Raw genomic sequence first — 95,482 nt, forward strand, 5'->3', positions numbered from 1 at the left:
TGTCTGGCCGCTCCAGATGAACAGCCGCACAGGGCTGGCCGATGGCGAGGGAGATGGCGATATCCGCGTCCCCGGCGAAATGTTCCGGCTGATGAACGAAACCCTGCCCGGCACCCGCTCGCTTACCCTTGCCGATAACGATGGCCGCGAAACCGAAGCTTCGGGCGAAACCGCCGACGTGCATTTATTTTATGCGCCTGACCGTCTGGTGACCTTTATTGCGTCCACCAGCGACGAATCCAGCGAGCAAGTCGTGGATTTCCTGCATATCCTGCGGGATATGGGCGATGTTTCCATCACGCGCCTCGGCGTGGCAGACGGCGACAACCCAAGCCTCTCGACGGCAGAGCCCGTCGTGACCGAAGAAAACCCGGATGACTTGATTGAAGATGGCATTCTGGTTGCTGATCTCGCGCCATACGAAATCCTTGTGATTGAGATGTTCAACCCGACCTTTAGTGCCGAGGTCGCCACCCTGAGCCAAAGTGCAACGGAAATCCCCGATTTGATCGATCCGGAACTGCCCGACAATGTGCTGAACTTTTCGGACTTCGTACACTCCGATGCAAGTGCACCGGATGCAGGTGAAAATCTGATCGAAACCCTTTCCACGACCGAAGAACCACGCGAAGATCCTCAAGACGCAGCCCTTCCCGCCGAAGCAGACGAAGGCGGCGGCGGTGACTTTGGCTTTGGTGCTCTGGCCCTCGCCTTCTTGCCCATCCTGCTTTTGGCTGCCTGATCCCTCCAGCCATAGCAGAGCGGGTTGCCGCGCTGCACCGCAGGCACTACAAGCGCGGCGAACCCTCCTTTTCGACAGATCAAGGATCGCCGCATGATTCCCCGCTATTCCCGCCCTGCCATGGTCTCCATCTGGGAACCCGCCACCAAATTCCGCATCTGGTTCGAGATCGAGGCCCATGCCTGCGATGCCATGGCCGATCTGGGCGTGATCCCGCGCGAAAATGCCAGCGCCGTGTGGAAAGCCAAGGACGTGGAGTTCGATGTCGCGCGCATCGACGAGATTGAGGCCGAAACCAAGCATGACGTCATCGCTTTTCTCACCCATCTCGCCGAGCATGTAGGCTCGGACGAAGCACGGTTCGTGCATCAAGGCATGACGTCTTCGGATGTGCTCGACACCTGTTTCAATATTCAGCTGACCCGGGCGGCAGACATCCTGATTGCCGATATGGAGGGGCTTTTGGCCGCGCTCAAGCGTCGCGCCTATGAGCATAAAGACACGCTGCGCATCGGCCGCAGCCACGGCATTCATGCCGAGCCGACCACGATGGGCCTGACCTTTGCCCGGTTCTACGCCGAGATGCAGCGCAACCTGCGCCGTCTGCACACCGCACGCGAAGAGATTGCGACCGGCGCCATTTCCGGCGCAGTCGGCACCTTCGCCAATGTCGATCCCCGCGTCGAGGAACATGTCTGCGCCCAGCTTGGCCTGACACCAGAGCCGATCAGCACACAAGTGATCCCGCGCGACCGCCACGCTGCCTTCTTTGCCACGCTCGGCGTTGTCGCCTCTTCAATCGAGAATGTGGCCATCGAAATCCGCCACATGCAACGGACCGAAGTGCTAGAAGCTGCCGAATTCTTCTCGATGGGGCAAAAGGGCTCGTCGGCCATGCCGCACAAGAAAAACCCGGTCCTGACCGAGAACCTCACGGGCCTTGCCCGCCTTGTGCGCATGGCCGTGGCGCCCGCCATGGAAAACGTGGCCCTCTGGCACGAACGCGACATTTCGCACAGTTCGGTCGAGCGCATGATTGGCCCGGATGCTACGATCACCCTCGATTTTGCACTCGCGCGCCTGACCAATGTGATCGACAAACTGTTGGTCTATCCCGACAACATGATGGCCAACATGAACAAGTTTCCCGGCCTTGTCATGTCGCAGCGCGTCCTTTTGGCCCTCACTCAGGCCGGTGTCAGCCGCGAGGACGCCTATCGCCTCGTACAGCGCAACGCGCTCAAGGTCTGGGAGACAGGCTGTGACTTCAAGACCGAGTTGCTGAATGACGCCGAGGTCACAGCCGCCCTCTCCCCCGCAGAAATTGATGAAAAATTCGACTTGGGCTATCACACCAAGCATGTGGACACCATTTTCCGCCGGGTTTTCGGGGAGTCGTGATAGGCTGTCCCCCTGTCCAACAGGGGGACATATGATGAAGTTGAAATTCGGATTGGCCGCCCTTGCGCTTGTCGTCACGCCCAGCTTGGCGCTGGCGACGGGCGGCTGTGCCTACAGCAAGCAGAAACAGGCGATTTCCTGCGTTGCGGGCACGGCATGGGATGCCACAACGAACAGCTGCATGCCACAAACCTCGAGCTGATGTGGAATCGGGACGGGAGAATTCCCCGCCCCTGCTTCACCGTTCTGTAAATACTCAAATATAGCGCGCGCGCCTCACAGATCACGCGTGGCAAATGTACCGGGTCCGAAACTGGCCGAGACCTGCGCCACCGCAATCCGCTTGCCCGCATCTGGCCCGTCGGCCATGCGCGCCGCCGCCGGATAAACCCATTCTGCGCGCTCCTGAATGACCTCGCGCAGGATCTGCGTCCCCCGCATCACCCGCAAGAGATAACGCTCGGTTTCTTCGCCAAGCGGCACCTCAGGCGTGTCCCAGCGATCCCCACCGATCCGCGTCCGCCGGACCCATGCCACGCTCAGATCACCACCCACCTCATCAACCCGCAAATGCACCGGCGCATAAGGCCGCAGCCCGATCCCGTCAAAAGCGATGACCGCGTGCGCGAAACTCGGATCTTCCACCGACCGTCCCCCCGGCCCGATCCGGTAATGCAACGCCTGCCCTCGCTGAGCTTCGGTCAGGTCGATCTGCTGCGGTACGCCGTTGAGCCGCACAAAAAGTGACCCCTCGGGCCAAACGCCCCCGCCTGCCCGCTCCGTGCCCAATTGCCCGCGCAGCCGGTGCCGCAAGACATAGGTTTCTGGCGCCACCAGATCCGCATCTCGGAACTGAAACAACTCCCATGCTCCCGGTGTGCCATCGCCAATTGCGCAGAGATTGGCCCCATTAAGCAGCGCCGCATCGCTCACACTCTCCAATGTGCCAAAACGCATCTGCACAAAGAGACCATCGCCCCGATCAATCCGGCCCATAGCGGCGGGCAAGAGCGGCGTTTGCGTCACCCCCACACTGGCCCGCGCCGCGACCAGCGTATTGAGCCGATAGTTCGCATCCTCGGCCGAGGAATAAACCGCGGCCGTGCCGGGCCAAGGATTGGCCAAGACCGCAATATGCGGGGCATGCGGGACTTCCTCGCCGGTCATCAACGGCAAATCCAGAAACACCGGCGTCACCGGTCCCGGCGCCACAAAGGGGCGCAGCCGTTCCGGGCGGTCCTCGATCAGAATGGGGCGGTAACTCTCGGGGTCGATCCGCACTGCATCAACGCGCTGCGCATTGCCCATCTGCTCGACCCGGTCGATCCGAAACCGCGCGCCCCCCTGACCCTTGGGCAAGCCGATCACATCCCCGGCCCCTGCCCGCAATTGCGACGGCGGCAAGGTCAGGCGCAGCGTGTCGATGGACACTCGGGCCTCTGACAGCCACCGCTCCACCAATTGCCGCCCCTCAGCCCGTGTCAACGCCAGCGGCATTTCCGAGGTCGCCACCGCATGGGTCACCTCATCGGGCAGAATGGCCTCTTCAGCGATTGCCTCGTAATCCGCATCCGCATCCAGAAACCGCAACCGGACCCTCCCTGCCAGTTCCAGATCGCTGCCGCGCAAATCCTCGATCACGCCCCCCAGTTCCGGATCACGTACCACCAGATCGAGAGCGACCGCATGATCCACCTTCCCATCACGCAGGCGAAACTGCAGCAGGCCATCCCGCTCGATCGCATCCACCCCATACGCCAGCATCAGGGGCTGCAGGGTGGATCGGGCTTCGCTGACCTGATCCGCCAGATAGCCGCGCACAAACCCCTCTGCGCGGCGGGCCTCGTACGCACTCACTCCGGCGCGCGTTGCCACTTCGGCAATCACCTCCTCAAGCCGCCGCCCGCTGACCCGCCCGCTGATCCAATGTCCGCGCGCATAATTCGCGCCATCCGACCACAGGTCCAGATTGCCCGGAAAATTCGGATAAGGCCGCGCATCCCAAGCCCAGACATAGGCGTGATCCATATCCAGCATCCGCCCCTCGAACTCCTCCGAGAGTGGGTTGTGGACAGGATCATTCCAATACCCGACCATGGCCCGCAAATATTGCAATTGAATCAGCTCATCCCGCTGTCCCGTGGAATGGCGCGGCAGGCTCGACTCAGAGGATTTGGGATCCAGGAATTTGTTGGGCTCATTGGTCCCCTTATCCACTGCCGCACAGCCATATTCGGTAAAGCGGATCGGTTTGGATTGCGGCACCCATGCGGTAGGCGTGGCGCTCCGCTCTCCCCCCACACGTTCGAAATGCCGGTTTTTCCACCAGCCTTGCAGATCTTTGAACCGCCAGACCCACGGCTCTCCGTAATCCTCGTCGGTGATAGGCACCCGCCGTTGCGCCGCGCGCGCTTCTTCCGATGGGTAAAACCAGTCATAGCCCTCTGCACCCTCGATGTTGGCTTGCAGATAATCAAGGTCATAGAGCGACGGCCAAACCTCGGCATCCAGATGCGCATCCCCCTCACGCCAATCCGACAGAGGCATGTAATTGTCGATGCCGATGAAATCGATATTCTGGTCCGCCCACAGCGGATCGAGGTGAAAGAACCGATCCCCGTTTCCCGGCTGATAGCCGAAATATTCCGACCAATCCGCAGCATAGCTGATCTTGACCTCTGGTCCGAGCAGGTCGCGAACCTCCGCCGCCAGATCCCGCAACTGCGCCACCGCCGGAAAGCTGTTATCAGCCCCTCTGATCTGCGTGAGGCCGCGCATCTCCGATCCAATACAGAAACTCTCGACGCCGCCGACAGCGGCACAAAGCGCCGCCTGATGCAGAATGAACCGCCGATAGGACCATTCATCGGGGCCATGATAGGCCACAGGGCTAACCTTGACCGCACCACCAAAGCTCAACAGATCAAGAACCCCGGTGCCGCTCGCCTGCACCACCTGCGCCGCAACCGGCGTAACCGTGAAATCCGACGCCCGCACCGTGCCAAAGAACGCTGCCACCTCTGCCTCGGCCAGCCCCGTGCCATCAGGGCTGCCCACCTGCCCCGGCACCTTTGAGGTGGTGATGCGCCCGCGCCACGGCAACACTGCCTGATCCTGCGCCGTGCTCCACGGATCGGGCAACCCGTTACCCGGCATCTGCTCCATCAGGATGAACGGGTAATAGAGCACCTCTTGCCCCGCCTGCTGGAGAGCCAGAATGGCCTCTATCACGGCCTGATCCGTGGGCGTGCCACCATAAACCTCGCGCCCATTGGCATCCTTCGGCACTTCTCCGGCCTGCGCGCGCAACAGGTTTGAAACCTGCCATGGCATATTGGACGCCTCGAACTGCTTTTGCTCCACCCGTGGCCTGATCCGGCACGAACCACACCGCAGATCGTCACCGAACCAGCTCACAATCAGCGATACCGCTCCGCAGCCGGGCAATTCCTCGACCAGCGCCTCCAGTGCCGTGGCCATATCCGAACGCTCGGACGGGCTGTTGATGTTGGCAATCCCCCCAGAGCCAAAGCCGAAATTCATCGTGACGGGCGAGGTCGCCAACGCATATTCCCCGGTACCAGGCAAGAGCGCCACGCCCCGCACCGCGCGCACCGGGTCCAAATCCGCCCCCGGCAGCCCCGCCTGCGACGCGCGACACACCTCAAAACTGAACTGCGGCACCCGGTTGCCGAACTGGCTTATATCCAGATCCTCGATCACCACATATGCGGTGCCGCGATAGGCAGGTACATTGCCTGCCCCCTCCACCGCCTCGATCTTTGGATCAGGCACCTGATCGCGCGTGCCCTTGTAGACCTGCATATTGAGACTGATTGGCGAAATCTCTGTGCCATCCGCCCAAACCCGCGCGACGCGGGTGATCTCTCCTTCACAGAGCGCGAGGGCCAGACTGACCGAATAGCTGATCGCCCGCGTCGTTGGGGTTGCAGGGCGGGGCGTGCCCTTGCCTCCGCCCCGGTTTCCGGGCGTCACAGTGACATTTTCCCGAAATTCCGTTGCCCAGATCACCTGCCCGCCCACGCGCATGCGCCCGTAAACCTGCGGGATCGCATCCCCCTCGCCTGCACCAGTCAGCCGGAGCCTGCTCACGCGCCCGGTCTCGACCACCTCGGACCCCTGACCAAGCAACCGCTGATCAATCGAACGACCGATGACCGCACCGGCAAACCGCCCGATCGCCACCGACGACAGACCAAGCGCGGTGCCACCAACAGCCCCGCCAATTGCCGCCCCTGCAGCAGATAACAAAATGGTTGCCATGGCTTACCCCTCCTTGGGAAATTCGAACCGCGCTACAATACGCCGCCGCCAAGGAGCGCTCAGCGCGGTTTCGACCACGCCATGCCCCGAATAGGCGTGAACGAATGAGCCCCGCGCACCGATCTCTGCGACCACCCCCAGATGCTTGGCCACTGCCCCTGCGCGCATCCGAAACAGGATCACATCGCCGGCCGCCTCATCGCTCAGTGGTTTCGTCATCAGATGCCGCGCTGCCGCCTGCCACAACGCTTCGTGGCGCGCGGCCTCGGACCAATCCATAGAATAGGCGGGCGGGCGCTCTGGCTCGGCCCCTTTGATCTCTCGCCAGAGCCCGCGAATGAGCCCCAGACAATCGCACCCGGTCCCCCGGCACGCCGCCTGATGCCGGTAAGGCGTGCCAATCCAGCCACGCGCCGCGCCAACGATCCGCTCTCCTTGCCCGCTCATCTGCGACGGCTCTCGCCATCCAGACGCTGGGCTTTGGTGGGGTCTGTAATCGTCCAATCATCACCGGGAATATCCGGAAACCCTTGAAAATTCAAAATGTTATCGAACTTTAACTGACAGGTCACCATCCGTTTGTCACAGCCAGCCTCGATCCGCAGCGCATCCCCAGACGCCACCTGCGCGCCGATAGGATGCCACAGCTCAATGACCCGCCCGGCTCCCTCCACTCGGTCCCGCTTGATCAGCCCGATCAGCCCTGTCGCCGTACCGCTCTGCACCCGGATCACGCCATGGCGAAACCAATCTTCAGCAAACCCACTCATCTCGGCAAAGCGAAACACCCGGTTTTCTTCGATCCCCTCAGCTACACGTTCGGCCACATACCCCGGCGTTTCCAGATCAAAGGTGCAATCACGATCCCCCAGAATGGCACTGCAACTCTTCTGATACACCCGTCCAAGCGGCACGTTGAGCGCGTCCGTTAACCCTCGCAACTCCGCCTCAAACGCACCACCGGCCCGTCGCAACTCGCCAATCGTGCCGCGAAAAATCAGGCTGCGCGCATCTACATCCTGCCAATTCACCAGCCAGGCGCGCAATTCCGCCCCGTCATAGCGCCCGGCCTCAATATCCGCCTCGCGGATTGCAGCATCACTAAGCGCCCCCAATGCCTCGGTATTGTCCACCGACAATCCCGTGGTTTGCTGCAACGCCAACGCGCTCAGCCCGGTATCGGGGCGAAATTCCACGCCCTCGAACACCAACGCCCGGTCGTGATCGGTAAATCCCATCACCTCCCCGTCGCGCCGCGTCAACGCCCAAGCCCGACAGGTGGTCGTAACCCCTGTCTTCAAATGCGCCTCCAGCGCCGCATTCAAACCGGTCATACCCGGATCTCCACCACCGGCACATTGGGCACCTCTCCGGCCTGAAAACTGGCCAGGCTGGTTTGAATGCGGTCGGTATCGAACCGCACCGGCACGTCAAACTCATAGCCCGCCGTGACCGGCACACCCCGATTGGGTGGTTCGGAAAAGGTGACGATCCCGGTGGCGCTGTCGACCTCGTAATGTAAACCTTCCTGCATCTCATCATTCGACAGGCCAATGCGCACCGTTCCCTTGACCGGCTTCACAATAGGCCGGAGCGCCACCTGCTCGCCCGAGCGATAGGTTTTGAACAACTGAAACGACACCGTGGCATCATCCCCCACCCCGATCTCCTGATCGCGGTAATCCGGTGCGGCCTTGGCCCGGCCCGATTTGAAATCGGTCCAATCCTTCCAGCGAAACCCGAAAAGCTGCCCCCGCCGCGCCTCAAAGAACGCAATCAACGCCTCGATATCGTCCAGGGACCGCAGCGCCACGCCAGCATCATAGCGCCTGCGCGACTGCGCCCACGGCGTGTTGCGCTCCTCGAACCCGTTGGCGAGGGTGACGATATCCGTCAACCGTTCCGGACCGCCAAGCGAGCCGAAACTCAGACTCGACGGAAATCTGATCTCGTGAAATCCCATGTCCCTCTCCCTTTCAGCGATTGCGCCCACCGCGCCCGATCACGCGACCCAATTGCGCCGCGATCTGCCCCTGAGAACGGCGAAACCCTTCGGCATCAGGCGTCTGGATGTTCATCACCACGCTCACCGTCCCACCGCCCTGCGCGCGCACACCCAAGCGCCCGTCCGGCCCTCGGCTGAGCGGCATGATTGCCTCTGGCCCGGCCTCGCCCATCAGTCCCGTGCCGCCCCGCATCGGAAAGGTGACCGGGCCACTCACCACCCCACCATTGGCAAAGGGCTGCACCCGGCCCTGAGCAAAACTCGCCCCCTTGGCAAAGGGGAAAAGCCCACCCACGAGGCTACCAATCCCCTGTGAAATCAGCCCCCCCAATTGATCCGTCACCGGGCGCGTCGCGTCGTTGAATGCGGTATTGACCATGCTCAAAGCCAGCCGGCGCAGACTGTCCGACAGGCTGTCGCCATCCAGCACGGCCCCTCGAATTGCGCCACGCAGGCCACGGCTCAGCCCCCGCTCCAACGTCTGCACATCCTGCCCGGCGCTCGCGAACCCGCCCCGCACCCGCGCCAGTTCCGCGCCAAAGGCTGCGGCCATGCTCGTCGTCTGCCCCATGGCATCATCAAGCGCCGCAATCTGCGCCTCCAACTCATCCACGCGGTCCAGCTCATCCATCGCTCATCTCTCCTTGTCTGTCTGGAAAGGCGCGCAAGAGCGCCTCCAACCCGTCTCGCGCCATCGGTGGAACGCCTTGCCGCTCGCCCAGCATCAACCGAAATTCAACCGGCGTCAGCGCCCAGAATTCCGCAGGGCGCAGGCCCAGCCGCTGCATCCCGGCACGCATCAAAGCAGGCCAATCAAACCGCCCGCTCATGCGCTGGCTTCCGGCAAGGCAAAGGCCCGCGCCAGCAATTCTGCCGCCGCCCGCGCCGCCGCCATGGGCCCGCCTTCAATGTCGGCGCTCAGCAAATCCGCCGTCGACCCGCGCCATCCGCCCCCGCGCAACCCGGCCACGATCAGCGCCAGCACATCGCGGGTAGAGAACGCACCGCCCTCGAACCGCGCCACCAGATCAACCAGCGACCCGCGCTCCAACCCCGCCTCCAACTCGGCCAATGCACCAAGCGTGAGCCGCATCACCTGCCGCTCACCGGCGATCACCAGCGCCACCTCGCCCGCCCAAGGGTTGGCCATCGGATCACAGCACCGTAAAGGTCAGCTGCCCCGCAGAAGCGAGCGCCAGCTCATAGGTGGCCTCGCCATCATGCGTGCCGCCATATTCAATGGCCGTCACCTGAAACGGTCCCTCTATGGTTCCAAAGTCGGGGATAACCACCTGAAAATCCGGCATTTCCCCATCAAAGAAAATCTGCCGCGCCCGTGCATCGCTTGTCGCGTCGCGAAAAATGCCAGAGCCACTGATGCTCGCGGATTTCACACCCGCACCAGCCAGCAACTCGCGCCAGCCCCCTGCTGACTCGAGGCTTGTGACATCCACACTCTCGGCATTGAAACTGACGCGCGTGGCACGCAACCCCGCCACCGTCTGAAAATTGCCACTGCCGTTTAGGTCGATCTTGACCAGCAAATCCTTGCCATTCTGTACCGCCATAGTCTTCACTCCAGAGATTAAAGGTTAGATGCCATCGTCCACGCGCGCCTGAAAAGTCAGGTCGATCCGCCGCGCCTGCCCGGCTGTTTCCCGTCGGGCGCGGGCACGCAGAAAACTCAGGCGCGTCACTTGCCCGCGCACCAGCATAAGTTCGGCCCCCACCAGCGCATCGCTGACAGCACCTGCCACCGCCTTGGCCTGCTGAAAGCCGGCGCTCTCGCTCACCACCGTCACGGCGAACCGATGCAGCGCGCCACCTGCGCTGCCATCGCCACGCTCGCGCACCTCCTCAGGGCCCAGCGTGACGTAAAGCGGTGGCACCCGACCGGGCGGCACCGCATCATGGATTGCGCCACCCACCAGCGCGCTCAGCGCCGCATCCTGCACCAGCCGCTGATAGATCGCCGCCTGCAATCCCGCCGCCATACCATAGCTCATTGCACCACCTCCTCTTGCGACCAGAGGCTCAGGTATCGCCCATCCGCATCCGCCTCTGTCACCGACAGGATCGCGAAAATCCGGGCACCATCCCGCAACCGCTGCCCGGCCTCTGGCCGCGAGGCAGCCCCTTGCGGCGCGGAGCGGACCGTGATTCGATACCCGGCCCGCGCCACGCTCACACCCACGGCCTCTGCCTCGCGCCCCGTGCGCGCGCTGACATGTCCCCAAATCGTGCCGCGCACGTCCCAGCGTTGCGTGACCCCGCCCGCGCCATCGGGCAAACGCACCGCCGCCTCCAGCACCAGCTTGCGATTGAGCCTTGGGCGCGCCATCACCGCGCGCCCCCGCCCAACAGCCGCACCGTGCGATAGCGCTCAATCAGGCTGGCCACGCCAAAAGGCATACAGCCGCTGCTCAGCCCGGTTTCATGCCGGTATTCGTAGTAATGCGCCGCCAGCATCAGCACCGCCTGCGCCAGATCGGCCGGCAGATTTCCCCAAGCCGCGCCATAGCCTGCGCGAAACCGGATTTCAGCCACACCGCCTCGTTCTATCGTCGGTAAAACTCTCCCCATGGGCCGCAACACGGGACGGTGCGCATCCTGTTCCAGCCGGTAGAGCGCGGGATCAATCACCTCGACCTCATCGTCCCGGTTGCGCAGGCTCAGGCTCAGGACGGCACTGACCGGCGCCACCGGAAGTGCCTGCCCCGTTGTATCCCGCCACTCGCGCAACGCCCATGAAAACGCTCGCTCCATCAGCACCTTGCCGGTGCGCCCCTCGATCCCAGCCAAGGCCGCACGCAGAAAGCTTTCCAGAACCGGGTCCTGGATATCGTCATCCGCAAACCCCGTGCCCAGCCGCAGATGCGCCTTGAATTCCGCCAGCGGCAGCGCGGTCGGGGGCACCGCGGTTTCTTCGATTAACATCATGGACCTACTCCATTTATCCCGGCCCCCCCGATGGTTCAGGCGCGCGCCATCCGGCGTTGCCCGGACGGAGGGGACAGCTAAGCAACGCCTCGCCCGAACAGCACGCGCCTCAGGACGAGGGCCACCACACCCCCGCCCTCTCGCCGCGCCTTTACGAGACGGCGAATTTCAAGAGTTTGATCGCCTTGAAGTCAGACACATCGCCACCCACGCGCTTGGTCGCGTAAAAGAGCACATGCGGCTTGGCGCTGTAGGGATCGCGCAACACCCGCAGATCGGGGCGCTCGGCCACCGTATAGCCTGCATGGAAATCGCCAAAGGCGATGGCATTGGCCCCGATTGCGATGTCGGGCATATCCTCGGCGATCAGCACCGGGTATCCCATCAGCCGCGCAGGTTCTCCGGCAGCCAGACCATCCGACCACAAAAACCGCCCATCGGCATCCTTCATCTTGCGAATGGTGCCTGCGGTCTTGGAATTCATCACAAAGGTGCCATTGGCGCGGTATTGCGCCCCCAAGGCATAGACCAGGTCAACAATCGGATCAGGCCCGGAAATCGCGCCCGCAACCCCTGTGGGCACATACCCCAGATTGCCCCAGACCCAGACATCATCATCCACGCTGGGATGCGTCAGAAACCCGCGCGGCTTGTCCAGCCCGTCACCTGACACAAAGGCCGCCGCCTCAGCGCGCGCGAACTTGTCGGCGATCCGCCCCGCCAGCCACCCCTCAACGTCGAACGCACTGTCATCCAGCAACCGCTGGCTGGCCTTGGGCAGCGCGCTCAACTCATGCAGCGGGATGCTGATGCGGTCGATCACCGGCGTGTCGGTCTCCGAGACCGATCCACTTTCCGTTGCCCAGCCATGGCCGACATCGGTGTGATCCACCAACACATCAAAGCTGGTGGCCTCAACCGCCACCACATTGGCGACAGCCCGGATCGACGCCGTCGTGCTCAGCACTGAGCGGATCGTCTCGGCGGTCTGCGGATCGACAAGATAGCCACCCTCGCCCGCAATCGCGGTATTGAGCGCCTTGCCCTCCAGTTCCAGCCCCCGCAGCCCGTCATCATCGCCACCCCGCAGATAGGCGTCAAACGCCTTGCGGTGCGGCGCGCCCCCGTCAGAGGCCGCCGCCAGATGCGGACGCACGAGAGCAATGGATTTGCGTTCAAACATGGTCATCTTCTCTTCTTGCTGTTGCAGTCGATCATGAAGTTCGGCCCGAAAGCCGCTGAATTCGCTCAAGAAACCCGCCACAGCGGATTTCACCTCGGCCACCGGAGACAGATCATCCCCGGCCCGAGCCTTTGCTTGGGTTGTCATCATTCCATCCTTCAGGTTTGGGTCGTCGCTCGGGCGCTACACCTGCGCCATCTCCCGGCGGGCCGCGTCAAACGCCGCCGCCATCTCGCGCAAGGTTCCGGCGTCCAAAGCATCACCCTTGGCCGCCACCCGCGCACTGGGCAGCATCGGGAATGTCACCAGCGACACCTCCCACAGCTCCAGTTCCGTCAAGAGCCGCTGGCCCCTGTCATTCTTGACCGCACGCAACGTGCGATACCCGATGCTGAGCCCGTCAATCGCTCCCGCCGCGATCAGCGCGGCCGCTTCGCGTGCCCGCCCCACGCTCTCCAAGAGCCGCCCCTTGACCCAGAGACCGCGCGCGTCCTCACGCACCTCGTCCCAGATGCCAATCGGCTGCGCCGGATCATGCTGCCACAGCATCTTGACCCGCCGCCCCTCCTTGGCCAGACGCCCGAGCGAGGCCGCATAGGCCCCGCGCTCAACAATATCGCCACCCTGATCGGGGGTCCCGAACAGGCTCGCATAGCCCTCGATCTGGCCCGCCTCGCTCACACAGAGCGTCTCGCCATTGAGCTGCGCAAACTTGCGTTCCAGTCCCGTATCCATCTCCATCCGCCTCATCCTTTCCTGACACTCCGCGCGTTGGCACCATAGGGTGGGTGCCAACCCACCACTGGCAATCACCCCGGCAATACCGCCAAAAGCGGCTGAAACGCCTGCGCGAGGATCGCCGCCACCACGCCGTAAACCGCCAGCCACAGCCGCCGCTCCAGCCGCTCCAGCGCCGCGTCCATCCGCTCCAACCGCTCGGTCATCGCGCGCGTCTGTAGCTCCGCCACCCGCTCATGCGCTTCCAGCCGCAGCCCCGGCGCGCAATCAAACGCCTCGAACCCATAGCGCGGCGGCGGTGCGCCCCGCTCAGCCATTACTCTCTTCCGCCGCAACGGTCGGAAGCCCCAAAAGACTGCGCTTTTCCGCATCGCTCAGGAAATCGGCCTGTGTCACCCGCGCCCATTGCGCATCGCGCTCAGCGGCCAGCGCTGACACCTGATCCAGATCGGGCACCAGATCCAGCATATCGCCGCTCATCCGCGCCAGCCACGCTGACACTGTTGCCGCCACCCGTGCCACCAACGGCAGCACAGTCAGACGGTAGAACGCGCGGTTCGCCTCCTGATAATTGGCAAATGTCGCATCACCGGGGATGCCCAGCAGCATCGGCGGCACCCCAAAGGCCAACGCAATCTCGCGCGCGGCACTTTCCTTGGTCTTCTGAAACTCCATGTCCGACGGGCTAAAGCCCATCGGCTTCCAATCAAGGCCCCCTTCCAGCAACATCGGCCGCCCGGCATTGCGCGCGCCCTGATGATGCGCCTCCATCTCACTGACCAGCCGGTCATATTGATCGCCCGGCATCGCCCCCTGACCATCGGCCCCTTTATAAACAATCGCGCCAGAGGGCCGCGCAGCATTATCCAAGAGCGCCTTCGACCAGCGCGACGCCGAATTATGCACATCCACCGCCTGCGCTGCCGCCTGCAGCGGGCTCAGCCCGTAATGATCATCCTGCGGATGGAAACTTTTGATGTGGCAGACACAGGGCACCCCCTCGCGCACGTCAAACCGATGGGTGCGCCCTGCCACCGCATAGTCATAGGCAATAGGCCAGCCATCCGCGCCCGGCACCACGTTCATCCGGTCCGACCGCAACACATGCAATTCCACCGGCACGCCCGCGCCCACCCCCACCGCCTCGATATAGGCATTGCCCGTCAGCAAAAGCTGGCCATAGAGGGCTTCAAACAGCTCCGCCCGCCCCTGTGCGGGATTGGGGCATTTGATCAGACTCAGCACCGGATGCACGGCAAAACGCTGCTCACAATCCTGTAACACCAGCGGCAGCGCAGCAGCGGCCTCAGAGATCATCTTGACACAGCGATACCCTACCGGATTACCGGCAAACCCAGTACGCGTCAGGCTCACGGTGTCGCGCGGGCTCCATGCCACCCGCCCCGCACCATGCCACGCCATCACCCGCCCTGCGGCACTCGCCTTTTGCTCAGGACCCGAATGCCGCTCCGTGCCACCCTGCCGGAAGAAATCCAGTATCATCGCGCTGCTCTCCTTGATCCCGCTCATGCCGGGCCTCTTGCCCGCTTGAGAGGCATCAGACCCTCAAAGGTTTAAGGAAAGTAAATCAGACCGCGCGGGCGGGCACTCAGACCCCCAACGCCTCACGCAACTCGGCCAGACGTGAGCGGCTGACAGGCGTTGTCACATCCTGCCCACCAAGGCGGAAATGACACAGCCCATTATCCTTGCGCCGTTCAAAATGCGCCACATGCGAAGGGTTCACCAAATAGCTGCGATGCACTTTCAGAAACGGGCCGGGGTTCAAACGCCGCTCGGCCTCTGTAATCGACCAAGTGCAGAAATGCTTGTTGGCCCCGGTATAGAGCAACGTGTAATGCCCCTCGGCCCGCAGAAACGCCACGTCGTGCGCATCAATGAAATGCGTCCGCCCGTTCTGCTCATAAGGAATGCGCTGCAGCACCGGTACCGGCTCAGACGGCTTGGCCGCCACAGCCTCCGCCTTGGCCCCCTGCGCCAGAAACGTGACCCCCGTCAACAGAAACGCCCCACAGAGCACGAAGGAACTGATCAGCACCCCCAACGCCAGCACCTCATTGCCCATCAGCGGCCCGATTTCCTGCACGGTCGGCACCGCCACGAACCGCGTGCCAAAAATGGCGGCGAAATGCACCAGAAACACGGCCAAGCCAAACGCCAGCGTGCCCAGAAGGATATTGCGCGGTCGCCGCTGACCATACGCCACCCAGATCGCCGCCACACTCAGCCCGCAGGCCGCCAGCACCGCAAACACCACCCCCGGCAGCGTATAAATCGCCCGGCAAAGCTGGAGTCCTGACATGCCCAGATAATGCATCGCCACGATGCCCAGCCCGATAATTCCCCCCGCCACCGTCAGACTCGCGTGGGTACGCGGGTAGAAATGCAGCAAAAGCAGCGCCGCCCCCACCATCAGAATCGCAATCAACGCCGATCCCAGCGTGATCATCGCATCGTAATAGATCGGAATCGGCAGTTGCAGCCCCAGCATCGCCACAAAATGCATCGACCAGATGCCGCCGCCCAACGCAATCGCCGCCAAGGTCACAGAGAGTTTACGCAAGGCGACGGGTTGCGCGGCAATGCCACGGGTCAGCGAAAATCCGGTAAAGGCCGCAACGAGCGAGACACTCAGCGACGCCGCCACCAGCCAGAGATTATGCGTATACTCCAGAAATTCCATGCCGATCCAATGGCTTGTCCAAGCCGCAAGGGCTATGGCCTCCCCGGCCACGCCCTCTCTCCTCCACGCGTGGATCGTATGTTGCCAATGTCCGCCTTACAAGACACTTGACCTCAGAGCGCCAGCGCCTCCTTGCGCCCGTCGTGAAACGCCTGTGCCGCCAGTCGCGGCGCATGCGCATCGCCAATCAGCCGCACCGAAATCCCCCGTTCGGCCAACTCTTCGCGCAAACTCACATCCGCCCGGTTGGTCGTCGCCAGCACCAGACTGTCCGCCGCCACAAGCGTGCGCACGCCGGTCAAGAGATCTACCACCTCGGCACCGCCAGTCTGCCAGCCGGTGATGGCACTCTCGGTCACGAAACGCACGCCCAGCGCCGCCAGCCGCCGCCGCAGCGGCACATCGGCGGCGGATCGCTCCAGCTCGCGCCCCACCACGGCCTGCGGTGTGACGATCACCACCTGATGCCCCGCCTCGGCCAGATGCCACGCGGTGCCGCCGCCGCGCCAATTGCCGCCCTCATCGAGCACGATCACCCGACGCCCCAACCGCGCCGCGCGCCCCATCACATCCTCGACCGGCCAGACATTGCCATCCAGCCCCGGCAACTGCTCCAGATGCGGGACCGCCTTCTGAAACCCCGTGCCTGCAGGCAAAGACCCGGTGGCAAGGATCACATGATCCGCGGCCATCGCGGCAATCTCGTCCGCGTCCAAATAGCTGTTGAACTGCACGTTAACGCCCAAACGGTCCAACTGCCGCTCATACCATGCCAAGAGGTCCAGTATCTGCGCCCGTCTTGGCTGCAACCCCGCCAGCCGGAATTGCCCGCCAATCTCCGGTCCCGCCTCATGCAGGCGCACCCGGTGCCCGCGCTCGGCCGCAACCCGCGCCGCCTCCAGCCCCGCAGGCCCCGCGCCCACAACCAACACATCGCGCACCTGTGCCGCCGGGCTGAACCGATCCCCGCCCCATTGATACTCCCAGCCCACCGACGGGTTGATCAGACAGGAAATCCAGTAATCCCGGCTCCGCCGCCCCCAGCATTGCTGATTGCACGAAATGCAGCCGCGCACGTCCTCGGGCCTGCCTGCCTCGGCCTTGGCCACCAGATGCGGATCGGCGATCTGCCCCCGCACGATCGAGACCATATCGGCCTCATCCGCCCCCAAAACCGTATTGGCATTCTCAGGCGTGCGAATATGGCTTTCGGCTGTCACCAGCGCATGCCGGACCACCCCCTTGAGCCGCGTGGCCAGATCGACCCCGAGTTTCTCAGGGTAGAGAAACGTCGGCATCAGCGGATGATAATCCAGATAGCTGCCCGACCCACAGGTCACATAATCCATAAGCTGTTCAGCATCATGCAGCGCCACGATCTCAGCCATGGCGTCATGGTCCAATGTCGCCTCAACGGTCGATCCGTCACTGACAGACAGCCCGATAATGAACCCCGGCCCACAGGCCGCGCGCACCCTGCGCAGAATCTCGCGCGAAAACCGCGTGCGGTTCTCAAGGCTCCCGCCCCACTCATCCTCCCGCGTATTCGACATCGGCGTCCAGAACTGATCCAGCAGGCAATGATAGGCGGCCCAGACCTCGACCCCGTCGAACCCCGCCTTTTGACAGCGCACTGCGGCGGCAACAAAGCTCTCGATCACCTCTTCGATTTCATCGCCGCTCATCTCGTGGCTGCCGTCACTGTCATGCCAGCTTGGCCCCCCCGAGGGCGACCATGCCGCATGCCAGCTATTGTCCTGATCCCCATGCGCGCCGACATGATAGAGCTGTTGCACCACCACCGCGCCTTGCCGCTTGACAGCCTGCGTAAGCTTGGCAAAGGCCGGGATCACCTCATCCGAGGAATGCCGGAAATTGCCGCGCGTGAGAACGGCGGTGCGATGCACCGGCATCGGTTCGACCACGATCATCGCGGCCCCGCCTATCGCGCGTTCCTCGTAATAGGCGATGTGCCGCGCGCCCGGCAGGCCGTCTTCGGCCATATTCGTGGTATGCGCGCCAAACACCACCCGGTTGCGCAGGGTATGCCCCGCCAGCACCGCCGGGCGAAACACATGCGAAAACCCGCTCATGCCTTGCCTCCCAGACGGTCCAAGCCTTCGCGCAATGCCTCACGCATCCCCGCCGCCTCCATGTGCTGCCTGAGCCGCTGATTATAACCGCCCTCGGTGTTGAGCGCCTCCAGCATCGGCGCACAGGCCCCGCTCATCAGGCTGCTACCCACCAGATGCCGCAGAAACGCCTCGCCCTGCGCGCCATCCCCGCCCAACCACTCCGCCGCGACGCCCACCATCTGCACCGCCGGCGATAACACCGCCTGCGCGCAGAGATACGCGTCCAACTCCGCGGCATCGCGCAGCGCGTAAACCGTGTTGGCAGGTGCAAACAGCGCCTCGATCACCGCAACCTCGCCCAGCGCCAGAATAGGAGAGCCCCCTTGCGCGATCCCCGGATAAGGCAGCATGATCGCCTCTGCGCGCGCCGGGGCCACCAGTGCCGCGACCTCGTCCAGCGGCATCCCCGCCATAAAGGACACAACCCGCTGATCCGCCCGAAACCGCAGCCCGCCCAGAATGTCCGGCGCGTCCTCCGCCATCAGCCCCAGAAACACGACCTCGCTCGCCTCTACCACGCCCTGATTGCCCGCAATCCCGACGTTCAGAAACTCACCAGCCAGCCGCGCCGCACGCGCCGCATTGCGCTCGGACACCGTGATCGCATGTCCGGCAGGCGCCAGCCCCCGCACCACCGCCTCTGCGATGCTGCCGGTGCCCAAAAACCCCAGCCGCACCTCAGATATCCTTCATCAACCGCAGCGCATCGTAAATCGCCGCATGGGTATTGCGCGCGGACACCGCATCGCCAATACGAAAAAGCTTGAATGTCCCTTCCGGATTGCGGACCACCTCTTGCGGACGACCGGCAATCAACGCGTCGTGATCCACCTCGCCCAGATTGCGCGACAGCGGTTTCAGCTCGAAGTAGAGATCGTCCAGCGGCAGCGTGCCATAGTTCACCACCACCTGATCATAGGTCTTCTCAGAGGTGAACTTGCTGTAATCCGTCCCGATCTTGGCCTTCAGCCGATTGCCATCCCGCGTCACATCCAAGAGCCGCCGGGTTACCGTAAAGGTCACGTCCTTGTCCTGAAGGCTGCGCATATAGGGCACCAGATTCATCGCCATGATATCAGGGGCAAACACCCGGTCCGGCGTCATCACCTCAACGCTTGCTCCCGCGTTGGCCGCGACCTCCGCCGCCATCAACCCCGGATGATCGCCGCTTTCATCATAGATCAAGACATTCTGACCCGGCTTCACATCACCCGAGATGATATCCCACGCGGTGACAGCCACTTCCTGCTCCTTGCCGCTCTCGAACAGCTCGCGATTGGGCAGCCCCCCTGTGGCCACGATCACCACATCGGGGTTGAGCGCGGTCACATCCTCCGCCTCGGCGAAGGTGTTGAAATGAAACACCACATCGCGCGCCGCGCATTGCGCCATGCGCCAGTCGATGATGCTGATCATCTCGCGCCGCCGCGGATTGAGCGCGGTCAGACGGATTTGCCCGCCCGGATCGGGCTGCGCCTCGAACACCGTCACATCATGGCCGCGCTCTGCGGCCACGCGCGCGGCCTCCAGCCCCGCCGGTCCCGCGCCGACGATCACTACCTTTTTAGACACGTCCGCCGGGGCAATGTCATGCGGCATGGTCAGTTCACGGCCCGTTGCGGCATTGTGGATACACAGCGCCTCACCGGCGGCATAGATCCGGTCCAGACAGAACGTGGCCCCCACACAGGGCCGAATATCATCCTCGCGTCCTTCGATGATCTTGCGCACGATATGCGGGTCCGCCATATGCGCCCGCGTCATGCCGACCATATCCAGCAGGCCCGCCTGTATCGCATGCCGCGCGGTCGCCACATCGGGGATCTTCGCGGCATGAAACGTGGGCATCCCCGTGGCCGCCTTGACCGCCCCCGCGAAATCCAGATGCGGCGCGTTTTTCATCCCCTGCACCGGGATCACATCGGTCATCGCCGGATCGGTGTGAATACGCCCGCGGATCACATTGAGGAAATCGACCATGCCGGTCGCCGCCAGCCGCTTGGAAATCTCGATCCCTTCCTCGGGCGTAATGCCGCCCGCCTCGGCCTCATCCGCCGTATAGCGCAGACCGACGATGAACTCCGACCCCACCCGTTTGCGAATGGCCGCCAGCACATCCAACAGCAGCTTCATCCGGCTCTCTAGACTCTGCCCGCCATAAGGTCCGTCCAGATCATTGGTCAGCGGCGACCAGAACTGATCGAGCAGGTGGCCGTAGACCTGCAACTCGATCCCATCCATGCCCCCCTCTTTCATCCGCTCGGTGGCGTCGGCAAAATCGGTGATGATGCGCGCAATATCCCAATCCTCGGCCAGCTTGGGAAACGCCCGGTGCGCTGGCTCGCGGTGCTTGGACGAGGATACGGACGGCAACCAGTCGCCCTTGGCCCAGCCGGTCCGCCGCCCCAGATGCGTGAGCTGAATCATCACCGCACAGCCATGCTCGTGACACGCATCGGTCAGTTGCCGGATATAGGGCACCACCTCGTCCTTGTAGGCCAGAACGTTGTTGAACACGGGCGGGCTGTCCTTGGACACCGCCGCCGACCCTGCGGTCATCGCCAGCGCCACACCCGCGCGGGCGCGCTCGGCGTGATAGGCGGTATAGCGCGCCTTGGGCATGCCATCTTCGGGATAGGCCGGCTCATGGCTCGTGGTCATGATCCGGTTTTTCAGGGTCAGATGTTTCAGTTGATAGGGCTGGAGCAACGGATCACGCGACATGGGCGATACCTTTCGTCAATTTCGTTTCAATACCAAGCGTCGACCATCTCGGACTTGCGCCGCGCGATGAACTCGCAGAGCGCGCCGTCAATTGCGGCATCCATCTGCGGCGCCTCATAGGTCTCCAATACCGCCTTCCAGGCGCGATTGGCGCGCGTCATCGCGTCGATACCCCCCGCCTCTGACCATGTCTCAAAGGTGTCGTTGTCGTCCAGCCCACTATCCCAATAGGCGGTCTCGTAATGGCGCAGCGTATGGGCGCAGCCAAACATATGCTCACCCGGCCCCTTCTCGGCCAAGGCTTCAAAGGCCAGCGTGTCCTCATTCACCTCCAGCCCCTTGAGCAAGACATGCAGCGCCCCGCACATATCCATGTCGAGCATCAGCTTTTCATAGGACATCGACAACAACCCATCTAGGAACCCCGCCGAATGCAGGATAAAATTCGCCCCGCCATTGACCGCCGACATCATCGACATCATGGCCTGCGTCATCGCTTGCGCATCCGGCAACTTGGAAGTGCTGAAATTGCCCGCACAGCGCAACGGCATGTTGAGCCGCCGCGCGATCTGCCCCATCACCAGCGATCCCAGCGCAGGCTCGGGCGTGCCAAAGGTCGGCGATCCGGTGCGCAACGACATTGACGACAAGAAACTGCCCAGAATCGCAGGCGCACCGGGCCGCACCAATTGCGTCAGCGCACAGCCCACCATGCTCTCGGCCAGACATTGCGCAATCGCTCCCGGCATGGTCAGCGGCGACACCGCCCCGCCCAAGAGGAATGGCAGGTGAATAGACCCCTGTCCGGCGGCGGCATAGGCGCGAATGCCGCGCGTGCTGACCCCGTCCCAGACCAAGGGCGAGGTCGAGTTGAAATTGCCCATAATCACGCAATGGCTGTCTACATAGTCCGCCCCAAACAGAATGCGGCACATCTCGATGCTATCCTCCGCCCGCTCCGGCGCGGTGATCGAACCCAAGAACGCCCGATCCGAATAGCGCATATGTGCGTACACCATATCCAGATGCCGCTTGTTCACCGGCACATCCGTCGGCTCACAGATCGTGCCCCCTGAATGATGCAGCCAGGGCGAGGATTGCGCCAGCTTGATCAGGTTCTGGAAATCCTCAATCGTGCCATAGCGCCGCCCCTTGTCCATATCCATCACGAAGGGCGAACCATAGGCGGGCGCAAACACCATCGAGCGGCCCCCGATCCGCACCGATTTGGCCGGGTTGCGCGCATGCTGCGTGAACTCGGCGGGCGCGGTCGCCAACAGCCCCCGAATCAGCCCCGGCTCGAACGTGACGTTCCACGCCTCCGGTCCGACATCCCGGGCCTTGCCCCCCGCCTGCTGAAAGAGGCGCACGGTCTCTGGGTCTTCGCGAAACTCAATGCCGATCTCGGCCAATATCCGGTCCGCCGTTGCGATGATCGCGTCCAGCGACTCTTCGGATGCGATGTCATGGGTGGGAATACCGCGCGTGATATAGGGCACATGCAGCGGATTCACTCCGGCACCCGCGCCGGTGCCCCGGCGCACCTGCATGGCGGCCCGCCCTGCACGGGCACGGCGCGCGGTCGGAACAGGTATATCGACGGGAATTTCAGAGGGCGTAGCGTGCGGCATCGGCTTGGTCCTGAGGTGGCCGAATAGAATCCGGCGGTGGCTGGTTGAAACACTATCGACACTACTGTCGAGAAAATCCACAAACCTGTCAAGAGATTTGCCACCACCGCCAAAACCAGCTAGTCTCGCGCCATGAACAGCCCCCAAACCGCCCGCCGTATCAAACCCGCCCCCGATCCCGCCGCCCGCGGCTCTGAGGATCTATGGCTCAATGCCGCCTATGAGGTGCTCGTCACCGCCGGAGTAGAGGCGGTCAAGGTGATGCCGCTGGCACAGATGCTTGGCCTGTCGCGCACCAGTTTCTATTGGCATTTCAAGGACCGCGAGGCGCTGCTCGCCGCCCTTCTCGACCGATGGGAGACACAAAACACCGGCAATCTTGTCGCCCGCACCGAGGCCTATGCGGAATCGATCAACGAGGCGCTCTACAACCTCTTCGACTGCTGGCTCACCCGCGAGCTGTTCGATTCCCGCCTTGATTTCGCGATCCGCAACTGGGCGCTTGGCGACCCGGCGATCAAGGCCAAGCTGCAACGCACAGATGAAACCCGCATCACCGCTATCCGCGCCATGTTTGAGCGATTCGGCTACGCCAGCGATCACGCCGACACCCGCGCCCATACCGTCTATTACACCCAGATCGGCTATATCTCGATGATGGTGGCAGAACCCCGCGATATCCGCATCGCCCGCATGCCCGCCTATGTCGAAAATTTCTCGGGCCATCCCCCGGCCCCCACGGAAACCGCCCGCTTCATGGCCCGCCATACCGACACTTGAACGGCAGCGCGGCCCGCGACTGGACCTTTTGCCAAAGCTGTGGAATGGATTGGGCACCGTCCTCTGGGGGACAGACGACAATCCGGGCCGGATCAACCGCCCGACATCAGGGAGAGATCAGAGATGACATTCAAAACACTGGCCATCGCAGGCGCGCTGAGCCTCGCGGCTGTCACGGCACAGGCCGACATCAAGGTGGGCATGATCACCACGCTTTCGGGCGGTGGGGCGGGCCTTGGCATCGACGTGCGCGACGGCTTCATGCTGGCACTGGAACAATCCGGGCGCAGCGACATAGAGGTGATTATCGAGGATGATCAGCGTAAACCCGACATCGCCGTGCAACTCTCGGACAAGATGATCCAGTCCGACAAGGTCGATGTGATGACCGGCATCATCTGGTCCAACCTCGCCATGGCCGTGGTGCCCGGTGCGGTGGCGCAGGGCAAATTCTACCTCTCGCCCAATGCCGGACCCTCGGCGCTCGCGGGCAAGGGCTGTCATCCCAACTATTTCAACGTCGCATGGCAGAACGATAACCTGCATGAGGCGGCAGGTGCCTATGCCAATGACGCGGGCTATAAAAACAGCTTCATTCTCGCCCCGAACTACCCGGCAGGTCAGGACGCCCTGACCGGCTACAAGCGGATGTATCAGGGCGCGCTGGCAGGCGAGATCTACACCCAACTGGGCCAGACCGATTACGCCGCCGAGATCGCCCAGATTCGCGCCAGCGGTGCCGATAGCGTGTTTTTCTTCCTGCCGGGCGGCATGGGGATTTCCTTCCTCAAGCAATATGCCGACAGCGGCGTTGGCCTGCCCGTGGTCGGCCCCGCCTTCAGCTTTGATCAGGGCATCTTGCAGGCCGTGGGCGACGCAGCCCTTGGCGTGGTCAACACCTCGCAATGGTCCAAAGATATCGACAACGCAACCAATGTCGCCTTTGTCGCCAGCTTTCAGGAAAAATATGGCCGCCTGCCCTCGCTCTACGCAAGCCAAGGGTTTGACACCGCCAACCTGCTGATCTCGGCACTGGATCAGGCACAGCCCTCCGACGCCGATGCTTTCCGCGCAGCCCTCAAGGCCGCCGATTTCGCCAGCACGCGCGGCGACTTTGCCTTTGGCAACAACCATCACCCGATTCAGGACATCTATGTCCGCGAGGTGATCAAGGAAGGCGATATCTACACCAACAAGATCATCGGTGTGGCGCTGGAAGATCACGCCGATGCCTATGCGGCAGAGTGCAAGATGTAAAACCAACCGCCGGGCCGTCCACACGGCCCCCCCACCCGCCTCATGTCGCTCTGACCCACGCCAATGGTCGTTTGCCACCTTCCCACCGGATAAAACTCGCGGCATAGAAAGACATGACCGACTCGCACAGCCCCTCACTCCCTTCCCTGCCCGGCACCGACTGGCCCCGGCTTGAACCCGGCTGGGTCTGGCTCTGTGGTGCCGGACCGGGCGATCCCGGCCTGCTTACGCTGCACGCGCTCAATGCCCTGCAACAGGCCGATGTGGTGATCTATGACGCGCTGGTGCAAGAGACGATCCTTGACTGGGCCCCACAGGCACAACAGATTTACGCGGGCAAACGCGGCGGCAAACCCTCGGCCAAACAGCGTGACATTTCCCTGCAACTGGTGGACTTCGCCCGCGAGGGCAAGCGCGTGCTGCGCCTCAAGGGCGGCGATCCGTTTGTCTTTGGCCGCGGCGGCGAAGAGGCGCAAACTCTGGTGCAGCACGGCGTGCCGATCCGCATCATTCCGGGCATCAGCGCCGGTATCGGCGGGCTTGCCTATGCGGGCATCCCGGTCACCCACCGCGACGTCAACCAATCCGTGACATTCGTGACGGGGCATGACCAATCCGGCCTCACGCCCTCGTCACTCAACTGGCCGGCAATTGCGCAGGGCAGTCAGGTGCTCGTGATCTACATGGGCATGAAACACGCAAACCAGATCAGCGAGGCGCTCCTCGACGCAGGGCGCCCCGCGGATGAACCCTGCGCCGTGGTCGCCTCCGCCACCACCCCCGATCAGCGCGTGCTGGAAACCACTCTCGGACATCTCGCCGCGGATATCGAGGCAAGCGGCTTTGAGCCGCCTGCGATCCTCTGCATCGGGCGTTCGGTGCTGATGCGTCAGGTGCTCGACTGGCAGGGCATGCTGGCTGGGGCCGCCCCCCGCGATCTTGACCCGCTCGGTCGTGGCTTGCCCGCCGAGACCGCATGCGGGGGCTGATCCTCGCCGCGCCCTCCTCGGGTGCAGGCAAGACCACGCTCACCCTCGCCCTCCTGCGCCTTCTCTCCCGTGACGGTCTGCCCGTGCGCGGCGCGAAATCCGGTCCAGATTACATCGATCCCCGCTTTCACGAGGCCGCCTGCGGCGAACCCTGCCCCAATCTCGACGCCTTCGCCATGTCCCCCGACCGCCTGCGCAACCTTGCGGCCGGTACGGGCCTGCTGATCATCGAGGGGGCAATGGGCCTCTTCGACGGTGCGCCGCCGGACGGGCGTGGCGCTGTGGCCGATCTGGCGCGGCATCTGGGCCTGCCCGTCGTTCTGGTGGTGGACGTAGGCCGTATGGCAGGCTCGATCGCGCCGCTTGTGGCCGGATTCGCAGGGTTTGACCCAATGGTGCGCGTCGCAGGCGTGATGCTCAACAACGTAGGCTCCGACCGGCACGAGGCGATGCTGCGCCGCGCGCTTGCCCCTCTCGGTCTGCCGGTGCTGGCCGCACTCCGCCGCGATCCGGCGCTGGCGCAACCCTCACGCCATCTGGGGCTGGTGCAGGCCAGCGAACGCCCCGATCTCGATCATTTTCTCGACACCGCCGCCGACGCACTGGCCGCAACCCTTGACCGTGCCACCCTGCTGTCGCTCGCGGCCCCCTTGCCCAAGGCCACAGCCGCTCCGCGCCTGACGCCCCCAGCACAGGTCATCGCCCTCGCTCAGGATCACGCCTTCGGGTTTGCCTATCCGCATATGCTGGCCGACTGGCGCGCGGCGGGAGCGGAAATCCGGCCGTTTTCCCCTTTGGCCAACGATCCGGTGCCGCACGCGGATTTCATCTTTCTCCCCGGTGGCTACCCGGAATTGCACGCGGGCCAGATCGCCGCCAACCAAGTCTTCATGCAAAGCCTAAGGATCACCGCGCAAACAACTGAAATATATGGAGAATGCGGCGGCTACATGGTGCTTGGCGAGGGCCTGACCGACGCCACCGGCACCCGGCACGCCATGGCCGGCCTACTGCCGCTGGAAACCAGCTTTGCCACCCGCCGGCTGCATCTCGGCTATCGCCAGCTTGAGGCGCAGGCCGGGCCATTCCCCGGCACATGGACCGCCCATGAGTTTCACTACGCCACCACCCTGCGTGCTGACGGCCCGCCGCTCTTTGCCGCCCGTGACGCCGAAGGCACAACCTTGCCCCCGATGGGCCTACGCATCGCGCGGACCTGCGGCTCCTTCGCCCACCTGATCGACCGCACCTGAATTGCCCTTGCAGCGCCAGCGCGACAGGTCTAGCACTTCGCGCATGACCGATATTGCCCTCTTTCCCGACGATAGCCGCGCCAAGCGTAACGTAGCCGTTCTGGTCGCAGCCCAAGCGATCCTTGGGGCACAGATGCCGATGATCTTTGTCGTGGGCGGGCTCGCGGGGCAGTCACTCGCCTCCAATATCTGCTTTGCGACCCTGCCGATATCGCTGATTGTTCTGGGCTCGATGCTCTCGGCCACGCCGATTTCCCACATGATGCAGCGTTATGGCCGCCGCACGGGCTTTATGATTGGCGCAAGCGCTGGCGCAATTGGCGGGGCGGTCGGCGCCTATGGGCTTTATACGGCCTCTTTCCCGATTTTCCTCTTGGGCAGCCTGATCACCGGCACCTATATGTCTGCTCAGGGGTTCTACCGCTTTGCCGCCGCCGACACCGCCAGCGACACCTTTCGACCCAAGGCAATTTCCTACGTCATGGCGGGCGGCCTGTTGAGCGCGGTCATAGGGCCGCAACTGGTCAAGGCCACATCGCAGGCCATGGTGATCCCGTTCTTGGGCACCTATCTCGCGATCATCGCCCTCAACCTCGCAGGCGCGTTTCTCTTTCTGATGCTCGACATCCCCAAACCCCCCGTACCCGCCGTGGACGCACCGCAGGGCCGCAGCCGGATGGAGCTCCTGAAAACCCCGCGCATTGCGGTGGCGGTGATCTGCGCAACCGTGTCCTATGCCCTGATGAATCTGGTAATGACCTCGACGCCCTTGGCCGTCGTCGGCTGCGGCTTTGAGGCCGGGCATGCGGCGGATGTGGTGACAGCACATGTTCTGGCGATGTATATCCCGTCGTTCTTCACCGGCCACCTGATCGCCCGCCTTGGCGTGGAAAAGATCATGGCCACCGGCCTTGTCATCCTCGCAGGCGCGGGTGCCGTCGCCCTCAACGGCGTCGAACTCGAGAATTTCTTTCTCGCACTGATCCTCTTGGGCCTCGGCTGGAACTTTGGCTTTATCGGGGCCACCACCATGCTCGCAGGGGCCCATGCCCCGCATGAGCGTGGGCGCATGCAGGGTCTCAACGACCTGATCGTGTTCGGCGGCGTGACCTTTGCCTCCCTGTCCTCGGGCGGGCTGATGAACTGTTCGGGCGGCACGCCTCAGGCGGGCTGGACCTCGGTGAACCTCGCCATGGCCCCGTTCCTGATGCTGGCAGGCGGCGCGCTGATCTGGCTGGCACTGCGCCCCAAGGACGCCTGAGCGCGAACGGCACGGGTGAATTTGAGTATTTGTAGAACGATGAAACACCGAGGGCGCACATGATATTGCAGATTTGGCAGAGCTACCGCCGCCTGCCCCTTTGGGTGCAAATCTGGGTCGCATTCATCCTCGTGCCGGTCAATGCCGCCTCTGTGCTCTACATCACCCAACCCGCAGGCGCGTGGCTGGCGCTTATGGCGGTGGGCGCGATGCTCTGCAACGGGGGGCTGATGCTGGTCGAGCGCGGCTTTTCCAAGGTCATGGCCCTGCCGCATGTGCTGATCTGGACACCGATGCTGGGGCTGATCTTGTGGCTTTTGGCGCAGGACCTTGCTGCATCCTATCGGACCTATCTCGTGATCCTGATGGCGGTCGACGTGGTCTCGCTCATTCTCGACTATATCGACACGCGCAAATGGCTGTCAGGCGACCGCAAGATCGCCTGACACCGTCTTTCGCTTAGCCCAGCTTGCGCAGCCGCGCGAACAGGCTCGACGTATCCCAGCGCCCGCCGCCCATCTTTTGGACATCCTTGTAGAACTGATCCACCAGCGCCGTCACCGGCAGGCTGGCGTCGGTCTCATCCGCGGTCGACAGGCAGATACCCAGATCCTTGCGCATCCAGTCTACGGCAAAGCCATGGTTCCACTTGTCGTCAAGCATGGTCTCGTAACGGTTCGACATCTGCCACGACCCGGCCGCACCCTGAGAGATCACCTCGACCACCGCGCGCCCGTCCAGACCCGCCTTTTCAGCGAAATGCAGCGCCTCGGCCAGCCCCTGCACCAGACCAGCAATGGCGATCTGGTTGCACATCTTGGTCATCTGACCGGCCCCACTCTCGCCGATCCGGCGGCAGAGCTTGGAATAGACCTGTATGATCGGCTCGGCGGCCCCATAGGCGTCCGCATCCCCCCCACACATGATCGAAAGCTGGCCATTCTCGGCCCCCGCCTGACCGCCCGACACCGGCGCGTCGACAAAATTCAGCCCCGCCGCCTTGGCCTCGGCATAAAGCTCGGCCGTGACCTTGGACGACACCGTGGTGTGATCCACAAAGACAGCGCCCGACGCCATCCCGGCAAAGGCCCCATCCGGCCCCTGACAGACCGAGCGCAAATCGTCGTCATTGCCAACACAAGCCATCACGAATTCGGCCCCTGCTGCGGCCTCGCGCGGGGTCGCGGCATGGCTGCCCCCATGCTGGCCCACCCATTTTTCCGCCTTGGCCGCGCTGCGGTTATAGACGCAGACCTCATGCCCGGCAGCCGCCAGGTGCCCTGCCATCGGATAGCCCATAACCCCGAGCCCCAGAAACGCCAATTTTGCCATTGCCCTGTCCTCTCCCATATCGTGTGCCATTGTCTTACCGGGGTTTTCTGACTATCCCCGGCAGGTGATGCAAGTGGAAAATAGGGCGGTGCCGGGGCATGACAGGGGTTGTCAAATGGTTGTTGCGGCTGGCGGGCGGGGCAATCCTGCTGGCGCTTCTGGCCCTGCTGGGGGCGTATTTCCTGCTCTCCCGCTCACTGCCCGAATATGACAAGACGCTCACAGTGACCGGCCTGACCGCCCCGGTCGAGATCGTGCGCGACAACGCCAATGTGCCCCATATTCTGGGCCAGACCGAGGCCGACAGCTTTTTCGGGCTGGGCTATGCGCATGCCCAGGACCGGCTTTGGCAGATGACGATGATGCGCCGCACCGTGCAGGGACGGCTCTCCGAGGTGTTTGGCACCCGCACGGTCAAGATCGACAGCACCATGCGCCGCTTTGATCTCTATACTCTGGCCCGCCAGTCCGTTGCGGTACAGGATGCCGAAACACTGGCGGCTCTCAAGGCCTATTCCGACGGCGTCAACGCTCGCCTGACCGAAATCAACCGAGAGGCTCTGGGGCGCGGCGCACCCGAACAATTCCTGTTCAATGCACCCATCGCACCTTGGCAGCCCGCGGATTCCATCGCTCTGATCAAACTCATGGCGGTGCAACTGTCCTCGCATCTGGAAAATGAGGTGCTCTTTGCCCGCGCCTCACTGGCGCTCGAAGACCCTCAGCGCCTTGCGGATATCATGCCGCTGACCCCCGGCACTGGAATCGCCGCCCTGCCCGACTATGCCGCGCTCTTTCCCAAGGCCAACTGGGCGCGCATGGCCGAAACCGACGAAGATGTGACCCGCAATCCGCTCTCGCCCTTCAAACACCGCGCCTTTGCCGGGGCCTCCAATGCCTTTGCCGCGGCCCCCTCGCGCTCGGCTTCGGGTGGCACGCTCTTGGCCAATGACCCGCATTTGGGCTTTTCCGCGCCCAATACCTGGTATCTTGCCCGGCTTGAGCTGAAATCAGGCGGGGTAATCGGCGGCACCATTCCCGGCATTCCGGCGGTTCTGACCGGGCGCAGCGCGCGCCTTGGCTGGGCCATTACCTCGTCCTATCTTGATGATCAGGATCTCTATATTGAGGAGCTGAGCCCGGATAATCCCAACGAATACCGCACGCCCGACGGCTGGAAACCGTTTCGCACGACCCGCTCGATCATCGAGATCAAGGATGCCGATCCGGTCACGCTCACTCTGCGCTGGACAGACAACGGCCCGGTTTTGCCCGGCAGCCATTACGATCTGGCCGAAGTGACGCCGGCGGGCCATGTCGCGGCCCTCAACTGGACCGCCCTCAGCCCCAATGACACCACGATATCCGCAGCCATCGGGCTGATGCGCGCACAATCGGTGCAAGAGGCGATCGACCTCAGCCGCCTCTATATTGCCCCCTCGCAAAACCTGACGCTGGTGGACGCCACGACAATCGCCATGCGTACCATCGGGGCAATGCCGCGCCGCGACGCAAGACACGAGAGCGAAGGTCGCATGCCCGCACGCGGCTGGCTCGCGGAAAACCGCTGGCATGGCATGCTGCCCTTTGCCGCCAACCCCGAATTCGTGGCCCCCTCTGGCGGCATCCTCGGCAATACCAACAACAAGGTGGTGGACCGGCCCTTTCCCATGCATGTGACCCATCATTGGGGTGACACGCAGCGCGTCCATCGCTGGCGGCGGCTCATGCAAACCCGCGAGGTGCACACCCGCGACAGCTTTATCGAGGCACAGCTTGACACGGTCAGCTTTACCGCCCGCTCGCTCCTGCCTCTGATTGGCGCGGATCTGTGGTTCACCGGCGAATCCGCCCCCGAAGGCACACCCGAACGCCTGCGCCAAAAGGCGCTTGCGATGCTCGCGGATTGGAACGGCGAGATGAACGAACACCTGCCAGAGCCGCTGATCTATGCCGCATGGATGCGCGCACTGATGGACCGGCTGACCCGCGATGACCTTGGCCCGCTCGCGCGCGAATTCGACCACCCCGATCCGGTGTTTATCGAACGGGTGTATCGCGACATGGACGGCGCCGCCGCATGGTGCGACGTCAAACAATCAGCCGCCATTGAGACCTGCACCGACACCGCCCGCATGGCGCTTGACGACGCGCTGATTTGGATTTCAGAGCGCTATGGCCAATCGCTTGAGAGCCTGCGCTGGGGTGACGCGCATCAGGCCACACATGACCATCAGGTGCTGGGCGATGTGCCGCTGCTGCGTCATGTCGTCAACATCCGTCAATCCACCTCGGGGGGCGACCATACGCTCTTGCGCGGGCGCACGCGCGGCGGCACCGGGCCGAATGCGTTCCAGAACGTGCACGGGGCCGGGTACCGTGGAGTCTATGATTTTGCCGATCCCGACAGCAGCGTCTTTATCATCGCCACCGGGCAATCGGGCCATTTCCTCAGCCGCCATTACGACGATCTTGCGCAACTCTGGCGACGCGGCGAATATATCCCGATGTCCCTCGACCCCGATCTCGCCCGCGCGGCGGCGGTGGGTGTCACCACTCTGCGTCCCGAAGGACAGTAAAGACATTGCCTTCAACACGCCCCCTGCATCCGCGACGGTCTGGGCTATGCCATGACGCCCGAACAACCGCACATCGCAACACCTGAGAAAATCGCCACACAAGCCCCCCCGGTCGGGTGCGCCTGCCATCACGAAATCTCCCACAGCCGATCACGCGCCCCTTCCCCCCGCCGCAGTCCTGCTTTAAAGACCCCGCATGCATATCCCCGAAGGAGCCCGCCCCATGCAGGAACCGTCCATCACCCCCGATCTCATCGCGGCCCACGGCCTCAAACCCGAGGAATATGACCGCATCCTCGAGATCATCGGACGCGAGCCGAGCTTTACAGAGCTTGGCATCTTCTCTGCGATGTGGAACGAGCATTGCTCCTACAAATCCTCCAAGAAATGGCTGCGCACCCTGCCCACCACCGGCCCGCAGGTGATCTGCGGCCCCGGCGAGAACGCGGGCGTCGTCGATATCGGCGATGGTCAGGCGGTTGTGTTCAAGATGGAAAGCCACAACCACCCCTCCTATATCGAGCCCTATCAGGGGGCCGCGACCGGCGTCGGCGGCATCCTGCGCGATGTCTTCACCATGGGCGCACGCCCCATCGCCTCGATGAACTCGCTCAGCTTTGGCGAACCCGCACACCCCAAGACCCGCCAGCTTGTGCACGGCGTGGTGGCAGGCGTGGGCGGTTACGGCAACTGCTTTGGCGTGCCCTGCGCGGGCGGCGAGGTGCGGTTTGATCCGGCCTATAATGGCAACTGCCTTGTGAACGCCTTTGCCGCCGGACTGGCCGATGCCGACAAGATCTTTTACTCCGCCGCCTCCGGTGTCGGCATGCCCGTGGTTTACCTCGGGGCCAAGACGGGGCGCGACGGGGTTGGTGGGGCCACCATGGCCTCGGCCGAATTTGATGACAGCATCGAGGAAAAGCGCCCCACCGTGCAGGTGGGGGACCCCTTCACCGAAAAGCGCCTGATGGAGGCCTGTCTCGAACTGATGGCCACCGGCGCGGTGATCTCGATTCAGGACATGGGTGCTGCGGGCCTCACCTGCTCTGCGGTGGAAATGGGCGACAAGGGCGGCTTGGGCGTCAAACTGCAACTCGACGCCGTGCCGCAACGCGAAGCCAACATGACCGCCTATGAAATGATGCTCTCGGAATCGCAGGAACGCATGCTGATGGTGCTGCGCCCCGAGCTCGAGGCCGAAGCGCGCGCCGTGTTCGAAAAATGGGATCTCGACTTTGCCATCGTCGGCGAAACCATCGCCGAAGACCGCTTTCTCATCCTGCACGGCAATGACATCAAGGCCGACCTGCCCTTGGCCACCCTCTCGGGATCGGCCCCGGAATATGACCGCCCTTGGGTCGAAACCGCCCCCGCCGCATCACTCGACCCGGAAACCGTGCCGGGCGTCGATCCCATCGACGGGCTCAAGGCGCTGATCGGCTCGGTCAATTATTGTGCGCGCCAGTGGGTCTATGAGCAATATGACACCATGGTCATGGCCGACACCGCCCGCACGCCCGGTCAGGGCGCGGGCCTGATCCGTGTGCATGGCACAGATAAATTGCTGGCCTTCACCTCTGACGTGACCCCGCGCTACGTCAAGGCCAACCCCTTTGAGGGCGGCAAACAGGCGGTGGCCGAGGCATACCGCAACCTTTCTGCCTTGGGCGCAGTTCCCCTTGCCACCACCGACAACCTGAACTTCGGCAACCCCGAAAAACCCGAGATCATGGGCCAGTTCGTCGGCGCGATCAAAGGCATCGGCGCAGCCGTGGCCGCACTCGACATGCCGATCGTGTCGGGCAATGTCTCGCTCTACAACGAAACCGATGGCACCGCGATCCTGCCCACCCCCACCATCGGCGCGGTGGGCCTGATCCGCGACCCTGAAACCGCCATCACCGGACAGGCGCGCGACGGGCATGTGGCACTGCTCTTGGGCGAAACCCATGGGCACATGGGCCAATCGGCGCTGCTGGCCGAGGTGTTCAACCGGGTTGAGGGCGATGCCCCGCCCGTGGACCTCGATGCCGAAAAACGCCACGGCGATTTCATCCGCGCCAATCACGCGCTGATCAAGGCCTGCACCGACCTCAGCGACGGGGGCTTGGCTCTCGCCGCCTTCGAGATGGCCGAAGCGGCGGGCGTGGGCGTCCACCTCGATACCGATGACACCGCTACCCTCTTTGCCGAGGATCAGGCGCGCTATCTCATCGCCTGCAATTTCGATCAGGCCGAGGCGCTGATGATCGCGGCGGGCCGCGCCGGCATAACGCTCAGCTCCGTGGGCCGCTTTACTGGCGACACAGTGCGCTTGGGCAAATCCGAGGCCCCGCTTGCCGAGTTGTCAGATATCTACCGGGGCACCTTTGGGGCGACCTTCGGCTAGGCGAACCCGCACAGGAGGGCAACGCCTTTGGGCTGAAGGGGGCGTCGCCCCACCGATTGCGCGAAATCAACGCACCCAGCACCCGCCCGCTCCACCGGGCGGGCCCTGTGCTGTGCATCGGTCGGGACCAACGTCCGCAACAGCCCAAACCCACAGCCCATCACTTTTTCCGGAGCACCATGGCGCGGACCCTGCCCCCGTGGCAGGCTGACCCCAGCCATGAAAGGACCGCACATGCTCCACCGCCTGCTCCTCGTCAGTCTCTGCCTGCTCTCCAATCCGCTCGCGGCCCAAGAACCCACACAAGACCCCCCGATGACCCTTGAGCGGCTCGACACCATTATCCGCACCCTCGACCCCGCGGCCCAAAGCAACGGCAGCATCTGGCAACTCAGCATCAACGAGGTACAAGTGCTCATCGTCACCGACGAGACCGCAGACCGCATGCGCGCCATGACCCCTGTCGCCAAGACCGAAGAACTGACACCCGAAGACCTCAACCGCATCCTGCAAGCCAATTTCGATACCGCCCTCGATGCCCGCTACGCCATCGCCAAGGACCTTCTGTGGGCGGCCTTCATCCACCCGCTCAAACCGCTGGAAAAGGACGAGTTCATCTCGGGTCTCGGTCAGGTGGTGAACCTCGCGCAGAGCTATGGCACGCTCTATTCAGGTGGCGCGCTGCAATATGGCGGCGGCGACAGTGGCGCGCTGCAACGCGCGCTGATTGATGGTCTGCTCAAAAAGGGCGAAGAAATCTGAACCGCAGTCAGGGGGGGGGCGCCGCCCCCCCCGCGCCCTAGGGCGCGTCCCCCCGAGGTATTTCTCGCCAGATGAAAACCGCGGCCTGCCCTCTCTTGCACTCCCCCCGGCCGCGCTCTACATCTTGGGTAAGACCTGACAAGGAGACCCCCGATGGCCATGCTCGCCTCCGATCTCGAAGCCCTGATCCGCCAAGCCCTGCCCAACGCCAGAATCACTGTCGAAGGCGAAGACGGCGTGCACTTTGCCGCCGAAGTCGTCGACGAAAGCTTTCGCGGCCTGAACCGGGTGCAACAGCAACGTGCCGTCTATGCCGCACTCAAGGGCAAGATGGACGGCCCCAACGGCGCAGTGCATGCACTGGCCCTGACCACCAAGGCCCCAGACTGACCAGATGGAGCCCCGCCTGCTTGGTGCCTTGCCGCTTTTGCCCTTTGCGATGATCTTTGCCTCTACCATGTGGCACGAGATCCGCCGCTATAGCCGAAACGGACGCGCCACATATGGGCTCAGTTATTGCCAAGAGACCGACAGCCCCCATGTAACCCTTTTGGGCGACGACTAAATCGGGTATGACCCCGAACAAACCGACACCCCGGCCTAGGCCGGTTGACAGATCGATAGGATAAGCCATGACTGACGCCAAGACCCGCATCGAAGAGACCGTGAAATCCGCAGATGTCGTGCTCTATATGAAGGGCACCAAGGACATGCCGCAATGCGGCTTTTCCTCCCGCGTGGCGGGCGTGCTGAATTACATGGGCGTGGACTTCAAGGATGTGAACGTGCTCTCTGACGAGGAAATCCGTCAGGGCATCAAGGACTATTCCGACTGGCCCACCATTCCGCAACTCTATGTCAAAGGCGAGTTCGTGGGTGGCTGCGACATCATCACCGAGATGACGCTCTCGGGCGAGCTTGATGAGCTTTTTGAAAAATCCGGCGTGTCCTACGACAAGGACGCCGCCGAGAAAATCCGCGAAGCGAATGCCTGATCGGAAGGGTCGGTCAAACCGTACGGTTTGACCGCACAAACGTACAACTCACCCCTGCCGGGTCCAGCCCCAGAGGCAGAGCATTTCCATGATTACATGCGCCCCGGCGATGGCCGTGGCGCCGGTGGTGTCATAGGGCGGTGACACCTCAACCATATCCCCCCCCACCAGATTGATCCCCGCCAGATCACGCAGGATAATCGCCGCCTGCGCCGAGGTCAGCCCACCCCAGACCGGCGTGCCGGTGCCGGGCGCATAGGCGGGGTCAAGCGCATCGATGTCAAAGGTCATATAAACCTGCCTATCGCCCACGATCTCCTTGATTTTGCGCGCTATTTCCACCGGACCCTCCAGATGCACCTGCCGCGCGTCCAGCGTGGCAAAGCCCATTGTGTCAGGGTTTGTGGTGCGAATGCCCACCTGAACAGAGCGCGTAACATCGACGAATCCCTGCTTTACCGCCTTGTACATCATCGTGCCATGGTCGATCCGGGTCAGATCGTCATCAACCCATGTATCGGAATGCGCATCAAAATGGATCACGGCCAACGGCCCGTATTTCTCGGCATGCGCCTGTAACAGCGGCAGCGTAATATAATGATCGCCGCCAATCGCGAAACAGGCGCTGCCTGCCCCCAGAATGCCCTTTGCATGCTCATAGAGCGCATGAGGAAAGCCTGCTACATGCGCGTAATCAAAGGCTAAATCCCCATAATCAACAATGCTGAGATGGGACAGAGGATCATAGCCATCCCACCCATAAGGCGGATCAAAAACCTGAAGCGCGCTTGCCTCACGCACCGCGCGTGGCCCCATCCGCGTGCCGGTCCGGTTGGTCACCGATTGGTCAAACGGCACCCCGGTAATCGCCACATCAACGCCAGTCAGGTCCTTGGTATAGCGGCGGCGCGCAAAGGATAATGCCCCGGCAAAGGTGTTTTCATAGCTCAATCCACGCAGTGTTTCGCGCGTAAAAGCCTGATCTATCTGTGTTTTTGCGTCCTCAAGTGCCATAGTGCCCCCTTCAGCCTAACGGTTGCGCACGTTCCACGAGGCGCGCAAAGAACGATGCGCCGACCGGCGCCACCGTATCGTTGAAATTGAAACCAGGATGATGCAAGCCCGGTCCCTCACCCTGACCCAAAAACAGATAGGACCCCGGAAGCTCTTGCAACATATAGGAAAAATCCTCAGCGCCCATCTCACGCGGGCGGTCCTCGATCACCGATCCCTCACCCACCACCTCACGCGCGACCTCTGCGGCAAAGGCCGTCTTGCCCGCGTCATTGTAGGTTGCGGGGTACCCAAGGTCGATCCGCACCTCCGCCCGCACTCCGTATCCAATCGCAACGCCCTCCGTGATCTCTCGCAAACGGCGATGCACCATCTCCTGCACTTCGGGGGTGAATGAGCGGATGGTGGCGTTGATATAGGCGGTCTCGGGGATCACGTTGTCGACCGTGCCGGTATGGATCTGTGTCACCGAAATAACCAGATCATCCAAGGGGTTACGGTTTCGACTGACAATCGTTTGGATGGCTTGCACGATCGCCACAGCCGCCACCACCGGATCGCGCGTTTCATGCGGCATCGCCCCATGCCCACCCCGCCCGATCACGTCGATATGCAACGTATCCACCGCTGCCATGATCGGTCCCGGTGTCGTTTCAAACGTGCCTGCAGGCGCACCCGGCAGGGTATGGAGCGCGTAAACCTGCCCGACCCCATATCGGCTCAACGCGCCCTCTTCGACCATGATACGCCCGCCGCCCGGCCCCTCTTCGGCGGGCTGAAAAAGCAAGACCACGCGACCAGAAAAATTCCGTGTTTCCGCAAGGTACTTAGCCGCGCCAAGCAGCATCGTCGTATGCCCGTCATGACCGCAGGCGTGCATCTTGCCGGGGGCCTGGCTGGCATAGTCCAGCCCCGTCACCTCGGTCATCGGCAGCGCGTCCATATCGGCCCGCAAGCCGATGCAGGGGCCGTCACCTTGCCCGTCGATCACCGCGACAACCCCGCTCGTCGCCACCCCGGTCTCGATCTGCGAAATGCCGAACTCGCGCAACCGCTCAACCACAAAGGCCGCCGTTTTGTGGCAGTCAAATCCAAGTTCTGGATTGGCATGCAGATGTCTGCGCCAAGCGGTCATTTCCTCTGCAAACCCGGCAATTCGATTGATCACGGCCATCTCTGGACATCCCTTCATTCTCGCGTCAGGGTCCACTCAACCCCAAAGACGAGGCCGCTGCAATGCCTGACGACACGCTCATTCACGATCCAGACGGCGGTTTGCCCCGCCTCATCGCCATCATGGCGCGGCTGCGCGACCCAAAGACCGGCTGTCCTTGGGATATCGAACAGGATTTCGCGAGCATCGCCCCCTATACCATTGAAGAAGCTTACGAAGTTGCTGATGCCATTGAGCAGGAAAACTGGCAGGAACTGCGCGGAGAACTCGGGGATTTACTGTTGCAGGTCGTCTTTCACGCGCAGATCGCGCAGGACCGCGGTCTTTTTGATGTGATGGATGTGGCCAATGCAATCTCGGATAAAATGGTGGCGCGCCATCCGCATGTCTTTGGACAAGAGAGCCGGGACAAGACTGCAGAGCAACAGACCCGTGATTGGGAGGTGGTCAAGGCCGCAGAGCGTGCAGCCGAGCAGAAAACCGGCACCTTGGACGGTGTGGCATTGGGTCTGCCCGCGCTGTTGCGTGCTGTCAAACTTCAGAAACGCGCCGCCCGCGTGGGATTTGACTGGCCTGAAACATCATATGTTCTCAATAAGATACAAGAAGAAGTTGAAGAGTTACATGAAGCAGCATCCGAGTTGACCCAAGATGCGGTCGAAGAGGAGTTTGGCGACCTTTTGTTCGTCATGGCCAATCTGGCGCGGCACATGAAGCTCTGCCCCGAGACCGCGCTTCGTCGCGCCAATGCCAAATTTACCCGCCGGTTTGAACGGATTGAGGCGCTCTTGAGCGACCGGGGCAAAACCCCCGCTGACTCTGACCTCGCAGAGATGGACGCGCTCTGGGATCAGGCCAAGGCCGAGGAACGCGCCTGACAACCGCTTGTAATAACGCCAGAAACCCGCCAGTTTCGAACAAATAGCGAAAGGACCAAACCAATGACGATCATGGATGAGGCCCGCAATGTTCTGGGCGAAGCCCTGGAGCCCTGCTCTTCCAATCCGCTGACCGGTTTTTTTCGTGATGGTCACTGCAACACCTGCGCGCAGGATCATGGCAGCCACACGGTCTGCGCTCTGATGACCGCCGAATTTCTGGCCTTTTCCAAATATGTCGGCAATGACCTCAGCACCCCGCGTCCCGAGTTTCAGTTTCCCGGCCTGAAACCGGGTGATCACTGGTGCCTATGTGCCGCGCGGTTTCTTCAGGCCCATGACGAGGGTTGCGCCCCCAAGGTGCGGCTCGACGCGACCCATGTGCGTACATTGGAAATTGTACCGCTCGAGGTTCTTCAACAACACGCTCCGGGTGAGAGGTGACACCATGGCCACCGTGACCCTGATCAGCGACACCGACGCCAGCCCAGAGGTACGCGCCATATTTGATGACATCCGCGCCACGCGCGGCAGCGATTTCATCAACAATTTCTGGCGCGCGCTGGCGCATGATCCTGCCCTTTTGCACGCCACATGGCACCGATTGAAATCAGTCATGGGTCCCGGCACTCTGGATCCTTTGACTAAAGAGTTGATTTATATCGCCGTTTCAGTCGCCAATGGTTGCGAATACTGCGCTCATTCTCACACCGCAGCGGCACGCGCCAAGGGCATGACATCTGCGCAGCACGGCGAGCTTCTGTCGGTTATTGGCATGGCCAGCCAAACAAATGCTCTAGCCACGGCTCTCCAGGTGCCGGTGGACGACGCTTTCAAAGCCTGAGGCAAAGTCCCTCAGACTTTAATAAGGCACGGTATAAGTCGTGCGGCGTTAAAGATCGGGTCTTCGCCTCACCCCGCCGTGGGCTGCTCTTCGGCCACACCCGGAAGGGCATCACCGATCAAATCGTCTATGAACAGGCTGAGCAATTGCGGTCGTCCGCTCACCCCAGCCTTGCGATAAATCGCATTGGTTTGGGCTTTTACAGTCCCTTCCGAGGTTTTGCGCAGCGTGGCAATATCGGAAATCGACAGACCTTTGATCGAAAACAGGGCCACATCACATTCCGCAGGGGTCAACCCCCATGCCTCGAAATGCTCATGCATCAATTCCATGAACGCGCCCGATGCCACCCGTAGCTTTTGCTGGGCGCTGTGATATCTGAGCTGGGTACGGCGAAAGACAACCCAACCAAGTATCATCCCCAGCACCAGCCCAAGTGCGGCGCCGAGTTCTAGAAATTCACGGATTTGCCAGCTAATCGGCTGGGCCCGGACCCCCAGAACGGTTAGCACGATGTCCGATATAAAAAACACCGTGCAACCGCCCTGCACCAGAGCAATCAGATAGAGGGAGAGCCGCCAGATCACCAGCACGCCTCAGGCTTGATGCCATGAGCCAAGTCATGGCCCGCCGGGAACATTGAGCCGTTCACCTCAGTCACCATCACCACCACCATCGCCACCACTGCCACCATCGTCACCACCGCCGCTGTCGTCACCGCCCCCACTGTCGTCACCACCACTGTCGTCACCGCCGCTGTCGTCACCACCACTGTCGTCACCGCCGCTGTCGTCACCGCCACCTCGACCTTTGGAACTCTTTCCATAGCCGCTGTCAGTATCCTTGTCAGAACCGGATTGTCCTGTCTGGCTCGGCGCCCATCCGAATGGCAGATTCAAAAGCTGACCGGGCGTGGTACCTCGCCTTGAGAAATCACGAAGAATCTCGCCGGTTCGAGGGTTGAAAACAATCTCTCGGCTGGTGTTCTTGGTGGTCGCCACAATACGCGTACGACCCAGCCATGTTTGAGAGATGCTGACATCGCTATAGCCCTGTGCCTTTAACTGCCGGACGATAGATCGGGTTTGATCCTGGGCAAGCAAAGGGGTTGCGGCCAGCAAAGCCGCTAGGAAAATCCCAATGATGAATCGCAAAGCCATTCGGCCCACCCAGACCTGAAAATTGTGCCGCCCCGAAAACCGCAGAGCGACACAACTAGTTTCGATTTTAACTCTCCGCCCTGCAAGACTGAAAGTATTACAGCCAAAGCAAGAGTGGAGGCTCATAGCGCTTCGATTTTGCGCTTAGTCGCCGTCGCCGCCACCGTTGCCACCATCATCGCCGCCACCGCTGTCATCACCCCCGCCGCTGTCATCACCGCCGCCGCTGTCATCACCGCCACCGCTGTCATCACCGCCACCGCTGTTATCGTCGCTGCCGTTGTCGTTATCGTCGCTGCCGTTGTCATCGCCACCGTTGTCGTTACCGCCGCCATTGTCATCACTGCCGCTACCAGAGGATGAACCATTGTCCGAAGATGAGCTTGCGCCAACGCCATCACTTTGGCCAGTTTCAGCAAAGACGGCACCCGCGTTAAAGAGCATTGTAGTGCCCAGCAACAGCGCCAGAGTTGTGTTTTTGGAAATCAGCATTTTCGCCTCCTGAAGAAAAACAACCGGGTTGCTGCCCGGGCACCTCAAAGAGAGCAATAGATTCTGAGCGGGCCAATCCACCGCAGGTTTAGTCCCGGGGCTATAGACATGAGGTTTAGACGCATCAACGAAAGTTTAGAGCCCGAAATATGCAAATCGGGAAGTGGATATAAAAAATTATGACACCCAAACAATATGTTAAGGCGTCATAGCTTGACCATTCAAAACTGGGACAACGAGATAGGACACATCGTCGATCTAGGTGTCGATCTTAAATCCCAGATGCTTGGCGACGGTAAAGATGTCCTTGTCACCGCGACCACACATGTTCATCACCAGCAGATGATCCTTTTGCAAGGTCGGCGCGAGCTTCATAACATGGGCAAGCGCATGTGACGGCTCCAGCGCCGGGATGATCCCCTCCTGCGCACAGCAGAGCTGGAATGCCTCCAACGCTTCGACATCGGTGATCGAGACATATTTGGCGCGACCCGTCTCATGCAGCCAGCTATGCTCGGGTCCAATGCCCGGATAATCGAGCCCGGCCGAGATCGAATGCCCCTCAAGGATTTGCCCATCGGCATCCTGCAAGAGATAGGTGCGATTGCCGTGCAACACACCGGGCCGCCCGCCGGTCAGGCTGGCACAATGCTCCATGCGGTCGTCAACACCGTGCCCTCCGGCCTCGACGCCGATGATATTGACGCTCGGATCATCGAGGAACGGGTAAAACAGCCCCATCGCATTTGATCCACCCCCAATCGCCGCAACCAGCGTGTCGGGCAAACGCCCTTCGGCGGCCTGCATCTGTTCGCGTGTTTCTTTGCCGATGATCGATTGGAAATCGCGCACCATGGCCGGATACGGGTGCGGCCCCGCCACTGTGCCGATGCAGTAAAACGTGTCGCGCACATTGGTAACCCAATCGCGCAGCGCGTCATTCATCGCATCCTTGAGCGTGCCGCGCCCGCTTGTCACCGGAACCACCTCAGCCCCCAAGAGCCGCATGCGGAACACATTGGGTGCCTGCCGCTCGACGTCATGCGCGCCCATGTAGACCACGCATTGCAGTCCGAATTTGGCACAGACCGTGGCCGTGGCCACGCCATGCTGACCCGCGCCGGTTTCCGCAATAATCCGCTTCTTGCCCATGCGGCGGGCAAGGATGATCTGGCCCAGCACATTGTTGATTTTGTGCGCGCCGGTATGGTTCAACTCGTCTCGCTTGAGATAGATTTTGGCCCCGCCCAGATGCTGTGTCAGCCGATCGGCATAATAGAGCGGCGAAGGCCGACCCACATAATGCGTCCATAAATCATGCATCTCGTCCCAAAACGACTGGTCGGTCTTGGCATGCTCATACTGCTCTTCCAGTTCCAGAATGAGGGGCATCAGGGTTTCCGACACGAACCGCCCGCCGAAATCGCCGAACCGGCCCTTTTCGTCGGGGCCGGTCATGAAGCTGTTGAAGAGATCGTTCATTGTCTCGGGCCTTTGTTTGTCAGGAGGTCTGAGGTTGAATATGGGACGCGCGGGGGATTTTCCAGCGAAAAGCGGGACAATCAGAGGCACCGTATCACATAGAGGCGCGACCAGAGGTCCGGCTCTGCCAGTAGAAAGGGCAAAAACGGCCCAGAGCGCTGTTCGATCCGAATTTGACAACTGTCAACGAGAGATTCGAGCACCGATTGAAACCCCTGTGCCTGCCATGTTGCGTCAAGCAGGTTGAACACTCCAACCCCTCCGGGGCGGGTGACGCGAGTCAGATGAATGAGGCTTTCCGGTGGGGCGTGACCGGGACCAAAGGCCCCGACGCAGATAAAACCCGCAAAGCGGTCGTCGGCAAACGGCAGACCACTGCCCATCTCAGCCTCGACCAGTTCGGCATAATGCCCTGTCGTTCGCGCCGCCGCCAACATGCCCGGTGACAGATCGCAGCCGGTGATCGGCCCATAACCCAGAATGCGCAGGCTCTCAGCCACAAGCCCGGTGCCGCAAGCGGCATCCAGTACCGGCCCGTCACTCAGCCCCATAAACCGCGCAAACATCGCGGCCCCAAGCGCGGACAAACGAAACCCCCGCGCCAGATTGTCGGCATCATAGCTCTGCGCCCAATCGTTATAGATTGCGCGGGATTGTTCGGGGGTCTCGGCTCCGTAAACATCGCTCAGATCTTCGGGATCACGGGTCATCACGGCCTCTTGTCATTGTCCCGCAAAGCATCGGTCGCGGGTCCGGTCCTGTCAACCGGATCGCCTAATCCAAGGCTCGCTTGAAACCCAGATGCGAGGCGGTGAATCCAAGGCCTTCGTAAAAGCGGCGGCTGTCAGTCCGGCGCGCATTCATAGTCAGTTGGATCAGGCGACACCCGGCGGCGCGGGCGCGTGCCTCGATATCCGCGAACATCAGATGGCCCAGACCCTGCCCTCGAAGATGGCTGGCGATGCGCACGCTTTCCACCTGCGCACGGCGCGTCGCCGCCAGTGACAGCCCGCTGATCAGCGTCAACTGATAGGTCGCCAGCACCGCGCCTTGCGCATCAACGCCTGCGATCAGATGATTGTTGCTTTCGGCCTGCATCGCGTCAAATGCCCCAAGATAACGGGCCAAGTCATCCGGTTCCCGCTCCTGTCCCAGCACATCATCCCGCAAAAGCGCGATAATCTGTGCGACTTCGTCACGTCGCGCCGGACGAAATTCAATCACCGCACGCATTCCGGATAAAGGCACGGATCAGGTCCGCGTCCTTGACACCGGGCGCGCGTTCAACCCCGGACGATACATCCAGTTGCCGCGCCCCTGTGCGCGCCACCGCCAGAGCCACGTTGTCGGGGGTCAGACCACCGGCCAACAGCCACGGCAAGGGCCAGTCGCGCCCCGCAATCAATCCCCAATCAAAGGCCAGCGCATTGCCCCCCGGTCGCGAGGCCCCCGGTGGCGGCTTGGCGTCGATCAGCAGCTGGTCCGCCACCCCGGCATAGGCGTCGATCTGCGCCAGATCGGCGGCCTCGGCAATGCCGATGGCCTTGATCACCGGCAGGCCGTAACGCGCCTTGACCTCCGCCACCCGTGCCGGGCTTTCGTGCCCGTGTAGTTGCAGGAAATCGAGCGGCACATGATCGGTCAGGGCATCCAGCGTCATCTGGTCGGCATCCACCGTCAGCGCCACCTTGGCCACGCCCGGCGGCACGCCAAGCGCGAGGTTGCGCGCCTGTCCATGCGTCACATGGCGTGGTGATTTCTCAAAAAACACAAAGCCAACATAGGCGGCGCCTGCCTCTACCGCTGCAGACACATCGTCAGCGGCAGTCAGGCCGCAAATCTTGACGCGTATATCTTTGGACATGAACCCGGTTCAGCTCGCCTGATCCAAAAGCGCCAGCACCTCATCCTTGCCCTGATGCCGTTCACCCTTGAGGCGCTTGATCTCGGCCCGCAGGCTGGCCAACTCACGGGCCTGCCGTGCCGCCGCCGCACGCTCACCTGCCTCACGAATCCATTCCCAGATGAACCCAACGATCAACCCCATCAGAATGCCACCAAAGATCACGATAAAGAGTGGCAGATCATAGGTGGGATTGAGCGCGGCAAAGCCTGCCAATTCATCCGGCAGCACCCGCAGGGTAACCACACCGCGGTTGGCCAGTGCGATCAGCACCAGCGCAAGGGCAAATATGGAAATCGAGGCATAGCGGATATAGCGCATGGGTTACTTTCCGTTGAGCCGGTCACGCAAGAGCTTGCCGGTCTTGAAGAAGGGCACATATTTTTCCTCAACATGCACGCTTTCGCCGGTGCGTGGATTGCGACCTGTGCGCGCATCCCGCTTTTTCACCGAGAATGCGCCAAAGCCGCGCAGTTCGACCCGGTTGCCCTCGGCAAGTGCGTCTGTGATCTCGTTGAAGATGGTATTGACGATACGCTCGACGTCGCGCTGATAGAGATGCGGATTTTCGTCAGCGATTTTCTGGATCAGTTCCGATCGGATCATCGGTGGTCTCTCCCCCGGCCTTATTGTTTGTACGTTTGTGGCAGTTGCCCCGGACTATAGCCAGAATGGCGCGAAACCCAAACAGAAAGCCGGGCCAAGAGTCGGAAATATATGCGATTTTTTGTCCGTTCCATCGATTTTTCTCTACCCAAGACGGCCCAACGAGGCTGTGTTGCAAGCGACAGTCGATTGCTGCGGCGCGGCATTGCCGGGCAAAAGTATTGATTCGGATCGGCGGACCAGAGCCAAGAGATGAAGCGCCGGTGGACATTCACCCGCATCCGCCGCATGGTTTGATCGGCGCGACGGAGACAGGCATGGCGGCAAGACAAATCATCATCGACACGGATCCGGGTCAGGATGACGCCGTAGCAATCCTTTTCGCGCTGGCCTGCCCGGAAACGCTCGATGTGTTGGCGCTTACCTGTGTGGCAGGCAATGTGCCGCTTGCGCTCACGACCCGCAACGCGCGCATGATCTGCGAATTGGCAGGTCGCAGCGATCTGCCGGTCTTTGCCGGCTGCGATAGCCCTTTGGGGCGCGAACTGGTAACCGCAGAGCATGTGCACGGTCGCTCGGGCCTCGATGGTCCCGACCTGCCCGAACCGGCCATGCCCTTGCAGGACCGCCACGCGGTCGATTTCATTATCGAGACCCTGCGCACGCGCCCTTCGGGCACGGTCACACTGGTGCCCATCGGGCCGCTGACCAATATCGCAACCGCATTTACAAAAGCCCCCGATATCATCGAGAGAGTGCAGGACATCGTGCTGATGGGCGGGGCGCATGCGGCGCACGGCAATGTCACCCCTGCTGCGGAATTCAACATCCATGTTGATCCGGCCGCAGCTGCCTGCGTCTTTGGCGCAGGCGCGCCCCTGACCGTGCTGCCGCTCGATGTGACGCACAAGGCGCTGGTGACCCCCGCCCGCAACGCCGCGTTTCGCGCCATCGGCACACGGGTTGGCGATGCCGTCGGCGCTCTTACCGGCTTTTATGAACGGTACCACCCTGAGCGTCATGGCGCAGACGGCGCGCCGCTGCATGATCCCTGCACGATTGGCTGGCTATTGCAGCCTGATCTTTTCTCTGCTCGCAGGGTCAATGTCGAGATCGAGACAGGTTCGGAACTGACCATGGGCATGACCGTGGTGGATTGGTGGGGCGTGACCGACCGCCCCGCCAACACGACCTTCGTCCACGACATCAACGCACAGGCCTTCTTTGACCTGCTTACTGAAAGGTTGGCCCGCCTATGACCGCCCTCTCCCTCGCGCGGCCCGACGATCTTGACCGACTGCTGCCACTGGTCGCTGCCTTTCACGATGAGGCGGGAATTTCCCAAACCGATACCAACCGGCGCGCAGCTCTTTTGCCAATGTTAGAGGGCAGCCCGCATGGTGTGGTCTATCTCATCGGCCCCGGACGCGCACCCATCGGCTATATTGTGATCAGCTTTGGCTGGTCGGTTGAATTCGGGGGACTCGATGGCTATGTGGATGAATTCTACATCCGTCCCGGCGTGCGCGGGCGCGGTATCGGCTCTGAGGTAATGACCAGCCTGCCCAAAGCACTGGCCGGGGCCGGATTAAAGGCACTGCATCTCGAGGTGCGGCGAGACAACGACAAGGCGCTCAAGCTCTACGAGAAACTGCGGTTCTTGCAACGTAACGAGTACAGCCTGCTGACGCGAGAAATGTAGACTTCTGCCCGCCCAATCCTAGGGAAGCTATATGACATTCGAGATTCCGTTCCAAAACAGCTATGTCCAATTGCCGGAGCGGTTTTACACCCGGCAGACGGCAATGCCCGTGCGCGCCCCGCGCCTGATCCGGTTCAACCGGGAACTGGCGGCAGAATTGGGCATATCCGACGCCCCCGATGCGGACCTTGCCCGGATTTTCTCGGGCAATGAGGTGCCCGAGGGCGCAACCCCCTTGGCGCAAGTGTATGCAGGCCACCAATTTGGCGGGTTCTCGCCGCAACTGGGCGATGGGCGCGCCCTGCTTTTGGGCGAGGTGATCAACCGAAACGGACACCGCCGCGACATCCAGCTCAAAGGCTCAGGCCCAACCCCCTATAGCCGGATGGGCGATGGGCGCGCTTGGCTTGGGCCGGTGCTTCGGGAATATGTGGTGTCCGAGGCGATGCACGCCCTTGGCCTGCCCACCACCCGCGCTCTCGCCGCCTCTCTGACTGGCGAACCGGTTTACCGCGAGGCGGGCGGTTTACCGGGCGCGGTGCTGACGCGGGTTGCAGCCAGCCATCTGCGCGTTGGCACTTTTCAGTATTTCGCCGCCCGCCGCGATATCGAAGGTCTGCGCGCCCTCTATGACTATACCGTCGCGCGCCACTATCCTCATGTCGAAAATCCGGCACATCTCTTGGCTGAGGTGATACGAGGTCAGGCGCGGCTGGTGGCAGGCTGGTTATCTGTCGGCTTTATCCACGGGGTGATGAACACCGACAACACCGCAATCTCTGGCGAGACCATCGATTACGGTCCTTGCGCGTTTATGGACACTTATCACCCACAAACCGTGTTCAGTTCGATCGACACACGCGGCCGCTATGCCTATGACAATCAGGCGCATGTGATCGTCTGGAACATGGCGCAACTGGCCACGACGCTGGTGCCGTTGATGCCGGATCAGGATGAGGCGATCACGGATTTCACGGCCCTCGTACATGCCATGCCCGATCAGATCGAGGTCGAGTGGCGCCGTGCCTTTGGCCGCAAGATCGGTATTGCAAAGCCGAACGCTCAGGATGCAGAGATGGTAGCCGACCTTCTGGCACGCATGACAGAGGGGCACGCCGATTTCACCAATACCTTCCGGGGGTTGCTGGATGGTACTGCGCGCGATCAGTTTCTCGACCGTGAAATGTTCGACACATGGGAACCCGCGTGGCGTGCACGCATTGCGCGCGAAGAAGACCCGGAGCATGTGATGCGCACCGCCAATCCGGCCTTTATCCCGCGCAATCACCGGATCGAACAGATGATTGAGGCCGCCGTCGCAGACGATTACGCCCGCTTCGAGCGGCTCTTGCAGGTGCTGGCGCATCCCTACGAGGACCAGCCCGAAGCCGCCGACCTCAAACGCCCGCCCACAGCCGCCGAAGTGGTCGAGAACACCTTTTGCGGCACATGAAGAAAAAAGCGCCGGGGCATGCCCCGGCGCTTTGATCTTGATCAGGCCGCGTTCGAGCGCGCGCCACCGCCACCGCCGGGCTTGCGCCGACGATGGCCACCGGCCCCCGGCTTGCCCTGCTGGTTGCCGCCACCAAAGCCACCGCCGCCGCTACGACGACGCGGACCACCCCGCCCCGAGGCGGGCTTGGGCGATTTCGGATCGGGCAGCACTTCCCACGGACGGCCCGAGGCCACCGGGATCGTCGTCCCCAGGACCTTTTGGATATCCTTCAGCTCGCCCATCTCATCAGGTGCACAGAATGCAATCGCCGCCCCATCCCGGCCCGCCCGCGCGGTTCGACCGATCCGGTGGACATAATTGTCGGGGACATTCGGCAATTCGTAATTGTAGACGTGTTTGACATCCGGAATATCCAGCCCCCGCGCCGCCACATCGGTCGCCACGAGGATCTTGACCTGACCGTCACGGAACGCCTTGAGCGCGCGCTCGCGCTGACCCTGGCTCTTGTTGCCATGGATCGCCGCCACGCTGTAACCCGCCTGTTCCAGCCGCTTGGCCAGCTTGTCCGACCCGTGCTTGGTGCGGCCAAAGACCAGCGCCAATTCGTTGCGGTGCCGCCCCAACATCTCGATCAGCAGATCGGGCTTGGCCGCCTTGGCGACAAAATGCACCTCTTGCGTGACCTTGTCAGCGGCTTTGCCCGGCGGGCTGACCTGCACCCGCTTGGGGTTCTTGAGATAGCTACCAGCCAGCTCTTCCATCTGCTTGGGCATGGTGGCGGAAAAGAGCATCGTTTGACGCTCCGCCGCCAAGAGGCCCGCAATCCGGCGCAGCGCATGAATAAAGCCCAGATCAAGCATCTGGTCCGCCTCGTCCAGCACGAGGAAGTGCGCCGCATCCAGACGCACCGCGCGCCGGTCGATCAAGTCAAGCAACCGCCCCGGTGTCGCCACCAGAATGTCGATACCCTGCTCCAACCGCTTGATCTGCGGATTGATCGAGGCACCGCCCACCACAAGACCGATCTTGATCGGGCTGTCCTTGACCAGCGGCAACAGAGCGTCGCGGATCTGTCCAGCGAGTTCCCGTGTCGGGGCAAGGATCAGGCTGCGGATGGTCTTGGGCGCGGGCTTGCCCGGCTGGTCCATCAGCGCCGTGATAAGCGGCAGGCCAAACGCCATGGTCTTGCCAGTGCCGGTCTGTGCGAGGCCCAACACGTCAAACCCGTTCAGCGCATGCGGGATCGCATGGGTCTGAATCGGGGTCGGGTCGGTAATGCCTTCGTTGGCCAGCTTGCGCACCAATGCAGCAGGCAGGCCCATTTCATCGAATAGATTCAAGTCGTGTCCTTTCAGGGGCGCGAGGACATCCCGCAGCCCATCACAGGCGGTGAAGCTCACCGCCCGGTCGTCGTGGTTGCACCAGCCCGCAGCCAAAGGGCCGAATGCCCCCTGCACTCTGACAGGTGTTTGGCCCCACGCGTGATTTTGGGATCATCCGCGACATTTCATGATAAATGCCCAGTCAGGGCAGTGCTGCTCACGCGGCAGGAAATGTCGGTTGAGTGGCATATGGCGGTCTGGGGCGTAGAAGTCAAGTGCAGCGTATCGTTTGCAACCGTCATCCTCGGGCTTGCCCTGAGGGCGTCTTGTCCCGGAGATTCGCGGGCCAAACCCGAGGATGCGTGAACACATAGCCTACCGCAGCATCCACATCCCCTTAGGCCAGAAGGCATGAAAGGCAAATGCGAACATCACGTCATGGGCCACATCGCGCCCTTGCCCGTCGCGCACCCGCACCGTGCCCACATCGCGTCCTTTGGCAATCGTGCCATGATCCAGTGCCGAGGCCTGTCCCTTTTCCCAACTGATACTCAGCCCCGCCTCCTTCACGCCCCCCTCTGACCTGATCCGCGTCAAGGGCCAGGCGCGGTCGCCCACCCGCACCACCCGCTCCAACGGCGCGATACCATGGGGTGGGTCTTCGCCGGTATAGAGAAATGGCCGTGCCGATGTGTCATACCCCCGATAGGGGTTGCGCCCATAAGAGCGGTTGTATTCCGGCTCTTCCATCACCAACCCGTCGGGATTGCGCGCGCGAAACTGGTCCCAGCTTTCCATCCAACTGGGCATTTGCCTGAGCTTGGTTCCCGTCAGATCTCCGACAATCGCCTCACCGATGGCCTGTTGCCACCAGCTTTCGGTCTCACGATCATACATCACCATATCCGAATGCCGCAGCTTGCCTGAAACGCCAAAACTCAACGTGCCGCGTGCGGTACGCCGATCAAAGGTCAGGCCGGAATTGCACAGCGGGCAAAAGGTGACCGCCACGGGAATGCCGCCCACCGTATCATTCACGATCTCATGCCATGTGAGATAGCGGACCGGATAGGCGCGCGCCTGTGTGCCGGGGATTTCCAGCGTGATCACCGGCTCCGTCCCGGCAATCCGCTGCTCCGACGCCGCCTTGCGGTATCTCGGGCCCGTAATGGCCGGGATGCCGTCCTTGGGTGGCCCCCCCGACATGATCTCGGACCAGTCGCGCACGGTGCTTTTGTCGAAATCCGTATCGGGCCAATCGTGTCGCCAGGACCGGGGATCGGCATGGGCCAGCGAGGCAATCAGTATAAGAGATGTCAGCAAGGCAAGGAAACGGGGCATGGCGGCTCCTGTCGCGGCATCGGGTCTGCCTCAGGATGCGGGCTGCACGGGATTCGGACCAGCCCCCCCCACGCAATTGTGACGCCCCGTCAGCGGCGCCGCGCCTCGCTGAGCGCGCGATCCCAGAGCCGGTCGCGCATCAGGCGACGAAAGGCGCGCTTCAGCTCTCCGCTTGCATCGTGCAAGTAACACCGCCCATGCGTCAGGATCAGCCTCTCTGGCCCCCAGTCGAGCAATTCTTCCACCAGATCCCCAACCGCCTTGCGCCCGCCCAAGTGCTGCGCCAGCCCCAGAGGTGGCTTGCCATCGCTGTCATCAATCCCCGCCAGCCAGATCAGCGGGCGCGTCCAGACCGGCAAAGGCGCGGTTTCAACCGCCATGATCAACCGCGACAGGATCGCAGAGCGGCTCGGCTGATGCAGATACACTGTCTCGGTCTGGGTGCCCTCCAGCATCAGCGGCTTGATTTGGCGACACCAAGAGGCGGTCTTGACCTCCGCCCCCCGCCAGACCCGCGCGCCGGGATACTCCGCCTGCCACTCGGGCAGATGCGGCAAATCGGGCGCATGGGGCAGCACAAGATGGGCCACCCGTCCCTGCGCCGCCAACCAATCGCGCAAGGTCAAGGGCAATGGCCCCGGCGCATAGACCCACAAATGGTTCGAGGGCAGTTCAATAACAACGGTGCGCAGCGGCATCGCAACGCCGCCGCGCCAAGACACATATGCCCCCGTCAGCCCCCAAATCCCCTCTGCCAGCGGCGCAGGGGTGACCACGGGGCTATCGGGGCTATCGGTCATGCCTCACTCGGTTACCGTGACCCGTGTCATCACGTCCGGCTGACCGATCACAGCACCATTGGGGCCTTTGCCGCGCTTGATGGCGTCCACGATCTCCATGCCATCGGTGACTTGCCCCACCACGGTATATTGCCCGTTCAGGAACTCGCCCGCGTCGAACATGATGAAGAACTGGCTGTTGGCCGAATCCGGGTTCTGGCTACGCGCCATGCCCACCACCCCGCGCAAGAACCGCTCGTCCGAGAATTCGGCCTTGAGGTCAGGCCGGTCGCTGCCGCCCATTCCGGCGCGGCTCATATCGCCGCCCTCCAGCTTGCCGAACTGCACATCGCCGGTTTGCGCCATGAAGCCATCGATCACCCGGTGAAACACGACACCGTCATAGGCCCCATCGGTGGCCAGCGCAGTGATCTGTGCCACATGCCCCGGCGCGATATCTTCAAAAAGATCAATGGTGACAGTGCCATTCGCCTCACCCGCGATTTCAACCTGAAGTCCGGTGGCCAATGCAGGACCAGCCAGCAGACTCAGCACACAGGCAATCTTATACATCCGAGGCCACCTTGACGCTGATCATCCGGTCCGGATTCACCGGCGGTTCGCCGCGCGTGATGGCATCGACATGCTCCATGCCCGCGATCACCCGGCCATAGACCGTGTATTGCCCGTTCAGGAAATGGTTGTCCTTGAAGTTGATGAAGAACTGGCTGTTGGCCGAATTCGGGTTCTGGCTGCGGGCCGCTCCCAGCGTGCCTCGATCATGCGGGATCTTGGAAAACTCGGCCTTGAGATCGGGCAGATCACTTCCGCCGGTCCCGGCCCTGCGCGGCTGGTAATCCTGTTCCATATTGCCGTGCTGCACATCGCCTGTTTGCGCCATGAACCCGTCAATCACCCGGTGAAAGACGACGTTGTCATACTGCCCGGCGCGGGCCAGCTCTTTCATCCGCTCGCAATGGTCCGGCGCGATAGCGGGCAAAAGCTCGATGGTGACGGTGCCACCCTTCAGCTCCATCAGGATGGTGTTTTCGGGATCCTTGATCTCGGCCATGAGGCTCTCCTTGATAAAATATGCCCCGATACCTAGGCGGTTCGCGCGCGATTGCCAAGCGCAGAGGTTGACGCTGGCAAAGACCCGCGCCAATAGAAGCGCGACACGAGTTTCGGGAGGCATATCGCATGAGCTGGAAAACCCTTGACGACATGGATCTGAACGGCAAGCGCGTTCTGGTGCGGGTCGATATCAACGTACCAGTGGAAAACGGTCTGGTGACCGACGCCACCCGGATCGAGCGCATTGCGCCCACCGTCACGGATATTCTGGCCAAGGGTGGCCGCCCTATCCTGCTTGCGCATTTTGGACGCCCCAAGGGCAAAGTCGTGCTCGACATGTCGCTGCGCGTCACCGTTCCCGCGCTAGAGACCGCCTTGGGGCGCAAGGTGCGGCTGATCGAAACGCTGGAGGGGGCCGAGAACCTGACCGATGAGGCACTGGCCTCTGACGTGCTGCTCTTGGAAAACATTCGCTTTCACCCCGGCGAAGAGGCCAACGATCCCGCCTTCGCGGCGCGTCTGGCGCAACTGGGCGATGTCTATTGCAACGATGCGTTTTCCGCCGCTCACCGCGCGCACGCCTCGACAACCGGGCTGGCGCACCACCTGCCCTCTTGTGCGGGCCGCCTGATGCAAGCCGAATTGCAGGCGCTCGAAGCCGCGCTAGGCGCGCCCAAGCGCCCCGTCGTCGCGGTAGTTGGCGGCGCCAAAGTCTCAACCAAGCTCGACCTCTTGGGCAATCTGGTGGCAAAGGTCGATTGCCTCGTCATTGGCGGCGGCATGGCCAACACATTCCTTGCGGCCATGGGCCTCAACGTAGGCAAATCGCTTTGCGAACATGACATGACCGCCACCGCCCGCGAAATCATGCTCAAGGCTGGGGCTGCGGGCTGTGAAATCCTGCTGCCCGCCGATGTGGTGGTCGCACGCGACTTCGCCGCCGGGGCCGCGCATGAGGTGGTGGGCGCACATGCCTGCCCGTCCGACGCCATGATCCTTGATGCTGGCCCTCAGGCCGTCTCCCGCATCATCGCCGCGTTTGACCGCGCCAAGACCCTGATCTGGAACGGCCCGCTTGGTGCCTTCGAGATTGCCCCATTCGATTCCGCCACCAATGCCGCCGCCAGCCATGCCGCCAGCCTCAGCCGCGCAGGCAAACTGATTTCGGTCGCAGGCGGTGGCGATACCGTGGCTGCGCTCAACAAATCCGGCGCGGCCGAGGATTTTACCTATATCTCGACAGCCGGCGGCGCGTTCCTCGAATGGATGGAAGGTAAGGATCTGCCAGGTGTCGCGGCGCTCAAGGCCTAAGCCACGCCACCTGTTAGCGCCACCACGATTGCACAGCCCGCGCCCCTCGCCTATGAGAGCGCGAAACCGCGTATTCCTTCAGGGGTGTCCCACATGAGCAAGACCGAACAGGCCAACAAACTTCGCGCAGGCCAGGGCTTTATCGCCGCCCTCGATCAATCGGGCGGCTCTACCCCCAAGGCATTGCGCCTCTATGGGGTTGAGGAGAACGAATATTCCTCCGAGACCGAAATGTTCGATCTCATCCACGCCATGCGTGCGCGCATCGCACAGGCTCCGGCCTTCATCGGCGGCAAGGTGCTGGGCGCCATCCTCTTCGAGATGACCATGGATCGCGACATTGGCGGCAAGCCCTCGCCGGAATTCCTCTGGCAGGATCGCGGCGTGGTGCCCTTCCTCAAGGTCGACAAGGGTCTGGCCGAGGAGACCGATGGCGTCAAACTGATGAAACCCATGCCCGATCTGGATCCGCTCTTGGAGCGCGCCGCCAAGGCAGGAATTTTCGGCACCAAGATGCGCTCGGTCATCGACGCGGCCAACAGCACCGGAATCGAGGCGGTCGTCGCCCAGCAATTCGAAGTCGGCCGCCAGATCCTCGGCCACGGCCTTGTGCCCATCATCGAACCGGAAGTGACTATTTCAATCGCGGACAAGGCCGAAGCCGAAACGCTCCTGCGCGCCGCGATTCTGGCCCAGCTCGACATGCTGCCCGAGGATCAGGAGGTGATGCTCAAGCTCACCCTGCCCGAATCCCCGAACCTCTATGAGAGCCTCGTCAATCACCCCCGCGTGCTGCGCGTTGTGGCGCTCTCGGGCGGCTATAGCCGGGACGAGGCCAACGCGCGTCTGGCGCAAAATCGCGGCGTGATCGCCAGCTTCAGCCGCGCCCTGACCGAAGGTCTCTCGGCGCAGCAGTCGGACGATGAATTCAACGCCACCATCGCCAAATCCATCGACGACATCTACCGTGCGTCAATCTCCGGCTGATCGCGGGCTAATCGCCCGCACCTTCATCTGGCCCAAAATACCTCGGGGGAGTCCCGGATGAAATCCGGGACGGGGGCAGCGCCCCCACCCCGCTCTCACCCCTTCGCGCGCTTGGCCTCTGCCACCACCTTTTCCGCCAGATCGCGGGCAATCCCAAAGGCGCCCTTGATCCGGTCGGTCTCGCCCTTCCAGTCTCGGCGCACGACGATCTTGTTGTCACGCACCTTGGCCAATCCACGCTCATCGGTGATGAATTCAACCAGTCCCCGTGGCGAGGCGAATTTATCGTTGTGAAACTGGATCGTGACCCCCTTGGGTCCGCCATCGAGCTTGGCAATGCCTGCGCGTTTGCACATCGCCTTGATCCGCACCACCAGCATCAGCATATTGACCTCGCGCGGCAGCTTGCCGAAACGGTCGATCAACTCGGCGGCAAAGCCTTCAAGTTCAACCTTGGTCTCCAACCCGCTCAGACGGCGATATAGCCCCAGACGCACATCAAGATCTGGCACATAGGTCTCGGGGATCAGCACCGGCACGCCCAGATTGATTTGCGGTGCCCATTGCTCATCGGCCTCCGACAGCCCCTCCATCTGGCCGGATCTGATCTTGGCAATCGCCTCTTCCAGCATGGATTGATAGAGTTCATAGCCCACATCGCGCATCTGCCCGGACTGTTCCTCGCCCAAGAGATTGCCTGCACCGCGAATGTCGAGATCCTGAGACGCCAGCGTAAACCCCGCCCCCAATGTGTCGAGACTGCCCAGCACCCGCAGCCGTTTTTCGGCCCCCGGTGTCAGTGGCACACGCGGTTTGGTGGTCAGATAGGCATAGGCGCGCGTCTTGGAGCGGCCCACCCGACCCCGAATCTGATAGAGTTGACTCAGCCCGAACATATCGGCGCGGTGAATGACCATCGTGTTGGCGGTCGGAATATCAAGACCTGATTCGACAATCGTCGTCGCCAGCAGCACATCGTATTTGCCGTCGTAAAATGCGTTCATCCGGTCGTCGAGTTCCCCCGCCGCCATCTGCCCATGGGCAATGACATAGCTGACCTCGGGCACCTGCGTTTTCAGGAAATCCTCGATTTCCGGCAGGTCGCTGATACGCGGCACCACATAGAACGACTGCCCGCCACGATAATGCTCGCGCAAGAGCGCCTCGCGCACGGTCACGCTGTCAAACTCGCTCACATAGGTGCGGATTGCCAGACGGTCGACCGGCGGCGTGCCGATGATCGACAGATCCCGCACCCCCGAGAGGGACAGTTGCAGCGTGCGCGGAATGGGTGTCGCGGTCAGCGTCAACACATGCACATCCGAGCGCAATTGCTTGAGCCGCTCCTTATGCGCCACGCCAAAGCGTTGCTCTTCGTCGATGATCAAGAGGCCGAGGTTCTTGAACCGGATTCCCTTGGCCAGCAGGGCATGGGTGCCCACCACAATATCCGCCTCGCCGCGCGCCATCGCATCGCGGGTCTTGGCCGCGTCGCCCGCCGAAACAAAGCGCGACAAGGGCCGCACATTGACCGGGAACCCCCGAAAGCGCGAGGCAAATTCCTGATAGTGCTGCCGGGCCAGCAACGTGGTCGGCGCAATCACCGCCACCTGTAGCCCCGACATCGCGGCGACAAAGGCCGCGCGCATCGCCACCTCGGTCTTGCCAAATCCGACATCACCACAGATCAGCCGATCCATCGGCGCGCCCGCCGCCAAATCAGTCAGCACATCCTCGATAGCGTGCAACTGATCGTCAGTCTCCTGATAGGGGAACCGCGCGGCAAAGGCCTCCCAGGCGTGGTGCTCGGGCTCGATCACCGGGGCGCGCCGCAGCGCGCGCTCCGCCGCCACCCGGATGAGCCGGTCGGCCATCTCGCGGATACGCTCCTTGAGCCGCGCCTTCTTGGCCTGCCATGCGCCACCGCCCAATTTGTCGAGCAGCCCTTCTTCATGGCCGTATTTCGACAAAAGTTCGATATTCTCGACCGGCAGAAAGAGCTTGGACGCCTCGGCATATTCCAGCACGAGGCATTCATGCGCCGCCCCGGCGGCGGTCACCACCTCCAGCCCCAGATAGCGACCGATACCGTGATCCACATGCACCACCAGATCGCCGATGCTCAGGCTCTGCGTTTCGGTCAGGAAATTCTCGGCCCGCCGCCGCCGCGGCGCACGGATCAGGCGCTCGCCCAGCACATCCTGTTCGGCAATCACGGTCAGGTTTGGTGCCTCGAACCCGTTTTCCAACGGCCAGACCGCCAGATGCAGCCCATGCTTACCCACACCCTTGGCGCTGCTGACCCCCACGGCGCCAATCAGCCCCTCATCCTCCAAGAGCCCTTCCAGCCGCTCGCGCGCGCCTGTGGAATAAGAGGCTACCAGCACCGGACCCTTTTCAAGCTTTGCCTGAACATGATCCTTCAAGGCGCTGAAGAGGTTGGTGTTTTCCTGCTGACGTTCCGGCGCAAAATTGCGCCCGATCCGCCCGCCCGCGTCGATCACCCCCAGCCCCGTTGCTTGCGGCAGCGCCGCGAATTGCAACACCCGGCGCTCTGCCACCGCCGCGCTCCAGGCGGCATCGTCAAAATAGAGCAATCCGGGCTGCACCGGCTTGTAGACCGTATCGCCCCGCGACTTCTGGCTCAGCGCCAGATGGCGGGTCTCGTATTGATCCGCGATGCTGTCCCACCGCGCCAGACGCATCGGCGTGACCTGTTCATCCAGCGTGATGGTGGCCTGAGGCAGATAATCGAACACCCCTTCCAACCGCTCATGAAAAAACGGCAGCCAATGCTCGACACCGGCGTGCTTGCGCCCTGCACTCACGGCCTCGTAGAGCGGATCATCCGTGCCTGCCGCGCCAAACTCGATCCGGTAGTTCTGGCGAAACCGGCGGATCGCCTCTTCGTCCAGAATGACCTCCGAGACCGGCGCCAACTCGACCCGGTCCAGCTTTTCCGTGGTGCGCTGCGTGGCCGGATCAAACCGGCGTATCCCGTCCAGCACATCTCCGAACAGGTCCAGACGCACTGGCCCGCCTTCACCCGGCGGATAAATGTCGATGATCCCCCCCCGCAGGGCGTAATCGCCCGGCTCCGTCACCGTGGGCGCCTGCGTAAACCCCATCCGAACCAGAAACTCGCGCAGGGCTCGCTCGTCAATCCGTTCGCCCACTGCCGCGACAAAGGCTGCATCGCGCAGCACCGCGCGCGCCGGAACGCGCTGCGTGGCGGCATTGAGGGTGGTCAGCAGCACAAACTGCGACGGCCCGCCATGCACCAGCCCCGCCAACGTCGCCATACGCGTGGCGCTGATATCCGCATTGGGCGACACCCGGTCATAAGGCAGGCAATCCCAACCCGGAAAGGTCATCACCGGCATGTCAGGCGCAAAGAACCGCAACGCCGCCTGCATCGCCGCCATCCGCTTGTCGTCTCGCGCCACATGCAGGACGGGCGCATTGGTCTTGGCCACCTCAGCCAGAATCAGCCGCGCGTCAAAGCCTTCGGGCGCGCCGCCCACGGTGATATGCTGCGCTTTGGTCATCGTATTCCTGTTCCTTGCGCCCGGTCAGCAGGCTGCGTCATCCCAGAACATTGGCGTTCATGTTTTGATACATGCCCCACATGGCAGTCACAAAAATCGACATCATGCCGATCAGCTGGATAACGAACCGGTGCGTCTGCAACCGCTTGATCAGAGCTGCTCCATTTAGCCCCTGCGCCGAAATACGCTGGGCCACCTGCACCGACAGCCCCGCCACGATCAGTAGAGGAAAGCCTAACAGAAACAAGGCCTGCGCAAATTCGTTGTGATAGACAAAGCCCAAAAGCACCAAAACTGTCGTCAGAAAGGCCGTGATGCCCGCGGTCAGCAACCCGGATTCCTGAACCAGATAGAGGATACGATTGGTATTAATCCGGATCATATCCTCAAAATCCTTGATGGCCTGCTGGTTGCGGCCCTTGCGCGCGCGAATGGCCATGTCCCACGGCACGCCCAACACCCAATGGCTGGCCGACGACCACGTCACCGCCAGCGCAATCCAGAACCACAGGTTGCTAAAGGATCGCATGTCGATCAATTCGAAAACAGTATCGTACCAATCCAAGGTCCGGCCCCTCTCGCCACATTGTCGCTTCTCATAGCGCCGGTGTGCGGCAATTCCTACCCTTGAGATGCGTGAATTTCCATGCCAATCAGTTCGAATTGATCCTGCCAGGAAGACCGCCCATGCGACCGACCCAAGCCGCCTTTCCCGCCACCCGCCTGCGGCGCACCCGCGCAACCCCCAGCATTCGCGCCCTTGTCGCGGAAAATTCACTCTCGGCGGACGATCTCATCTGGCCGGTATTCGTCCGCGATGGCGAAGGCATCGAGGAACCCGTGCCATCTATGCCCGGTGTCCTGCGCCGCTCTATCGACCGTGTGGTCGAGGCCGCAGCCGAGGCCGCCGATCTCGGTATCCCCGCGATTTGCCTGTTTCCCTACACCTCGGCTGAAAACCGCACCGCCGATTGCGCAGAGGCGTGGAATCCCGACAACCTGAGCAATCGCGCCACCCGCGCGATCAAGGCGGCGGTTCCGGGCATCTCGGTTATGACAGACGTGGCGCTTGATCCCTATTCGGACACCGGCCATGACGGCTTTGTCGTGGACGGAGAGATCGTCAACGACGCCACCGTCGAGGCGCTGGTCAAACAGGCGCTCTCACAGGCCGAGGCAGGCGTCGACATCATCGGTCCGTCAGACATGATGGACGGGCGCGTGGGCGCCATTCGCGCGGCGCTCGAGGCGGGTGGTCACCACAATGTGATGATCATGTCCTATGCCGCAAAATACGCGAGCGCGTTTTACGGGCCGTTTCGCGATGCCGTAGGGGCTGCAAACGCCCTGAAGGGCGACAAGAAAACCTATCAGATGAACCCGGCCAACACCGATGAGGCACTGCGCCTGATCGAACGCGACCTGCGCGAGGGCGCCGATATGGTGATGATCAAGCCGGGCATGCCCTATCTCGACATCTGCCGCCGGGCCAAGGAAACATTTGGCGCGCCAACCTTTGCCTATCAGGTCTCGGGCGAATACGCGATGATCATGGCCGCGGCCCAGAATGGCTGGATCGACCAGGAGCGCGCCATGATGGAAAGCCTGATGTGTTTCAAACGGGCCGGATGTGACGGAATTTTGACCTATTTCGCCCCAACGGTCGCGCGGATATTGTCCAAAGGCTAGGCTGCGCGCGCAGCATCCCGCGCACAGACACAATCTATGGTGACACCAGATCACCTTGGCCATATACTATGTGTCAGGCCGGTATGAGATAAAAACCGGTACCCTGAGGCAATAAACAGGTAAACCCATGAGCAATCTCACAAGACGCACCTTCGCATTGGGCCTTTTGGCTGGCACGCCGCTGCTTGCGGCCTGTGGCAATGGCGTTGGCAGTTCCGGCGCCGCGACGATTGACGCGCGTGTCGATTCCACCCTCAACACAATGTATGCGCAATACCCCAACACCCGCGGTCTCGCAGACAAGTCAAATGGCATGCTGATCATGCCCGTCGTGACCGAGGCCGGATTCTTCGTGGGCGGCGGCTTTGGCCGCGGGGCACTCAGGATCAACAATGTCACGGTGGATTACTATTCAGCCACCAAGGGCAGTGTCGGGCTTCAGATCGGCGCACAGCAATTCGCCCATGTGCTTTTCTTCATGACACCGAACGCACTCGAGAAATTCCGGCGCTCGTCAGGCTGGGCGGCGGGCGCGGATGTCGAATACGTCTTCAACGACAAGGGCGAGAATCTGCGTGCCGAGACAACCACCTCGACCAGCCCGGTTGTGGCGGTGATCTTTGGTCAGGCCGGGGCCTTGGCCGGGGTATCGCTCGAAGGTATGAAATACACCCGCATCATCCCCTGATGCGCGGTGCACTCTGATGCCGCGCGCCTTTCGGCGCAGCGGCGTCAGAGCGGCCAGACGATCAGCAAGAGTGGCAGGCTGATGGCCACCACCAGCGCCTCAAGCGGCAATCCCAAGCGCCAGTAATCGCCGAAACGGAACCCGCCGGGGCCAAGGATCAACGTATTGTTCTGATGTCCGATCGGCGTCAGAAACGCACAAGAGGCGCCAATCGCCACCGCCATCAGAAAGCTGTCCGGGCTGACCCCAAGCGTGCTCGCAATCCCAAGCGCGATAGGGCACATGACGGCAGCCGTCGCGGCATTGTTCATCACATCCGACAAGAACATCGTAGTGATCAGGATCACCGCCAGCGCCACCACCGCCTGTCCCCGCGCCACTTGGGTCACCAGAAACTCGGCCAGGACATTCGCCGCCCCGGTACTCTGCATCGCGCCCGCCACCGGAATGAGCGCGGCCAGGAGCACGATCACCGGCCAGTCTATCGCGGTATAGACCTGACGTGGCGGCACCGTCCGCGTCAACATCGAGACCAGCACACCAAGCGCAAAACTTGCTGCGGCAGGCAAAATACCAAAGGTCACCAGCGCAATCGCCCCCACCATGATCGCCGCCGCCGTAAATGCCATGCGTCGGCTGGGCAAACGCAGATCGCGCGCGCCCAACGGCACACAGCCCGTTTCGGCGATAAAGTCCGACAGCGCTTCTGCTGGCCCCTGCATCAGCAGCAAATCCCCCGACCTGAGCTTGACCGAGCGCAGACGCGCGCGCGGCGACTGCCCTGCCCGCGCCACCGCCAAGAGATTGAGACCATAACGCGCCCGCAAATGCAGGTCACTGGCCGACAGGCCCACGATGGACGAGGCTGGCAGTACCGCCAATTCGCGCAGCACGGTGTCACGATCATTTGCTGCTGGATTCTCGTCGGTCTCGGCCTCTTTATCCGTCTGCGCGGGCTCATCGCTTTCTGAGGTATCGCGTTTGCGTACACCCTCTTCCATCGTCAGATCGAAAACCGACAAGGTTTCGGCCAAAGCATCAACATCAGCCTCAAGCACCAGCACGTCCTGCGCCTTGATGCGTCGCCCTCCATGCGGGGCCAAGAGGCGCACGTCGTTGCGCACGAGGGTTACAACCTGCGCATCAGAGCTTTCGACCTCACGCTCAAAGGCGCGCAATGTCAGACCGATGGCCTTGCTCTTCTCACCCACGCGCACCTCGGTCATATACGCCCCCGCGTCAAATTCAGAGGCACTCGCCGCTTTGCGCCGAGGCACCAGCCGCCACCCCACCAGCGTGATCGCCAAAGCACCCAACAGCGCCACCGCCACACCAATTGGCGCGAAATCGAACATGGCAAAGGCCCCGCGCCCCGCTTCTTCGCGAAAGCCCGAAACAATCAGGTTGGGAGGCGTGCCGACCAGCGTCGTCATCCCCCCCAGAATGGTGCCAAAGGCCAGCGGCATCAGCATCTGCCCCGGCGGCATCTCCAGCCGTTTGGCCAGCGGCACCGCCACCGGCATCAAGAGCGCCATTGCCCCCACATTATTCATGAAACCCGACAGACCCGCGCCAAGCGCGATCAGCGCGCCCATGCTCAGCGTCCGCCCTGCTGCACGCGGCAGCACCGCCCGAGCCAGGGCATCCACCGCCCCGGTATTCTGCAACCCCTGACTTAGCACCAGAACGCAGGCCACGGTAATCACCGCCGGATGACCAAATCCGGCAAAGGCCTCTGCGCCGGGCACCAGCCCCGTTCCCACGCAGGCCAGGAGCGCGGCAAGCGCCACAACATCATGCCGAAACCGCCCCCAGAGAAACAGCCCCATAGTCAGCGCCAGAACGCCAAAGATCGTCATTTGTGGTGCAGTCATCGACCTCTCCTTCGGGCGGGACAAGCCCGCACCGAAAGAGACCACGGTCATGCAGGCGCTTCAACCCGTGGCAGTCTCTGCGCGCGCCTCAATGTAGCGTGAATTCGCCCACGACATTGCGCCATTCCCCCGGCGCAATCAGCTTGCGATGGGTAAACCGCACCGAATGCAACGGTCCCTCAATCTCGCGATGCCAGAATTCGATGAATTCAAACAGCTTTGGATGATCCGGCGCCACATCATATTCCTGCCAGAGATAGCTGTTGAGCACATGCGTATAATCAGGCATGCGGTAAAAGAATTCCGCCGTGGTCAACCCGTATCCCTTGAGCATCATTTCGGTCTCAGACATCTGCATGTGTCTCTCCTGTCACTACTCGATAGAATCATGATGCCTGAAAGAAATTACTTTTCAATAAAAACAGTGTGTTAGCACTCTCAATTGCCGGCTGACAGATGCGATCGCCCTGCGCCATTGCACCCCATATCCTGCCTCTGATATAGTCACCTCAACAAGATATAGCGCCAGATCACAGGACGGTAAAAAACGTGAGCGATACGCCTCAACCCCCTGAAAACATGGATGAAACCCCGCCAGAGCGCCCGATCTACAGCGGCCCGTCGGTGTCCATCACCCATGAGATGAAAACATCCTATCTCGATTACGCCATGAGCGTGATCGTCAGCCGCGCCATCCCCGACCTGCGCGACGGGCTCAAACCTGTGCATCGGCGCATTCTCTATGCCATGCATGAGGGCGGCAACACCCACGACAAACCCTATCGCAAATCCGCCCGCGCGGTGGGCGACGTGATGGGTAAATATCACCCGCACGGCGATTCCGCGATCTATGACGCCCTGGTGCGCATGGCGCAGGATTTCTCGATGTCCCTGCCCCTGCTCGACGGGCAGGGCAACTTTGGCTCGATGGATGGCGATAACGCGGCGGCCATGCGCTATACCGAAGTGCGGATGGACAAACCTGCGGCCTATCTCTTGGCCGATATCGAGAAAGAGACCGTCAATTTTCAGGACAATTACGACGGCAAGGACCGCGAGCCCACTGTCCTGCCCGCACGGTTTCCCAACATGCTGGTCAATGGCGCGGGTGGTATCGCCGTCGGCATGGCCACCAATATCCCACCGCACAATCTGGGCGAGGTGGTGGATGCCACGCTAGCGCTGATTGAAAATCCAGACCTCGAGAGCGAGGATCTAATCCAATACATCCCCGGCCCCGACTTTCCGACCGGTGGGATCATGCTGGGCCGCACGGGCGCACGCAAAGCCTATCTGGAAGGGCGCGGCAGCGTCATCATCCGCGCCAAGACCCGCGTCGAGGAAATCCGCAAGGACCGTTACGCCATCATCATCGAGGAAATTCCCTATCAGGTAAACAAGGCCACGATGATCGAACGCATCGCCGAGGCCGCCCGCGAAAAGCGGATCGAGGGCATTTCGCATGTGCAGGACGAATCTGACCGCAACGGCGTACGCGTGGTGATCGAGCTGAAACGCGACGCCACCGCCGAGGTGGTGCTCAACCAACTCTACCGCTTCACCCCGATGCAGACCTATTTCGGCTGCAACATGCTGGCGCTCAATGGCGGCAAGCCCGAGCAGTTGACGCTGCACCGGTTCCTCTCGCTCTTCATTACCTTCCGCGAAGAGGTGGTCGCGCGCCGCACCGCCTATGACCTGCGCAAGGCGCGCGAGCGCGCGCATGTGCTCTGCGGTCTGGCGGTCGCGGTCTCCAATGTCGATGAGGTGGTCGCTACCATCCGTGGCTCGATGGATGCTGCCGAAGCCCGACAAAAGCTGATGGAACGCCGCTGGCCCGCAGGCGAGATCCTACCCTATATCGCGCTGATCGACGATCCCAGCCACCGCGCCAACGAGGACGGCACCTATAATCTGTCCGAGGTGCAGGCCCGCGCCATTCTCGATCTGCGCCTGCAACGCCTGACGCAGCTCGGTGTCAAGGAAGTCACCGACGAGCTGCAGGACCTTGCAGGCAAGATCAAGGAATATCTCGCCATCCTGGCCTCCCGCGACCGGATCATGCAGATCATCTCGGACGAACTGCGCGAAGTGCGCGAGCTCTTCGCCGTGCCGCGCCGCACCCAGATTGTCGACTGGTCCGGCGACATGGAGGACGAAGACCTCATCGAGCGCGAGGATATGGTCGTGACCGTCACCAGCGGCGGCTACATCAAGCGCACCGCGCTGGCCGATTTCCGGGCGCAAAAGCGGGGCGGCAAGGGTCTGTCTGGCATGGCCACCAAGGATGAGGACGTGGTCACCACGCTCTTTGTTGCCAATACCCACACCCAGCTCTTGTTCTTCACCACCTCCGGTATGGTCTACAAACTCAAGACATGGCGTCTGCCCTTGGGCGGGCGCACGTCCAAGGGCAAGGCGATCGTCAATATCCTGCCGATACCCTCGGGCGTCTCCATCGCCGCCATCATGCCGGTGGACCGCCCCGAAGAAGATTGGGAAGACCTGCAAATCGTTTTTGCCACCTCGGCGGGCGATGTGCGGCGCAATGCGCTCAGCGATTTCACCAATGTCATGCGCAACGGCAAGATCGCCATGGACCTGCCCGAGGCCGTGGAGCTGGTCAACGCCCGCATCTGCGGCCCCGAGGATGACGTGATGCTGGTCACGAATTCTGGCCGCGCCATCCGCTTCCCGACAACCGAGGTGCGTGTCTTCAAAGGGCGCAAATCCACCGGTGTGCGCGGCATCCGCCTCTTGGGCGATGATCGCGTCGTGTCAATGTCCGTGATCAGCCACTTTGACGCCAGCGCGGACGAGCGTGCCGCCTATCTCAAGATGCGCCGCCAATTGGCCGGTGCAGACGAGGATGCGCCCGCCGATGACGAAGGCAATGCCGATGCCGCCCTCAGCCCCGAGAAGTTCGAGGAAATGCAGGCGGCGGAAAACCTGATCCTGACCATCACCACGCGCGGCACGGGCAAACTCAGCTCCAGCCATGACTACCCGGTGCGTGGACGCGGCGGCATGGGCGTGCAGGCAATGGACAAGGGCATGCGCGGCGGTGCCGTAGTGGCCTCCTTCCCCGTGACGCTTGAGGATCAGATCATGCTGGCCACCTCCAAGGGCCAGTCGATCCGCGTACCGGTGATGGGCATTTCCTTCCGCTCGCGCAGCGCAGGCGGGGTCAAGGTGTTCAATACCGGCGCGGGCGAAGAGGTGGTGTCTGTCGCATGGATCGCCGAACAAGCCGAAGAGGACGAGACCGCCGAGGGCTGATAGCAGCCCTCGGAGCGCCATACAGCCGGATATCTCCACGCTCTGGCCTAATTTTCGCCAGATTCGCTGCGATGATAGCCTTGTCGTCTCGCGGCATGGTTGTATCAGTCTCATTCGGTTCCCGGCATTCATCGATCGGACACTACCCGTGATCAAGAAGCAGCGCCCAAGCATGGACCAGACCGGCCTCAATCTCCTTCGGATCGTGATCGGATCCTATTTCATGGCGCTCTCACTTGATCTGGTGGCCGGTCTTGATGTCGCCACCCTCTTTAGGCAAATGCTGCCGCATGCGGTTGCGGATATTGTGGGCTCTACTCTGCTCTTGTGCCTCAGCGCGGCGGTGATGGCCGGATATCAACTTCGGCTTGCGGCACTCAGCCTCGCCTTGCTGGTGTTTTGTTCCAGCCTTGTCCAAAATCTGATGGTGGTGACACCAGAAAGCCTGTCGGCGTTCTGGCGTGACCTCGCATTGGCGACGGCCGTGCTTTTGACCTATCTCACTTTGGGGCCAAGGGCTCTGCGCCGCGCCTCAGTGCTGGCGCATCGCGCACGCGCGCGCCACGCTCTGGCCAAAACCTCTGTAAATCCGCGTCGTATCACGCCACAGGCGACACAAAAACGTCCCGTTCAACAGGAAATCCGCAACGCTCTTGCTGTGACCACAGTCTCGGACCGGCTCCATCCCGCCACCCAGGAAGAGCCGGAACTGAAGAATATATTTTCCAACATGTAACACGGCTTGCGCGGTTTAACCCGGTCTCAACCTATACAATGCAGGATAGCACCGGTGCCACAGGATGCCGGGATACCTGCCGATGAACCTCTATTGCTGCATGATCGACCTCAAACAGGATGCCAAGGCCTTAGGCTTTGCTGCGGCGCTTGAGGCTTGGATGACCCATCTGCACAGCCACGGAACCATTGGTCACTGGCGCCTCTGTCGGCGCAAACTGAATTTGGCCGCCGATGCCTATGGCGATTTCCTGCTCGAGATTGAGGTCGCGGATCTCTCTCAACTCGACCGCGCCTTTCGCCTCACCGGCACACATGATGAGACGACGACAGTGTTGCATGAACGCGTCCATGCGCAAATCGCGCACGCGCGTTTCGCGCTCTATCGGCCATTTCCCGACGCAGAGCGCGCCGAGCGTATGTCGTTGGTCTGAGATGCACGCCGCAGCCCCGCCCCCAACCAGCCCTCGCCGGATACGCGCATCGCCCTTCATCTGGCCTGAAATACCTCAGGGGGTCCGGGGGACAGCGTCCCCCATCACCCCGTGCCCTGCCATGCGACGTCAAGGCGATCAGTTGGCAAGGTTGTTCGCTGTCGCGCCAAATCCGACGATAGTGCCAAAGAGGCCAAGAATGGTTTGGATGCGCGTGACCGGCGATTCGGTTGCAAGCAGGGTGTCACCGGGATTGATCTGGAACTGCCGCGCGGCGAACAGCCCGTCAGCATTGGTGAAATCCAACGAGAAAATCACTTGCCGCATTTCGGGGCCCGGTTTGTCAGGATTGATATCCTTGCTGTCATACTCCCGCAGGACAAGCAGCCCCTTGGGGTCGGCACGTGACGCACTCAGCCCACCCATCGCAGATACGGCCTGCATCGCGGTGATGGTCTCGTCCTCGAAATCAATGACCTTCTGACTGCCCGCAGCCCCAAGCACATTAAAGCTGCGGTCGTCTTCGGTCACAACAATCTGATCCCCCCCACGTACCAGCGCATTGCGCCCCGGTTCGGCAAAGAGGCTCTCTGCCCGCGTTTCATAGACCTCAGCCCCCCGCTGCAACACCACAAGCGGATTTTTCATGGCCGGAGAAACCCCGCCCGCCATCGCCAGAACACTCAGGATTCGGGTGTTGCGCGACTCCAGCGGATAGTTTCCGGGCGCCGAGACGCCCCCCACTACATCAACGACATTGTTGCGCCCCGGCTTGACGCTCAGTTGCACCTGCGCCGAGGGCGCAATCTCAAGCATTCGGGTTTGCAGCGTGGTGCGCGCCTCATCTTCGGTCATGCCGCGCACCTGAATCTCGCCAAGATATGGCATGAACACCGTCCCAGAGGACGACACGGTCACCATTGGGACATTAGTGGATCGCGAGGCTTGGCTGGCCAACAAGGAATTTTCCTGATTGTCCCAGATCACGATGTCGAGCTTGTCACCGGTCCGGATGATCGACGAGTCAGGGCCGCGGCCTGCAGGCAACCAACGATAATGTCCTTTCCAGCCAGACGCTGGCCAGAGCGCCAAGGCCGGCGTGGAGCGCCGCGTGACTTCGACCACCTGAAACGTAGGAGATTTGTTGTCGCGCTCGGCAAGAACCTCGCTTTGCAGGGCTGCACCTCGGGGCAAACTGCAAGACGCCAAAACGGCAACCATGAGAAACCCAAGGAAAATCCTGAATGTGCGCGTCACTCTCCGCCTCCCCGGCCCGATTGGTCTTGCCAAGGTTCCTACCCCGTGCACAGCGTGTTAGACAATCGGAATCTGAATTTTAACCAGAGGCGGTGCCGCATGTTGCCCAAAACGCACCACAGAAAATCCCTGCTGGTCACTGGTGCCTCGGGGCGGATCGCCGGACTTTTGCGTGCAGCGTGGCATGACCTTGCTGGTCCCCGCATCGTCTGGCTGTCACGTCGGCCCCCAGCTGACATCCTGTGGACTCCAGGAACCGAAATGCCGCCGCTGCCTGAATGTGACACAGTGGTCGCACTCTGGGGAAGAGTGACCGGCACACCAGAGGATCTTGCAAGCAATACAGCGCTCGTCCGTCACAGTGCGGCACTGGCCAAGTCCTGCGGCGCAAGGCGCGTTCTGCATTTTTCATCTGCCGCAGTTTACGGCCCCGGCATCAGCTTGCATGAGACCGACGAACCCCGCCCCACCACGCCCTATGGCCAGTCCAAACTGGCGATGGAGGCCGCGGTGCGTGCCCTGCCCGCCAGCGACACGCGGCACTGTTGCCTGAGGCTTGCCAATGTGGTGGGGGCAGACAGTCTGGCACCGGCCCTGCGCCCGCAGGACACTCCGGTTCGGCTGGACCGGTTTGCCGACGGAGCCGGTCCTCTGCGCAGTTACATCGCCCCCGGCGATCTGGCCCGGGTCCTGCTGGCGCTCGCGGCGCTGCCGCCGGAACAGCTTCCCCACACGCTCAATGTCACCGCCCCCACGCCCGTAACCATGGAGAGCCTCGTGCGCGCCGCCGGACGCCCCCTGACGTGGCAGGATGCTCCGGAACATGCCGTGCAAATTGTCACTCTGGACGGCACCCGGCTTGCCGGTTTGCTCCCAATTCTATATCTCACCCATAGAGCACAAAATATGATCGACGACTGGCACACTCTGGAGACCGCATCATGACCCCAGCCAAGAGGGCCTTTGATATTGGCTTTGCTCTGCTGCTGATTTTGTTGCTTGGTCCGATCATGATCGTGATTGCCCTGCTTATCGCGCTGATCGATGGCCGTCCGGTGTTTTATCTCTCTGAACGCATGAAATCACCTGACACCGCGTTTTGCCTCTGGAAATTCCGCACCATGCGCATGGTTGAAAATGATGCGGGCGTGTCATCGGGGTACAAACAAAAGCGTGTCACAGCCTTGGGCAGGCGCCTGCGGGCCACACGCCTTGATGAATTACCACAACTTCTGAATGTGTTGCGCGGCGACATGAGCTTTGTCGGCCCTCGCCCTCCTCTGCGCTGCTATGTCGAGAGTTGCCCAGACATTTATGCCAAGGTGCTCAAAAAACGCCCCGGCGTGACGGGCCTTGCAACGCTGGTCTATCACCGCACTGAAGAACGATTGCTCTCCGCCTGCGACAACCACGAGAGCGGCGAAACCACCTATGTCACCCGATGCATTCCCCGCAAGGCGCGACTGGATCTGATTTGGGCACGCCACCAGAGCCTGTGTTTCGATATCCGCCTGATCTACCACACAGTGATTCGTGTATTCTCTCGGCGCCGATCATACCGCCTAGGGCGGGGGTGAGATCGGGGGTTTTCGCGCGGGCCTTGCACAGTTGTTGCCCGCATAAGCTGAAAACTGCTCAGTTTTGACCTCTCCCCTTCAACTCTTCAGCGATTTGGTTTTCTAATATCTCCCCAAGCGGATAAAACGAGTAAGATTGCATTTTAGGAATACCATCAGTGCTCTACAAAACCGTCACGTCGCTGAAACAAGGGCAGAAACAGGTGTTCTTCCTGACGCTTGACCTGCTGATTGTGGCGCTGTCCCATGTCTTGTCGCTTTTCCTTGTCTTGGGAGCAGGCACCTTCGACGCGGATATCCGCGCGGTATCAAGCGATCTGTTCGTGATGATGTGCGTGGCCGCGGCCGTGGGCACCTATTTTGGTTTGCACAAGGTCAAACTGAAATCATACGAAATGCAGGGCATGCTGAATTCGGGGTGGGTGGCTCTTGCCATTACCGGGGCCGGGATCACAAGCGCCGCGTTTCAGGTGGGACCAGCGGCCCCAACCACGGTCTACATTGTCAGCGGCATGATGTTTCTCATCCTGTCCGTCACCTCTCGCCTTATACTGCGCCTCGTCTTGCTGCGTATCTATCGCAACGGCAATCGTCGTCTGAGGGTGTTGATCTATGGCGCGGGCCAGACCGGCCAACAGCTTGCCAGTGCGCTCGCGACCGATGACGAAGTCTTGCCCATGGCATTTGTCGATGATGAACCACGGCTCCAGTCCCTGACCATCGCCGGGCTCAAGGTGCACAAATCCGCCGATTTGCCGGATCTGATGAAACGCTACGACATCCAGCGCGTAATCCTCGCCATGCCAAGCACACCGCCTGCCAAGCGCGCCCTGCTCTCGCGGCGGATCGCGGAACATGGCTGCGAGGTGCATGCCCTGCCGTCCTTTGCCGATCTCGTATCCAATGACGCCCGCACCCTTTATCAAAGCCGCCCGGTCGATCTCAACGACCTGCTCGGTCGCGACGGGCTCGACGACAAGCTCCCCGGCACACGCGACAGCTACAAGGGGCGCTGCATCCTTGTCACGGGCGCAGGTGGCTCGATTGGTTCTGAGCTTTGCCGGCAACTGATCGCCTATGAACCGGGGCACCTGATCCTCTTTGATCACAGCGAACATGCGCTGTTCGAGGTGGACCGAGAATTGCGCAGCCTCGCCCCGTCACTGCGGATCACACCTGTTCTCGGCTCGGTTTGCGAAAAATCAGTGCTCAATGTGCTGATGCGCGCGCGCAAGGTCGAAATCGTGTTGCACGCCGCCGCCTACAAGCATGTGCCGCTGGTAGAAGCGAACGCCATTGAGGGCATGCGCAACAACGTCATCGGCACGCGGACCGTGGCCCATGCGGCACGCGATGCCGGTGTTGAACGCTTTATCCTTGTCTCCACCGACAAGGCCGTACGCCCGGTTAGCGTGATGGGGGCCTCCAAACGCTTTGCCGAGATGATCGTTCAGGATCTGGCAACCCGAAGCAAAACAACGCGGTTTTCCATGGTACGGTTCGGCAATGTGCTGGGCTCGTCCGGCTCCGTCATCCCGCTCTTTGCCGAACAGATTGCGCGCGGTGGTCCGGTGACACTGACCCATGCCGATGTCACCCGGTATTTCATGACCATCCCCGAGGCGGCGCGCCTGGTGTTGCTGGCTGGCTCTTTTGCCCGTGGCGGCGATGTTTTCGTGCTCGATATGGGCAAACCGATTGCCGTGCGAGATGTCGCGCGCAAGATGATTGAGGGCTCGGGTCTGGTGGTGCGCGACGCCGCCAATCCGCATGGCGATATCGAAATTCAGATCACTGGCCTGCGTCCGGGCGAAAAACTCTACGAAGAGCTGCTGATCGGCTCTGATATGCTGACCACCCCCCACCCCAAGATTCTGCGCGCCCAAGAGGGGCATCTGTCAGAAATCGAGCTGGCCAAGGCCCTGAAATCCCTCTCCGAGGCAATCGAAACCCGCGACGTGGCCCTCATGCGCAGCGTGCTGGCGCAATGGATCGAACAGATCGAAGACCCGTCCGACGCAACCGTCAACCAGTGAGCGCCCCGAACTTCGCATCCAGATAGGCCAAGAGCGGCTCGGCCTCCGGCTCTGCTCCACAGGCGCGCGCGATCACCTCTGCTGGCTCAAACAGCCCTCCGTGCTGCTGCACATTCTCGCGCAGCCACGCCGTCGCCTCTGCCAAATCGCCCTGCTCCAGTTGCGCATCCAGCCGCGGCACCGCGTTGCGCAACGCCGCATGCAGGCATCCGGCATACAGATTTCCCAAACTGTAGGTCGGGAAATAGCCAAACAGCCCCACCGACCAATGCACATCCTGCAACACACCGTCAGAGGCGCGCTCCACCGGAGTGCCGAAATCGGCGGCAAAGCGATCATTCCACGCCGCCTCCAGATCACCAACGCTCAGGTTTCCGGCAATGAGCGCGCGCTCCAGATCATAGCGCAACATGACATGCAGGTTGTATTGCACCTCATCCGCCTCGGTGCGGATATACCCGCGATGCACACGGTTCACGGCCCGGTAAAACCCGTCCGCATCCGCTATTCCGAAATCGCCAAACGCATCGCGCATCTGCCCGTAGAGCCAGCCACAAAAGGCACGGCTGCGCCCCAGTTGGTTCTCGTAAATCCGGCTCTGGCTCTCATGGACACCCATTGATACGCCTTGGCCCAACGGCGTCACACGATAGGTCGGATCAATCCCCTGCTCATAGCAGGCATGCCCGACCTCATGGATGGTGGAGTAGAAACAGTTGAACGGGTCGGTCTCGCTCACCCGCGTGGTGATCCGCACATCATCGCCGCTGCCAGAGCTAAAGGGATGCACCGCCAGATCAAGACGTCCCCGATTCAGGTCATAGCCAAAGACCTGCGCCAGTTTCTGCGACAGCCGCAGTTGAGCAGCGCTGTCAAACCGGCCCTCCAGCTTGGGCCACTCCCTCTCAAGCGCAATGCCCCGCAACGCCACAAGTCGCGGTCGCATTTCCGCGAACATCGCATCAAGACGCGCCGCCCCCATTCCCGGCTCGTAATCCTGCAAGAGCGCATCATAGAGATCGCCCCCATCCGCCAAAGCCGCCGCCTCTTCGCGCTTGAGCCGGACCACCTCCGCCAGCACCGGCGCAAAGGCGGCATAGTCATCCGCCGCCCGCGCCTCGGCCCATTTCCCCTGAGCCCGCGAGGTCAACCGCGCCAAAGCGACGGCCAATGCACCGGGCACGCGCATCGCCCGTTCATAATCGCGCCGGATATGTCGCAGCTGCGCTTGCGCCACCGCGTCACTGGCCTCTACCTCGGCCTGAGCAGCAGCCAAGAGATCGCCACGCGCCGGGTCCACGCGCCGCCCGTGCAGCACCGCCTGCATCGCACCCGATTCCTCGGCCCGTTGCTCGGCGGCCCCGCGCGGCATCATGGTTTCCTGATCCCAGCCCAACCGACCCGCCACTTGCGCCAGCGCCTGAGCCTCGCGCTCCCGCGCCATCAGATCATCATAAGCCCCCATATCAGCGCCCCCGAATGGATGTGACACGCGGATATTGGCTCAGGAACCGCGCCCGCAGGATCAGCACCCATAGAACGACCGCCAAGACCTGATGCGCAATCGCCAACGGCCAAGGCGCGATATAGAGTACCGTCATGATGCCCAGCACGATCTGCAGCACCAGGACCGCAAACACCGCGTTGAACGCGCCCCGCGTCTGCGCATGCGCGCTCTTGCGTCCGCGCAGCCACACCACCACGGCAAAGACCAACAACAGATACCCACTCATGCGGTGAATGAATTGCACGGTGCCGGGGTTTTCAAACAGGTTCCGCCATGCGGGCTGCAACTCCATCATATCCGGCGGCAAAAATCCCCCCGCCATCAACGGCCAATCGGTAAAGCTCCGCCCGGCGTCAATTCCCGCCACCAGCGCCCCCAACAGGATCTGCAAAAACGCGAAATGCATCAGGCCCGTCGACAGGCTGTAGAGCTTTGCCTCGCGCCCGCGCCGCGCCTGCATCACCTCGCGCTCCTCGCGCCCGAGCAGAAACACAAACCACGCGATACAGCCCAGAATGACAAAGGCCAGCCCCAGATGCGTCGCCAAGCGGTAAGAGGCGACCGCCACCATGTCCCCCGTCAGACCAGAGGACACCATCCACCAGCCAATCACCCCCTGCATGCCGCCCAAGGCCCCCAACAACAGCAAACGCCCGTTCCATCCCTTGGGGATCTGCCGCGCCAGAAGAAAACCGAAAAAGCCAAGCGCCCAGACCAGACCGATCACCCGGCCCAGCTGCCTGTGGCCCCATTCCCACCAATAGATAGCCTTGAATTCCGCAAGGGACATGCCCTTGTTGAGCAGCTCATACTGCGGAATAGCCCGATACTTGTCGAATTCTTCCGCCCAATGCGCCTCGGACATCGGCGGCAGCGCGCCGGTGACAGGCTTCCATTCGGTGATGCTCAAACCACTATCGGTCAACCGGGTGAGCCCGCCGACCGCGATCATCACCACCACCAGCGCAAAAAGCACCATCAGCCAGAGCCGGATTGCGCCTCGCGCCCCACGGCGGCCTGCGTCGATCATGCCGCCCTGCGGCACCGGCTTTGCCCCTGCCTGTCCAACCTCTTCGAAAATGCTGCGTTTTCCGCTCATGCTATCGCCTCTTGTCCCTTGGCACCCGGCAACATTAGGGCGCGCCCCCGCCTGCTTCAACCACGCGCCTTCCAACGGACCATCTGCCGCATGACCCCGTGCAACATCTGCACATCGGCCCGCGTCATCGGCATCCGGCTCCACATGTTGCGCAGGTTGACCTTCATGTTCTCGGCCTTGTGATCGGGAAAGAAAAAACCGGCCTCATCCAGCCGCTCTTCATAATGCGCTGCCAGCTTTTCAACCTCAATATGCTCGGCCCAGTCGGTCTTGGCCATATCGACCCGCTCATGCGCGATATGCCCCGCCGCGCGCTGCCATTCATAGGCCGTGAGCAACACACATTGCGCCAGATTGAGACTGGCAAACTCCGGGTTCACCGGCACGTTGATGATGGCATTGGCGCGCGCAATATCGTCATTCTCCAGCCCTGCACGCTCAGGACCAAACAGCACCGCCACTTTTTCACCTGCGGCAATCTTCTCAGCCGCCAGTGTCATCGCGCGCTCGGGACTCAGCACCGGCTTGGTCAACCCGCGCGCCCGCGCAGTGGTGGCCAGCACAAAGGAACAATCGCCCACCGCCTCGGCAGTGCTCTCGACCAGCAACGCCTCATCCAAAAGCCGCCCGGCGCCGCTCGCCATCGCCACGGCCTTGGGATTGGGCCAGCCATCGCGCGGCGCCACGATCCGCATCCGGTCAAGACCGAAATTCCACATCGCCCGCGCCGCCGCCCCGATGTTTTCCCCCATCTGCGGGCGCACGAGCACATAGGCAGGCTGGGGTCTGTCGGTCGGCATGGGCTCTCTCACTTCGGTATCATGCAAGGGGGCCCGCCACCGGCAAGCCCCCTGCTTCATCGTTCTTCAAATACTCAAATTCAACCGGGCCACAAGCCGCAGTCGGTTTGGATCACGCGATCACTCGGCCGCTTTGGCCGCCCTCTCGCCGCCAGAATCGCCGCCGGACTCGCCATTGCCCTCGGTTTTGGGCGGGCGCTTGGCACGCGGCTTGCGCGGTCGTTTCGCGGCCACCGGCGCGCTGGCCTGCTCTGTTGCGGGCTCACCGCCATGTGCCGCCGCAGGATCGACCACAGGCGCAGCATCGGTCGCAGGCGCAGCATCAGCCGCCACCGCAGGATCTGCCGCAGGCACGGGTGCGGCGCGGCGCGCAGGTGCGGCTTTGCGCGCAGGCTCGGCCTGTGGCTTGCTCTCGGGGGTCTCGACCAGACCGCTGTCGCGATCCTCAAAACCACCGATCACATCCGGCTGAGCTTGTGCTGCGGGGTCATGCGACGGCGCGCGCTCCCCCTCGTCTCCATCGCGTCCGCCCTGACGGTCCCCACGATCGCGGTCGCGGTCATTCTGGCGCTCGCGGTTATAGCGTTCCTGCTCTTCGCGGCGGGCATCCTGTTCCTTCTGGGCCTCCCCCAAGAGACGCAGATAATGCTCGGCATGTTGCTGGAAATTCTCGGTCGCCACCCGGTCGCCCGACAGTTGCGCATCCCGCGCAAGCTGATTGTATTTCTCGATGATCTGTTGCGGTGTTCCGCGAACTTTGCCTTCGGGGCCAGAGCTGTCAAACACGCGGTTGACGACATTGCCCACGGTGCGGTTGCGGTTCGGCTTGTTCCGCTGACGTGACTTCGATGATCTCATATGGTGCTGTCCAGCCCTATGCTCAAATGGTCGCTTGACCCGATTGGCGCCCCTTGCGCCGAATAAAACCGGATCGGACATGTTCTGGCTTGGTGTCAAGCGGGACCGCCCATTCAGGCATCCTCCGTCATGACCTCTCCCAATAAGCATGCGCAGCCAAGTCATACAAGAGCAAAGCAGCATTTTTCCGCAAATGACGCTGATTATGGCTCATTTATACAGGGTCGACACGGGCCAGACCCCGACAACCACCCGTTCACGCCCCTCAAGATCGGGCAGGATCGCCACCTCCTCGAATCCCTCCGCCTGCATCAACGCGGCCACCGCCGCGCCCTGACGCCAGCCGATTTCGACCATCAATCGCCCGCCGGGGCGCAGAAACCCGCCCGCTCCGCCCGCAATCGCCCGATAGGCCGCAAGACCGTCCCCCTCGTCGGTCAGCGCCATGCGCGGGTCATGCGCGCGCACCTCTGGCTCCAGCCCGGTCATTTCATCCAGCGCAATATAGGGGGGATTCGACACGATCAGATCAAAGGATCCCGAAATCTCTGTGAACCAATCCGACTGGCAGAGCGTCAGCCGCTCCGCCACAGCATGCCGCTCGGCATTGCGCCCCGCCACGCGCAGCGCCGCCACGGACAGATCACAGGCCACCGCCCGCGCGCCCGGCCACTCTGCCAACAAGGTGATCGCCAGAATGCCACTGCCCGTGCCCAGATCCAGAAAACTCTGAGGTTCGGGCCCGCTCAAGGCCTCTGCGACCAGACATTCCGTTTCGGGACGCGGATCAAGCACATCCGCCGTCACCTCGAACTCCCGCCCCCAGAACTCCCGCCGCCCGAGGATCTTGGCCACAGGCTCGCGCGCCACCCGCCGCAAGATCATCGCCGCAAAGAGCGTCCCTGCGTCCTCCTCCAGATCATCCCCCAGATGCAGGGTCAGCCGGTCGCGCGTAATGCCCACAGCCGCCGCCAAGAGCGCGCGCGCATCGCCCGCCGCCCCTGTGACGCCTGCGGCCTCCAACTGCCGCACCGCCCCCACCAACGCGTCCCGCAAAATCACGACATCTCAGCCAACAAGGTGGCCTGTGCATCCGCCGTCAGCGCGTCGATCACCTCATCCAGATCGCCGCCCATCACCTGATCCAGCTTATAGAGCGTGAGGTTGATCCGGTGGTCGGTCATCCGGCCCTGAGGGAAATTATAGGTGCGGATGCGCTCAGAGCGATCCCCCGATCCCACCTGCGCCGCGCGATTGGCCGAGCGTTCGCTGTCCACACGGTTCCGCTCCATGTCATAGAGCCGCGATTTCAAAACCTGCATGGCAATCTCGCGGTTGCGATGCTGCGATTTCTCGGAACTCGTCACCACGATGCCGGATGGCAAATGCGTGATCCTGACGGCAGAATCGGTGGTATTCACATGCTGCCCGCCCGCGCCCGATGATCGCATCGTGTCAATGCGCAGATCATTGGCGTTGATCTGGATGTCCACATCCTCGGCCTCGGGCAGCACCGCCACAGTGGCGGCAGAGGTGTGAATGCGCCCGCCGCTCTCGGTCTCGGGCACGCGCTGTACCCGGTGCACGCCCGATTCGAACTTGAGCCGGGCAAACACCCCCTCGCCCTTGATATGCGCCACCAATTCGCGGATGCCGCCCAATTCGCTCTGCTGCTCCTCGATCACGTCGAACACCCAGCCGCGCGCCTCGGCATAGCGCTGATACATTCGCATCAGATCGGCGGCAAAAAGCGCTGCCTCCTCGCCCCCCGTACCGGGGCGTATTTCCAGAATGGCGGGCCGTGCATCCGCCGCGTCGCGCGGCAAGAGCGCCAGTTGCAGCGCCCGCTCCATCTCGGGCAGGCGGACCTCCAGCATCTCCAGCTCTTCACGGGCCAGATCGCGCATCTCGGGATCGTCCAGCATCGCCCGCGCGCCGTCCATATCGGCCAGCGCCTGTCGATAGGCGCGGATCTCCTCGACCAGCGGGCGCAATTCGGAATACTCGCGTCCAAGGCGGGCGATATCGCCGCCGCCCTGCATCATTTGCGCTTCGATGAATTCAAAGCGCTCCGCGATCTGTTGCAATCTGTCCAAGGGTACCATGGGGATGATCCTCTGTCCCATCCTTGTGACTTGGTCAAGAGGACAGACCTGTGCTAATATTGTCCGATGAGAGCGATTTTGACCCTGCTTGCGATCTGCGCCACCCCGGCGTTCGCCGATGCCACCATCGGGGGCAAGACGATTGAATGCTATTGCACCGACCGCAACGGCGCGCGCATCGAAATGGGCGAAATGATCTGCCTTCAGGTGGACGGACGCATGTTCATGGCGCAATGCCAGATGTCGCTCAACGTGCCGATGTGGCGCAAGATTTCGGATGGCTGCCTGTCCTCCAGCCTACCCCAGTCGCTGCAACCAGCCCTCGATGCGGGCGGCGTTGACGCCCAGATCTGAGCGGCCAAAGCGCAGGCGGCCATAAATCTCCAGCCGCGCACCGTCCTGTCGTACCGTCGTATAATCCGGAAAGCCGAAAATCCGCGATCGGGTGACATAGGTGATCATGTCCTGCCCCACATCCCCGGCCAAAACCCCGGTGCGCGGCGTGGCGCGGATGATGGCATCCAGCGCCGCCAGATCCCCCGCCACCACCCGCATCGCACCACCGTCCAGATCACGATCGGTGATGCTCTCGGGCATCTGATGCCAGCGGGCCGGGTCAGACGGGGCCAACCGGATCACCCCGAGCCCCCCCACGATCCCCACCAGAACGAGGCTCAGGATCAACGTCATCGCACGCCCTCTATGCTCTGCGGGTCTGCGCGACAGTGCGCTCAACCGGCGCGCGTCCCATCGACGGTTTCCGCCAGCGCCTCCGCGCGCGCGGCAATCTCGGCCAATGTGTCCATGACCGCATCGGGCACCACCGGCACCTCGATGCGCTGCGCCTCAGGGGCGGGGGCATTGCGCAACTGATCCAGCTCCGCGTCCTTTTCCGCCAGCCGATCCTCGGCCTCGCGCAGCTTGTCCTGCAATCCGGCAGTCTTGTCGGCCAGCATCAGGCCCGCCATCAACAACATGCGCGGCTCAGGGATGCGCCCGATCTGCGCCGCCAGAACCGACGCTTCCTCGTCCAGCATCTTGGCGGCGGCATGCAGGTAATGCTCTTCTCCCGCCTGACAGGCCACCTCGAATTTGCGACCCCCAATTTCGATCTGCACCTCAGGCATCGGATGTCTCCGTCTTATCTGCGTTGTCTGTTTTGCCTTTGGTTTCAGCTTCGGCAATCACCTGCCCCAGGGCCCCAAGCACCGCTTCCACCTCACCGCGATCCGCGCTGCGCACGGCGCGCAGCCCCTCCAATTCGGCCATCATGGACTTGTTGATCAGATGCGGTTCGGCCACGCCGCGCGCATTGGCCTCGCGCAGCGCCTGATTGTTGTCGCGCAACTGCTGATTGGCCTTGCGCAGCGACTGCAGGTCCGCGTCCAGCTTGCGCAGGGTCTCACTCTGCGCGCCCTCCGCCGCCTCCAGCTTGGCATGCAACGCCTTGACCCGCTCTTGCAACTGCGCATTGGCCAATCTCTCTTCCTCGACCTGCTCATGCAGCTTGCCGAGATATTCAAGATCACCCGCCACTTTGGGGCGATCCTCCAGCCCCTGCGCAATGCGGTCCAAGGCCGCCGTGATCCGTGCCTGCAACTCGTCTATCTGACTCATCCTCGGGGGTCCTCACTTGTATTGCCCGTATGCCCCACGAATCGCACACCGGGCGGGTTTTGATCAAGTCTAATGAAAGGATCGTGGAAATGCGCCCCCAATCCCGCTCAAAGCCCCTGAACGACCGCCTCGCGCTTGAACTTCTGCGCCGGGCTGGTATGCAACGCGCAGTCATTGCCCCATTCAAAGGATGTCACCCCCGTGGATATCGCTGCCCTCCGCTCTGCCAACCCCGATCACTGGAAAAAGGCCACCGCCATCCGCGCGCTGACCCTCGACGCCGTCGCCGCCGCAAACTCTGGCCATTCCGGCATGCCGATGGGCATGGCCGATGTCGCCACCGTGCTGTTTGAGAAACACCTCAAATTCGATCCTTCCAATCCCAACTGGCCCGACCGCGACCGCTTTATCCTCTCGGCGGGGCATGGCTCGATGCTGCTCTATTCGCTGCTGCATCTGACCGGCTATGCCGACATGACGATTGAGGAGATCCGCAATTTCCGCCAGTGGGGCGCGAAAACCGCAGGCCATCCCGAATATGGCCATGCCACCGGCATTGAAACCACCACCGGCCCGCTCGGTCAGGGAATTTCCAACGCCGTAGGCTTTGCCATGGCCGAGGAAATGCTGCGTGCCCGCTTCGGCGCCAAGCTGATGGATCACTATACCTATGTCATCGCCGGCGACGGCTGCTTGATGGAAGGCGTCAGCCAAGAGGCCATCGGCCTTGCCGGCCGTCACCAGCTTTCGCGCCTCATCGTGCTCTGGGACAACAACAACATCACCATCGACGGCACGGTTGACCTTGCCGACCGCACCGATCAGGTGGCACGCTTCCGCGCCTCAGGCTGGCATGTGCTTGAAATTGACGGGCATGACCCGGCGGCGATTGATGCGGCTCTGACCGAGGCCAAGACCACCGATCAACCCACGATGATCGCCTGCAAGACCCATATCGCCCTTGGCCATGCCGCGCAGGACACCTCCAAGGGTCACGGCGCGCTGACCAATCCCGATCAACTGACCGCAGCGAAAGAGGCCTATGGCTGGCCGCATGGCCCCTTCGAAATCCCCGCAGATGTGAAATCCGCATGGGAGGTCATCGGCCAACGTGGCGCGGCCACCCATGCCGCATGGACCAAGCGTCTGACGGAAACCTCGCCCGCGCGTCAGGCCGAGATTGCCCGCATCTTCAACCGTGACATGCCGGTCAAACTCTCGGCCCGCATCCGCGCCCTGAAAAAGCAGATCAGCGCCGAGGCCCCCAAACTCGCCACCCGGCAGAGCTCGGAAATGGTGCTAGAGGTCGTCAACCCGATTCTTCAGGAAACCGTCGGCGGCTCTGCCGATCTCTCGGGCTCGAACAACACCCGCTCGGGCGATATGAGCGTGTTTGATGTGGACAACCGCAAGGGCCGCTATGTCCATTGGGGCATTCGTGAACACGGCATGGCCGCCGCAATGAACGGCATGGCGCTGCACGGCGGCATCCGCCCCTATGGCGGCACTTTCATGTGCTTTACCGATTATGCCCGCCCCGCCATGCGTCTGGCTGCGCTGATGAAAATCCCCACCGTGTTTGTCATGACCCATGACAGCATCGGTCTGGGCGAGGATGGCCCGACCCACCAGCCGGTCGAGCATCTGGCAATCAGCCGCGCCACCCCCAACACTTGGGTTTTCCGCCCCTGCGACACGGTCGAGACGGCCGAATCCTGGGAACTGGCGCTGACCTCCAAAGAAACCCCCTCGGTCCTGTCGCTGACACGGCAAGGCCTGCCCACCCTGCGGCGCGAGCATAAGGCCAAGAACCTGACCGCCCAAGGCGCCTATGTGCTGGCCGATGCGACGGGCAAGCGTCAGGCGATCCTGATGGCCACCGGCTCCGAGGTCGAGATTGCCATGAAGGCGCGCGACATCCTTGAGGCCGAGGGCATCGGCACCCGCGTGGTCTCCATGCCCTGCTGGGAACTCTTCGAGGAACAGGACGAGAGTTACCGCAAACGCGTCCTGCCCGCAGGCCCGGTGCGCGTCGCGGTCGAGGCGGCGATCCGCTTTGGCTGGGACCGCTGGCTCTACGGCGAGCGCGGCCGCCGCGAAAAGGGCGGCTTTGTCGGGATGCACGATTTCGGGGCCTCGGCCCCGGCCCCCACGCTCTACAAGGAATTCGGCATCACCGCCGAGGCCGTGGCGGAAAAGGTCAAATCCCTGCTCTGAGGGAACCAAGCCGCTGTATAAAGAGCCCGGATGCCCAGCGTCCGGGTTTTTTATGGCGATGAGATGCCGCGCAGCGCTTACCCCCGCGCGGAACAAGGCGCGTAGCGCCGCCGCGCGGATCGCTGGGCCGTCCCGCGGCCTAGCGATTATGAGAGGGCGCGCAATTCTGTGAGTTTAGACGGACTTGGCAGGCATAAAGTGGCAGCTACGAGTGTTGTGTCGCTAGTCCCCGGCCCAACGATCCGCGCGGCACCTTCGGTGCTATTCGCGCGGTCGACAGCTCAACATCATCCCCAACTTGCGCACGCCCACGCCCCACCCCTACACTCTCCCATCATGCCCAGCCTCTGTCGCGATTGCCTGACCCGATTCGACACTGCCCGCCGCTGCCCCGCCTGCGGCAGCCCCCGTATCGTGTCCCATCCCGAGCTGTTCGATCTCACAATCGCCCATATGGATTGCGATGCCTTCTACGCCAGCGTCGAAAAACGCGACAACCCCGCGCTCGCCGACCAACCGCTGATCATCGGCGGCGGGCGGCGCGGCGTGGTCTCGACCGCCTGCTATATCGCCCGCATCAAGGGCGTGCGCTCGGCCATGCCGATGTTTCAGGCGCTCAAACTCTGCCCCGAGGCGGTGGTGATCAAACCCCGCATGCAGGTCTATGCCGAAGTGTCGCGCGCCATCCGCGCCCTGATGCTCGACCTCACCCCTGCCGTAGAACCGCTCTCGCTCGACGAGGCGTTTCTCGACCTCACCGGCACCGCGCGGCTGCACGGTGCGCCCCCTGCCGTCATGCTGGCCCGCCTCATTAAACGCATGCGCGACGAACTGGGGCTCACCGGCTCCATCGGGCTCAGCCATAATAAGTTTCTGGCCAAGATCGCCTCGGATCTCGACAAACCGCATGGCTTTGCGGTGATCGGTCAGGCCGAGACCGCCGATTTCCTGCGCGACCGCCCGGTCAGCCTGATCTGGGGTGTGGGTCAATCCACCCTCAGGGCCCTGAATGATGCGGGCATCCGCAGCTTTGCCGATCTGCTGCGATGGGACCGCCGCGACCTGTCTGCGCGGTTTGGCTCGATGGGCGATCGCCTCTGGCATCTGGCGCGCGGACAGGACCGCCGCCGCGTCTCGGCCAATGCCCCGGTCAAATCCATCTCGAACGAGACCACATTCTTTGAGGACACCCGCGATATTGACCTGCTCGACGGCCATATCTGGCGGCTGGCGGAAAAGGTGGCCGACCGCGCCAAGGCCCGCGCCCTTGCAGGCCGCGTGGTCACGCTCAAACTCAAGCGCGCCGATCACAGGCTGCTGACCCGCCGCCACGCCCTGCGGGATGCCACCCAACTTGCGGACACGCTCTATCGCACCGCGCGCGCACTGCTTGATCAGGTGCCGCCGGGGGAGGCCTACCGGCTAATCGGCGTCGGGCTGTCGGACTTGGTGCCCGAAGCGACCGCCGACCGCTCCGGCGATCTGCTCGACCCTCAGGCCATACGCCGCGCCGGGGCCGAACGCGCCACCGACGCGATCCGCTCGAAATTCGGACCGGACGCGATCCGCAAGGGACGGGCGTTGCGGTAAGGGTGGCTTTTTGCTGACGTTTGCCCCAATTCCGTTCGCATGGCCTCAAGGCGCCGCAGACACCGCACGGCTCGGCATTGGGGGGGTAAGCCCCCTATTCCGCCGCCAAGGGCCGCGCCTCCGCGCGCCCGATCTCGGCAATCTCGCGGATCACCCCCGACAGCAGCCTGCGAAACGACTCGAAATTGCCGTTGGGCCGAATGAGCCGCTCATTCATGTAGAGAGCGCGATCAATCTCGATCTGCACCGCATGTCGCCCGCGCGCAGGACGGCCATATGCCTGCGTGATATAGGCCCCGGCAAAGGGCGTGTTGCGTGTGACCACCAACCCAGCATTGACAAAAGCCGCCTCGATGCGCTCCACCACGGCCCCGTCAGCAGCCGCGCCAAACCTATCGCCCAGCACGACCTCGGGCCGACGTACACCGCGCCGCGCCACCGCATCCATCGCCTCATGCGGCATCGAATGGCAATCAATCAGAATGGACTGCCCGAACATCAGATGCGCCTGATCCATCTGCCCACGCAAGGCGGTGTGATAGGGTTTCCAATAGGTCTCGATCCGGTGTTCTGCCTCGGCTAGGCTCAGCTTGCCGCGATAGATCGCCTGCCCATTGGCCACCACCCGCGGAATCACCCCAAGGCCCGAGGCCACGCGCGGATTATGTCCCTGCCGCGCCACCCCTTCGATCAGCGCCGGGTCCAGTTCATCGGCGCTGCGGTTGAGATCGACATAGGCACGCGGCGCGCCCGCCTTGATCAGCGGCGCGCCATAGAGCGGGGCACTCTCGAACAACTGATCGACAAAGGCATCCTCAGACGAGCGCACCGAATGCTCATTCAGCGTGGTCCGGCGCAAAAAACTCCACGGGTAATCCCGCCCACTATGCGGCGAGGCGAACACCACCGCCGTGGTGCGCCGATCAGGATGGATGAGGTGATAGGCGACCTTTGGCATGCGCATTCCTTTCGCCTGTGATAATAGACTGAAATTGAGCATCTAAAAGCCCTTGATCCCCTCTCCGACTCCTTTTATAGACCAGCGAACCGGCGCGGATTTCCGCGCCCCTCTTTTTGGGGCAGGCGATCGGCTGGCATTCATGGGCGATTAGCTCAGTGGTAGAGCACTTCGTTGACATCGAAGGGGTCACAAGTTCGAACCTTGTATCGCCCACCATGAATTCACTGTCCCGCACCTGCCGGGACGCCCGCAACCCCAGGCGCTGGCCCGCGCCGCGACAACCGAGGAGACGACCATGAAGGTTCGCAATTCGCTCCGCTCGCTCAAGAACCGGCACCGGGATTGCCGTGTCGTGCGCCGCAAAGGCCGCGTATACGTGATCAACAAGACCCAGCCGCGTTTCAAAGCCCGTCAGGGCTAAGCCGCGATCAGCTTCGGCTGAAGGAACAAAACCCCGCCCAATCGGCGGGGTTTTTCTTTGGGGGATATCTCTTTGCGTAGCTTGCCTCGCGAAACAAGCCGCGCGGTGCCCGTCCGCCGGGTGGGCGCTGTTACAAAAGTAATTGGCAATTTATGCCTGAGAAGTCTTCCGCGTTGTCAATGAGATGGGCCGTTGCAAAAGCGCCCGCCCGAGGGGGCGGACGGGCGCTGCGCGGCGGTGCCTGCGGCACCTTGATTCCGCGCAAAGAATATTTGGCGCAGAGGGCACGGTCCCTGCGCCTGCCCCCTCAATCCCTGAGCAACTCGTTGATCCCGGTCTTGGAACGCGTCTGCGCGTCCACCCGCTTGACGATCACCGCGCAATAGAGGTTGATGCCATTCTTCGACGGCATCGACCCTGCGACGACCACCGAATAGGGCGGCACTTCGCCATACATGACCTCGCCGGTTTCGCGGTCCACGATCTTGGTGGATTTCCCAATGAAAACCCCCATGCCCAAAACCGATCCCTCGCGCACGATACAGCCCTCGACCACCTCGGAACGCGCACCGATAAAGCAATTGTCCTCGATGATCGTCGGCCCGGCCTGCATCGGCTCCAGCACGCCGCCAATACCCACGCCACCCGAGAGATGCACATTCTTGCCGATCTGCGCACAAGAGCCCACCGTCGCCCAAGTATCGACCATGGTGCCACTGTCCACATGGGCCCCAAGGTTGACAAAGGACGGCATCAGCACCACGCCGGGGGCGATATAGGCGGACTTGCGCACCACACAGTTGGGCACGGCCCGGAACCCGGCCTCGCGCCATTCGGCATCGCCCCAGCCCTTGAACTTGCTGTCAACCTTGTCCCACCAGCCCGCACCCTGCGGCCCGCCGGCATGGATTTCCATATCCTTGATGCGGAATCCCAACAGCACCGCCTTCTTGGCCCATTGGTTGACATGCCATTGGCCATCCGCCTGCCGCTCGGCCACCCGCAATGCACCGCTATCCAGCGCATTGAGCGTGTCCTCAATAGCCTCGCGGGTCTCGCCTCCGGTGGCGGGCGTGATCGTATCGCGCGCCTCCCAGGCGGTCTCGATTGCGGTTTCCAATGCGGCGTTCGACATGGGCGTCTCCTCGGGTTTCCATCGCGTTTGCCACTCGCCTATACGGCCAAGCGACGGCGGGATCAATGCAACCCCACACGCTGGATGCGCTCAGCCGCCCCGGATCAGCTCATCCTCATCATCCGACGCCGACAGGCCGAGCGCATCCAACCCGTTTTCCAGATGATCCGACAAATGCGGCGACCCGAGCAAGTAATCGGCACAGGGCGTTGTGGCCTCTTCAAAGGCCGTGCGCTTGGCCTCTTCCAGTTCCTCAGCCTCAAAACTGCCGCGCCCGATCCACATCACCGCGACCAGACTGGCCTGTTCCTCCTCGCTCAGCCGGTCGATGAAGGCGCGCAATTCGCCCTCCGCCCGGCCCAGCTCGCGCGCCATCAGAACCACCTGCGCGATTTTATGTACCGTGATGTCCAGCATGAACCTGCCCTCCTGTTGCGCGTATTCTAACACAGGAATGCCCGCCGAACAGCCACCCGTCCTTGATCTTACGCAAACAACCGATAATAGGCCCAATCCGGCAAAAATCGAGACAGGCGAAAGACATAGCTAAAAATGCGCGGGAAATGCCGCTGAAACGCCGCCTCATCGCACATCAATTCGAACATCTCCTGCACCGCAGCGTCAGGCGTCATGATGAAGGGCATGCGAAAGGCGTTCTTCTCGGTCAGCCGCGTCTTGATAAAACCCGGATTGGCCAGTTGCACGCGCACACCGGTCCGCCACAAATCGGCCCGCAGCGATTCAGCCAAGGACATGACCCCCGCCTTGGACGCGGCATAGCCGATCGCCCCCGGCAGCCCGCGAAACCCCGAGAGCGAGCCGGTCAACACCACATGGCCCGCATCCCGCGCCACCATGTCGGGCAGCACCGCGCCAATCACCCGCACCGCGCCGGTGAAATTCACATCCGCCATGGCGACGGCCTCATCGGCCCGCCAGTCCGTCGCAGACATCGGCCAATAGACCCCGGCCAGCCAGACCAACCCATCGACCGGCCCCACAGCGCGCGCAGCCTCGGCCACGCTGGCGCTGTCGCTCACATCGACCGGCACGGCACTGGCGCGACCGGGCAGACCGGCCACCACCTCCTCCAGACGCGCGGCATTGCGCGCCGACACGATCACCTCGGCTCCGGTCGCGCTGATCTTTTGCGCCAATGCCGCGCCCAGACCCTCACTCGCCCCCACCAGCCAATAGCGTTTGCCGCGCCAGTCCATCATGCCTCGACCCGCCGCATCACCGCCACCAATTCCGCCACCTTGATCCCGAACTTGCGGAACTGGCTGCGATTGATGATCACCCCGTTAGGTGCCAGATACATCCAGTCGGTCACGCTCAGCACATGCCCCCCCGCGTCCTTCGGCAGCCTGATCCGGTAACAAAGCCGCGCCGCAGCCCCACGCTGCTGACCCAAACCGGGGCCGACCAGATCGTCCGCCTCGGCCCGGATAGAGCCATCATTGCCCAACTCCAGCCGCCATTCCCGATCCTGCGAATTGCCGCTGTCATACTCGAAATGCTCGCGCATCACCCCGCGATTGCCGTGCCAAGCCGCCTCGAAATCGCCGGTAAACCGTGACGCCACCCGCCCCAGAGGGCCGTAAATCACCCCCTCGCATTTGATCGGCCCGCTCAGATGCTCACGCAGATCGAATTGCGGCCTTTGGCCTGCGTAATCCTCGGGCACCTGCCCATCAAAGCCCGCAAACCGCTCCTTGAGCAGCGTCAGAGCCAGCATCAACGCAGCCCCCAGCAAACCCCATCCCAAAGCCTCCATCGGATCACCCCCTTTCCTCAATCGGTGTTCGGGCCAAGAGCGCAATGGCCAAAATCTTCAACACACACGGTACCGCCCCATATAAAAAACCGAGCAACATCAGCGCCTTGCTGTCATTCGCCTGCCCGGCCGAATACCCACCCGCCTCCAAGAGCGGCAAGAGCGCCACCGCCGCCAGCGCCAGCGTGAATTTCGACACGAAAGACCACAGGCCGAAGCCTTCCGCCGCCGCCGGTGACACCTCCGCGATCCGCCGCGCAAAAAGCGCAGGCAAAAGCGTCATATCCGCCCCGAGCGCTGCCCCTGAGACCACACAGATCACACCAAACGCCCCGAGATCGCCCGCCCCCAGCGTGACCGCCCCCGCAAAGGCTGCAATCGACAGGACCATGCCCGCCAACAGCATCCGCTTCGCGCCAAACCGCTCGGCCAAGGTCCCCCAGACAGGCGCCGCCGCCGCCGCCGACAGGAAAAAGACCAAGAGAAACGGCCCCTCCCATCCCGGCGCCTGCAACCGGCTCTCGACAAAGAACAGGAATAGCGTGGAACTCACCGCCACCGGGGCGGCATTGACCATCGCCACGATCAACAGACGCCGCGCCACCCTATCGCGCAACACCGGGCCAAAGCCCGTGCCTTGCGGCATGTCCGAGACGTACCATTGGCCGCCCATCGCCAATACGGCCGCGCCCGACAAAACCGCAAAGGCCAACGCAAACCCCGCAAACCCACCCAAAGCCACAGGGGCCACCGCCGCCGCACAAATCCCCAACAGCGCGCCGGTTTCCCGCCACCGCGCCAACCGCAAGTGCCCCTGCCCACGCAAATCCGCCGCGCTCGCCACCCCCTGCGCGTAAAAGCAAATGGTCAGATAGCTAAAGGCCGAAAACACCAACACCAGCATGGCCGCGAACCACCAGAGCGGCGCAATCGGCGGCGTCACGGCAAAGAGCCCCAGCATCGCCACAGCCATCACGGCCACGCCAACCCAGACGCTCGCCGCACGGTGCGCGCGCACCCGCTCCGCCAGCCGCCCCAACGCGGGGTCCTGCACAACATCAATCAACCGCAGCGCAAAGAGCACAGCACCCAGCGCGCCCAGAGACACGCCATATTCATCCACATAGAATTTCGGCGCGTGGATATAGAGCGGCAAACCCGCCGCCGCCAGAAGCGCCGCAAACAGCGCATAGCCCGGCAGGCGCGGCGCAGCCTGCACCCCCCTATCGACCACAGCTTCGCTCACCGGCTCACCTCGTCGGCGGGCGGTACCGGGCGGCTGTTGAACCCCGCGCCTTTCCACCAAAGCTTCAGCGCCTGCCAGTGGATCAGGCCCAGCACCCGCCGCGATCCGAACGGGCGGCGCAGCAGAGCCGCGATCAAGCCGCGATGGCTCAGCGGTTTGCGTTGCCCCACCAGCGTTGCAATCACCCCACCATGGTTGCCGGTGAACTCAATCCAGATGCCTATCCGATCCGCGCGCAGATCAAACCGAAACTCATACCCGCCCTCGATCCGCAGAAACGGCGAGACATAAAAGATCTTTTGCGCCTGCAATCGGTCCTCGGCGGTGATCGGCCCCATATCGTCCCGGTGACACAGATAGGAATGGCGGTCCCCATAGGTATTGCTTACCTCGGCAATGATCACCGGCACCTTTCCATGATCGTCCCGGCAAATCCAGAAACTCACCGGGTTGAACACATGCCCGAACACACGCGGTTGCGCCAAAAGCTCGATCCGCGCCGGGGCCGCAATCTGCCGCTCGGCCAAGACGTCGCGCACCCAAGCCGCTCCGCGTCCCTGCCCCGGCGCGCCGCCATGATCGCTGTCCCATATTGATATGATCCCGCGCCGGTTGCGCCCAAACAGGCGGGGTGCCGCCACCTCGGCCTCGGCATCCAATAGCACATAGTCGATACCATAGCGAAAAGCGTTCTCGATCCCGCCCTTGCGCCCATGCCACGTATGACCCGCAATATGGTCGACCCGGCTCACTGGGCCGCAACCAAGAATTCGGAGGACGCACAAATCTCCTCGGCCACCACCAGACCGCTGGCCAGGCCGTCCTCGTGAAACCCATGCCGCATCCACGCCCCGCAAAACCATGTATTGCGCCGACCATTCCCGGCCCGCACCCGACCCTGTGCCGCCACCGTCGCCAGATCATAGACCGGATGGCGCAAGGTGACCTGATCATAGATCAAATCCTCCCGAATGGGGCGCGTGGTGTTGAGCGTGACAAAATGCGGGTCATCCATGGGAATCGGCTGCAGGCTGTTCATCCAATAGGTGAGGTCGATCTGTCCCGCCCGCGCGACCCGCGCCTCAGTGTAATTCCATGACGACCACACCGCCCGGCGGCGCGGCATAACGGATGTATCGGCATGCAGGATGATGTCATTTGGCTGATAGGCAATCGCCCCCACATCGCGGCGCTCGGTTTCATCGGCATCCGACAAAAGACGCAGCGCATCGTCGCTATGCGCGGCAATCACCACCTCGTCGAACGCCTCCCACTCAGCGCCCCGCGCCCGCACCTCGACCCCCACATCAACGCGCCGGATACCCGCCACCGGCGCCCCCAGCCGGATCTCAACCCCCTTGCCACGCAAGACCTGCTCCAGTCGGGTCACATAGGCCACCGATCCGCCCTGCACCGTGTACCATTGATGCTGCTCATCATACCCCAGCAAACCATGCTGCTTGAAAAACGTCACCAGCGCCTGCGCCGGAAACTCCAACACCTGCTCCGCCGGCATCGACCAGATCGCTCCCGAAAAAGGCGTAAGATAATAATCGCGGAAATACCGGCCCAGCCGCATCTTGTGGATCAGCCCGCCGATGGTCAGACCCGGCTCGGCACAGGCCTCCAGCGCCCCGGCATTGAAACGAAAAATATCTCGCAACATCCGCCAGTAGGCCGGGTTCAACGCATTGCGTCTCTGCGCGAAAAACGCCCCCGCCCCATTCAGCCCATACTCCAGCGCCCCCCCGCGAAACGACGCGCCAAAACTCATCGTGCTCGGGGTCACCGGCACATTCAGCCGCTCGAACAGCCCGGTCAAATGCGGATAGGTCGCATAGTTGAACACGATAAAGCCGGTATCAACCGGCTGGTCGCCCCGCTTCCCGGCAACGACGGTGCGCGCATGCCCACCCAACCGATGATCGGCCTCAAAGAGCACCACGTCATGCACATCCGCAAGACGGTCTGCGGCCCCCATGCCAGATACGCCCGCGCCGATCACGGCAATTCTCTTGCGCGCCGCAGCGCTGGTCCTAAGGGGCATTTGTCGTTTCACCTGTTTTCTTGCCTGTATTCCATTAACTACGATCCAAGCCCTCGATCGGATTAGTAAACTTCGCTTTGCCCCTCAGGTTTTTTCAACCAGCGGTGATCCACCATGGATCAGCCTGCGTAATCCCCCCATGTTCAACGAAGCCACCCTCTTGCGTGACCCTGCCCCCTCGCCGGTGCTCAATGCCCGTGGTAAGAGGGGTACCATGACAGTCAAACGGGCAGGACCTCCAAAGGTGACGACGATACGGGACAGGGAAAACACCGATTGGGTGGCTTGTATCGCGGCCATCCGCGACACGCAGGACCAGACCGCCTTTGCTCGGCTCTTTGGGCATTTCGCCCCGAGGGTTAAGGCCTTCCTCATGCGCTCCGGTGCCGATGCCACGCTGGCCGAGGAATGCACCCAAGAGGTAATGGCAACGCTCTGGCAAAAGGCGCATCTTTTCGATCCCGCCCGCGCCTCTGCGGCCACATGGATCTTTACCATCGCGCGCAACCGCAAGATCGACGCGCTGCGCAAACAAAAACGCCCCGAACCCGAAGATCTGCCTTGGGGACAGGACCCAGAACCTGATCAGGCTGATATGCTCGCCCTGCAACAGGAAAGTGACCAGCTGGGCGATGCGATTGCCTCGCTGCCCGCAAAACAAAGGGAGTTGATCGAAAAGGCCTATTTCAGCGATCTCAGCCATTCCGAGATTGCAGCGCAAACCGGCCTGCCGCTTGGCACGATCAAATCCCGCATCAGACTGGCGCTCGACCGCCTGCGCCACGCAATGAAGTGAATGCCATGACCAGACAACAGATCACCCACCACCTGACCGACGCCCTGCTGATGGCCTATTCCGCAGGCAGCTTGCCCGAGGCCTTTAACCTCACGGTGGCGACCCATGTGTCGCTTTGCGATGACTGCCGCGCCCGGCTCGCGGCCTTTGACACCGTCGGCGGCGCACTGATCGAGCGGTCTGAAACCGTGGAATTGGCGCAGGACAGTCTCGCGGCGACCATGGCGCGGATACGCAGCGGGTCACAGACACTGACTCAGAGACCGACCCCGCACCGCGTCCCCGGTCTTTTTCCCGCACCGCTGCGCGATTACGTGGGCGGCGATCTGGACGCGGTGCGCTGGCGACCTGTCGGCATGGGCGTCAAACAGGCGATCCTGCCCACATCACGCGTCGCAACCGCACGGCTTCTCTACATTCCCGCCGGGGCGGCTGTGCCCGACCATGGCCATCGTGGCACCGAACTGACGCTCGTGCTGCAAGGCGCGTTTTCCGACCATGTCGATTATTTCGGCCCCGGTGATATCGAGATAGCCAATCAGGATCTCGATCACACGCCCGTCGCGGATATTGGTGCCGATTGCATCTGCCTTGCCGCAACGGATGCGCCGCTGCGCTTTCGCGGCCTCATCCCCCGTCTTGCGCAACCTTTCCTTCGGATCTGAGCCTCAGGCTCAGCCCCTCCTCGGACTGTCCTCCAACCGCGTCACCACCCGCGAAGACCGCTCCAACGTCCGATGCACCGGGCATTTATCCGCAATCTCCAACAGCTTCTCGCGCTGCGCATCACTCAGATCCCCTTCAAGCCGGATAACACGGGTAAATTTATCCGCCTTGGCCTCGGCCCGGCTGTCGGCATCCTGCGCATGTACCTTGTCGTGACAAACATCGACGCTGACATGATCCAGATCCCAACCCTTGCGCCGCGCATACATCCGGATCGTCATCGAGGTGCAGGCCCCCAACCCGGCGGCAAGAAACCCATAGGGCGACATGCCGCGATCCGTGCCGCCATAGGCCACCGGCTCATCGGCCAGCACATGGTGGGCGGGACCTGCGTTGATATCCTGCAAGAACCCCTCACCATCGGCCTCGCTCACCCGCACCACGCCTTCGGGCGCTCCGGGCGGCGGCGCAGGCGGGGTCATCGCCAGATATCGCTTGGCCCATGCGGCAATGACCCCCGCCGCATATTCCGCATCATCCGGGTTCGTGATTAAATGATTGGCCCCATCCAGCGTGACAAAGCTTTTGGGATGCCGCGCCGCCTTGAAAATCTCGCCCGCGTTCTCGATACCCACTGTCTCGTCGCGCGGGGCGTGCAACACCAAGAGCGCCTTGTGCAGCGCGTTGATCTTGGGGCCCAGCGCCTCGGCGCGCACATCCTCGACAAAGCCACGACCGATCCGGATATTGCGCCCGCCCAGCCGCACCTCGGCCACGCCATCCGCCTCTATCCGCTCCAGCGCGGCCCCGAAATTATGCGTCACATGACCGGGATCAAACGGCGCGCCAATGGTCACCACGGCCCGCGCGCTCTTGATCTGTCCAGCCGCCGCGAGCACCGCCGCCCCACCCAGACTATGCCCGATGAGCAAACCCGGTGCCATGCCACGCGCGCTCAGCGCCTCGGCCGCACGTGCCAGATCCTCGACATTCGTGCTAAAGGACGTGTTCTCGAACTCGCCCCCCGAATGCCCGAGGCCGGTGAAATCGAATCGCAGCACTGCGATCCCCGCCCCCGCCAACCGCGCCGCGATCCGCCGCGCGGCGGGAATATCCTTGGAACAGGTAAAACAATGCGCAAAGAGCGCAGTCGCCAAATGCGGCCCCGCTGGCAAATCCAGCCGCGCCACAAGATCATGGCCAGCATGGCCGGTGAAGGTCAGGCGTTCGGTGGGCATGGGACCTCCTTTGCTGCGGTGACATCACCAGACTAGGCAGCCGCAGCCCGGATCGCCACCCCACCCTGCCCCCTGTCACGCGAAGGTGAGGCTGTGCAGCATTTGGCTAAAACCCGACCTATTGCATGCGGTTCACCCCCACCAAAACCAACCAATCGTTAACCGGCCTGCACGATCCTGCCTGTGCGCGGGCAAAAGGGCGGGGCAATGCGGTGGCAGATTGAAACACTTGGCGATGTGCGGCGCTTCGCGGCGCTGATCTGTCTCGTGGTTCTGTCGGGCAGCACGCTTTTGCGTGGCCTCGTCCTGCCGCCCGATCTCGCGGCGCGGACCCTGCTTCCCGGCGCGCTCATGGCGCTGATGGTCGCGGCCCCCCTCGCCTATGCCATCGGCCAGCATCTGCGCGCGGTGCACCAGCACGCAGCCCGGCTTGAACACGCGCTGAACCATGATCCGCTCACCGGCGTGCACAGCCGCAGCAGCCTCAGCGCCGCCGTGCTTGAGGCCTGCAATCGCCCCTGCGCGGTGATCCTCGCCGATATCGACCACTTCAAGGGTTTCAACGATCGCCACGGCCATGTCGCGGGCGATCTCGCCCTGCGACAGTTCGCGGCGGTCCTCACCGGCAATTGCCGCACAGAGGATCTTGTCGCGCGCTACGGCGGCGAGGAATTCG

At 62.4% G+C, this 95,482-nt stretch carries 97 protein-coding genes, 1 tRNA gene and 1 pseudogene; 39 read left to right on the top strand and 60 right to left on the bottom strand.

Annotation, left to right across the window (positions count from 1 at the left end):
- The 3 genes and pseudogenes from ACN0SW_RS07775 to ACN0SW_RS07785 form a co-directional block, all read left to right on the top strand.
- Window positions 1–742 (top strand): annotated as a pseudogene (locus ACN0SW_RS07775) (type I secretion protein); the annotation flags it as partial.
- A 93-nt stretch (window positions 743–835) separates the two neighbouring features.
- On the top strand, window positions 836–2,143 hold the full coding sequence (purB, locus tag ACN0SW_RS07780) for an adenylosuccinate lyase (RefSeq protein ID WP_417727343.1): 1,308 nt from the start codon (window positions 836–838) through the stop codon (window positions 2,141–2,143).
- A gap of 31 nt (window positions 2,144–2,174) precedes the next feature.
- A complete protein-coding gene (locus ACN0SW_RS07785; RefSeq protein ID WP_417727344.1) occupies window positions 2,175–2,345 on the top strand; it encodes a hypothetical protein in 171 nt (56 codons plus the stop codon).
- A 74-nt stretch (window positions 2,346–2,419) separates the two neighbouring features.
- Here the strand turns inward: ACN0SW_RS07785 and ACN0SW_RS07790 are convergent, their stop codons facing one another.
- The 20 genes from ACN0SW_RS07790 to ACN0SW_RS07885 form a co-directional block, all read right to left on the bottom strand.
- Window positions 2,420–6,427, bottom strand: coding sequence for a baseplate multidomain protein megatron (locus ACN0SW_RS07790; RefSeq protein WP_417727345.1), 4,008 nt, complete (start codon window positions 6,425–6,427; stop codon window positions 2,420–2,422).
- A gap of 3 nt (window positions 6,428–6,430) precedes the next feature.
- Window positions 6,431–6,874, bottom strand: coding sequence for an NlpC/P60 family protein (locus ACN0SW_RS07795; protein WP_417727346.1), 444 nt, complete (start codon window positions 6,872–6,874; stop codon window positions 6,431–6,433).
- The gene (locus ACN0SW_RS07800; protein WP_417727347.1) at window positions 6,871–7,761 is read right to left on the bottom strand and encodes a DUF2163 domain-containing protein; all 891 of its coding nucleotides are present in this window, start codon (window positions 7,759–7,761) and stop codon (window positions 6,871–6,873) included. The genes ACN0SW_RS07795 and ACN0SW_RS07800 overlap by 4 nt, the downstream gene beginning before the upstream one ends.
- Window positions 7,758–8,390, bottom strand: a complete 633-nt coding sequence (locus ACN0SW_RS07805) for a TIGR02217 family protein (RefSeq protein WP_417727348.1) — start codon at window positions 8,388–8,390, stop codon at window positions 7,758–7,760. The genes ACN0SW_RS07800 and ACN0SW_RS07805 overlap by 4 nt, the downstream gene beginning before the upstream one ends.
- Before the next feature lie 13 nt (window positions 8,391–8,403).
- Window positions 8,404–9,063, bottom strand: a complete 660-nt coding sequence (locus ACN0SW_RS07810) for a phage tail tape measure protein (protein ID WP_417727349.1) — start codon at window positions 9,061–9,063, stop codon at window positions 8,404–8,406.
- Window positions 9,056–9,262: a rcc01693 family protein gene (locus tag ACN0SW_RS07815; RefSeq protein ID WP_417727350.1), complete on the bottom strand. Its 207-nt coding sequence runs from the start codon at window positions 9,260–9,262 to the stop codon at window positions 9,056–9,058. Before ACN0SW_RS07815 ends, ACN0SW_RS07810 begins: the two co-directional genes overlap by 8 nt.
- Window positions 9,259–9,582, bottom strand: a complete 324-nt coding sequence (locus ACN0SW_RS07820) for a gene transfer agent family protein (protein ID WP_417727351.1) — start codon at window positions 9,580–9,582, stop codon at window positions 9,259–9,261. The genes ACN0SW_RS07815 and ACN0SW_RS07820 overlap by 4 nt, the downstream gene beginning before the upstream one ends.
- Window positions 9,583–9,586: 4 nt before the next feature.
- On the bottom strand, window positions 9,587–10,000 hold the full coding sequence (locus ACN0SW_RS07825; RefSeq protein WP_008282342.1) for a phage major tail protein, TP901-1 family: 414 nt from the start codon (window positions 9,998–10,000) through the stop codon (window positions 9,587–9,589).
- Window positions 10,001–10,024: 24 nt separating this feature from the next.
- The gene (locus tag ACN0SW_RS07830; RefSeq protein ID WP_417727352.1) at window positions 10,025–10,438 is read right to left on the bottom strand and encodes a DUF3168 domain-containing protein; all 414 of its coding nucleotides are present in this window, start codon (window positions 10,436–10,438) and stop codon (window positions 10,025–10,027) included.
- Window positions 10,435–10,773: a head-tail adaptor protein gene (locus tag ACN0SW_RS07835; RefSeq protein WP_417727353.1), complete on the bottom strand. Its 339-nt coding sequence runs from the start codon at window positions 10,771–10,773 to the stop codon at window positions 10,435–10,437. Before ACN0SW_RS07835 ends, ACN0SW_RS07830 begins: the two co-directional genes overlap by 4 nt.
- The gene (locus tag ACN0SW_RS07840; RefSeq protein ID WP_417727354.1) at window positions 10,773–11,372 is read right to left on the bottom strand and encodes a head-tail connector protein; all 600 of its coding nucleotides are present in this window, start codon (window positions 11,370–11,372) and stop codon (window positions 10,773–10,775) included. The genes ACN0SW_RS07835 and ACN0SW_RS07840 overlap by 1 nt, the downstream gene beginning before the upstream one ends.
- A gap of 151 nt (window positions 11,373–11,523) precedes the next feature.
- Window positions 11,524–12,705: a phage major capsid protein gene (locus tag ACN0SW_RS07845; protein WP_417727355.1), complete on the bottom strand. Its 1,182-nt coding sequence runs from the start codon at window positions 12,703–12,705 to the stop codon at window positions 11,524–11,526.
- A gap of 33 nt (window positions 12,706–12,738) precedes the next feature.
- The gene (locus tag ACN0SW_RS07850) at window positions 12,739–13,296 is read right to left on the bottom strand and encodes an HK97 family phage prohead protease (protein ID WP_417727356.1); all 558 of its coding nucleotides are present in this window, start codon (window positions 13,294–13,296) and stop codon (window positions 12,739–12,741) included.
- A 68-nt stretch (window positions 13,297–13,364) separates the two neighbouring features.
- The gene (locus ACN0SW_RS07855; RefSeq protein ID WP_417727357.1) at window positions 13,365–13,610 is read right to left on the bottom strand and encodes a GTA head formation protein, RCAP_rcc01685 family; all 246 of its coding nucleotides are present in this window, start codon (window positions 13,608–13,610) and stop codon (window positions 13,365–13,367) included.
- Window positions 13,603–14,796, bottom strand: a complete 1,194-nt coding sequence (locus tag ACN0SW_RS07860) for a phage portal protein (RefSeq protein WP_417727438.1) — start codon at window positions 14,794–14,796, stop codon at window positions 13,603–13,605. The genes ACN0SW_RS07855 and ACN0SW_RS07860 overlap by 8 nt, the downstream gene beginning before the upstream one ends.
- Before the next feature lie 106 nt (window positions 14,797–14,902).
- Window positions 14,903–15,997 (bottom strand): MHYT domain-containing protein, encoded by a 1,095-nt coding sequence (locus ACN0SW_RS07865; RefSeq protein WP_417727439.1) that lies wholly within the window; start codon window positions 15,995–15,997, stop codon window positions 14,903–14,905.
- Window positions 15,998–16,110: 113 nt separating this feature from the next.
- Window positions 16,111–18,090, bottom strand: coding sequence for an FAD-dependent oxidoreductase (locus ACN0SW_RS07870; protein ID WP_417727358.1), 1,980 nt, complete (start codon window positions 18,088–18,090; stop codon window positions 16,111–16,113).
- Window positions 18,087–18,809 (bottom strand): NAD(P)-binding domain-containing protein, encoded by a 723-nt coding sequence (locus ACN0SW_RS07875; RefSeq protein WP_417727359.1) that lies wholly within the window; start codon window positions 18,807–18,809, stop codon window positions 18,087–18,089. The genes ACN0SW_RS07870 and ACN0SW_RS07875 overlap by 4 nt, the downstream gene beginning before the upstream one ends.
- Window position 18,810: 1 nt before the next feature.
- A complete protein-coding gene (locus ACN0SW_RS07880; RefSeq protein ID WP_417727360.1) occupies window positions 18,811–20,856 on the bottom strand; it encodes an FAD-dependent oxidoreductase in 2,046 nt (681 codons plus the stop codon).
- Window positions 20,857–20,882: 26 nt separating this feature from the next.
- Complete coding sequence (locus tag ACN0SW_RS07885) at window positions 20,883–22,406, bottom strand: trimethylamine methyltransferase family protein (RefSeq protein WP_417727440.1); 1,524 nt, start codon at window positions 22,404–22,406, stop codon at window positions 20,883–20,885.
- 213 nt (window positions 22,407–22,619) lie between these two features.
- On the opposite strand from ACN0SW_RS07885, the gene ACN0SW_RS07890 reads away from it, so the two are divergent.
- From ACN0SW_RS07890 to ACN0SW_RS07915, 6 genes are all read left to right on the top strand, one after another.
- The gene (locus tag ACN0SW_RS07890) at window positions 22,620–23,267 is read left to right on the top strand and encodes a TetR/AcrR family transcriptional regulator (RefSeq protein ID WP_417727361.1); all 648 of its coding nucleotides are present in this window, start codon (window positions 22,620–22,622) and stop codon (window positions 23,265–23,267) included.
- 123 nt (window positions 23,268–23,390) lie between these two features.
- Window positions 23,391–24,524 carry an ABC transporter substrate-binding protein gene (locus ACN0SW_RS07895; protein ID WP_417727362.1) on the top strand — a complete coding sequence of 378 codons (1,134 nt, stop codon included), beginning with the start codon at window positions 23,391–23,393 and terminating at the stop codon, window positions 24,522–24,524.
- Between the two features lie 113 nt (window positions 24,525–24,637).
- The gene (cobA, locus tag ACN0SW_RS07900) at window positions 24,638–25,513 is read left to right on the top strand and encodes a uroporphyrinogen-III C-methyltransferase (RefSeq protein ID WP_417727363.1); all 876 of its coding nucleotides are present in this window, start codon (window positions 24,638–24,640) and stop codon (window positions 25,511–25,513) included.
- The gene (locus ACN0SW_RS07905) at window positions 25,501–26,766 is read left to right on the top strand and encodes a cobyrinate a,c-diamide synthase (protein ID WP_417727364.1); all 1,266 of its coding nucleotides are present in this window, start codon (window positions 25,501–25,503) and stop codon (window positions 26,764–26,766) included. The genes cobA and ACN0SW_RS07905 overlap by 13 nt, the downstream gene beginning before the upstream one ends.
- 43 nt (window positions 26,767–26,809) lie before the next feature.
- Window positions 26,810–28,027, top strand: a complete 1,218-nt coding sequence (locus ACN0SW_RS07910; protein WP_417727365.1) for an MFS transporter — start codon at window positions 26,810–26,812, stop codon at window positions 28,025–28,027.
- Window positions 28,028–28,086: 59 nt separating this feature from the next.
- Window positions 28,087–28,473, top strand: a complete 387-nt coding sequence (locus ACN0SW_RS07915; RefSeq protein ID WP_417727366.1) for a hypothetical protein — start codon at window positions 28,087–28,089, stop codon at window positions 28,471–28,473.
- A 13-nt stretch (window positions 28,474–28,486) separates the two neighbouring features.
- Here ACN0SW_RS07915 and ACN0SW_RS07920 read toward each other — a convergent pair whose 3' ends face one another.
- Window positions 28,487–29,359, bottom strand: coding sequence for an NAD(P)-dependent oxidoreductase (locus ACN0SW_RS07920; protein ID WP_417727367.1), 873 nt, complete (start codon window positions 29,357–29,359; stop codon window positions 28,487–28,489).
- A 98-nt stretch (window positions 29,360–29,457) separates the two neighbouring features.
- On the opposite strand from ACN0SW_RS07920, the gene ACN0SW_RS07925 reads away from it, so the two are divergent.
- The 6 genes from ACN0SW_RS07925 (at window position 29,458) to grxD (ending at window position 36,084) form a co-directional block, all read left to right on the top strand.
- Window positions 29,458–31,938 (top strand): penicillin acylase family protein, encoded by a 2,481-nt coding sequence (locus tag ACN0SW_RS07925; protein WP_417727368.1) that lies wholly within the window; start codon window positions 29,458–29,460, stop codon window positions 31,936–31,938.
- Window positions 31,939–32,161: 223 nt separating this feature from the next.
- Window positions 32,162–34,327, top strand: a complete 2,166-nt coding sequence (gene purL, locus ACN0SW_RS07930) for a phosphoribosylformylglycinamidine synthase subunit PurL (protein WP_417727369.1) — start codon at window positions 32,162–32,164, stop codon at window positions 34,325–34,327.
- Between the two features lie 234 nt (window positions 34,328–34,561).
- Window positions 34,562–35,089, top strand: coding sequence for a hypothetical protein (locus ACN0SW_RS07935; protein WP_417727370.1), 528 nt, complete (start codon window positions 34,562–34,564; stop codon window positions 35,087–35,089).
- A 153-nt stretch (window positions 35,090–35,242) separates the two neighbouring features.
- Complete coding sequence (locus tag ACN0SW_RS07940; RefSeq protein WP_417727371.1) at window positions 35,243–35,479, top strand: BolA/IbaG family iron-sulfur metabolism protein; 237 nt, start codon at window positions 35,243–35,245, stop codon at window positions 35,477–35,479.
- Window positions 35,480–35,483: 4 nt separating this feature from the next.
- Window positions 35,484–35,654, top strand: coding sequence for a hypothetical protein (locus ACN0SW_RS07945; protein ID WP_417727372.1), 171 nt, complete (start codon window positions 35,484–35,486; stop codon window positions 35,652–35,654).
- Window positions 35,655–35,721: 67 nt separating this feature from the next.
- On the top strand, window positions 35,722–36,084 hold the full coding sequence (gene grxD / locus ACN0SW_RS07950) for a Grx4 family monothiol glutaredoxin (RefSeq protein ID WP_417727373.1): 363 nt from the start codon (window positions 35,722–35,724) through the stop codon (window positions 36,082–36,084).
- A gap of 48 nt (window positions 36,085–36,132) precedes the next feature.
- On the opposite strand, the gene speB is transcribed toward grxD, so the two are convergent.
- Window positions 36,133–37,098 (bottom strand): agmatinase, encoded by a 966-nt coding sequence (gene speB, locus ACN0SW_RS07955; protein ID WP_417727374.1) that lies wholly within the window; start codon window positions 37,096–37,098, stop codon window positions 36,133–36,135.
- A 10-nt stretch (window positions 37,099–37,108) separates the two neighbouring features.
- Window positions 37,109–38,272, bottom strand: a complete 1,164-nt coding sequence (locus ACN0SW_RS07960) for a M20 aminoacylase family protein (protein WP_417727375.1) — start codon at window positions 38,270–38,272, stop codon at window positions 37,109–37,111.
- Between the two features lie 62 nt (window positions 38,273–38,334).
- Between ACN0SW_RS07960 and mazG the strand changes: the two genes are divergently transcribed.
- The 3 genes from mazG to ACN0SW_RS07975 all read left to right on the top strand — a co-directional run bounded on the left by mazG (window position 38,335) and on the right by ACN0SW_RS07975 (window position 39,994).
- Window positions 38,335–39,150, top strand: a complete 816-nt coding sequence (mazG, locus tag ACN0SW_RS07965) for a nucleoside triphosphate pyrophosphohydrolase (protein ID WP_417727376.1) — start codon at window positions 38,335–38,337, stop codon at window positions 39,148–39,150.
- Between the two features lie 63 nt (window positions 39,151–39,213).
- Window positions 39,214–39,594: a DUF2237 family protein gene (locus tag ACN0SW_RS07970; RefSeq protein WP_417727377.1), complete on the top strand. Its 381-nt coding sequence runs from the start codon at window positions 39,214–39,216 to the stop codon at window positions 39,592–39,594.
- A 4-nt stretch (window positions 39,595–39,598) separates the two neighbouring features.
- Window positions 39,599–39,994, top strand: coding sequence for a carboxymuconolactone decarboxylase family protein (locus ACN0SW_RS07975; RefSeq protein ID WP_417727378.1), 396 nt, complete (start codon window positions 39,599–39,601; stop codon window positions 39,992–39,994).
- Between the two features lie 68 nt (window positions 39,995–40,062).
- Here the strand turns inward: ACN0SW_RS07975 and ACN0SW_RS07980 are convergent, their stop codons facing one another.
- The 9 genes from ACN0SW_RS07980 to ihfB form a co-directional block, all read right to left on the bottom strand.
- Window positions 40,063–40,587, bottom strand: coding sequence for a helix-turn-helix transcriptional regulator (locus ACN0SW_RS07980; RefSeq protein WP_417727379.1), 525 nt, complete (start codon window positions 40,585–40,587; stop codon window positions 40,063–40,065).
- Complete coding sequence (locus tag ACN0SW_RS07985; RefSeq protein WP_417727380.1) at window positions 40,578–40,820, bottom strand: hypothetical protein; 243 nt, start codon at window positions 40,818–40,820, stop codon at window positions 40,578–40,580. The genes ACN0SW_RS07980 and ACN0SW_RS07985 overlap by 10 nt, the downstream gene beginning before the upstream one ends.
- A 478-nt stretch (window positions 40,821–41,298) precedes the next feature.
- Window positions 41,299–41,646 (bottom strand): hypothetical protein, encoded by a 348-nt coding sequence (locus ACN0SW_RS07990; RefSeq protein WP_417727381.1) that lies wholly within the window; start codon window positions 41,644–41,646, stop codon window positions 41,299–41,301.
- Between the two features lie 258 nt (window positions 41,647–41,904).
- Window positions 41,905–43,128 carry a tryptophan synthase subunit beta gene (gene trpB, locus ACN0SW_RS07995; RefSeq protein ID WP_417727382.1) on the bottom strand — a complete coding sequence of 408 codons (1,224 nt, stop codon included), beginning with the start codon at window positions 43,126–43,128 and terminating at the stop codon, window positions 41,905–41,907.
- An 80-nt stretch (window positions 43,129–43,208) separates the two neighbouring features.
- Window positions 43,209–43,838: a class I SAM-dependent DNA methyltransferase gene (locus ACN0SW_RS08000; protein WP_417727383.1), complete on the bottom strand. Its 630-nt coding sequence runs from the start codon at window positions 43,836–43,838 to the stop codon at window positions 43,209–43,211.
- A gap of 64 nt (window positions 43,839–43,902) precedes the next feature.
- Window positions 43,903–44,352, bottom strand: coding sequence for a GNAT family N-acetyltransferase (locus tag ACN0SW_RS08005; RefSeq protein ID WP_417727384.1), 450 nt, complete (start codon window positions 44,350–44,352; stop codon window positions 43,903–43,905).
- Window positions 44,345–44,992, bottom strand: a complete 648-nt coding sequence (locus ACN0SW_RS08010; RefSeq protein ID WP_417727385.1) for a phosphoribosylanthranilate isomerase — start codon at window positions 44,990–44,992, stop codon at window positions 44,345–44,347. Before ACN0SW_RS08010 ends, ACN0SW_RS08005 begins: the two co-directional genes overlap by 8 nt.
- A gap of 9 nt (window positions 44,993–45,001) precedes the next feature.
- Window positions 45,002–45,352: a DUF1049 domain-containing protein gene (locus ACN0SW_RS08015; RefSeq protein ID WP_417727386.1), complete on the bottom strand. Its 351-nt coding sequence runs from the start codon at window positions 45,350–45,352 to the stop codon at window positions 45,002–45,004.
- Between the two features lie 3 nt (window positions 45,353–45,355).
- Window positions 45,356–45,637, bottom strand: coding sequence for an integration host factor subunit beta (ihfB, locus tag ACN0SW_RS08020; RefSeq protein ID WP_045683341.1), 282 nt, complete (start codon window positions 45,635–45,637; stop codon window positions 45,356–45,358).
- 317 nt (window positions 45,638–45,954) lie between these two features.
- On the opposite strand from ihfB, the gene ACN0SW_RS08025 reads away from it, so the two are divergent.
- From ACN0SW_RS08025 to ACN0SW_RS08035, 3 genes are read left to right on the top strand one after another with little or no spacing between them, the layout of a single operon-like run.
- Window positions 45,955–46,896, top strand: a complete 942-nt coding sequence (locus ACN0SW_RS08025) for a nucleoside hydrolase (RefSeq protein WP_417727387.1) — start codon at window positions 45,955–45,957, stop codon at window positions 46,894–46,896.
- The gene (locus ACN0SW_RS08030; RefSeq protein WP_417727388.1) at window positions 46,893–47,339 is read left to right on the top strand and encodes a GNAT family N-acetyltransferase; all 447 of its coding nucleotides are present in this window, start codon (window positions 46,893–46,895) and stop codon (window positions 47,337–47,339) included. Before ACN0SW_RS08025 ends, ACN0SW_RS08030 begins: the two co-directional genes overlap by 4 nt.
- Window positions 47,340–47,370: 31 nt before the next feature.
- The gene (locus ACN0SW_RS08035) at window positions 47,371–48,792 is read left to right on the top strand and encodes a protein adenylyltransferase SelO (RefSeq protein ID WP_417727389.1); all 1,422 of its coding nucleotides are present in this window, start codon (window positions 47,371–47,373) and stop codon (window positions 48,790–48,792) included.
- Window positions 48,793–48,833: 41 nt separating this feature from the next.
- Here ACN0SW_RS08035 and ACN0SW_RS08040 read toward each other — a convergent pair whose 3' ends face one another.
- The 5 genes from ACN0SW_RS08040 to ACN0SW_RS08060 all read right to left on the bottom strand — a co-directional run bounded on the left by ACN0SW_RS08040 (window position 48,834) and on the right by ACN0SW_RS08060 (window position 53,309).
- Complete coding sequence (locus ACN0SW_RS08040) at window positions 48,834–50,135, bottom strand: DEAD/DEAH box helicase (RefSeq protein WP_417727390.1); 1,302 nt, start codon at window positions 50,133–50,135, stop codon at window positions 48,834–48,836.
- A 357-nt stretch (window positions 50,136–50,492) separates the two neighbouring features.
- Window positions 50,493–51,458, bottom strand: coding sequence for a DUF3179 domain-containing protein (locus tag ACN0SW_RS08045; protein ID WP_417727391.1), 966 nt, complete (start codon window positions 51,456–51,458; stop codon window positions 50,493–50,495).
- A gap of 89 nt (window positions 51,459–51,547) precedes the next feature.
- On the bottom strand, window positions 51,548–52,258 hold the full coding sequence (locus ACN0SW_RS08050) for a hypothetical protein (RefSeq protein ID WP_417727392.1): 711 nt from the start codon (window positions 52,256–52,258) through the stop codon (window positions 51,548–51,550).
- Window positions 52,259–52,261: 3 nt separating this feature from the next.
- Window positions 52,262–52,810 carry a peptidylprolyl isomerase gene (locus tag ACN0SW_RS08055; RefSeq protein WP_417727393.1) on the bottom strand — a complete coding sequence of 183 codons (549 nt, stop codon included), beginning with the start codon at window positions 52,808–52,810 and terminating at the stop codon, window positions 52,262–52,264.
- Complete coding sequence (locus ACN0SW_RS08060; RefSeq protein WP_417727394.1) at window positions 52,803–53,309, bottom strand: peptidylprolyl isomerase; 507 nt, start codon at window positions 53,307–53,309, stop codon at window positions 52,803–52,805. The genes ACN0SW_RS08055 and ACN0SW_RS08060 overlap by 8 nt, the downstream gene beginning before the upstream one ends.
- Window positions 53,310–53,437: 128 nt before the next feature.
- Between ACN0SW_RS08060 and ACN0SW_RS08065 the strand changes: the two genes are divergently transcribed.
- Window positions 53,438–54,622 (top strand): phosphoglycerate kinase, encoded by a 1,185-nt coding sequence (locus ACN0SW_RS08065; RefSeq protein ID WP_417727395.1) that lies wholly within the window; start codon window positions 53,438–53,440, stop codon window positions 54,620–54,622.
- A 93-nt stretch (window positions 54,623–54,715) separates the two neighbouring features.
- Window positions 54,716–55,609: a fructose bisphosphate aldolase gene (locus ACN0SW_RS08070; protein ID WP_417727396.1), complete on the top strand. Its 894-nt coding sequence runs from the start codon at window positions 54,716–54,718 to the stop codon at window positions 55,607–55,609.
- A 95-nt stretch (window positions 55,610–55,704) separates the two neighbouring features.
- Here the strand turns inward: ACN0SW_RS08070 and mfd are convergent, their stop codons facing one another.
- Both mfd and ACN0SW_RS08080 read right to left on the bottom strand, forming a co-directional pair.
- A complete protein-coding gene (gene mfd, locus ACN0SW_RS08075; RefSeq protein ID WP_417727397.1) occupies window positions 55,705–59,157 on the bottom strand; it encodes a transcription-repair coupling factor in 3,453 nt (1,150 codons plus the stop codon).
- A 37-nt stretch (window positions 59,158–59,194) separates the two neighbouring features.
- The gene (locus tag ACN0SW_RS08080; RefSeq protein ID WP_417727398.1) at window positions 59,195–59,722 is read right to left on the bottom strand and encodes a component of SufBCD complex; all 528 of its coding nucleotides are present in this window, start codon (window positions 59,720–59,722) and stop codon (window positions 59,195–59,197) included.
- A 122-nt stretch (window positions 59,723–59,844) separates the two neighbouring features.
- Between ACN0SW_RS08080 and hemB the strand changes: the two genes are divergently transcribed.
- Together hemB and ACN0SW_RS08090 are read left to right on the top strand one after the other, a co-directional pair.
- Entirely contained in the window at window positions 59,845–60,846 is a 1,002-nt protein-coding gene (gene hemB, locus ACN0SW_RS08085; protein ID WP_417727399.1) for a porphobilinogen synthase, read from the top strand.
- Window positions 60,847–60,973: 127 nt separating this feature from the next.
- Window positions 60,974–61,534 carry a YSC84-related protein gene (locus ACN0SW_RS08090; protein WP_417727400.1) on the top strand — a complete coding sequence of 187 codons (561 nt, stop codon included), beginning with the start codon at window positions 60,974–60,976 and terminating at the stop codon, window positions 61,532–61,534.
- A gap of 44 nt (window positions 61,535–61,578) precedes the next feature.
- On the opposite strand, the gene ACN0SW_RS08095 is transcribed toward ACN0SW_RS08090, so the two are convergent.
- Together ACN0SW_RS08095 and ACN0SW_RS08100 are read right to left on the bottom strand one after the other, a co-directional pair.
- Window positions 61,579–63,408: an SLC13 family permease gene (locus tag ACN0SW_RS08095; protein WP_417727401.1), complete on the bottom strand. Its 1,830-nt coding sequence runs from the start codon at window positions 63,406–63,408 to the stop codon at window positions 61,579–61,581.
- An 88-nt stretch (window positions 63,409–63,496) separates the two neighbouring features.
- A complete protein-coding gene (locus ACN0SW_RS08100) occupies window positions 63,497–63,766 on the bottom strand; it encodes an usg protein (RefSeq protein ID WP_417727402.1) in 270 nt (89 codons plus the stop codon).
- 221 nt (window positions 63,767–63,987) lie between these two features.
- On the opposite strand from ACN0SW_RS08100, the gene gyrA reads away from it, so the two are divergent.
- The 3 genes from gyrA (at window position 63,988) to ACN0SW_RS08115 (ending at window position 67,856) form a co-directional block, all read left to right on the top strand.
- Window positions 63,988–66,687, top strand: coding sequence for a DNA gyrase subunit A (gyrA, locus tag ACN0SW_RS08105; RefSeq protein WP_417727441.1), 2,700 nt, complete (start codon window positions 63,988–63,990; stop codon window positions 66,685–66,687).
- A 148-nt stretch (window positions 66,688–66,835) separates the two neighbouring features.
- The gene (locus ACN0SW_RS08110) at window positions 66,836–67,423 is read left to right on the top strand and encodes a hypothetical protein (protein ID WP_417727403.1); all 588 of its coding nucleotides are present in this window, start codon (window positions 66,836–66,838) and stop codon (window positions 67,421–67,423) included.
- An 82-nt stretch (window positions 67,424–67,505) separates the two neighbouring features.
- The gene (locus tag ACN0SW_RS08115) at window positions 67,506–67,856 is read left to right on the top strand and encodes a DUF6614 family protein (RefSeq protein WP_417727442.1); all 351 of its coding nucleotides are present in this window, start codon (window positions 67,506–67,508) and stop codon (window positions 67,854–67,856) included.
- 138 nt (window positions 67,857–67,994) lie between these two features.
- Here the strand turns inward: ACN0SW_RS08115 and ACN0SW_RS08120 are convergent, their stop codons facing one another.
- Window positions 67,995–69,113: a polysaccharide biosynthesis/export family protein gene (locus ACN0SW_RS08120; RefSeq protein WP_417727404.1), complete on the bottom strand. Its 1,119-nt coding sequence runs from the start codon at window positions 69,111–69,113 to the stop codon at window positions 67,995–67,997.
- A gap of 99 nt (window positions 69,114–69,212) precedes the next feature.
- Between ACN0SW_RS08120 and ACN0SW_RS08125 the strand changes: the two genes are divergently transcribed.
- The 3 genes from ACN0SW_RS08125 to ACN0SW_RS08135 all read left to right on the top strand — a co-directional run bounded on the left by ACN0SW_RS08125 (window position 69,213) and on the right by ACN0SW_RS08135 (window position 72,726).
- Entirely contained in the window at window positions 69,213–70,058 is an 846-nt protein-coding gene (locus ACN0SW_RS08125) for an NAD-dependent epimerase/dehydratase family protein (protein ID WP_417727405.1), read from the top strand.
- Window positions 70,055–70,690: a sugar transferase gene (locus ACN0SW_RS08130; RefSeq protein WP_417727406.1), complete on the top strand. Its 636-nt coding sequence runs from the start codon at window positions 70,055–70,057 to the stop codon at window positions 70,688–70,690. Before ACN0SW_RS08125 ends, ACN0SW_RS08130 begins: the two co-directional genes overlap by 4 nt.
- Before the next feature lie 158 nt (window positions 70,691–70,848).
- Window positions 70,849–72,726: a polysaccharide biosynthesis protein gene (locus ACN0SW_RS08135; protein WP_417727407.1), complete on the top strand. Its 1,878-nt coding sequence runs from the start codon at window positions 70,849–70,851 to the stop codon at window positions 72,724–72,726.
- On the opposite strand, the gene ACN0SW_RS08140 is transcribed toward ACN0SW_RS08135, so the two are convergent.
- The 6 genes from ACN0SW_RS08140 to prfA all read right to left on the bottom strand — a co-directional run bounded on the left by ACN0SW_RS08140 (window position 72,716) and on the right by prfA (window position 79,095).
- Window positions 72,716–74,191, bottom strand: a complete 1,476-nt coding sequence (locus ACN0SW_RS08140; RefSeq protein WP_417727408.1) for a carboxypeptidase M32 — start codon at window positions 74,189–74,191, stop codon at window positions 72,716–72,718. The genes ACN0SW_RS08135 and ACN0SW_RS08140 overlap by 11 nt on opposite strands.
- Window position 74,192: 1 nt before the next feature.
- Window positions 74,193–75,332: a heme A synthase gene (gene ctaA, locus ACN0SW_RS08145; RefSeq protein ID WP_417727409.1), complete on the bottom strand. Its 1,140-nt coding sequence runs from the start codon at window positions 75,330–75,332 to the stop codon at window positions 74,193–74,195.
- Between the two features lie 56 nt (window positions 75,333–75,388).
- The gene (locus ACN0SW_RS08150) at window positions 75,389–76,132 is read right to left on the bottom strand and encodes an RNA methyltransferase (protein ID WP_417727410.1); all 744 of its coding nucleotides are present in this window, start codon (window positions 76,130–76,132) and stop codon (window positions 75,389–75,391) included.
- A gap of 120 nt (window positions 76,133–76,252) precedes the next feature.
- Entirely contained in the window at window positions 76,253–76,990 is a 738-nt protein-coding gene (locus ACN0SW_RS08155; RefSeq protein ID WP_417727411.1) for a DUF4167 domain-containing protein, read from the bottom strand.
- Between the two features lie 210 nt (window positions 76,991–77,200).
- On the bottom strand, window positions 77,201–78,052 hold the full coding sequence (gene prmC, locus ACN0SW_RS08160) for a peptide chain release factor N(5)-glutamine methyltransferase (protein ID WP_417727412.1): 852 nt from the start codon (window positions 78,050–78,052) through the stop codon (window positions 77,201–77,203).
- Complete coding sequence (gene prfA / locus ACN0SW_RS08165; protein WP_417727413.1) at window positions 78,049–79,095, bottom strand: peptide chain release factor 1; 1,047 nt, start codon at window positions 79,093–79,095, stop codon at window positions 78,049–78,051. The genes prmC and prfA overlap by 4 nt, the downstream gene beginning before the upstream one ends.
- Window positions 79,096–79,161: 66 nt before the next feature.
- On the opposite strand from prfA, the gene ACN0SW_RS08170 reads away from it, so the two are divergent.
- On the top strand, window positions 79,162–79,449 hold the full coding sequence (locus ACN0SW_RS08170) for a hypothetical protein (protein ID WP_417727414.1): 288 nt from the start codon (window positions 79,162–79,164) through the stop codon (window positions 79,447–79,449).
- On the opposite strand, the gene ACN0SW_RS08175 is transcribed toward ACN0SW_RS08170, so the two are convergent.
- From ACN0SW_RS08175 to ACN0SW_RS08185, 3 genes are read right to left on the bottom strand one after another with little or no spacing between them, the layout of a single operon-like run.
- Complete coding sequence (locus ACN0SW_RS08175; protein WP_417727415.1) at window positions 79,393–79,785, bottom strand: DUF1499 domain-containing protein; 393 nt, start codon at window positions 79,783–79,785, stop codon at window positions 79,393–79,395. The genes ACN0SW_RS08170 and ACN0SW_RS08175 overlap by 57 nt on opposite strands.
- Before the next feature lie 41 nt (window positions 79,786–79,826).
- On the bottom strand, window positions 79,827–80,222 hold the full coding sequence (locus tag ACN0SW_RS08180) for a cell division protein ZapA (protein WP_417727416.1): 396 nt from the start codon (window positions 80,220–80,222) through the stop codon (window positions 79,827–79,829).
- Window positions 80,215–80,712 carry a hypothetical protein gene (locus ACN0SW_RS08185; RefSeq protein WP_417727417.1) on the bottom strand — a complete coding sequence of 166 codons (498 nt, stop codon included), beginning with the start codon at window positions 80,710–80,712 and terminating at the stop codon, window positions 80,215–80,217. The genes ACN0SW_RS08180 and ACN0SW_RS08185 overlap by 8 nt, the downstream gene beginning before the upstream one ends.
- 201 nt (window positions 80,713–80,913) lie before the next feature.
- On the opposite strand from ACN0SW_RS08185, the gene tkt reads away from it, so the two are divergent.
- Together tkt and ACN0SW_RS08195 are read left to right on the top strand one after the other, a co-directional pair.
- The gene (gene tkt, locus ACN0SW_RS08190) at window positions 80,914–82,929 is read left to right on the top strand and encodes a transketolase (RefSeq protein ID WP_417727418.1); all 2,016 of its coding nucleotides are present in this window, start codon (window positions 80,914–80,916) and stop codon (window positions 82,927–82,929) included.
- A 336-nt stretch (window positions 82,930–83,265) separates the two neighbouring features.
- Entirely contained in the window at window positions 83,266–84,519 is a 1,254-nt protein-coding gene (locus tag ACN0SW_RS08195; RefSeq protein WP_417727419.1) for a DNA polymerase IV, read from the top strand.
- Between the two features lie 94 nt (window positions 84,520–84,613).
- Here ACN0SW_RS08195 and ACN0SW_RS08200 read toward each other — a convergent pair whose 3' ends face one another.
- Window positions 84,614–85,477, bottom strand: a complete 864-nt coding sequence (locus tag ACN0SW_RS08200) for an N-formylglutamate amidohydrolase (protein ID WP_417727443.1) — start codon at window positions 85,475–85,477, stop codon at window positions 84,614–84,616.
- Between the two features lie 144 nt (window positions 85,478–85,621).
- On the opposite strand from ACN0SW_RS08200, the gene ACN0SW_RS08205 reads away from it, so the two are divergent.
- Both ACN0SW_RS08205 and ykgO read left to right on the top strand, forming a co-directional pair.
- Window positions 85,622–85,696 (top strand) — tRNA-Val (locus ACN0SW_RS08205).
- Window positions 85,697–85,775: 79 nt separating this feature from the next.
- Window positions 85,776–85,901: a type B 50S ribosomal protein L36 gene (gene ykgO, locus ACN0SW_RS08210; protein WP_008282420.1), complete on the top strand. Its 126-nt coding sequence runs from the start codon at window positions 85,776–85,778 to the stop codon at window positions 85,899–85,901.
- A gap of 307 nt (window positions 85,902–86,208) precedes the next feature.
- Here ykgO and dapD read toward each other — a convergent pair whose 3' ends face one another.
- From dapD to ACN0SW_RS08245, 7 genes are all read right to left on the bottom strand, one after another.
- Window positions 86,209–87,036 carry a 2,3,4,5-tetrahydropyridine-2,6-dicarboxylate N-succinyltransferase gene (gene dapD / locus ACN0SW_RS08215; protein ID WP_417727420.1) on the bottom strand — a complete coding sequence of 276 codons (828 nt, stop codon included), beginning with the start codon at window positions 87,034–87,036 and terminating at the stop codon, window positions 86,209–86,211.
- A 90-nt stretch (window positions 87,037–87,126) separates the two neighbouring features.
- Window positions 87,127–87,453: a DUF3775 domain-containing protein gene (locus ACN0SW_RS08220; RefSeq protein ID WP_417727421.1), complete on the bottom strand. Its 327-nt coding sequence runs from the start codon at window positions 87,451–87,453 to the stop codon at window positions 87,127–87,129.
- A gap of 68 nt (window positions 87,454–87,521) precedes the next feature.
- Window positions 87,522–88,256, bottom strand: coding sequence for an SDR family NAD(P)-dependent oxidoreductase (locus ACN0SW_RS08225; RefSeq protein ID WP_417727422.1), 735 nt, complete (start codon window positions 88,254–88,256; stop codon window positions 87,522–87,524).
- Window positions 88,253–88,813, bottom strand: coding sequence for a DUF3833 family protein (locus ACN0SW_RS08230; protein ID WP_417727423.1), 561 nt, complete (start codon window positions 88,811–88,813; stop codon window positions 88,253–88,255). Before ACN0SW_RS08230 ends, ACN0SW_RS08225 begins: the two co-directional genes overlap by 4 nt.
- A gap of 4 nt (window positions 88,814–88,817) precedes the next feature.
- Window positions 88,818–90,059 (bottom strand): MFS transporter, encoded by a 1,242-nt coding sequence (locus ACN0SW_RS08235; protein WP_417727424.1) that lies wholly within the window; start codon window positions 90,057–90,059, stop codon window positions 88,818–88,820.
- Window positions 90,056–90,811: a DUF1365 domain-containing protein gene (locus tag ACN0SW_RS08240; protein ID WP_417727425.1), complete on the bottom strand. Its 756-nt coding sequence runs from the start codon at window positions 90,809–90,811 to the stop codon at window positions 90,056–90,058. Before ACN0SW_RS08240 ends, ACN0SW_RS08235 begins: the two co-directional genes overlap by 4 nt.
- The gene (locus ACN0SW_RS08245; protein ID WP_417727426.1) at window positions 90,808–92,106 is read right to left on the bottom strand and encodes an NAD(P)/FAD-dependent oxidoreductase; all 1,299 of its coding nucleotides are present in this window, start codon (window positions 92,104–92,106) and stop codon (window positions 90,808–90,810) included. The genes ACN0SW_RS08240 and ACN0SW_RS08245 overlap by 4 nt, the downstream gene beginning before the upstream one ends.
- Before the next feature lie 139 nt (window positions 92,107–92,245).
- Here ACN0SW_RS08245 and ACN0SW_RS08250 point away from each other — a divergent pair, with 139 nt between their 5' ends.
- Together ACN0SW_RS08250 and ACN0SW_RS08255 are read left to right on the top strand one after the other, a co-directional pair.
- Window positions 92,246–92,902, top strand: coding sequence for a sigma-70 family RNA polymerase sigma factor (locus ACN0SW_RS08250; protein WP_417727427.1), 657 nt, complete (start codon window positions 92,246–92,248; stop codon window positions 92,900–92,902).
- Between the two features lie 5 nt (window positions 92,903–92,907).
- The gene (locus ACN0SW_RS08255) at window positions 92,908–93,567 is read left to right on the top strand and encodes a ChrR family anti-sigma-E factor (protein ID WP_417727428.1); all 660 of its coding nucleotides are present in this window, start codon (window positions 92,908–92,910) and stop codon (window positions 93,565–93,567) included.
- A 9-nt stretch (window positions 93,568–93,576) separates the two neighbouring features.
- On the opposite strand, the gene ACN0SW_RS08260 is transcribed toward ACN0SW_RS08255, so the two are convergent.
- Window positions 93,577–94,806 (bottom strand): alpha/beta fold hydrolase, encoded by a 1,230-nt coding sequence (locus ACN0SW_RS08260; protein ID WP_417727429.1) that lies wholly within the window; start codon window positions 94,804–94,806, stop codon window positions 93,577–93,579.
- Between the two features lie 207 nt (window positions 94,807–95,013).
- Here ACN0SW_RS08260 and ACN0SW_RS08265 point away from each other — a divergent pair.
- Window positions 95,014–95,482: GGDEF domain-containing protein (locus ACN0SW_RS08265; RefSeq protein WP_417727430.1), on the top strand; the 469-nt coding region annotated here is incomplete at its 3' end.

Origin of the sequence: Roseovarius sp., from assembly GCF_048262375.1 — a bacterium.
Lineage (GTDB): Bacteria > Pseudomonadota > Alphaproteobacteria > Rhodobacterales > Rhodobacteraceae > Roseovarius.

Excerpts from the sequence above, each read along its gene's own strand:
- purB (WP_417727343.1), top strand. The coding sequence starts at position 836 with ATGATTCCCCGCTATTCCCGCCCTGCCATGGTCTCCATCTGGGAACCC.
- ACN0SW_RS07785 (WP_417727344.1), top strand. The coding sequence starts at position 2,175 with ATGATGAAGTTGAAATTCGGATTGGCCGCCCTTGCGCTTGTCGTCACG.
- ACN0SW_RS07790 (WP_417727345.1), bottom strand. The coding sequence starts at position 6,427 with ATGGCAACCATTTTGTTATCTGCTGCAGGGGCGGCAATTGGCGGGGCT.
- ACN0SW_RS07795 (WP_417727346.1), bottom strand. The coding sequence starts at position 6,874 with ATGAGCGGGCAAGGAGAGCGGATCGTTGGCGCGGCGCGTGGCTGGATT.
- ACN0SW_RS07800 (WP_417727347.1), bottom strand. The coding sequence starts at position 7,761 with ATGACCGGTTTGAATGCGGCGCTGGAGGCGCATTTGAAGACAGGGGTT.
- ACN0SW_RS07805 (WP_417727348.1), bottom strand. The coding sequence starts at position 8,390 with ATGGGATTTCACGAGATCAGATTTCCGTCGAGTCTGAGTTTCGGCTCG.
- ACN0SW_RS07810 (WP_417727349.1), bottom strand. The coding sequence starts at position 9,063 with ATGGATGAGCTGGACCGCGTGGATGAGTTGGAGGCGCAGATTGCGGCG.
- ACN0SW_RS07815 (WP_417727350.1), bottom strand. The coding sequence starts at position 9,262 with ATGAGCGGGCGGTTTGATTGGCCTGCTTTGATGCGTGCCGGGATGCAG.
- ACN0SW_RS07820 (WP_417727351.1), bottom strand. The coding sequence starts at position 9,582 with ATGGCCAACCCTTGGGCGGGCGAGGTGGCGCTGGTGATCGCCGGTGAG.
- ACN0SW_RS07825 (WP_008282342.1), bottom strand. The coding sequence starts at position 10,000 with ATGGCGGTACAGAATGGCAAGGATTTGCTGGTCAAGATCGACCTAAAC.
- ACN0SW_RS07830 (WP_417727352.1), bottom strand. The coding sequence starts at position 10,438 with ATGAGCTATGGTATGGCGGCGGGATTGCAGGCGGCGATCTATCAGCGG.
- ACN0SW_RS07835 (WP_417727353.1), bottom strand. The coding sequence starts at position 10,773 with ATGGCGCGCCCAAGGCTCAATCGCAAGCTGGTGCTGGAGGCGGCGGTG.
- ACN0SW_RS07840 (WP_417727354.1), bottom strand. The coding sequence starts at position 11,372 with ATGATGTTAATCGAAGAAACCGCGGTGCCCCCGACCGCGCTGCCGCTG.
- ACN0SW_RS07845 (WP_417727355.1), bottom strand. The coding sequence starts at position 12,705 with ATGATGACAACCCAAGCAAAGGCTCGGGCCGGGGATGATCTGTCTCCG.
- ACN0SW_RS07850 (WP_417727356.1), bottom strand. The coding sequence starts at position 13,296 with ATGGAGATGGATACGGGACTGGAACGCAAGTTTGCGCAGCTCAATGGC.
- ACN0SW_RS07855 (WP_417727357.1), bottom strand. The coding sequence starts at position 13,610 with ATGGCTGAGCGGGGCGCACCGCCGCCGCGCTATGGGTTCGAGGCGTTT.
- ACN0SW_RS07860 (WP_417727438.1), bottom strand. The coding sequence starts at position 14,796 with ATGATACTGGATTTCTTCCGGCAGGGTGGCACGGAGCGGCATTCGGGT.
- ACN0SW_RS07865 (WP_417727439.1), bottom strand. The coding sequence starts at position 15,997 with ATGGAATTTCTGGAGTATACGCATAATCTCTGGCTGGTGGCGGCGTCG.
- ACN0SW_RS07870 (WP_417727358.1), bottom strand. The coding sequence starts at position 18,090 with ATGAGCGGGTTTTCGCATGTGTTTCGCCCGGCGGTGCTGGCGGGGCAT.
- ACN0SW_RS07880 (WP_417727360.1), bottom strand. The coding sequence starts at position 20,856 with ATGTCGCGTGATCCGTTGCTCCAGCCCTATCAACTGAAACATCTGACC.
- ACN0SW_RS07885 (WP_417727440.1), bottom strand. The coding sequence starts at position 22,406 with ATGCAGGTGCGCCGGGGCACCGGCGCGGGTGCCGGAGTGAATCCGCTG.
- ACN0SW_RS07890 (WP_417727361.1), top strand. The coding sequence starts at position 22,620 with ATGAACAGCCCCCAAACCGCCCGCCGTATCAAACCCGCCCCCGATCCC.
- ACN0SW_RS07895 (WP_417727362.1), top strand. The coding sequence starts at position 23,391 with ATGACATTCAAAACACTGGCCATCGCAGGCGCGCTGAGCCTCGCGGCT.
- cobA (WP_417727363.1), top strand. The coding sequence starts at position 24,638 with ATGACCGACTCGCACAGCCCCTCACTCCCTTCCCTGCCCGGCACCGAC.
- ACN0SW_RS07905 (WP_417727364.1), top strand. The coding sequence starts at position 25,501 with ATGCGGGGGCTGATCCTCGCCGCGCCCTCCTCGGGTGCAGGCAAGACC.
- ACN0SW_RS07910 (WP_417727365.1), top strand. The coding sequence starts at position 26,810 with ATGACCGATATTGCCCTCTTTCCCGACGATAGCCGCGCCAAGCGTAAC.
- ACN0SW_RS07915 (WP_417727366.1), top strand. The coding sequence starts at position 28,087 with ATGATATTGCAGATTTGGCAGAGCTACCGCCGCCTGCCCCTTTGGGTG.
- ACN0SW_RS07920 (WP_417727367.1), bottom strand. The coding sequence starts at position 29,359 with ATGGCAAAATTGGCGTTTCTGGGGCTCGGGGTTATGGGCTATCCGATG.
- ACN0SW_RS07925 (WP_417727368.1), top strand. The coding sequence starts at position 29,458 with ATGACAGGGGTTGTCAAATGGTTGTTGCGGCTGGCGGGCGGGGCAATC.
- purL (WP_417727369.1), top strand. The coding sequence starts at position 32,162 with ATGCAGGAACCGTCCATCACCCCCGATCTCATCGCGGCCCACGGCCTC.
- ACN0SW_RS07935 (WP_417727370.1), top strand. The coding sequence starts at position 34,562 with ATGCTCCACCGCCTGCTCCTCGTCAGTCTCTGCCTGCTCTCCAATCCG.
- ACN0SW_RS07940 (WP_417727371.1), top strand. The coding sequence starts at position 35,243 with ATGGCCATGCTCGCCTCCGATCTCGAAGCCCTGATCCGCCAAGCCCTG.
- ACN0SW_RS07945 (WP_417727372.1), top strand. The coding sequence starts at position 35,484 with ATGGAGCCCCGCCTGCTTGGTGCCTTGCCGCTTTTGCCCTTTGCGATG.
- grxD (WP_417727373.1), top strand. The coding sequence starts at position 35,722 with ATGACTGACGCCAAGACCCGCATCGAAGAGACCGTGAAATCCGCAGAT.
- speB (WP_417727374.1), bottom strand. The coding sequence starts at position 37,098 with ATGGCACTTGAGGACGCAAAAACACAGATAGATCAGGCTTTTACGCGC.
- ACN0SW_RS07960 (WP_417727375.1), bottom strand. The coding sequence starts at position 38,272 with ATGGCCGTGATCAATCGAATTGCCGGGTTTGCAGAGGAAATGACCGCT.
- mazG (WP_417727376.1), top strand. The coding sequence starts at position 38,335 with ATGCCTGACGACACGCTCATTCACGATCCAGACGGCGGTTTGCCCCGC.
- ACN0SW_RS07970 (WP_417727377.1), top strand. The coding sequence starts at position 39,214 with ATGACGATCATGGATGAGGCCCGCAATGTTCTGGGCGAAGCCCTGGAG.
- ACN0SW_RS07975 (WP_417727378.1), top strand. The coding sequence starts at position 39,599 with ATGGCCACCGTGACCCTGATCAGCGACACCGACGCCAGCCCAGAGGTA.
- ACN0SW_RS07985 (WP_417727380.1), bottom strand. The coding sequence starts at position 40,820 with ATGGAAAGAGTTCCAAAGGTCGAGGTGGCGGTGACGACAGCGGCGGTG.
- ACN0SW_RS07990 (WP_417727381.1), bottom strand. The coding sequence starts at position 41,646 with ATGCTGATTTCCAAAAACACAACTCTGGCGCTGTTGCTGGGCACTACA.
- trpB (WP_417727382.1), bottom strand. The coding sequence starts at position 43,128 with ATGAACGATCTCTTCAACAGCTTCATGACCGGCCCCGACGAAAAGGGC.
- ACN0SW_RS08000 (WP_417727383.1), bottom strand. The coding sequence starts at position 43,838 with ATGACCCGTGATCCCGAAGATCTGAGCGATGTTTACGGAGCCGAGACC.
- ACN0SW_RS08010 (WP_417727385.1), bottom strand. The coding sequence starts at position 44,992 with ATGTCCAAAGATATACGCGTCAAGATTTGCGGCCTGACTGCCGCTGAC.
- ACN0SW_RS08015 (WP_417727386.1), bottom strand. The coding sequence starts at position 45,352 with ATGCGCTATATCCGCTATGCCTCGATTTCCATATTTGCCCTTGCGCTG.
- ihfB (WP_045683341.1), bottom strand. The coding sequence starts at position 45,637 with ATGATCCGATCGGAACTGATCCAGAAAATCGCTGACGAAAATCCGCAT.
- ACN0SW_RS08025 (WP_417727387.1), top strand. The coding sequence starts at position 45,955 with ATGGCGGCAAGACAAATCATCATCGACACGGATCCGGGTCAGGATGAC.
- ACN0SW_RS08030 (WP_417727388.1), top strand. The coding sequence starts at position 46,893 with ATGACCGCCCTCTCCCTCGCGCGGCCCGACGATCTTGACCGACTGCTG.
- ACN0SW_RS08035 (WP_417727389.1), top strand. The coding sequence starts at position 47,371 with ATGACATTCGAGATTCCGTTCCAAAACAGCTATGTCCAATTGCCGGAG.
- ACN0SW_RS08045 (WP_417727391.1), bottom strand. The coding sequence starts at position 51,458 with ATGCCCCGTTTCCTTGCCTTGCTGACATCTCTTATACTGATTGCCTCG.
- ACN0SW_RS08050 (WP_417727392.1), bottom strand. The coding sequence starts at position 52,258 with ATGACCGATAGCCCCGATAGCCCCGTGGTCACCCCTGCGCCGCTGGCA.
- ACN0SW_RS08055 (WP_417727393.1), bottom strand. The coding sequence starts at position 52,810 with ATGTATAAGATTGCCTGTGTGCTGAGTCTGCTGGCTGGTCCTGCATTG.
- ACN0SW_RS08060 (WP_417727394.1), bottom strand. The coding sequence starts at position 53,309 with ATGGCCGAGATCAAGGATCCCGAAAACACCATCCTGATGGAGCTGAAG.
- ACN0SW_RS08065 (WP_417727395.1), top strand. The coding sequence starts at position 53,438 with ATGAGCTGGAAAACCCTTGACGACATGGATCTGAACGGCAAGCGCGTT.
- ACN0SW_RS08070 (WP_417727396.1), top strand. The coding sequence starts at position 54,716 with ATGAGCAAGACCGAACAGGCCAACAAACTTCGCGCAGGCCAGGGCTTT.
- mfd (WP_417727397.1), bottom strand. The coding sequence starts at position 59,157 with ATGACCAAAGCGCAGCATATCACCGTGGGCGGCGCGCCCGAAGGCTTT.
- hemB (WP_417727399.1), top strand. The coding sequence starts at position 59,845 with ATGCGACCGACCCAAGCCGCCTTTCCCGCCACCCGCCTGCGGCGCACC.
- ACN0SW_RS08090 (WP_417727400.1), top strand. The coding sequence starts at position 60,974 with ATGAGCAATCTCACAAGACGCACCTTCGCATTGGGCCTTTTGGCTGGC.
- ACN0SW_RS08095 (WP_417727401.1), bottom strand. The coding sequence starts at position 63,408 with ATGACTGCACCACAAATGACGATCTTTGGCGTTCTGGCGCTGACTATG.
- ACN0SW_RS08100 (WP_417727402.1), bottom strand. The coding sequence starts at position 63,766 with ATGCAGATGTCTGAGACCGAAATGATGCTCAAGGGATACGGGTTGACC.
- gyrA (WP_417727441.1), top strand. The coding sequence starts at position 63,988 with ATGGATGAAACCCCGCCAGAGCGCCCGATCTACAGCGGCCCGTCGGTG.
- ACN0SW_RS08115 (WP_417727442.1), top strand. The coding sequence starts at position 67,506 with ATGAACCTCTATTGCTGCATGATCGACCTCAAACAGGATGCCAAGGCC.
- ACN0SW_RS08125 (WP_417727405.1), top strand. The coding sequence starts at position 69,213 with ATGTTGCCCAAAACGCACCACAGAAAATCCCTGCTGGTCACTGGTGCC.
- ACN0SW_RS08130 (WP_417727406.1), top strand. The coding sequence starts at position 70,055 with ATGACCCCAGCCAAGAGGGCCTTTGATATTGGCTTTGCTCTGCTGCTG.
- ACN0SW_RS08140 (WP_417727408.1), bottom strand. The coding sequence starts at position 74,191 with ATGGGGGCTTATGATGATCTGATGGCGCGGGAGCGCGAGGCTCAGGCG.
- ctaA (WP_417727409.1), bottom strand. The coding sequence starts at position 75,332 with ATGAGCGGAAAACGCAGCATTTTCGAAGAGGTTGGACAGGCAGGGGCA.
- ACN0SW_RS08150 (WP_417727410.1), bottom strand. The coding sequence starts at position 76,132 with ATGCCGACCGACAGACCCCAGCCTGCCTATGTGCTCGTGCGCCCGCAG.
- ACN0SW_RS08155 (WP_417727411.1), bottom strand. The coding sequence starts at position 76,990 with ATGAGATCATCGAAGTCACGTCAGCGGAACAAGCCGAACCGCAACCGC.
- prfA (WP_417727413.1), bottom strand. The coding sequence starts at position 79,095 with ATGGTACCCTTGGACAGATTGCAACAGATCGCGGAGCGCTTTGAATTC.
- ACN0SW_RS08170 (WP_417727414.1), top strand. The coding sequence starts at position 79,162 with ATGAGAGCGATTTTGACCCTGCTTGCGATCTGCGCCACCCCGGCGTTC.
- ACN0SW_RS08175 (WP_417727415.1), bottom strand. The coding sequence starts at position 79,785 with ATGACGTTGATCCTGAGCCTCGTTCTGGTGGGGATCGTGGGGGGGCTC.
- ACN0SW_RS08180 (WP_417727416.1), bottom strand. The coding sequence starts at position 80,222 with ATGCCTGAGGTGCAGATCGAAATTGGGGGTCGCAAATTCGAGGTGGCC.
- ACN0SW_RS08185 (WP_417727417.1), bottom strand. The coding sequence starts at position 80,712 with ATGAGTCAGATAGACGAGTTGCAGGCACGGATCACGGCGGCCTTGGAC.
- ACN0SW_RS08195 (WP_417727419.1), top strand. The coding sequence starts at position 83,266 with ATGCCCAGCCTCTGTCGCGATTGCCTGACCCGATTCGACACTGCCCGC.
- ACN0SW_RS08200 (WP_417727443.1), bottom strand. The coding sequence starts at position 85,477 with ATGCCAAAGGTCGCCTATCACCTCATCCATCCTGATCGGCGCACCACG.
- ykgO (WP_008282420.1), top strand. The coding sequence starts at position 85,776 with ATGAAGGTTCGCAATTCGCTCCGCTCGCTCAAGAACCGGCACCGGGAT.
- dapD (WP_417727420.1), bottom strand. The coding sequence starts at position 87,036 with ATGTCGAACGCCGCATTGGAAACCGCAATCGAGACCGCCTGGGAGGCG.
- ACN0SW_RS08220 (WP_417727421.1), bottom strand. The coding sequence starts at position 87,453 with ATGCTGGACATCACGGTACATAAAATCGCGCAGGTGGTTCTGATGGCG.
- ACN0SW_RS08225 (WP_417727422.1), bottom strand. The coding sequence starts at position 88,256 with ATGATGGACTGGCGCGGCAAACGCTATTGGCTGGTGGGGGCGAGTGAG.
- ACN0SW_RS08230 (WP_417727423.1), bottom strand. The coding sequence starts at position 88,813 with ATGGAGGCTTTGGGATGGGGTTTGCTGGGGGCTGCGTTGATGCTGGCT.
- ACN0SW_RS08245 (WP_417727426.1), bottom strand. The coding sequence starts at position 92,106 with ATGCCCCTTAGGACCAGCGCTGCGGCGCGCAAGAGAATTGCCGTGATC.
- ACN0SW_RS08250 (WP_417727427.1), top strand. The coding sequence starts at position 92,246 with ATGTTCAACGAAGCCACCCTCTTGCGTGACCCTGCCCCCTCGCCGGTG.
- ACN0SW_RS08255 (WP_417727428.1), top strand. The coding sequence starts at position 92,908 with ATGACCAGACAACAGATCACCCACCACCTGACCGACGCCCTGCTGATG.
- ACN0SW_RS08260 (WP_417727429.1), bottom strand. The coding sequence starts at position 94,806 with ATGCCCACCGAACGCCTGACCTTCACCGGCCATGCTGGCCATGATCTT.